Origin of the sequence: Streptomyces sp. NPDC047525 (assembly GCF_040643025.1) — a bacterium.
GTDB lineage: Bacteria > Actinomycetota > Actinomycetes > Streptomycetales > Streptomycetaceae > Streptomyces > Streptomyces durmitorensis.
This window is the reverse complement of sequence record NZ_JBEYTL010000011.1, coordinates 113336-225772: the sequence shown is the minus strand read 5'-3', so window position 1 is coordinate 225772 and position 112437 is coordinate 113336. Positions and strand designations below refer to the sequence as shown.

Here is a 112437-nt window from a genome sequence, read left to right as displayed (position 1 = left end):
TCGATGCGACCGCGTCCCGCTGGGCCCCCGCCGACTTCTTCCCGGCCATGTGCCGTAGCCTCCCTCTCGCCCGTCCCGCGGTCTGTTCGGTCAGTAACGGAAATCTTAGCCCTGAGAGAAGTACGTATTCGCCGGACCCACGTGCGCAACAGCCCAGGGACACGCCATAATCGTCCGATACATCGGATGTCTTCTGTCTTGTGAGGCGAGGTCCCCATGGCTGTCACCGACGAAGCCATCGAAAAGATCAAGGGCATGATCGTCTCCGGTGCGCTGCGCCCCGGCGACCGGCTGCCCAAAGAGAGTGAACTCGCCGCTGACCTGGGCCTTTCACGCAACTCTCTGCGCGAGGCCGTGCGCGCCCTCTCGCTGATCCGCATCCTCGACGTACGTCAGGGCGACGGCACGTACGTCACGAGCCTGGACCCGCAGCTCCTCCTCGAAGCCCTGAGCTTCGTCGTCGACTTCCACCGTGACGACACGGTCCTGGAGTTCCTCGCCGTGCGCCGCATCCTGGAACCCGCCGCCACCGCGATGGCCAGCGTCCACATCACCGAGGCCGAACTCGACGTGCTGACCTCGCAGTTGGATGCCCTGGGGGCGGCACCTTCGGTGGAGGAGCTGGTCGCCTGCGACCTGGAGTTCCACCGCGGCATCGTGCAGTCGTCCGGCAACTCGGTGCTCTGCTCGCTCCTCGACGGCCTCTCCGGACCCACCACCCGGGCCCGCATCTGGCGCGGCCTCACCCAGGAGGACGCCGTCAGCCGCACCCTGCACGAGCACCGCGCCATCCTCACCGCGCTGCGCGACCGCGACGCCGAGGCGGCCAGGTCGTGGGCGACCGTGCACATCGCGAGCGTGGAGCAGTGGCTGCGCTCGACGCTGTGAAGCACGCGCGCGGCGGGAGTGCGGAGGCCTCCCGCGGGGCAGTGATCCGTTCATCGAAGCCCCTGCAAGGGGGCTGCGGAGGGCCCCGCCGGACGCCGTAAGGTTGGGGCGTACGTAAAGGACGTCGGAAGGAGGCCTGGGTGATCGAGCTCGAGGGGGTACCCGAGCTGGTCGACCCGGTCATGGTGGCCGCGTTCGAGGGCTGGAACGACGCCGGCGACGCCGCCTCCACCGCGGTCGCGCATCTCGACAAGGAGTGGAAGGGCGAGGTCTTCGCGGCGCTGGACGCCGAGGACTACTACGACTTCCAGGTCAACCGCCCCACGGTCTTCCTGGAAGGCGGCGTCCGCAAGATCACTTGGCCGACGACCCGGCTCTCGGTGATCCGCGTGGGCGGCGACAAGCCCCGTGACCTCGTGCTGGTCCGCGGGATCGAGCCGTCGATGCGCTGGCGGTCGTTCTGCAACGAGATCCTGGGCTTCGCCCACGAGCTCGGCGTGGAGCTGGTGGTGATCCTGGGCGCACTGCTCGGCGACACCCCGCACACCCGGCCCGTCCCTGTCAGCGGCGTCACCTCCGACCCGGACCTGGCCCGCACCATGGACCTGGAGGAGACGAAGTACGAGGGCCCGACGGGCATCGTCGGCATCCTCCAGGAGGCGTGCACGCACGCGGGCGTCCCCGCGGTGAGCCTGTGGGCGGCCGTCCCGCACTACGTCTCGCAGCCGCCGAACCCGAAGGCCACGCTGGCGCTCCTGAACCGCCTCGAAGACCTCATCGGCCTGCGGATCCCGCTGGGCGACCTGGCCGAGGACGCGCGGGCCTGGCAGGTGGGCGTGGACCAGCTCGCGGCCGAGGACAGCGAGGTCGCCGAGTACGTCCAGTCCCTCGAAGAGGCCAGGGACACGGCCGAGCTGCCCGAGGCGACCGGTGAAGCGATCGCCCGCGAGTTCGAGCGCTATCTGCGGCGGCGCGACGGCGGCGGCCCGCCGCAGCCCGGCGGCCACGCCACGGAGGGCGGCGACGCCGGCCCGTATCTGCGCGACAGCTCCGGCGAGCGCACACGGCCGCCCAAGCCGCAGCCGCGTCCGGAACCGGAGACAGGGCCGGGACCGGCATCGGGTTCAGGCACGGGTTCAGGCACGGGCCCGGGTGCGGGACCGGACGAGGAGAGCAGCGGCGAATCCGGACCCGCTGATTCCTCCGAGGACTGACCAGGGCACAGAAGCGACACGGGGCGGCATCCGACAGGGTGCCGCCCCTTTTCGTTCGGTCCATGGCCGGATTGAGGCGTGACATCGCCTTCCGGACGAATTGCAGGGGCTTCCCCGATCCCCTTGATTTCAAACGCAGTTGGGGCAAAGGGGGTGGACGGCTGCGCGCGGCGGTAGCAGGGTGTGCCCCGGAATGCGCGGCCACAGCGCACAGCACGGCACCCGCAGGATCGAAGGGAGCGGTGAAGCGATGACCGACCAGGTAGAGCCGGCAGGTGGCCCGGGAGCCGGCGGCCCCGGACCCGACGGGGCGGGATTCACCTACCGCGCGTCCGAGCAGGAGCTGATCGTCGTCGCACGGCCCGAGGCCCGGCTCCGGGCCCAGGCCGAGGGCGTCCGCTCGGCGGCGGGCTCCGACGTGTCGGCCCTGAACATGTTCCTCGGCGATGAACAGCTCACCCTGGAGCCGCTGTTCGGCAACGAGGAGCGCCTCCGCTCGGCGGACCGCCGGCACATCGAATCGGACGACGGCAACGACGTGCCTGACCTGGCGCTCTTCTACCGCGTGCGCGGCGGCGAGAGCAGGGCGCAGGAGCTGCGCTCACGGATGGCGGCGCTGCCGGGCATCGACACGGCGTACGTCAAGCCGGGCGCCGTACCCGCGGCGATCGGCTCGACGGACCGGGCTCCGGACGTCGGCGAGTCCGGGCGCCGCAAGGAAGGCGCGCCCGTCACCCCCGACTTCACCGGCCGCCAGGGCTATCTGCGCCCGGCGCCCGAAGGCGTCGACGCCCAGTGGGCATGGCAGCGGCTCGGCGGCTCGGGCGAGGGCGTCACGGTGATCGACATCGAAGGCGCCTGGCAGCTGGGTCACGAGGACCTGACCGGCAAGCTCGCCGGCGTGGTCGTCGGCACCCCCGTCCAGGACGTGGCCTGGCGCAACCACGGCACCGCGGTGATCGGCGTGATCGGCGGCGACCGCACCTACGTGGGCATCACCGGCATCGCGCCCGAGGCCATGACCGCGGCGGCGTCCTTCCAGCCGCTGGGCACCGCGGCCACGATCCACGCGGCGGCGGAGCGGCTCGGTCCCGGCGACATCGTGCTGATCGAACTGCACCGGCCGGGACCGCGGTTCGACTTCGAGCCGCGCGACGACCAGCGGGGCTACATCGCCCTTGAGTGGTGGCCGGACGACTACGCGGCGATCCGGTACGCCTCCGCGAAGGGCGTCGTCGTCGTGGCCGCGGCGGGCAACGGCGCGGAGTCCCTGGACGACGCGGTGTACGAGCGCAGGCCCGACGAGTTCCCCGAGTGGTGGCGCAACCCCTTCAACCCCTCCAACCGTCCTTCGGGCGCCGTCCTGGTCGGCGCGGGCGCACCGCCGCCCGGCACGCACGGCCGCGATCACGGCCCGGACCGCTCGCGCCTGGGCTTCTCGAACTACGGCGCCCGCGTGGACGCGCAGGGCTGGGGCCGCGAGACCACCACGACCGGCGGCTCCTGGAACCAGCCGGGCGATCTGCAGGGCGGCACCGAGGAGATCGCCTGGTACACCGACACGTTCTCCGGCACCTCGTCCGCCTCGCCGGTCGTCGTCGGGGCCCTGGCCTGCCTGCAGGGCATGCTGAAGGCCGCGGGCCAGCAGCTGATGACGCCGGCCCGCGCGCGTGCGGTGCTGCGCTCGACGGGCTCGCCGCAGCAGGACGCTCCGGGGCGCCCGGCCTCGCAGCGGATCGGCAACCGCCCCGACATCAAGGCGGCGGTCACGAACCTGCTGCCGTCGGCGGTCGGCTCGGGCCGTGCCGAGCGCTACTGGGACGAACTGCTCCCCTATCCCCCCGAACTCCCGCCACGCCTGAGGCTGTTCGTCGCCGGGGAGTGGCGCAACCTGAACGACCCGTCCCCCGACATCCGCCAGGCGGTGCACGCCGCGTTCGCGGGCGGGCACCCCGACGTACGCGTCTGGTTCTCGGACGACGAGGTCGTCGGCCTGGTCGTCGCGGGCTGAAGGACCGCTCGATGCACCGCGTGGAGCACCGCGTGAAGCACCCCAACCATTGAGGGAAGGTGGCAATCGCATGAGCACCACCCCGCACATGAGCCCCATGGAGCAGCAAGGCAGGCAGTACGGACCCCAGCAGCAGTACGGCCAGCAGCAGTTCGGGCCCCAGCAGGGCCAGCAACAAGGCCAGCAGCAGGGACAGCAGCAGGGCCCGAGCACCGCGCCGCCGCAACGGCACGGATCCCAGCACTTCGGCCCGCAGCAGCAGCTGCAGCAGCTGGGCCAGCAGCAGCCCTACCAGCAGCTGCTCCAGCAGCTCGGCCAGGACGGCGTCCCGCAGGCGCAGGCCCCGGAGATCTCCACCCAGGCGGTCGCGTCGAACATCGCCACGTCGTTCTGGGACGTCGTCCAGCCCATGCCGGGCCAGTCGCCGGTCCTCTACCTGATGATCGAGAACGGCTGGAAGGCGTTCATCAACCCGAGTCAGCAGACCCACGACGCGGTGCAGGAGGCCTTCGCCTTCGGTCAGCAGGTGATCGGCTACTACGACGCGACCAACCCGTCCTATCTCGTGGCCATCGTGATCACGACGAAGTGACGCGGGGCCGGTGACGGACCGCGGCGCCGGGCGGAGTCCTTCCCGCCCGGCGCCGCTCCCTGCCGGTGACCGGCCTACGCGCAGCTGAACTTCGCCGCCGCCCAGTCCCCGTGGTCCCCGCTCTTGGAGCCGTTGGTGTCGGTCACCTTCAGCTCCACGTGCCGCGCCCCGCTCACGTCGACGTCCACCGGCACGGTCGCCGAGGCGCCCGTCACCTTGGGCGAGGTCCACAGCACCTTGCCGTCGGCCTCCACGGAGAAGGCCACCTCTCCGTAGCCGTTGATCTCGTCGTCGATGCCCGCGTCAGCGGTGAATCGCGCGCACTTCCCGCCGGTGTAGACCTCGATGGCGGAGTCGGCGTGGGTGCCGAGCCCCTTCTCGTACGTCTTCCCGGCGAGGGTCAGCGTGTGGCCGTCCTCGGCGCCCGACTCCCCGTTGCTGCGGTCGCGTTCGGCGGGGCCGTAGCCGTTGGCGGACTTCAGCCACACCATGTCGCTCACCCAGGTGTCGGCCGTCGGCGCCGGTGGCATGACGGCGACCGCGATCCGCTGGGTGGCGGTCCGGTCCTGGCCCGCCGAGCGGTGGCGCGCCGTCGCCGTCAGCGGCTGTTCGCCGGGGTCGGCGTCCTTGGGCGGGGTGACGGCGACCTCGACGCGGCGCGTGGTCCCCGCCTCGACGCGGTCGGCGTGGGCGGTGCCCGCCGTCCAGCCCTTCGGCACGTCCAGGGTGACGTCGACGCCGGTGGCGTCCCGCGTCCCCGCCGTGACGTCGACGGCGACCTTGCCCGCCGCTCCCGCGCCGAGTTCCTGCCCCGCGGGGGCGCTCAGCGCGGCGCTCGCGCCGGGCACGGCGCCGCCGACCGCACTGGTGTCTTCGAGTTCCAGCTCGAAGGACCGGTCGGTGCGCAGTGCCGCCGTCTTCACCTTGACGACACCACCCCGGTCGTCCCGGTCGTAGAACCAGCCCTGCGCCGCCTTCTCGTACGCCTCCTTCGACGCGAGCCGCGGCAGCCTGTCGCCGCCCAACTCGACGCGGCTCGGCGCGTCACCGGTGTGCAGCGTGAAGGCGTAGGGCCGCTTGGTCTGCTTGCCGCTGAACTCCCCCTTGCTCGCGCCGATCCGCACCCGCACGTCGCCCGCGCCGGAGCGGGGCGCTTCGACGTCGGCTCGCTGGGTGGCGTACTTGCCCTCGCGGTGCTGCCGGGTCTCGCCGTCGTCCTCGTACAGCTCGAAGGAGGACTTGCCCTGCGGGTAGATGTCCCAGGCGAGCGGCGAGTCGGCCGTCCGGTCCTTGTAGGACCTGATGCCGCCGGGCCACATCGGCACGGTGGCACCGCCCTTGACGAAGAGCGGCAGGGTGTCGAGAGGCGCGCTGTATCCGTCGACGGTCGTCGGCCCCTGATAGGTGCGGCCGCTCCAGTAGTCGGTCCACGTCCCCTTGGGCAGATAGATGTCGTCCCGGACGGTCGTGTCCTTGTAGACGGGCGCGACGAGGAAGTCCTCGCCCGTCAGGAACTCGTACTTGGCGGCGTCGGTGGCGGCCTTCGGGTCGTCGGGGTATTCGAGGGCCAGCGGGCGCACGGCGCCGACGCCCGTCTTCGTCGCCTCGTGACCGTGCGAGTAGAGGTAGGGCAGCAATGCTTCGTGCAGCTTCAGGTACTTGCGGTTGATAGAGGTGTAGGGCTCTCCGTGGCGGAAGGGCTGCTTGTCCTCGGCGGCCCAGCCGTCCATCGTCATCGTGACCGGCAGGAACGACTTCCACTGCAGATCGCGCGCGTACGTCTTGGCGCTGCCCCCGAAGATGCCGTCCACGTCACCGGTCGTGTAGGCCATGCCGGACATGGTCGCGCCCGCGTACGTGGGGATCTGCCAGCGGATGTACTCCCAGCTGCCGCTCTGGTCGCCGGACCACTGCACTCCGCAGCGCTGGGCGCCCGACCAGCTCTCGGGGGCCCAGGTGAAGCCACGGGCGTCGCTGTTGTCCTCGATGCCCTTGTACGCGTCCTTGCAGCCGTCGAGCGCCTTCTTGTAGCCGTCGCCGACCCAGGCGACGTCGAGCTTGGCGACGCGCTGGCCCGCCTTGACCTGGTCGGCGATCTGGTCGATGCCGTCCTCGGTCCACAGGCCGAGCTGCATGTCGCGGTCCTGAAGGCCCTTGGCGGTCTCGGCGAGGTCTTCGTAGCCGCAGCCGTAGCCGTCGTTGACGAGCATCCAGCCATTGGGCATGTCGTGCTTGAGGTACTCGTCGGCGACCTTCAGGGAGTCCAGGGTGTGCCGTTCTCCCTGGTTGGCGTTGTGGAGGTAGCAGTCGGCGTCGCCGATCTCCAGCCCGTAGACGGGCGGCAGGAAGGGCTTCCCGGTGAGCTTCGTGTACTGCCCTATGACGTCCTTGGCCGCATCGCCGCCGCGTCCGGCGAAGTAGTAGGCGTCGAAGCGCTGTTCCTTCGCGGTCGCCGTCACCGGCTCGGCGAAGTCATAGGTGTTGGGTGCGTACGTGTTCCGGAAGACGCCGTAGCCCTTCGAAGACAGGTAGAACGGCACGGAGTTGGGGTGGCCGCCGTCGTCCCAGTTGTAGTCGACGCTCACCTCCACCTTCTTGCCGCGGTGCGAGGTGTTGCCGCGCCCGTTCTGCATCCCGGCGCCGTAGTACTGCTCGTCGGCGCCGCGGGCCAGGCTCTGCGTGGTGGCGTCCTTGGTCCAGCTCAGGCCCTTGGACTCGGCCCAGACCTGGGTGCCGTCGGCGCGGTACAGGGCGAAGCGCAGCGGCGACTTGTAGGCGCGCAGCGTCACCTGGGAGGTGCTCAGTTCGTAGCGGTCGCCCTTGTCGGACCACTTGGTGCGCGGCGGGTCCCCCTGCGGCAGGACGATGTCCTTGCCCGTCGGGTCGGTGAAGTCGCCCCCGGGGGCGAGTTCGAGCCGGAAGGTCTCCGTCGACACGAAACTGACGCGGGCCACGGCCTTGCCCGCGGTGAGGCGGTAGACGGAACCTTCGGCGGCGAAGTCCGTGACGTCCCCGACCGTGGTCGCGGAGTCGTCGGCGGCCTGCGCGGCGCCGCCACCGGGACCGGCGAACACCGCGAGGAGGCCGAGCAGGGCGGCTGCGACAGCCGCCCGTCTGAAGCGAGTGGGTGATCTCATGGCCGGTGTCTAGCGCCCCGGAGGGTGCAAAGGCCATGGACTTTGCCGAGCCGCTGCTGGACTCCTGGAACGGAGATCCGGCGGCGGCCCGGCTGACGAGTCCTACAGCGCGACCCCGAGCAGCGCGTCGACCGCACGGGACACGACGCCGGGGGCGCCCTCTTCCGTGCCGCCTTCGGCGTCCTGGCGGGCGGCCCACGCGTCGACGGCGGCGAGCGCGGCCGGTGCGTCCAGGTCGTTGGCCAGGGCCTCGCGGATCTCCTCGACAAGGGCGTCGGCGGAGGGTCCGTCGGGGCGCGAGACCGCGGCACGCCACCGGCCGAGCCGCTCCACGGCCTCGGTCAGGACGGAGTCGGTCCACTCCCAGTCGGCGCGGTAGTGGTGGGCGAGCAGCGCGAGGCGGATGGCGGCCGGGTCGGTCCCGTCCCGCCTCAGCTTCGACACGAACACGAGGTTGCCCTTGGACTTGGACATCTTCGCGCCGTCCAGGGCGACCATGCCGGCGTGCACGTACGCCTTGGCGAACGGGTGCTCACCGGTGAGCGCCTGGGCGTGCGACGCGCCCATCTCGTGGTGCGGGAAGGCGAGATCCGAGCCCCCGCCCTGCACGTCGAAGCCCATCCCCAGGTGGTCGAGGGCGATGGCCACACACTCGATGTGCCAGCCGGGGCGGCCACGGCCGAGCGAGGCACCGTCCCAGCTGGGCTCGCCCTCGCGGGCGGCCATCCAGAGCATCGGGTCGAGCGGGTCCTTCTTGCCCGGACGGTCCGGGTCGCCGCCGCGCTCGGCGGAGAGCAGCTTCATCGCGGCGGCGTCGAGTCCGGACACCTCACCGAAGTGGGGGTCGGACTCCACGGAGAAGTAGACGTCCCCCTCCAGCTCATAGGCGGCGCCCATGTCGCGGAGCCGTTCGACGAGCGGCACGATGCCGGGTATCGCCTCGACGGCTCCGATGTAGTGCTGCGGCGGGAGCAGTCGCAGGGCGGTCATGTCCTCGCGGAACAGGGCGGTCTCGCCCTCGGCGAGCTCCACCCAGTCCTTGCCGTCGCGGATGGCGCGTTCGAGGAGCGGGTCGTCCACGTCGGTCACGTTCTGGACGTAATGAACCTGCCGCTTGTTGTCGAGCCACACGCGCTGCACGAGGTCGAACGCGTTGTAGGTCGCCGCGTGACCCATGTGGGTGGCGTCGTACGGAGTGATGCCGCAGACGTAGATACGGGCGACGGGACCGGGGTCAAGGGTGACAAGACCACCGGTCGCGGTGTCGTGGATCCGGAGGTCGCGGCCCTTGCCAGGCAGGGCGGGGACCTCAGAAGCGGGCCAGGCATGCATGACATGAGCCTAACCGGACGGAGCGTCCGTATACGAGTGGGGGGCCTGGCGTGGGCGCCTCGGACCGGCTTGAATTCGCCTGCGGGCAGGCTCGTACCACCGCTCCGCTACCCGTTGTGGCGCCGAAGCCGCAGGTATCCGACTAGACCGGCGGCCACGGAATGGCAGGCCACTCCCCGCTGGGCACGGGATGCTTCCCGGAAGCCAGCAACGCAGCGACCCGCGCACGCAGTGCGTCCACCTCAGCCCCGGTGATCAGCTTCCCCAGCCGCAGGCCCAGCGGCGCCTCCCCGGCAAGCCCGTCCCGCAGGGACTCGAGAACCCCCACCGCCTCGGTGGTCAGCGGCTCCCCCGCCCACCCCCACAACAGCGTCCGCAGCTTGTCCTCGGCATGGAACGTGACCCCGTGGTCGATCCCGTACAGGCGCCCGCCATCGGTCAGCAGATGCCCACCCTTGCGATCCGCGTTGTTGATCACGGCGTCAAGCACCGCGAGCCGCCGCAGCCGCTCATCGTCCGCGTGCACGAGAAGCGCCGTCCGCCCCTCCCCCACGTCGGCGAAGCCGATCGCCTTCCAGCCGTCACCGGGCTCCGCGCCCTCGACGAGGGCCAGCAGCTCCCCGCCGTCCTCGGAGGACTCCGGGTCCGTGTCCGAGCCCTCGATCCACAGCTGGCACATGCCCTCGCCGTGCGGCTCGTCCCGCAGCACGGTCGGCGGGACGAGGCCCCACCCGGTCGCCTCGGAGACCTCGTACGCGGCCACCTCCCGCTGCGCGAGCGTCCCGTCGGGGAAATCCCACAGGGGCCGCTCCCCGGCGACGGGCTTGTAGACGCAGGTGGCCTCCTGCCCCTCGTACGAGACGGAGCAGTAGAGCACCGCGTTCGACGCCTCACGGATCCGCCCGCGCACGGTCAGCTCACCCCGGGTGAGCAGGTCCACGACGCCGTCGGAGGTGTCCACCCCGCAGGAGCTCACGCGCCCCGCCGGTACCCGTTCTGCCGCGGGCATACATGTCCTTCCGGGTCGAGCGGGAGGCTGCACAGCGGACACGGCGGCCGCCCCGCGTTCACGACGTCGAGGGCGCGCTTGGCGAACGCGCGCGCCTGCGCCCCGGTGAGCCGGACGCGCAGCATCGGCGGCCCGTTCTCCTCGTCCTGCAGAAGCCTTTCCTCGGCCTCCGCCAGATCCTCGTCGGACTCGGCGTCCAGCTCGACCAGAGCCTGCGCCTCGACGATCATCCGCTCCTCGTCGCCGTCCCAGGCGAGCGCCATCGTGCCGACGCGGAACTCCTCCTCGACGGGCGAGTCCAGGGGGGCGCTGTCACTGACCTCGTCGGGTGCGACGGCGGGCACGGGGGTATTGCCGCCGCTGCGGCGCACGACCTCGTCGAGGAGCTCTTCCATGCGTTCGGCGAGGGCTGCCACCTGGGTCTTCTCCAGGGCGACACTGGTCACCCGGACTCCGGCGGAGGCCTGGAGGAAGAAGGTACGCCGTCCGGGGAGCCCGACCGTTCCGGCCACGAAGCGTTCCGGCGGGTCGTAGAGGAACACCTGACGCGACACGTCCTGTCTCCATTGGGATCGACTGCGATTGCTCATTTGCGCCAGTTCGGCGCGACGACTGCACCCTACTGCGGGCGACGATCACGGTGCTCCCGCGTCGCCGCCCACCGCCGCGTCGCTGCCCGACGGCTCCACGCGCGGAGCGAGCGACCCGAAGTCGCCGGTGTCCCCCAGGCGTACGAGGAAGGGCCGCAGGCGTGTGAAACGGATGGCGGTGACGGAGCAGGGCTCCACGGAGATGCGCTGGAAGAGGTCCAGGTGCAGTCCGATGGCGTCCGCGACAAGGGACTTGATGATGTCGCCGTGCGAGCACATCAGGTACACGGCGTCCGCGCCGTGCTCGCGCTCCACGCGCGCGTTCCACTCGCGTACCGCCTCGGCCGCCCGTGTCTGCATGGCCCGCATCGACTCGCCGCCCGGGAAGGCGGCCGCCGACGGATGCTGCTGTACGACCTCCATCAGCGGTTCGTCGGACAGCTCGGCCAGCTTGCGGCCCGACCAGTCGCCGTAGTCGCACTCCCCGATGCGGTCCTCGGTGTGCGCCCTCAGGCCCGGCCGCGCGGCGAGCAGCGGTGCGACGGTCTCCTGGCAGCGCTGGAGCGGGCTGGTCACGACTTCGGCGAGCGGCAGGTCCGCGAGGCGTCCGGGGAGCGCCGCGGCCTGTGCGGCGCCGCGCTCGTCCAGGGCCACGCCGGGGGTCCACCCGGCGAGCAGACCCGCGGTGTTGGCGGTGGATCGTCCGTGCCGGACGAGGATCAGCGTGGGCATGCGGGCCAGCCTAAGCCGCCGACGGGGTGCGCTCCGAGCAGAGGTTCGGAAGAATGCGCTCCGTGATCGTGGACTGCGCGATGTACAGGGACGGGCGCCGGACCGAGTGCGAGGCGGACTTCTCGGACGCCCTCGGCGATGCCCGTGCGGCGGGGGACGCCTTCGTCTGGGTGGGCCTCCACGAACCGACGGAGGCCGAGTTCGACGAGGTCAGCAGGGAGTTCGGGCTGCATCCGCTGGCGGTGGAGGACGCCTTGAAGGCGCATCAGCGGCCCAAGCTCGAGGTGTTCGACGACTCCCTCTTCGTGGTCCTCAAGCCGGTCGTGTACGAGGCGGACAGCGACGCCGTGTCGTCGGGCGAGGTCATGGTCTTCATCGGCGACGCCTTCGTGGTGACGGTCCGGCACGGCGAGGGCTCGCCTCTCGGTGTCGTACGCCATCGCATGGAGGCGGAGCCCGAGATGCTCAAGCACGGTCCGACCTCCGTCCTGTACGCGGTCGCGGACGCCACGGTCGACCACTACCTGGACGTCGCGGGCGAGCTGCAGACCGACCTGGAGGAGCTGGAGGCGGAGGTCTTCTCGCCGGACAGCGGGGGCAGCCGCAACACGGCGTCCCGGATCTACCGGTTCAAGCGCCAGATCGTCGAGTTCCGGCGGGCCACGGGACCGTTGGCGATGCCCATGATGCGCCTCTCCGGAGCGGGCCCTTTCGCGCCCGACGTGCCGTTCGTGAAGGACACGGCACAGCCGTTCTTCCGGGACGTCAGCGACCATCTGACGCGCGTGAACGACTGGGTGGACAGCCTCGACCGACTGGTGTCCGACATCCTCTCCGCGCATCTGGCGCAGATGAGCGTCCGGCAGAACGACGACATGCGGAAGATCTCGGCGTGGGCCGCCATGGCCGCGGTCCCGACGATGATCGCCGGGATCTACGGAATGAACTTCGACCACATGCCCGAGCTGCACTGGGTGTGGTCCTATCCGGCCGTGATCCTGCTGATGGTCGCGCTCGAGTTCTTCCTCTACCGGCTGTTCAAGCGCCGCGGCTGGCTCTAGGGCCTGTCGTGGCGGGCGGCCCGGTCAGGCGAAGCCGGTCGCCGGCAGGGCGGGCCCGCCGAGTGCGTCGCGACGCTCGGGCATCTCCAGGGACACCATCCGCCGCCAGCCTCCCAGCCGTTCGTACGCGTAGATGGCGTGCACGCCCGAGGCGAGCGCCATGGACTTGGGCTTCGGCCAGCCCAGGACGCGCCCCATGTGGCCCATCACGGCGAGGCTCACGTCCCGGTACACGCGCGTCTCGGCACGGGCGCACTCGTGCAGGGTCTCCAGGATCGTGCGCCCATGGCCCGCGGCCGCCAGGCGCAGCAACTCCTCGTGGCAGTACGCCAGGTGGTTGTCCTCGTCGTGGCAGATCATCTTGATGGCCTTGCCGACTTCGGGGTGGTCCCCGAAGTACGTGACCAGCATGTCCATCTGGTCGGCGGCCCGCTGTTCGGTGACGCGGCTGTGGGAGAGGTAGACGACGACGTCCCGCTCGGTCAGCGGCTCCTCACGGCGCAGCTTCTCGTGCGTCAGGCCGATCCCCTGCCGCTCCAGGAGCATGGTGTAGTCGGTCTCCGGCGGGACCGGGACGGGCTCGAGGCCACGCTTCTTCAGCAGGGCGTTGAAGATCCGCCCGTGCTTGTCCTCGTCGGCGCCGTGCCGGGCGACCTTGGAGGTGAGGGCGCGCTGGCTCTCCGGGAGGAGCGCCGCGATACGGCCGTTCTCCCAGCCTCCCTGCGACTCCCCGCTGGCAGCGATGGAACAGAAGAGCCGGAATGATTCGTCGTTGTCGAGGATCTCCTCGAAGACACTCCTGGCCGAAAGCATCACTGGCACCTCCATGCCCTCCGCGTGAACTCCGCAAAGAACAAGTCAAATGCCGTGGCGCAGGTGTGGCAACAGCTGTCGGGGACAGCTCCGCCAAACGAAGGACAGCTGACCCCGGACGGGGCCGTAACCGAGGGGCCGCACGGCGCGTTGTGCTCCGTGACGGCCGTGGCGGGGAAGACCCCCGAGCCCCCACCACGGCCGCAGAACTTCTCTCCCCCGGGTGTTACGCCAGTCCAGCGCGCTCCAGCGCCTGCGTGCCCGCGCGCAGGGCCGTGATCCGCTCCTCCAGCGTGAAGCCGGCGGGCGCCAGCGTGAGCGTGGTGACCCCGGCAGCCGCGTAGGCCTGCATCCGCTCGGCGATGCGGTCCACGGAGCCGAGCAGCGTGGTCGAGTCGATCAGCTCGCGCGGCACCGCCGCCGCGGCGCCCTCCTTGTCGCCGGACAGGTACTTGTCCTGGATCTCGGCGGCTTCCTTCTCGTATCCCATGCGCTGGGCGAGCTGGTTGTAGAAGTTCTGCTTGCGGCTGCCCATGCCGCCCACGTAGAGGGCGGTGTACGGACGGAACATGTCCGCGAGGGCGCTGACGTCGTCGCCCACCGCGAGCGGCACCGTCGGGACGACGTCGAAGCCCTCCATCGTCTTGCCCGCCTTCTCGCGCCCCGCGCGCAGGTGGCGGATCGCGGTGTCCTCCAGGTGCTCGGCGGAGGGGAAGATCAGCAGGGCGCCGTCGGCGATCTCGCCGGTCTGCACCAGGTTCTTGGGGCCGATCGCGGCGACGTACAGCGGGATGTGCTCGCGCTGCGGGTGGACGGTGAGCTTGATGGGCTTGCCCGGACCGCCCGGCAGCGGGAGCGTCCAGTGCTCGCCCTCGTAGCTGAGGCGCTCGCGCGTCATCGCCTTGCGGACGATCTCGACGTACTCGCGGGTGCGCGCCAGCGGCTTGTCGAACTTGACGCCGTACCAGCCCTCGGAGACCTGCGGTCCCGAGACGCCGAGGCCCAGACGGAAGCGGCCGCCGGAGAGCGAGTCGAGCGTGGCGGCCGTCATGGCGGTCATCGCGGGCTGCCGGGCCGGGATCTGGAAGATCGCGGATCCGATGTCGATGCGTTCGGTCTGCGCGGCCACCCAGGACAGCACCGTCGCGGCGTCCGAGCCGTAGGCCTCCGCGGCCCAGCAGACCGCGTAGCCGAGCTTGTCGGCCTCCTTGGCGACGGCGAGGTTGTCCGCGTCCATCCCCGCGCCCCAGTAGCCGAGGTTGATCCCGAGCTGCATGGCCGAATCCCCTTACTGAGCAGTAACGTCCTGTGCCGGGGACTGTAGCGCGTGGCCCCGCACGCCGTCAGCGGTGGGCGGACGGGTGGCCGGGTTCTCCACAGGCACAGGTTTGTCCACAGCCCCTCACGCCGCTGGAGCACGGCCAGTAATCTCAGCGCCCATGGAGCAGAGGCATCTCGGCCGTACCGGCCTTCGCGTGTCCCGGATCGGACTCGGCACCCTCACCTGGGGGCACACCCAGGAGAGCGACGCCGCCGATCTGCTGAAGGTGTTCTGGGAAGCCGGAGGCAGCCTCGTCGACACGGCCGATGTGTACGGCGACGGGGAGGCCGAGTATCTGCTCGGCCGACTCATAGAACGGCTCGTGCCGCGCCGTGATCTGGTCATCGCGACCAAGGCGGGCAGCGTGCCCGACCCCGACCGGCGCTTCGACGGCTCGCGGGGCCACCTCCTCTCCGCGCTCGACGCGTCCCTGGCCCGCCTGGGGACGGAGTACGTGGACCTGTGGCAGCTGCACGCCTTCGACCCCTCCACACCCCTGGACGAGACGCTCCAGGCCCTGGACATCGCCGTGAGCAGCGGCCGGGCGCGCTATGCGGGCATCTCGAACTTCTCCGGCTGGCAGCTCGCCAAGGCGGCGACGTGGCAGCTCGCGGCCCCGGGGACACGCACGCGCCTGGCCAGTACGCAGATGGAGTACTCCCTGCTGCAGCGCGGCGTCGAGCGGGAGCTGCTGCCCGCGGCGAGGGACCTGGGCGTGGGCCTGCTGCCCTCGTCGCCGCTCGGCCGCGGCGTGCTCACCGGGAAGTACCGCCACTCCACCCCTGCCGACTCGCGCGGCGGCTCCGAGCATCTGGCGCCGTTCGTCGCGCCCTACCTGGACGACACCGCGAGCCGCATCGTCGACGCGGTCGCCACGGCGGCGGACGGCCTCGCGGCCACGCCCCTCCAAGTCGCCCTCGCCTGGGTGCGCGACCGCCCCGGAGTGACCGCGCCGATCGTCGGCGCGCGCAACGCGCAGCAGCTCACGGCCGCATTGTCAGTGGAGACCCTTAGTCTTCCTGACGAGATCTGCCAGGCGCTCGACGACGTGTCGGCGCCCGTGCACCGCTACCCCGATCAGGACTGGAGCACGCTGTGAGTACGGAGCCGGAAACCGCTGCCGCGGAGGAAGCGGAGGCCGCTGCCGCACAGGAGACCGGGGCGGGGGCTCCGGAAGCCACGGACGCGGACAGCTCCGACGGCCCTGACGCCGGCGCTGACACGTCTTCCGACGCTGCTGCCGACGCCACCGCTGACACCGCCGACACCGACACCGCCGAAAGCAAGGAGCTCTCGGAGACCGAGGCGGAGATCGCCGCCCAGCGGGAGCTCCTGGAGCGGATCGCCGAGCGGAAGGCCGCCAAGCAGGGGCCGGTCGACGCCGGGACCAAGCTCAGCGGCAAGGCGGCCGATCTGCTGGCCGCCGTGCGCGCGGTGGAGAGCGGCGAGCAGCCGGCCGCCAGTGCCTTCCGCGAGCCCGAGCCCGCACCGCGCAAGGCCGCGCCCGAACCGGCACGGCGCCCGCAGCCCGTCGCCGCGGCGCCCTCGGGCCCCGGGGACGACGCCGTGGCAGCGGTCCGTGCCGTGCTCGCCGACGGAGGGGCGCCCGCCGACCTCGCCGCGCGGACGGCGGCGGCGCTCGGCGAAGGCGCCGATGCTCAACTCCGTTCGGACCCCTGGCAGTTGCTGCGGGTCAGCGGCGTGCGCACGGAGCAGGCCGACGGATTCGCGCGGGCGCTGCTCGGCGCGGAGTGCGGGCCCGACGACGAGCGCAGGGGGCGCGCGATCACCGCCTGGCTCCTGGAGCAGGCGGCCGTCGCCGGGCACACGGCCCTGGACGCGGCGGCGCTCACCGCGGCGCTCGGGCAGCGTGCCGTGCCCGATCCGGACGCGGCGGTGCAGGACGCCATCGCGGAGGGCGACATCCTGGTCTTCCAGGACGCCATCGAGACACCCGGGGTCCCGGCCCCCGCGCAGGACGAGGGCGAGGACGAGGGCGAGGAGGCCGCGCAGCCGGTCCGCGTCCTGGTCGGCCTCGAGCAGTACGCACTCGCGGAGGAGAGCCTCGCCGACGGGCTCGCCCGCGTGATCAACTCCCTGCCCAAGGAAGAGGGTTCGGGCCCGCAGTCCGCCGACTGGGAGTCCGCGGCGGGCGAGGCATCCGGTTCCACCGCCGAGCTGATCCGTGCGGCGGCCGGTCACGGCCTCGTGCTGCACACCGGCGGCGAGGCGGCACGCGCCGAGCCCGCAGCGCTGGTGGCGGCCGCGGCGGGTCTCGGCCTGCGGGCGTGGGCGGCCACGCACAGCTCCGCGGGACGGCGCCGCCTCGCCGGGCTCGCGGGCTCGGACGAGGCGGGCACCGCGACCGTGGCGGGGCTGCTCTCGGGCGCAGAGGGCCCCGGACGGGACAGGGACGGAGCGCTCGCGCTCGACCTCCTGGTGGTCCTCGACGCACCGCAGCTGGACGTGGAGAGCGCCGCGATGCTGGTGGAGTCCCTGCCGGACGGCGCCCGTCTGGTGCTGAGCGGCGACCCGGGAGTGCTGTGGTCGGCGGGCCCCGGACGGGTCTTCGCGGATCTCCTCGCGGCGCGCTGCTGCCCGCAGGTCGTCTCGCGCGTCCCGGACCCCGGCCCCATCGGGGAGCTGGTCTCCGGCATCGGCATCGGCGAGCTGAACCAGGTCGAGGCGCCGGGCAAGGAAGTCGTGATCGTCCCCGTGCGCGACGCGGGCGAGGCGGTCCACCGCACGGTGCAGCTCGTGGCGGACTCGGTGCCCCGGGCGATCGGGGTGCCCACGGAGGACACCCAGGTCATCACTCCCGGGCATGGCGGCGCCGCGGGCACGCGCGCGTTGAACACCGCGCTCAAGGAGCGGCTGAACCCCGGCCCCGGCCGGTTCGGCGGCTTCGACCCTGGCGACCGCGTCGCCCACGTCCCGGCACCCGGCCGCACGACGCTGGGCCGCGTCCTGCGGGCCGACGCGGAGGGGCTGCACCTGGAGTGTGACGGCGCCCCCGTCGTCGTACCGAAGGAGCAGGTGGAGCAGACCGTGCGGCACGCCTGGGCGCTCACCGCACACCAGGCCGTGGGCCTGAGCTGGCCCGCGGCGGTCGTGGTGCTGCCGGGCGACGCGACGGCGGCCCTGAGCAGGCCGTGGGTCTACACCGCGTTCAGCCGCGGTGAGCGGCACCTGTCGGTGGTCCAGGGCGCGGAGCAGGCGTTGCCGCGCGCGGTGGCGGAGATCCCCCCGAAGGCCCGCACGACGCGCCTCCAGACCCTCCTGCGCCCGCAGGTCCCCGCCACGTCCTGAGCGGAGGGTGCGTCCCGCGTCTCCGGGCGCCGGTGGCCGTCACGGCCACCGGCGCCCGGACTCCTGAGGGGTCAGCGATCCGCGTCGAGGGGGCTTCTGTCGTCGTCGACGTCGAGCGCGTCCCCCTCGTCCCCGTCGTCGATGTCGTCGAGCTCCTCAAGGACCGCCACGGCGTCGGGATCGACGCGGACATGGACGTCGGCGTCGACGCCGTCGTCGTCCGGGTCGTCGTCGAAGACCGCGCTGACGTCGAACCGGCACACGACCCGGTGCGGGTCCGCCTGGTCGAAGGGGGCGTCGAGCCACTCCCCCGGTTCGGCGGGCTCGTCCGCCGCGGTGACCCAGAGTGTGGAGTCGCCCTCCTCCAGGCCGAACTCCTTGTGCCGGGAGGCGATTTCGTCCGGTTCGAACTCCCCGAAGAGGACTCCGAGAGCGGCGTGCACGCTGCTGCCCGCGGCCGCGGCGGCAGGACTCCCGTCCGCCGTGTCCGCGTCGAGGTCCGCGACCCGCTGGGCCTGCGCGAGGAGCCGCTGCGGCTCCGCGACGGCGTAGTCCCTGCGGATCAGCACGCTCAGTGCGTTCGCCTCCTCCGGGCCCTGGTAGGGCGGCAGCACATCGCTGTCCGAACCGGGGATCTCGAAGGGGGTGACCTCGTCGTAGCGGTCGTAGAGAAGCTCGTCGTACTCCTCGGCCGCGGCGGCCAGCTCGTTGAACGCTTCGTAGACGGCCGGGTCGTCCTCACCCGACCTGCGTTCGACCGCGGCAAGGTGACGGTCGAGCGCGGTCTTGACCGCCTCGGCGGCGGCGCGTACCTCGGCAGCGGTGGGCTGCGCAGCATCAGACATAGTGCAGACGCTATCCGTACCGGGCCTGTACTTGCACAATAGATGCGATGCCGGAATACGAATTTGTCGACGTGTATGTGCCGCGCGGGGTCACCCGCAAGGAAGCAACGCGCCTGCTGACGGACCACGCAGAGTACGGACACTGGGAGTTGGACCGCCTGAGCCTGCACGCAGACGGCAGCCGCAGAGTGCGGCTGAAGCGGCGGATCATCCGCCAGCTGCGGGCCACTTGGTGAAGTGAGAAAGCAGGAATGGAGGGTGCCCCGATCAGGCGGGGCACCCTCCATTCCGTGCACGGGATCGAGCGGCGGCGTGCCGCCCTGGATCAGGCGGCCGACCGCGCCCTGCGGTACAGCACCGTTCCCGCGAGTAGCATGCCCGCGCCCACCGGCAGCACGACGCCGACCGGCAGCTCGCTGCCCGTCGATGCGAGCGTCTCCGAGCCCTTCGGCTGCGTGATGGTCTGCGTCCCCGGCTGGTTCGGCACGGCCCGGTCCTCCGGCTCCTCACCCGGCGTGCCGGGCTTCCCCGGCCGGTCGGGCTTCTCAGGCGTCTGCGGGTCCTGCGGCCCGCCCGGCGGCTGCTCCGGCTTCGTGGGCGGCTTCTCGCTGCCCGGCGGGGTCACCTCACCCGAGTCGTTGGCGCACTCGTTGCCGGTGGTCGCGTTGCCGAGACCACCGATGGTGACGCTGTTGCCGCAGACGTTGACCGGCACGTCGACCGGCAGCTGCACGTCGTTGCCCGAGGCGACACCGGGTGAGTCACTGCTGTGCCCCTCCGCGGCGGCCCCGCCGCCCGGAGGCTTGCTCGTGCCGCTGCCACCCTCGTCGGAGGTGTTGGCGCAGTTGTTGCCCGCCGCGGGGTTGAGCACCCCGACGACGTTGACGCTGTTGCCGCAGACGTTCACCGGCACGTGCACCGGGAGCTGGACCGAGTTGCCGGACAGCACACCCGGGGAATCCGACGCACCCCCACGGGCGCCCGAGTCGGCGTGCGCGTATCCACCGCTGATGGCGAGCACGCCCGTCGCGGCCGCCACCGTGATCAGGCCTTTACGAGTGACCTGTCGCATAGGTTTTCCCTGCCTTATGACCTTCAGGAATGCGCACGCTCCTTGAGGCGCGTGCGCGGAATGCCCGAAAGCCCCGGAGTGCATGGCGCGCACTCCGGGGCCGACAGACTCAGACCCTCATGGGGTGAGACACGACAACGTCACTTGTTGACGCAGGTGTTGCCGAAGGCGGGGTTCAGCAGCCCGATCACGGAGACCGTGTTGCCACAGACGTTCACCGGCACGTGGATGGGCGCCTGAACGACATTGCCCGAGAGCACACCGGGAGACTTCACGGCGGCACCCTGGGCACCGGCGTCGGCAGCAGCGATACCCGCACCCGCGAGCACGAGACCACCAGTGGCAGCCGCAGCAGCGACGACCTTCTTGATCATTATTCCTCCTTGTTGGCAATGCGATCCCAGCCGCGGACCGCACCACCTGTAACGAGGAGGAAGTGACGGGGCTACGAGCCTATGGTCCCTTTCACTCTTTTCAGTCAAGTACGTACGTGCTGACGATTATTGGAGTGTCGTTTCAGCACGCAATGCGTCACCGAGGGGCGCGTGCACCGGCGTTCAGGACGCGTCGATGAACCGGTCGAGCACGCGCACACCGAACTTGAGGCCGTCCACGGGCACTCGCTCGTCCACGCCGTGGAACATGCCCGCGAAGTCCAGCTCCGGCGGCAGCTTCAGCGGCGCGAAGCCGAAGCCGCGGATGCCGAGGTCGTCGAAGGACTTGGCGTCGGTGCCCGCGGAGAGCATGTACGGAACGGCGCGGGCGATCGGGTCCTCGGCCTGGAGCGCCGTCTGCATGGCGTCGACGAGCGCGCCGTCGAAGGTGGTCTCCAGGGCCTTGTCCGCGTGCACGTCCGTCCGCTTGACGTTCGGGCCGAGGATCCGGTCCAGGTCGGCGAGGAACTCCTGCTCGAACCCCGGCAGGAAGCGGCCGTCGACGTGCGCCGTCGCCTGCCCCGGGATGACGTTGACCTTGTAACCCGCGCCCAGCTGGGTCGGGTTGGCGGTGTTCTGCAGGGAGGCGCCGATGAGCTTGGCGATGCCGCCGAGCTTGGCGAGCGTCGCGTCCATGTTCTCGGGGTCGAGCTCGGTGCCCAGGGCGTCGCCGAGCTCGTCCAGGAAGTGCCGCAGCGTCTTGGTCACCCGCACCGGGAACTTGTGCTGCCCGAGCCGGCCCACGGCCGCGGACAGTTCGGTGATGGCGTTGTCCTTGTGGATCATCGAACCGTGCCCGGCGGTGCCGTCCACGGTCAGCTTCATCCAGTGCATGCCCTTCTGAGCCGTCTCGATGAGATAGAGCCGCAGGTCCTCGTTGACCTGGAAGGAGAAGCCGCCGACCTCGCTGATGGCCTCCGTGACGCCCTCGAAGAGCTCCGGGTGGTTGTCGACGAGGTACCGCGCGCCGTACGTGCCGCCGGCCTCCTCGTCGGCCATGAAGGACAGCACGATGTCGCGCGGGGGCTTGCGGCCGGTGCGCATGCGTTCCCGGACGACCGCGAGGGTCATCGCGTCCATGTCCTTCATGTCGACGGCGCCACGGCCCCACACGCAGCCGTCCGCGATCTCCCCGGAGAAGGGGTGGTGCGTCCAGTCCTGGGCGTTCGCCGGTACGACGTCGGTGTGGCCGTGGATGAGCAGCGCGGGCCGGGAGCGGTCCTCGCCCTCGATGCGGGCCACCGTGGAGGCGCGGCCGGGGTGCGACTCGAAGATCTGCGGCTCGAGTCCCACCTCGGCGAGCTTCTCCGCGACGTACTCGGCGGCCTTGCGCTCCCCCGGGCCCGAGTGATCGCCGTAGTTGCTGGTGTCGATGCGGATCAGATCGCGGCAGAGGTCGACGACCTCGTCCTCACCGGTGACGGGCCGGGACCGGTCCGCCTCGCCCGCCCTGTCGGCCCTGCTCGACTCGCTCACGATGGTTCCTCCCGCTATCGCTGCTGGTGGTCCTCCTCATCCTCCCGCGCCCACCCCCCGACACCCAAGGCCGGGCACCCCTCGTCACGCGCCGTTCACGCACCTGGCCCGTGTGATCGAAGGCCCCCGAATGTTTGCTATGGTTTTCCACGTCGCCGCGGGAAACCGCGACAGACCACCGGTCCGGGTGGCGGAATGGCAGACGCGCTAGCTTGAGGTGCTAGTGCCCTTTATCGGGCGTGGGGGTTCAAGTCCCCCCTCGGACACAGAGATACACCGCGAAGAGCGGGCCAGGAAATCCTGGCCCGCTCTTTGTTTTGCGGTGGTCAGCGGGCGGCTTCCAGTGCGGGGGCCGAGCGCTCCTTGAGGTGCCGGATCAGGGCGATGAGCACGTCGCGGCTCGACGTGCGGTCCCTGGCGTCGCAGGCGACGACCGGTATGTGATCGGGGATGTCCAGCGCGTCACGTATCTCCTCGACGGGGTGCTCACGGGAGTCCGGGAAGACGTTGAGGGCGATGACGAAGGGCACGTCCTGGCGCTCCATCTCCTCGATCGCCCGGAAGCTGGACGCGAGGCGCCGCGTGTCCACCAGGACGACGGCCCCCAGGGCGCCCTTGAACAGGCCGTTCCACAGGAACCAGAAGCGCTCCTGGCCCGGGGTGCCGAACAGGTAGAGCACCAGCTCTTCGTTCAGGCCGATCCGCCCGAAGTCGAGGCTGACGGTGGTCTCGTTCTTCTCGGCCACCCCGACGAGGTGGTCGACGTCGACGCTGGCCCGGGTGAGGGTCTCCTCGGTGGTGAGCGGCTTGATGTCGCTCACCGAGCGGACCATGGTCGTCTTGCCGGTGCCGAAGCCCCCGGCGATCATCACCTTGACCGAGCGGCTCCCGGCGGGCAGCGAGCCCGCCTGCGCCGGCCGGTCCGGACGGTCAAAGCCGTTGAAGTCCACTGAGTACCTCCTCGAGGAGCGCTGTGTCCGCCCCGTGGCCGGGCGTGGAAGCCGGGATGGGGTCACGGGCGTCCACCTGGCCTGCTTCCAGCAGGTCGGCCACGAGCACCGCGAGAATGTTGAATGGCAGTCCGAGGTGGGCGCTCAACTCGGCCACCGACAGCGGGTCCCGGCACCAGCGCACGATCTGCTCGTGCTCGTGCTGCATGCCGGGGGCGGGAGCGGAGGCGGAGCGGGAGACGACGAGGGTCGCCACGTCGAGGCCGGCGGCCGGCCCGCCGGGACCACTGCGACCGCCGGTGAGCACGTAATAGCGCTCAAGACCGGACGGATCCGTGGGCCGTGGGGGGCCGGACCGGTGGGGGCCGCTCATCCAGGCTGCTCCTCCTGCCGCGGAGTGGTGCCGAGGAGTTCGCCCATCCTGCGGGAGAGGTCCCTCATCTGGTGTCCGAGCAGCCCCTGGTCGAGCCCTTCCCTGGCGATGACCCCGAGGTACGTCTCGACTCCGGCCCGCACCACGAACAGGTGCCCGCCGTCGACCTCGATCATCGCGAGGCGCAACTGGCCGCCGTACTTGGGGAATTGGTCCGCCACGGGCTGCGCGAGCGCCTGCAGGCCCGCGACCACGGCGGCGAATCGGTCCACGTCGTCCGGGTCGTCGGCTCCGTACGCCGCGATGGCCTTGCCGTCGCTCGACGCGACAAGGGCGAAGCGGATCTCCTGGATGCTCTCGGTCAGGTCGCGGAGCGCCCAGCTCACGTCGGATTCGTGTTGCGTCATGTGGCTAGTCGCTCTCTTCGGTGCGGGGCTCGTCGGGGTCTCGTCCGGCGGTGGCGAAGGCCGCCATGCCGGTGAAGGACGCGTCCGGCGGCAGGGCGGGCGGCACGGTGCCCGTCGCGGTTTGTGGCGTGGAGGCGGCCCTCCTCGGGGAATCGGCGCGCTTGCTCCTGCGGCGTGGCAGGCCGCCGGGCGTGACGTCCGCGGTGGCCGCGGTGGCCGCGGTACGGGCCGGTTCCCGCTGGGCGGCGGGCACCTCGGAACGGGGGGCGGCTTCCGCGGGCGGCAGCTGGCTGAAGTACTTGTGCGGGACGACGACGACCACCGAGGTGCCAAGCCAGGGCGAGTCGGCGAAGGTGACCTTGATGCCGTACTTGCGGGCGAGCGTGCCGACGACGCGCAGGCCCAGGTGTGCGTCCTCGGAGAGGCCGGCGAGGCCGGAGCCCGCCGCGGCGCCCTCCAGCGTCCGCATCGCCTGCTGCTTCTTCTCGTCGGTCAGGCCCTTGCCCGCGTCCTGGATCTCGATACCGACGCCGTTGGGCACCTCCTTGCCGGACACGACGACCGGCTCGGTGAGGGGCGAGTAGCGCGCGGCGTTGTCGAGGAGGTGGGCGAAGATCAGGGTGAGGTGGTCCACCAGGCCGCCGTCGACGCCGAGTTCGGGCAGCCGGCGCACCTGGACCCGGTCGAAGTCCTTGATGCGGCCGATGCCGCCGCGTACGACACCGAGCAGGCGCTGCGGCTCCTGCCACTGGCGTCCGGGGCGGTCGGTGCCGCCGAGCACGCCGATGCTCGCGGCCAGACAGTCGGCGGGGCCGATCGCCTGGTCGAGCTCCATCAGGCCCTGGGCGACGGCCGGGTTCCTGCCGTGCTCGCCCTGCATCTCGTGCAGCCGGCCGCGGATCTTCCCGGTGAGCACGTGGATCCGGCTGCCGATGCTGATCACGGCCTGCTCGGCGGAGGTACTGCGGTTGAACTCCTCCTCGACGGCGATCAGTCCTGTCCGCAGGACCTTGCGCAGTTCCAGCCTGAACTCCGGTGAGATCTCGGCCTCTTGGTCGAGCGCGAGGGGCAGGACGTCGTCGATCGCCTCGCCGCCGCGCAGGCCTTCGAAGGCCGCGGGCAGGAACTCGTCCGCGAGGCGGGCCACCAGGGCCTGCTGCTGGTCGAGCCGCCACTGCCACGCATGGGTCTCTTCGGCCTGGTGGCCTTCGTGGGCGGCGCGTTCGCCCTCGTACCGCCGCTCGATGGCGGCGACATGCTGCTGCCACTGCTGGGAGTGGTTCAGCTGGGCGGTGTGCGCGTCGTCGGCCGCGCGCCCCAGCTCCTGCCGTGTGCGCAGCAGGAGGCGGACACACGCGGCGGCGGCCGCGGCGGCCGCGAGGCCCGCGACCGCGGTGGGTATTCGGGCCGGATCGGAGCCGGCGGCCACGGCGGCGAGGCTGCCGCCGCCCAGGCCGGCCGGCAGCAGCCACCAGCTGTACCAGGCCGCGGGCGCCCGGACTGCCGCCGGCGGCGGAGTGGCAAGTTCCATCTGCATCCTCAAACCAACGCGATCGAAGAGTGGACAACCCAACCAAGGGCTCGCACCCATCGCATGCCGGTGCCCCCTGTGGCGGCGGCACCCCCTCGATCACCTGCGTGATCCCCCGTGCGACAGCGCGAAAGCGCCGTGGTGCGCGACGAACTGATATCGCGTCAACTCACGGCGCTGCAGGGGAGCTTATCCGGTGGAGCGTGGTGGAAATCAATCGTGTGGGTGATCGATCCAGGGCATGGGTGATCTTCGGACCGGCGGTCTCAGCCGTCCCACAGGCCACTGTGCCGACGGTGCGCCGGCGTCAGGCCCTGGGTGAAGTACTTGTCGTAGTACTCGTCCTCCACGTGGTGGGCCTGGAGCCAGACCCCGGGGACGTGGATCGCGTCCGTGTGCGCCGGGAACCGGCGGTGCGTCCGCAGGATGTACGTGCAGATGTCGCGGGCGCACTCGATCACCCGCTCCTCGTACTCGCTCGCCTCGGCCAGATAGCGCTGGCCGTAGTCCTCCCGGTAGATGCGGCTGAAGACGTCCTTGTCGCCGTAGACGCCCCCGGGGCCGAACTTCTCGCGGATCACCGCGTCCACCGCGTCGGACATGGACGCGAACGCCGGCGGACACATCGCGGAGATCAGCTGCTCGCCGTCCGGGGCCTTCAGGCCCACCGGGTGCGAGCGCACGTTCGTGTACTTGGGGAGCGGGATGTGCCAGCGCCACACGTCGGCCGGGCGCCAGCGCGGGGTGACGAAGGTGAAGCCGAGCATGTGGCCGTAGGCCCGGGAGAACTTCGGGTCGCCCAGGGCGATTTGGGGGTTGATGGAGGCGTGGATCCAGGCGCCCAGGCCCATCGCCTCGGCCACCAGCATCAGGTTCTGGAGCAGCAGGTCCGCCTCGATCTGGGTGCGGAGCGGGCCGAGCGCGCCGAGCGGCAGCTTCAGCTTCTCGTTCAGGAACCCGTTCTTGACCCACTTCTTCACGCCCGCGGGACGGTAGAAGTTCCGGTCGTCCACCAGCGTGGGCCGCGCCCCGTCCGGCTGGGTGAGCAGGTACATCAGGGCGTTGATGTACTGGTGGGACAGGTCGACCACGGGGAACAGGACCGTCGTGCCCGGCAGATTGGACAGGAAGCGGTTCGAGTCCAGGTAGGCCGGGAAGTCCCGCAGGCCCTCCGCCACGTCGAGGCGGTGGTCGAGGACCTTGACCTTGGACTCCCGCGCACGGGCGGTCAGGGTCACGTCGTCGAAGGGCTCCTGCGGCGCCGGGGGCAGCTTCCTCAGGTAGTACGTGCCGGTGTCGTTGATCAGGAAGAAGTGCGTGCCCTGCGCGTTGTCGGGGCTGCCCGCCGTGCGCCCCGCCATGGTCAGGTTCGGCTTCGCCATGATCGGCTTGCCGTCGCGCGGGTCCTCGAAGGGGCGGTCGGGCATCGTGAGCCCGGTGCAGCCGGTGAGGGCGATCAGGACCGCCTCCTCCAGCTCGGTCAGCGGCTGCGGGGCGTTCTTGGACGCGTAACTCATCGATCCGGCGGGGACGGTGGCGCCGCGGCTCACCCGGTGGGTGCGGCGGCGCCAGACCGTCTCCAGGAGGGGGCGTACGAAGAGGTCGGCGAGCCCGGGGTGGTGTCCGTTCGCCCGGCCGTCGGGCCCGTCCTCACTCGGTGGCATCGCTGCCTCCGCCCCGCATCGGCTGCACCTGCCGCCACGGCGCGAACGCGCTCGCGTCGCGCGGCAGCAGACCCGCGAGGTCCGGGGCGTGCCGCTGGATCACGGACTTCATGCCGCTCTTCTCGACCCATTCGATGCCCAGCGGCGTGTAGATCTCGGGGCGGTAGTCGACGGTCAGGAAGCGGTCGCTCTGCAGGCGGCGCGTGGCCATCAGGATGAAGATGCGGAAGGCCGTGTCGCTGAAGCCGAAGCCGTTCGGCGGGTTCTCGGCGAACAGGCCGACCACGGTGTCGATCTCGTCGACCGAGCCGTAGACGTCCTTGAGGCGCGCGACGGTCTCGGGGTCCTGGCTCAGTTCCTCGAAGCGGCTGATGCGCGGCTTGTGCAGGCCCGCGCGGAAGTCGTTGTAGCGCGGCACGCCCCGCCTGCGGGTGCGGACGAGGTCGACGACCGACAGGTCGATGATCTCGCCGTCGCGCTCGAAGCGCTGGAGCGCGCGCGGGAAGTTGTTCAGGGTGATCGCGCCGGGGTGGGCGATGCCGAACGAGTAGAGGGTGTCGGCGAGGCCCGTCTTGCGGATGGCGGCCTCCGCGGCGCCGCCCTGGATGTCCTGGAAGGTCAGGCTCTCCAGGCGCTGCCCGAAGTGGTGCTCGCGCATCTCGTAGTCGTCGGGGATCAGCGGGTGCATGCGGTAGACGGTGACGAAGTCCTCGGTGAGGGAGTACGGCGCCGCGTGGTGGTCCGGCAGCGTCTTGGGGATGCCGGTCAGGGAGTGGGACTCCAGGAGCCACAGGCCGAGCTTGTTCAGCCAGTTGTTCGGCGGGCCCTCCCAGTTGGTGTGCAGGCCGAGGTCGATGGCCTCGGTGGCGAGGATCGCCGGGGTCCACTCCACCGTGTGGATCTTGGCGATGAGGGCGGAGACGACCAGACGCGCCGCGTGGTAGATGCTGTCCTCGCTCATCGCCGGGTACTCGCGGCGCATGGCCGCGCAGACCGCGTTGTGCTCGCGGGCGAAGAGCGTGTGCATCGCGCTGAGGCCGAGCCACCAGCTCTCGTTGAAGCCGGTGAGCGGGATGCCGTTCTGGCCGACGGGCAGGTGGCCGTCCTCCAGGCGCAGGTCGGCGCTGCCGCCTGCCTCGCGCAGGAACTTCGCGGTGTGCTCGTCCGCGCCGTACACCTCGGAGCCGTCCCACCAGTGCGATGCCGAGTTGGCGAAGAGGATCGGGGGCTGGTTGCCGGGCTGCTGGATGCCCTCGTTCTCGGCGAAGCGCATCACGTTCTCGGGCGGTCCGCCGGGGGTGTTGTGCCAGGTGCTGCCGGGCGGCAGCGGCACCTCGACGGCCTGGCCGCCGACGGGGTAGCGGCGGTGGTTGACCCAGTCGTGGACCTGGAACTGGATCCAGGCGGCGGCCAGGATGTTGAGCGAGGTCGCCGGCACGAAGGTGTCGCGTTGCAGGAGCCGGCGGCTGACGGTGACGGGGTTCGGGGTGTCGAAGAGGTCGGGCCGGTAGTCCGGCTCGAGGTTGCGTCCGAAGGCCGCGCCCACGGCTCCCATGGAGGGCGCGGAGAGGTCGTTGTACGACCCGTCGTACGACCGGGCGGTGCGCAGCCGCTCGTCGACCCCCGCCGGCACGGGGACGGCCTTCGGCGGTGCCTCGTGGACGTCGGTGTCGATGAGGTTGAGGCGCCGCAGCGCCTTGCGCAGGAAGACCAGGTTCAGCAGGCTCGCCGACACCGGCAGCCTGTGCCACGGCACATAGCGGTTGAGCGCGGCGAAGAACCGTCCGACGGGGATGCCGAACACCGTGTTGCGCAGCGGCTCCTCGGTGCTGAAGCGCAGGCCCTTGCGGTGGGCGGCGCTCGCCTCGTACGCGGCCTTGCGGGCGCGGTTGAGATTGCCGAGGGGGCGGAAGTCGTCGGTCGTGTACCAGGGGTTGAAGGCGAGCTCCTCGACCCGCCCGGCCGCCGCCATGGCCTCTGCGGTGGCCAGGTCCTGGCGTGGCACGGTGAGGCGTCCGACGGGCACCGCGGGCGTGATGTTGTCCTTCCACTCCACGGAGCCGTCCTCGACGGGCGTGCGCTGCTCGTCGACGTACCGCTGGACGCACAGCTCGAAGGCGACGTCCGACGTGACGAGGCGGTGCGCCAGTTCGCGGTGGAGGAAGCCGGGGTCGCGGCGCTCGGGCTTCGGCTCGGGGGCGCTGCCCACGACGGGGCGCAGGAGATAGCGGACCGGGCCCGCGTCGCCCCAGAGGATGGCGCCGCGGCTCCAGTACGTCTCCTTGGCGAGGCTGTTGACCTTGTGCCGGGTGGCGGCCTGGATGTTGCGCCGCATCCGGGTCGCGGTGGAGAGGCCGACGGCGAGCGGCAGCTTCACGAACAGGCCGAAGGCCTTCTGCAGCGGGCTGTTCGCGCCCGCCATGGCCTTGGCGAAGGCGACGAACTCGCGGGCGTCCCGGGCGTGCGACACCGGGAAGTTGGTGGCGAGCAGGTCGTGGCTCTCCTCGTCCGACACCGTCACGCGCACGGCCACGCCGCGCAGATCGGCCGCGGCGTCGGGCTGGCGGGTGCCGCTGGCGTTGGAGAGCCGCACGGTCGCCGGATAGTCGGCGCCCGGCTGGACGAATCCGCCGCGCAGGGCCTCGGGCACGTCGTCGTGGATGGTGAGTCGGGCGTTCTCCACGCCGAGCGCGGGTTTCGCGTGCTGGGTGCGCGCGAGAGAACCGGCGCTGCCGGCCCGCCGGTTCTTCGCCTGGACCTTCATGATCTCTTGGGCCAGGCGCTCGAAGAGGCGGTGCTCCGCCTCGGGGCTGCCGCCCGCGTAGCGCTCGTAGGTCTGCTCGTACTGTCCGGTGTCGGCCATCAGGCGCTTCCTTCGCACGCAGGCGTACGGGACGGGGGGCTCGGCCCTGCTGTCAGACGCCGCGGGGCAGGCGGGAGTCTGCCGACAGGGCCTAGGACGCTACTGGCGACACCGGAGCCCCGCAGCGCGGGTTCCCGCCTATGTGCGGGGCTGCGCGCGGAGGTCGAACAGGCAGGCGGGCGGCGGCATTTGGGCCCGTCGGGCGCCCTGGGGCGGCCGTGCGGCACGGCGCGGGTGATCGTCCGGCTGTCCCTCTGGGGTCTCCTCTCACAGCAACCCCAGGGGCCAGGCGCGCCGATGGCCGGTCCGCAACGGGTGAACAAGTGCCCGGAGCACGCGAGTTGACTGCGGATCGGGCCGGTGGTGTGCTCGCAACTCCCTTGCCGTCAGCGCCCGTTCCCGGGGGGAACCATGCGGGACCACCACGCCAAGGCACCGCCCTTCACCGATCTGCGCCCGTACAAGGACGTCACGGGAACGGGCCCCGCGGTGGGCTTCCCGGTCTATCCGGACCTGGTGGAGCGGTTGTTGGAGGACAAGGCACAGCCCGATCCTGACGGCGTCGTCCCGCACGCCCTGGCGACCTGCGCGGCGTACGCCTACGCCGGCACCCCGGAGGACCCCGACCCGGCGACGCTCGCCATGATCATGGCCAGGCTCGGCCTGGAGGAGAACCGCTGCCGGGTCTTCGAACAGCGGGTGGGCGCGCTCTACATCGCGTCGGCGGCGTACCTGCTCCAGGACAAGGACCGGCGGGTGGTGATCCTCTGCTACCGCGGCACCCAGCCCGAGGACATCATCAGCATCCTCACCGACGCCGACGTACGCCCCGAGACGCTCCACGTGGACCTCGGCGGCGAGCTGTACGACGTGCACGCGGGCTTCTACCGCAACATGCGGGCCTCGCGGTACCTGGTCATGCAGGCCCTGGAGCGGGCGCTGCGCGGCGAGTCGGTCGACCCCGACGAGCAGGGCACGGTGGGCGACGGCATGGAGGCGCTGTACATCACCGGGCACAGCCTCGGCGGTGCGATGGCGGCGCTGATGGGCGTCGTGCTGGCCCACGAGCCGCGCTACGCCGCCGTCGCAAAACGCCTGAAGGCCGTCTACACCTTCGGCCAGCCCATGCTCGGCGGACCGGAGCTCGCCCGTGCCTGCCACCGGGCCTGCGATCCGCGGGGCGTCCACGTGCTGCGCGACCGGCTCATCCGCTACATCTACGACCGCGATGTGGTGCCCTCGCTGCCGCCGCGCCCGGTCGGGCCGTACACGCCCTTCGGCCGCGAGTTCCACTACCGGCGGCAGCGGGGCCCGGTCGACGGCGCCCTGACGCTCGTGGCCGAGGCGGCGATCGAGGCGCTGTCCCTGCCGGGTGACCTGATCGGGGGGCGGCTGCCTGCCGTGGCGGGGCGCAGGGCGAAGGCGGTGGGGCGGGCCCTGGCGGATGTGGTGCGGGGGCCGGGCCAGGAGCCCGGCTGGGTCGAGGTGCGTGATCCGGCCCCGCGCTACCCGCAGATGGACAGCCTCGCGGGGCTCGCGGTGGTGGCACCCCTCGCGTTCTTCGCGGCCCGGCTCGCGCTGACCCGGAGCGTCCCGTTCACGTACTCCTTCGAGGACCACGGCCCTGGGCACTACGTGAACGCGCTGGCTCCGCCGGGGGTGATGAGCGAGTACGGGGACGTCCGCTGAAACTGCGGCGACAGGGAGCACCCCGGGCGGCATGATGTCCCGGTGGACGAGGTGACGATCAGCGACGAAGACCGCAGGCTTCTCGGGCTCTGGGCGGCCGACTGCGTCGAGCGGGTGCTTCCGCTGTTCGAGGCGCGGGCGCCCGCCGACAGCCGTCCCCGCGCGGCGATCGAGGGCATCCGGGAGTACGTGCGCGAGGGGAAGCGGACCGGGCGGCTGCGCTCGCTCTCCTGGGCGGCGCACGCGGCAGCGCGCGAGGTCGACGACCCGGCCGCCACCGCCGCGGCCCGCGCCGCTTGCTACGCGGCGGCGACCCCCTACATCCACCCGCTGGCCAGCCCGCACCAGTCGAAGCACGCCCTCGCACCCGCGGTCCACCAGGCGCTCGCCCGTGAACTCGCCGCGGGTGAAGGCCCCCAGGTCGGTGACGAGGAGCTCCGGTGGGCGCTCGAGCGCGTATCGCCGGCCGTGCGCGAGCTGGTCAAGCGGATGCCGGCCCGCATCCTTGGGCGCAGCCGCCTCGACACGCTCTACTACGAGCTCGACGTGGCCCTGCGCAGCTGAGGTACGGGGCTCTGGACAGCCGAGCGGTCAGTCGATGCCAGTCGGTGTCAGCCAGTGTCAGTCGATGAAGGCGCCGTCGACATACACCCAGGCCCCGTCGAGCCGCTCGAAACGGCTCCGCTCGCGCAGGGCTTCCTTGCGGCCGCCGTCGGTGTAGCGGGCCCGGAACTCGACCGTGCCGGTGGTGTGGAAGGAAGTGCCGTCCGCCGTGTCCAGGATCTCCAGGCCGATCCAGCGCAGGCCGGGGTCGAACTCCACGCGTGGCGGCCGGGTGCGCGGGTGCCAGGTGCGCAGGAGGTAGGCCTCGTCCTTGACGGCGAAGGCGCAGTAGCGGGAGCGCATCAGCTCCTCGGGCACGGCGGCCGCGGCCTCGCCCCGGTGCAGCCGTCCGCAGCACTTCTCGTACGGCTCGGGGTGGCCGCAGGGGCAGGAGGTGGTCTGGGGGCGGGTGGCGCGTCGGGACATGCGGGCCATTGTCCCTGATGGGCAGACGCCGAAAATGAGCGCCCCGAAGGGGCCATCCGCTACGGGGCGAGGATGTCCAGCTCGTGCAGGGCCCCGACGGCGATCTCCCGCGTCAGTTCCTCGGCCCGCACCGCGTCCGACTCGCGCACCGCCTCCGCGAGCCGGACGTGCAGGGTGACGGCCGCCGGGTCCGGGTCCTCGAACATGACCTGGTGGTGGGTGCGGCCGGCGAGGACCTCCGCGACGACGTCGCCGAGACGGGCGAACATCTCGTTGCCCGACGCGTTCAGGACGATGCGGTGGAAGTTGATGTCGTGGAAGAGGTAGCCCTCCAGCTGCTGTCCCCGCGAGGTGGCGACCATGCCGAGGGCGCACTCCGTGAGGGCCGCGCACTGCTCCGGGGTGGCGTGCTGGGCCGCGAGCCCCGCGGCGGCCGGTTCGATCGCCGAGCGCAGGACCGTGAGGGAGCGCAGCTGGCGCGGCCGGTCGGCGCCCGCGAGACGCCACCGGATGACCTGCGGGTCGTAGACGTTCCACTCCGCGGTGGGCAGCACCGTCACGCCGACCCGGCGCCGGGACTCGACGAGGTGCATCGATTCGAGGACCCGCACCACCTCCCGTACGACGGAGCGTGACACCTCGAACCGCTGGGAGAGCTCGTCCGTGCGCAGCACGCTGCCCGGCGGGTACTCGCCGCCGGTGATGGCGGGCCCGAGGCTTTCCAGTACGCGAGCGTGCAGCCCACGGGCCTGTGCGGTCATGACGTCAGGGTATGTGCGGACCCTCGGGAACAAAAAGTCAGACTTTTGCGTCACAGCCTCTTGAATTTGTCAGACCTAATGGGTTTCAGTGACGTGAACGAGCCATGGGTCTCCCCCGTCCCGTGGCTCGTTCTCGGACCGATGTCGAAGAAGACAGCGAGGCAGGACAGCGATGAGCACCCCCCACGTCGTCGTAGTGATGGGCGTGGCAGGAACCGGCAAGACAACGATCGGCCCCCTGCTCGCGACACAGCTCGGCGTTCCCTACGCCGAGGGCGACGACTTCCACCCCCCGGCGAACATCGCCAAGATGTCGGCCGGGACCCCGCTGACCGACGACGACCGCTGGCCGTGGCTCGATGCCATCGGCGCCTGGGCCCACGGCAGGGCCGGGCTCGGCGGTGTGGTCAGCAGCTCGGCGCTGAAGCGCTCCTACCGCGACCGTCTGCGGGCCGAGGCGCCCGGCATCGTCTTCGTCCACCTCACCGGAGACCGGTCCCTCATCGAGGACCGGATGTCGCACCGGCAGGGCCACTTCATGCCGACGGCCCTGCTCGACTCGCAGTTCGCCACGCTTCAGCCGCTCGGCGCGGACGAGGCGGGCGTCGCGGTCGACGTCACCGGCACCCCCGAAGAGATCAGCGAGCGGGCCTTCCGGGCCCTGGGCGCGCTCGACCAGTAGTTCCCCCGAGAACCCCCGTCCCCCCGCACCCCCCTCCCCTGACGTACAAGGAAGACACCGTGACCAGTCTCAGCGTTGAGATGCTGGCAGCGGACGCCGTCGAGCCGATCACCTCCGCTGGCCACGCCCAGCTGGGTATCGCCGTCCTCGCGGGCATCGCCGTCATCGTCCTGCTCATCACGAAGTTCAAGCTGCACGCGTTCCTGGCCCTGACCATCGGATCGCTCGCCCTCGGCGCCTTCGCGGGCGCCCCGCTCGACAAGGCGATCGCCAGCTTCACCACGGGTCTCGGCTCGACGGTCGCGGGCGTGGGTGTGCTGATCGCGCTCGGCGCGATCCTGGGCAAGCTGCTCGCCGACTCCGGCGGCGCCGACCAGATCGTCGACACGATCCTCGCCAAGGCGGGCGGGCGCTCGATGCCGTGGGCGATGGTCCTGATCGCCTCGGTGATCGGGCTTCCGCTCTTCTTCGAGGTCGGCATCGTGCTGCTGATCCCGGTCGTCCTGATGGTCGCCAAGCGCGGCAACTACTCGCTGATGCGGATCGGCATCCCGGCCCTGGCCGGTCTGTCCGTGATGCACGGTCTCATCCCGCCGCACCCCGGTCCGCTGGTCGCGATCGACGCGGTGGGCGCGAACCTGGGCATCACGCTGGCGCTCGGCGTGCTCATCGCCATCCCGACGGTGATCATCGCCGGGCCCGTCTTCTCGAAGTACGCGGCGAAGTGGGTGGACGTCCCCGCCCCGGACAAGATGATGCCGCAGCGTCCTTCGGAGGACCTGGAGAAGCGTCCCGGGTTCGGCGTGACGGTCGCGACCGTGCTGCTGCCCGTCGTGATGATGCTGGCCAAGGCCCTGGTCGACATCATCGTCGACAACCCCGAGCACACGGTTCAGCGGGTCTTCGACGTCATCGGCTCGCCGCTGATCGCGCTGCTCGCCGCGGTGATCGTGGGCATGTTCACGCTGGGCCGTGCGGCCGGCTTCACCAAGGACCGGCTCTCGACCACCGTCGAGAAGTCGCTCGCGCCGATCGCCGGTGTGCTGATGATCGTCGGTGCGGGTGGTGGCTTCAAGCAGACCCTCATCGACTCCGGTGTCGGTCAGATGGTCCTCGACATCTCCAAGGACTGGTCGATTCCGGCGCTGCTGCTTGCGTGGCTGATCGCCGTGGTGATCCGTCTCGCCACGGGGTCGGCGACGGTGGCCACCATCTCGGCCGCGGGGCTCGTCGCTCCGCTGGCCGCGGACATGTCCGACGTGCACACCGCGTTGCTGGTGCTTGCCATCGGGGCCGGGTCGCTCTTCTTCTCCCACGTGAACGATGCGGGGTTCTGGCTGGTGAAGGAGTACTTCGGGTTGAGCGTCGGGCAGACGATCAAGACCTGGTCGGTCATGGAGACGATCATCTCCGTGGTCGCGGGTGGTCTGGTGCTGTTGCTGTCGCTTGTGATTTAGCCGGGCCGGGGGCCTTGGTTGCCCTCATCACCGGCTTCGCCGAGTTCGTCCTCAAACGCCGGACGGGCTGGAAGCATCCGGCCGGGCTGGATACTTCCGGCCCGGCCGGCTTTTTGCCTTTACTTCCGCCACAGCGGATGCTCCCGTTCCGCCCACTCCGGGTCCACCGACCCGGTCCTCATCCCCCGCCTCGCCTCCGGATCCGCCCAGGCCATCCCCACGTGCCCGGCGATCACCACGCCCAGGGTCAGTGCCAGCCAGTCGTGGACGAACGTGCTTCCCGTGCGCCAGGCCAGGGGGGTGAGGTGCGTGAACCACATCAGCAGGCCCGTGCCCAGCATCACCAGGACCGCCCCCGCGAGCCAGCCCGCGTACAGCTTCTGGCCCGCGTTGAACTTCCCCGCCTTCCGGTGCGCGGCGCCCCGCCGCAGCCAGGCCCTGTCGTGCGGGCCGAAGCGGTTCAGGAGGCGCAGGTCGCCGCGGAAGGCACGGGACGCGAGGCCCGCCAGGAACGGGGCCGGGAGCAGCAGGCCCGACCATTCGTGGACGGTCACCACAAGGGCGCGGCGCCCCACGAGCTCGGCCAGCTGAGGGATGTACAGGCACGCGGCGGTCGCGACACACACCCCCATCAGAAGCGCCGTCACCCGGTGCACCCAGCGCTCCGCGGGGCTGAACCTGCGCACCCGCGCGGCCACTTCAGGTCGTGGGCTCGTCGTCCCTGCCATTCGAATCACCCACCCACGCGTCGACGTCGTAGCCGCGCTTCTCCCAGTACCCCGGCTCCACCTCGTCCGTGAGCGTGATCCCGGAGAGCCACTTCGCCGACTTGTAGAAGTACATGGGGGCGACATAGAGGCGGACCGGGCCGCCGTGGGTGTGGCCCAGGTCCTTGTCCTGCATGCGCAGGGCCACCAGCACGTCGGCCCGCCGCGCCTGTTTCAGCGTCAGGCTCTCGCTGTACGTCCCGTCGAAGCACGTGAAGCGGACGGCTCGGGCCGTGGGCCGCACCCCTGCCGCGTCCAGGAGGGCGGAGAGGCGTACGCCCTCGAAGGGTGTGCTCGGCACGCGCCAGCCCGTCACGCACTGGACGTCGCGCACCAGGCGGGTCTGCGGCAGGACGCGCAGTCGTGGCAGGGAGTACGTCGTGGGGCGGTCCACCAGGCCGTCGATCTTCAGGCGGTAGGCGGACGCGCTCTTGTGCGGGACGGACGCGGCCACCGAGTAGTAGCGGAAGCCACCGCCGTTGGGGAGCAGGTCCGTCAGGCCCGTGGGGTCCTTGTCGGACGCGGCGCCCAGGAAGGATTCCAGGCCCCGCTGGAGCGGCGGCGCGAAGGCCACCCCCGCGACGCCCAGGCCGAGCATGCCGAGGACCAGGCGGCGGCCGACAGGTGCGCCGGTGCCGGTGTCCTCTTCGGGGCGGTGCGGACGGGGAGTTGTCACCCTCTGATTCGAGCACCCGCGGCCCCCGGGGTACAGGGGCCGCGGGTGTCCGTCAGCGTTCCGTCACATCCGGGCGCGGACCACTCGGACGCGGACCACTCCGGGTGCGGACTACTCGCCCGGGGTCTTCGCCGCCTTCTCCAGCTGGAACGCCTCGTTGCCGAGGCCGATCCGCGCGTGCGCCTCCGGCTTGGTCGAGCGCAGGATGGCGCCGTAGACCAGGCCGATCACGGCGGCGAGCAGGATGATGCCGGGCAGCGCCCAGCTGAGCGCCGAGCCGGGGCCCGCGCCGACCAGGACGTCGAAGTCCTTGACGGTGTAGCCCGCGATGACGAGCAGGCCGACCGCGGCGAGGGCGGACGCGGTGATGCGCCAGGCCTGGGCTCGCGCGGCCCCTCGGCGTACGAAGAAGACGATGACCGCGACGGACGCCGTGGCCATCAGGAGGATGACGCCCAGGGCGCCGATGTTGCCGCCCCAGGTGAACAGGTGCAGGACCGGGGCGGTCGGGTCGCCGAACTCGCCGTCGTCGGTGACCGCGAAGGCCACCACGACCAGGACGGAGATGACCGTCTGGAGCAGGGAGCCGGTGCCGGGTGCGCCGGTCGAGGTGTTGGTCCTGCCGAACGTGGCGGGCAGCAGACCCTCGCGGCCCATGGCGAAGGCGTACCGCGCGACCACGTTGTGGAAGGAGAGGATCGCCGCGAACATGCCGGTCACGAACAGGACATGGAGTACGTCGGTGAAGGTTCCGCCGAGCCGGGACTCGGTGAGCCCGAAGAGCAGCCCCGCGCTCTGTTCCTGTGCGGCCGGGACGATGCCGGAGGGGCCCGCGGCGACCGTGAGCGCCCAGGAGCTGATCGCGAAGAAGATCGCGACGAAGCCGACGGCGAAGAACATCACGCGGGCGACGACGACCTGCGGACGGTCGGTCTCCTCCGCGTACACGGGAGCCTGCTCGAAGCCGGTGAAGGCGGCGATGCAGAAGCAGAGCGAGGTGGCGACGCCCGCGCCGGTGAGGGTGTCCGGGTTGAACGCGTGCAGGGACAGGCCTTCCTTGGCCGGGTCCGCGATGGCCGCGATGTCGAAGATGACGACGAGCGCCACCTCGATGAGCAGCAGCACGCCGAGCACGCGCGCGTTCAGGTCGATCTTCAGCCAGGCGAGCACGGCGACGACGGCGACGGTGACGAGTGCCGGTATCCACCAGGCGACTTCGACGTCGAAGTAGGTGTGGAGCAGCCCGGAGACCTCGAAGCCGAGGAGGCCGTAGAGGCCCGCCTGCAGGACGCTGTAGGCGACGAGCGCGACCAGCGACGCACCCGCGCCCGCGGTGCCGCCCAGGCCCCTCGATATGTACGCGTAGAAGGCACCCGCGTTGTGTACGTGGCGGCTCATCTCGGCGTAGCCGAAGCTGAACAGGCCGAGGACCACGCCGAGGATCAGGAACAGCAGCGGCTGTCCGACCACGCCCATCACGCCGTATGTGGTGGGCATGACACCGGCGACGACCATGAGCGGTCCGGTCGCCGCGAGCACGGACAGGAGGAGACCCGCCGTGCCGAGCCGGCCGGCGCGCAGGGCCGTCTCCTGACCCTTGTACGTGCTGATCCCGCTGCCGTCGGCGGCGCTCCCGGCGGCCTTGCCCGCGGGTCTCGTGTCGCTCGTGCTGCTCGAACTGCCCGTCGCCATGGCGCGGTTGTCCTTTCGAGTGGGCCGGTTGGTGCGGTGGGTCAGGCGGAGCCGAGCGCGGCGCTGCGCGCGGCGGTGAACGCCTTGTACGGGTCCCGGTCCGGGTACGACCAGGGTGCTCGGGTCGCGTGCCGCCCGATGCGGTGGAAGAGGGCGGCCGACTCGGCCGCCCGGCCCTCGCAGAACTTGGCGTGGGCGAGGAAGTTGAGGTCGACGCGGCCGCGGGGGTGGGACCTGTTCCCGGGCATCTCCCACTCCAGCCACCAGTCGAAGGCGGCCTTCATGACCTGGCGTGCCCGGCGTCCCGTCCAGTGCTCGGAGGCCGCCGGGTTCACGGGCTCGCTGCCCGCGGCGGCGAGGACGCGGTAGCGCTCGGCGTGCGCGATGACGGGCAGGACCGCCAACGGCGAGTCCGTGGGCGCCTGTTCGGCCGCCCAGGCGGCGAAGTCGTACACCTCGTGCAGCGGGTCCTGGCCCGCGGCGGGGCGCCGCTCGGCGAGCCTTGCCACCATCAGGTGGTGGGCATGGTGGTGCTCGGGGTGCCGGTGGCGGACCTCGTCGAAGAGCCGTACGACGTCCTCCTCGCGGCCCAGGGAACGCTCCAGGGTGAGCAGCGCGAGCCACGGCGTGGGGTCCGCGGGCAGCAGCGCGGCCGCTTCGCGGCAGGCGTCCCGCGCCTTCTCCGAGCGCCCCTTGCCACGCAGCGCGAGGTGCACGGAGGCATGGGCGAGCAGCAGCACGGCATCGGTGCTCTCCGGCTCGGCGAGCCGCCAGTCACCGGCCCAGGCGGTGGTGGTGTGCTCCTGCGCGAGTACGTCGAACCGGTGGCCCCTGCGGTCCCAGTCGTCGCCGGTCGCGGCGAGCAGCGCGCGGACCTCGGTCCAGCGTCCCTGGGTCAGAGCGGTGCGGGCATCGGCGAGTTCGGCGTCGTCGAGTGCGGGGTCGAAGGCGTAGGCCGCTCGCTTGCGGGAACGGCCCAAGGGGGGTGGGGGTGGTGACACCGCGGGACTTCCTCCCCGGCGCGGCTCGCGTGCGGATGATCACGCACAGCAAAGCGGTAGGCAGCCCTCCAGTCAAGGTCTGCCCACGCCAGGGCCCTTCACCAACTCGTTTCAGAATCCGCAGACTTCATCCCCGACCTGCGGGGTTGCCCGCAAGGACACGATTCGGACAAGCGGCGACGATCATGCAGCGATGCGACGAACGCCCCCTTCAGCTCACCGACTTGGCGGCCGCACGGCCCGCCGCGCGCCCCGAGAAGAGACAGCCGCCGAGGAACGTGCCTTCGAGCGAGCGGTAGCCGTGCACTCCCCCGCCGCCGAACCCGGCGGCCTCCCCCGCCGCGTACACACCGGGAAGCGGTTCGCCGCCCTCGGTCAGGACGCGCGACGACAGGTCGGTCTCCAGGCCGCCGAGGGTCTTGCGGGTGAGGATGTTGAGCCGCACCGCGACGAGCGGGCCCGCCTTGGGGTCGAGGATGCGGTGCGGGGCCGCGGCCCTGATGAGCCGGTCGCCGAGGAACTTGCGGGCGCCGTGGATCGCGGTGACCTGGAGGTCCTTGGTGAAGGGATTGGCGATCTCGCGGTCGCGCGCGGTGATCGTGCGGCGCAGCGCGGCCTCGTCGATGAGGGGCTCCTTGGTGAGCGCGTTCATGCCGCGCACGAGGGAGGAGAGGTCCTTCTCCACGACGAAGTCCGCGCCGTTGTCCATGAACGCCTTGACGGGGGCGGCCACGTCGGCGCGCGCCCGGTCGATGACGCCGCGCACGGACTTGCCGGTGAGGTCGGGGTTCTGCTCGGAGCCGCTGAGCGTGAACTCCTTGCCGATGATGCGCTGGTTGAGCACGAACCACGTGTACTCGTACCCGGACTTCATGATGTGTTCGAGCGTGCCGAGGGTGTCGAAGCCGGGGAAGAGCGGCACGGGAAGACGGTCGCCGCGCGCGTCGAGCCAGAGCGAGGAGGGGCCCGGCAGGATGCGGATGCCGTGGTTGTCCCAGATGGGGTTCCAGTTCTGGATGCCCTCGGTGTAGTGCCACATGCGGTCGCGGTTGATGAGGCGCGCCCCGGCCTCCTCGGTGATGCCGAGCATCCGTCCGTCGACGTGCGCGGGCACGCCGGAGACCATCCGCTGTGGCGGGGTGCCGAGCCGCTCGGGCCAGTTGGCGCGCACGAGGTCGTGGTTGCCGCCGATGCCGCCGGAGGTGACGATCACCGCCTGGGCCCTGAACTCGAAGGACCCGGTGACCTCGCGGCTGCTGGCCTTGCCGCGTTCGACGTCGGAGGGTTCGAGGACCTCACCGGTGACGGTGTCGACGCTGCCCGCGCTGCGGGAGAGCCCCGAGACCCGGTGGCGGAACTTGATCTGGACGAGGCCGCGGGCGACGCCTTCGCGGACGCGGCGCTCGAAGGGGGCGACGAGGCCGGGACCCGTGCCCCAGGTGATGTGGAAGCGGGGCACGGAGTTGCCGTGGCCCTGCGCGTCGTAGCCGCCGCGCTCGGCCCAGCCGACCACGGGGAAGAACCGCACGCCCTGCCGGTGCAGCCAGGACCGCTTCTCGCCCGCGGCGAAGTCGACGTACGCCTCGGCCCACTTGCGCGGCCAGTGGTCCTCGGGGCGGTCGAACGCGGCCGTGCCCATCCAGTCCTGGAGGGCCAGGGCGTGCGAGTCCTTGATGCGGAGCCTGCGCTGCTCCGGGGAGTCGACGAAGAAGAGCCCGCCGAAGGACCAGTGCGCCTGGCCGCCGAGCGACTGCTCGGGCTCCTGGTCGAGGAGGATGACCCGGCGGCCCGCGTCGACGAGTTCCGCGGTGGCCGCGAGGCCTGCGAGGCCCGCGCCGATCACGATGACGTCTGCGTCGTAGGCCATCGGGGGGTTCCTCCTAAGCAGGGGCTTACTGGTGAGTCAGATCCTGGGCAGCGAAGTGACCGGCGTCAACCGTCCCGCGCGGGTGACTCGCGGAGCGGAGGGCCCCGGGTAGGGCTATCGTCGGCCGGGTAGCCGCCCAAATCCTGCCTTCTGCCCCGCCTCGAGCCCGTCCCCCGTCTTGAGGTACGACGTGTCGGTCCTGGTCCTCGTCCTCTCCGTCTCGGCCGCCTGCTGCCTGGGCTTCGGTTTCGTGTTCCAGCAGGACGCGGCGCAGCGCGCGCCCCTGAGCGACTTCCTCTCGCCGCGGCTGCTGCTCGACCTGGTGCGGGTGCCGGAGTGGCTCGGCGGGATCGGCCTCATGGTGTGCGGCATGGTCCTCGGCGCGCTCGCGCTCGGCCAGGGCGAGGTGTCGCTGGTGGAGCCGCTCCTGGCCACGAACCTGATCTTCGCCCTCGTGCTCTCCCGCCACCGGACCAAGCAGCCCCTGGGGCGACAGGGCTGGGCGGGGCTCGCGCTGCTGGCGGGCGGGGTCACCGCGTTCATCGTGGCGGGCGAGCCGCGGGGCGGGGACTCCGAGTCCGATCCGCTGCGGCAGTGGCTGATCATCGGCGTGGTGGTGGGCACCGCCATGCTCCTCACGGTGTACGCGAAGGGGTCCAGGCACCGGTTCACCGCCGGGCCCGTGCTGCTGGGGGTGGCGGCGGGGCTGCTGTACGGCGTGCAGGACGCGCTGACCCGGGTGAGCGGGAAGCGGCTCTCCGAGGAAGGGTGGGTCGCGCTGTTCACGGGGTGGCAGCCGTACGCGGTGCTTGTGCTCGGGGTGACCGGGCTGCTCCTGGTGCAGAGCGCGTTCGAGACGGCGCCGCTGCGCATGTCGCTGCCCGCGCTGACCGCCGCGCAGCCGTTGGCGGGGATCGTGTGCGGGGTGGGTTTCCTGGGGGATCAGCTGCGGATGGACGCGGGGGCACTGGCCTGGCAGGCGACGGGCCTCGCGGCCATCGTGGGCGGAATCGTGCTCCTGGGGCTGCACCCCGCGATGCCGAGGGCCGGGGGGCGATTACCGGTGCGGGCGGTGGAATGACGGGGCTGGCGCGGGGGCCTTGGTCGCCGCCGGTCACCGGCTCCGCCGAGTTCGTCCTCAAACGCCGGACGGGCTGAAAGTGCACCCCCTCGCCTTTTATTAATGTCCGGCATTACAGTGATCCCATGCCGAGGACCTCAGGACCCGAGACCCGGGAGAAGCTCATCCGCGCGGGCGAGGAAGTGTTCGCCGCGCAGGGCGTGCACGGCGCGCAGCTGCGCGACATAGTCCGGCTCGCCGGGCAGAGCAACCCCTCCGCGGTGCAGTACCACTTCAGCAGCCGGGCAGGCCTCCTGGACGCCGTCATGGCCGAGCGCCAGACCCGTACGGAGAAAGTGCTCACCGCGGAGCTCGCGCGGGCCGACGACGACGGGCTCCGCGGCCTGCTGCGCGCCCTCGTGGCCGCCGAAGCCACGGAGCTGCGCACCGAGCGGGGCCGCCGCTGCCTGCGCATCTCCACCCAGCTCAGCCACGAGAGCGGCGTACGCACCCGCACCCCGCACCCCACCATCGACGGCACCGTCTACTGGGATCTGATCGGACGCGTCGAGAGCTGCCTCACCGCGCTCCCGGAGCCGCTGCGGCTCGAACGCCTCGACCTGGCCCTCACCCTCATCGGCGCCGCCATGGCCGACCGCGCGGGTCAGTACCTGGCCGGCACCACCCCTCTGACCGACGAGGCCCTCTTCACCGCCGACCTCGTCGAGACCACCACAGCTCTGCTGCAAGCCCCTCGACCCGCACTGGGAGACATGCCATGACCGAATCGCACGTGACCGGATCGAACCCGCACGACCTCACCGGCAGGACCGTCGTCATCACCGGCGCCGCCCGCGGCCTGGGCGCCGAGGCCGCGCGCCAGGCGGTCGCCGCCGGTGCGAACGTCGTCCTCACCGACGTGCTCGACGCCGAGGGCAAGGCCACCGCCGCCGAACTCGGCGAGCGCGCCCGCTTCGCGCACCACGACGTGACCTCGCAGGAGGACTGGCAGCGCGTCGTGGAGCTCGCGGTCACCGAGTTCGGCGGGATCCACGGCCTGGTCAACAACGCCGGCATATCCACGGGCCAGTTCCTCGAGTCGGAGTCGGTCGAGCACTTCCGCAAGGTCCTCGACATCAACCTCACCGGCGTCTTCATCGGCATGAAGAGCGTCATCCCGGCCATGAAGGAGGCCGGCGGCGGGTCCATCGTCAACATCTCGTCGGCGGCCGGGCTCATGGGCCTCGCGCTCACCGCCGGTTACGGCGCCTCCAAGTGGGGCGTCCGCGGCCTCACGAAGATCGGGGCCGTGGAGCTCGGCACCGCGCGCATCCGCGTCAACTCCGTCCACCCGGGCATGACGTACACCCCGATGACCGCGCAGGTGGGCATCGAGAAGGGTGAGGGCAAGTACCCCAACACCCCGATGGGCCGGGTCGGCGAGCCGCACGAGATCGCGGGCGCCATGGTCTTCCTGCTCTCGGACGCCGCTTCGTACGTGACCGGCGCCGAGCTCGCCGTCGACGGCGGCTGGACCGCCGGACCCACCGTGAAGTACGTCATGGGGCAGTGAGACCGGCCGCTCCGCGGTGAGGTTGGATGGCCGGCATGACGACGAACAGCCGGCCCGTGCCCGACCCCCGCGAAGAGATCCTGGCCATCGTCGACGAGAACGACGAGGTCGTCGGCGAGGCCCCGCGCGGCGAGGCGTACGCGCGAGGCCTGCGCCACCGCTGCGTGTTCATCCAGGCGCGGGACGCCGACGGCCGTGTCTTCGTGCACCGGCGCACGCCGGTCAAGCTGGTCTTCCCCTCGATGTACGACATGTTCGTCGGCGGTGTCGTCGGGGCCGGCGAGTCCTACGACGACGCCGCCCTGCGCGAGGCGGAGGAGGAGCTCGGGGTCCATGGACTCCCGCGCCCCACACCGCTGTTCAAGTTCCTGTACGAGGACGGCGCGGGGCACAGCTGGTGGTCGTACCTCTACGAAGTGCGCTGCGACCTGCCCGTGAACCCTCAGGTCGAGGAGGTCGCCTGGCACGCCTTCCTCACCGACGCGGAGCTGGAGCAGCGGCTCGGCGAGTGGGCGTGGGTGCCGGACGGGCTCGCGGCGTACGAGCGGCTGCGGGAGTTCCGTGCGGGTTAGGGCGGGTTAGGGTGCGGCGAGTGAGCAACTTCGTACAGAGCCTGCGCCTGTGGTTCGCGCCCGAGCGGATCCGCGACGAGGGCGACACCCCCGACTACCGCTTCTCGCTCGCCAACGAACGCACCTTCCTCGCCTGGCTGCGCACCGCGCTGGCCCTCATCGGCGGCGGTTTCGCGGTGGACCAGTTCCTGCCTGACCTGCGCTGGGGCTGGCGCATCGGGCTCGCGCTCGCCCTGCTCGCCGCGGGTGTGCTCAGCTCGTTGCGTGCGGTCAACCACTGGGTGCGCTGCGAGCGGGCCATGCGGCGCGGCGACGATCTGCCGGTCTCGCGCTTCCCGACCGTCCTGAGCCTGGCCGTCGCGGTCGTGGCGCTCGCCATGGTCGTCGTCGTGCTCTTCGGGTGGGAGGGGTGACGGACCGGGACGAGGTCCGGGTGCCCGAGCGCGATCCGGGGCTCCAGCCGGAGCGTACGAGGCTCGCGTGGCGGCGTACGACGCTGTCCTGCACCGTCGCGGCGGTCCTTGCGGCGCGGGCCGCGCTCCAGGAGGGAACCACCGCGGTGGCCGTCGTCGCCTGCGCCCTGTGCCTGCTCCTGTGGCTGGGCTTCCTGGGCGTGGCGCACCACAGGATGACCGAGCTCGCCGCCACCAGCAGACCGCGGCGGCTCTCGGCGCGGGCCGCGGCGACGGCCGCGCTGTGCACGATGGCGCTCGCGGCGTGCGCGACGGCCATGGTGTTCTGACGGGCACTCCCGCGCGAAGGCCCGTCCTCAGTGCGCGAAGGCGCGTCCTCAGTGCGCGGCGGGCCCGTCCTCCGCCGTCCAGTCCACCGTGACGACGATCTTGCCCCGCGTACGGCCCTCCGCGCTGAGGCGATACGCGTCCGCCGCCCGCTCCAGCGGGAACGTCTCGGAGACATGGACCGTGACGACGTCCTGCTCCACCAGCTGCGTCAGGCGCTGGAGGTCGTCGGCGTCCGGACGTACGAAGCAGTAGTGGCCGCCGAGGCCGATCACCGCGCCGTCCGCGATCGACGCGAGACGGCCGCCGGGCGCGAGGACCTCGGCGGACACCTTGAGTGCGTCGCCGCCGACCGTGTCGAAGGCGGCGTCCACCCCCTCCGGCGCCAGGGCGCGTACGCGTTCGGCCAGACCCTCGCCGTAGGTGACCGGTTCCGCGCCGAGTTCGCGCAGGAAGTCGTGGTTGCGCTCGCTCGCGGTGCCGATGACGCGGGCGCCCGCGTGCCGGGCCAGCTGGACGGCGATCGAGCCGACACCGCCGGCCGCCGCGTGCACGAGGACGACGTCGCCCTCCGTCACGTCGAGCGTCTTGGTGATCACCTGGAAGGCGGTGAGCCCCGCGAGCGGCAGTCCCGACGCCTCCTCGAAGGTGAGGTTGCGCGGCTTGCGGGCGAGGGTGCGCACGGGGGCGGCGACGTACTCGGCGAAGGTGCCGCGCGAGAGGAAGTCCTCGCGCACGTATCCGATGACCTCGTCCCCCACCACGAACTCCGGGACGGCGGCGCCCGGCTGCACCACGACACCCGCGACGTCCCAGCCGGGGATGACCGGGAAGACGGGGTCGAGGATGGCGTCGAGGTGCCCGCCCATGCACTTCCAGTCGACGGGGTTCACCGACGCGGCGCGGACCTTCACCAGGACGGAGTCGGGGCCGACCTTGGGGTCGCGCACATCGCCGTACTCGAGGACTTCGGGGCCGCCGTACTGGCGGTAGCTGATCGCCTTCATGGGGTCTCCGGTGGTCCTCCGGTGGTGGAAACATCAACAAGGCTTCCATATCCCCATCAAAGGGGCATCGAGTACTAGCCTGAGAGGGTCACCCCCTCCCACAGAAGGTGCACGCGCCATGAGCACGCTCCACCACGAACACCCCGTCCACGAGCACATCCACGGCCCGGCCTGCGGCCACCCGGAGGTGCCGCACGGCGATCACGTCGACTACGCGCACGACGGCCACATGCACCGGCTGCACTCCGGCCACTGGGACGAGTGCGAGCCGGACGAGCACTCCGTGCACGAGGGGCACGACCACCGGCACGGCGAGGGCTGCGGGCACAGCTCGGTGCTGCACGGCGACCACGTCGACTACGTCCACGACGGCCACCGGCACGCGGCGCACGACGGGCACTGGGACGACCACTGAGGGCACCGCCCTCCACCGTCTTGGCCGACTTCCCCCGCGCGGGCGCCAACTGGCAGTCTGTGGCGGGGGATCGGTGCGTTCGGGGGCATCCGCGCCGCCGCGATCCCGATCACGTTCCCCCTGCGCTCTGGACTACATACCGACTGGTCGGCATCATGAACGTCAGCGCGACGCAGCGCGGCATTTCGACGACGACCGTCCGACCAGGAGCGAAGATGAGCTCAGACCATCCACCAGGCCTCGACCTCGACCAGTTGCGCGGCCATCTGGACCGCGAGCGGCCGGGCCTCGTGGGCGGCCCGCTCACCGCCCGGCTGATCGAGGGCGGCAGGTCGAACCTCACGTACGCCGTGACGGACGGGACCACCCGCTGGGTCGTGCGGCGGCCACCGCTCGGGCACGTGCTGGCGACCGCGCACGACATGAAGCGCGAGCACCGGGTGATCAGCGCGCTGCACGGGACCGATGTGCCGGTGCCGGAGCCGCTGCTGCTCTGCGAGGACGACGCCGTGATCGGTGCGCCCTTCTACGTCATGGAATTCGTGGACGGCACCCCGTACCGCACCGCCGAGGAGCTGGCGCCCCTGGGCGCCGAGCGCACCCGTGCGGCGGTGCTCGGCCTCGTCGACACCCTCGTCGACCTGCACTCCGTGGACCCGCAAGCGGTCGGCCTCGGTGACTTCGGGCGGCCCGACGGCTTCCTGGACCGGCAGCTGCGCCGCTGGGGCAAGCAGCTCGACGCCTCGCGCAACCGCGACCTGGCGGGGATCGACGAGCTGCACGCCGCCCTGGGACGGCAGCTTCCCGTCTCCCCCGCGGCCACCGTCGTGCACGGTGACTACCGCCTCGACAACGTCCTGATCGGCGACGACGACCGGATCAAGGCGATCCTCGACTGGGAGATGTCCACGCTCGGCGATCCGCTCACCGACCTGGGCCTGCTCGTCATGTACAGCACCAGGCTCACCCTGCCGGACTCCCCCATCAGCACCACGGCGGGTGCGCCCGGACACCCGGACGCCGCCGAGCTGATCGAGCGGTACGCCGCGCGCTCGGGGCGCGACGTCTCGGCCGTCTCCTGGTACACGGCGTTCGCGTGGTTCAAGCTCGCCGTGATCCTGGAGGGCATCCACTACCGGTACACGCTCGGCCAGACGGTCGGCGCGGGCTTCGACCGCATCGGGGAGCTGGTCCCCGTCTTCATCGAGCACGGCCTCACCACCCTCCAAGGACGACAGGAAGGCTGAGACAGCCATGGACTTCGCATTCGACGCCCGCACCGAAGAGCTGCGCGACAGGCTCCTCACCTTCATGGACGAGCACGTCTACCCGGCGGAGAAGACCGCCGACGAGCAGCGCGCACTCCTCGCGTCGCCCTGGGACACCCCGGCCGTCGTCGGCGAACTGAAGGCCGAGGCCCGCAAGCAGGGGCTGTGGAACCTCTTCCTGCCGGACGCCGAGCACGGCGCGGGGCTGACGAATCTCCAGTACGCCCCGCTCGCCGAGATCACCGGCCGCTCCCCGCACCTGGCGCCCACCGCGCTGAACTGCGCCGCCCCGGACACCGGCAACATGGAGGTCCTCGCCCAGTTCGGGAACGAGGAGCAGAAGAAGCAGTGGCTCGAGCCCCTGCTCGCCGGTGAGATCCGCTCGGCGTTCGCGATGACCGAGCCGGAGGTGGCCTCGTCCGACGCCACGAACATCACCACGCTCATCGAGCGTGAAGGCGACGAGTACGTCATCACCGGGCGCAAGTGGTACATCTCCGGGGCGATGAACCCCGACTGCCAGATCTTCATCCTGATGGGCAAGACGGACCCCGACGGCGCCGACCCGCGCCGCCAGCAGTCCATGGTGCTCGTGCCGCGCGACACCCCGGGTGTCGAGGTACGGCGCGCGATGCAGGTGTACGGCTACGAGGACCACTCCCACGGAGGACACGCCGAGGTCGTCTTCGACCGGGTCCGGGTTCCCGTGAGCAACCTGATCGGCGAGGAGGGCGGCGGCTTCGCCATCGCCCAGGCGCGCCTGGGTCCCGGCCGCATCCACCACTGCATGCGGCTCATCGGCATGGCCGAGCGTGCCATCGAGCTGATGTGTCAGCGGGCGGTGGCACGTACGGCCTTCGGCAAGCCGCTGGCCCAGCAGGGCGTCGTCCAGGAGTGGATCGCGGACGCCCGGGTCGCGGTGGAGCAGCTGCGGCTGCTCGTCCTGAAGACCGCGTGGCTGATGGACACCGTCGGCAACAAGGGCGCGCACACGGAGATCCAGTCCATCAAGATCGCCACCCCGCGCACGGTCGTCGGCATCCTCGACCAGGCCGTCCAGCTGCACGGCGCGGGTGGCGTGAGTCAGGACTTCCCGCTCGCTGAGCTGTGGGCCGCGGCGAGGACTCTGCGTCTGGCGGACGGGCCCGACGAGGTGCACCAGCGGTCGCTGGCGCGGCGGGAGCTGAAGAAGTACCTGTAGCTCTGCAACTAAGGCCGCAGCGCCCTCAGCAGCAGGTCCGCCAGGTGGTCGGCGACCTGCTGCGGGGTGAGCGGGCCGTTCGGGCGGTACCAGGTGGACAGGTGGTGGACGGAGCCGAAGTGGTAGTCCACCACCAGGTCCGCCGGGGTCGCCTTGGAGAAGACTCCGGCCTCCTGGCCCTCCTCGATCAGCGCGCGGAACCGCTCGTGGTAGCGGCGGCGCTCGGACCGTACCTGCTTGTTCTTCTCCGGGCTCAGGTGGTGCATGGAGCGGAAGAAGATCGAGGCGTCGTCGAGGTTGTCGATCGTCGTGACGACCACGTCGGCCGCCGCGTCCCGCACCCGCTGCTCGATCGGCGCGTCGGCGTCCGCGAAGGCGTCGAGACGCTCCTGCTGCACGCGCAGGACGCGTGCGTACACCTCGTGCAGGAGGTCGTCCTTCGATCCGAAGTAGTGGTAGAGCGCACCCTTGGTGACGCCTGCCGACTCAACGATCTCCTGCACCGACGTGCGGTCGTAGCCGCGGTCCGCGAAGAGCCGGGTGGCGGCGGCGAGCAGCCGCTGAGGGACGGGCGTGCCGTCACCGTCCGTCGTCCTGGCCACTGCCGCCACCTGCCTTTCGAGTTTGGCTAGCTCTCGTCCTGCCGAGAGCCCGTGTGGGTGTGGGAACGCAGTTCCCGCCGGAGGATCTTCCCACTTGTGGTCTTCGGGAGCTCCGGCAGGATCTCGACCGCTCGCGGGTATTTGTAGGCGGCGAGCCGCTCCTTGCAGTACTCGGCAAGATCGTCCGGTGCCGCGTCGGCGCCCGGGCGCAGGCTGACGAACGCCTTGACCGTCTCGCCGCGGTAGCTGTCCGGGACACCGATCACCGCCGCCTCGCGGACGGCCGGATGACTGTAGAGGACATCCTCCACCTCGCGCGGCCAGACCTTGAAACCGGACGCGTTGATCATGTCCTTCTTGCGGTCGACCACGTAGAGCCAGCCCTGGGCGTCCATGAAGCCGATGTCGCCGGTGCGCAGCTCCCCGTCGGGGAAGGCCTCGTCCGTGGCGTCGGGGCGCTTCCAGTAGCCGGGCACGACCTGCGGGCCGCGCACGGTGATCTCGCCCTGCTCCCCGAAGGGGACGTCCGCGCCGTGGTCGTCGACGATCCTGACGACCGTCTCCGGGCCGGGGACGCCGACCGCCAGCGTGCCGGACACCGGGTCGACCGGGGCCTCCTGGCCCGGCGGCACGGAGGCACAAGGAGCGGTGCACTCGGTGAGCCCGTACCCGTTGTGGATGTAGGGGCCGAAGCCCGCGCGGAACTTCTCCACCAGGGCGGGCGGCAGCGGCGCACCGCCCGAGGAGATCATCGCGAAGGAATCGAAGTGCTCGCGCGTGGCGGAGGGGTGGGCGGCAAGGGCCATGAAGGCCGTGGACGGGCCCACGGTGTACGCGGGCCGGTGCTCGGCGAAGGCGTCGAGGACGACCCCGGCCTCGAAGCGGTAGGCGAGGGCGAGGGTGCCCGCGTTGGTCAGGCACGCCACCACCTGCGCGACCATGCCCGTGATGTGGAAGAGCGGCGCCATCGCGAAGTAGCAGGCGCCTTCGGGGATGCCGGAGCCCGTGCGCTGCCGCTCGGCGTTGTAGGTGATGTTGCCGTGGGTGTTCATGGCGCCCTTGGGGGTGCCGCTCGTCCCCGACGTGTAGCTGATCAGCGCGATGTCGGAAGGGCCGAGCCCGCGGTCTCCCGGAGCCGGGAGCCTTTGCCGGGCGATCGTCACCAGGTCCTCGGCGTCGGCGGCCTGCGGGAGGCGTTCGAAGTCCAGGACGCGGGTGTCGCCCCGGGTCTGCAGGTCGAGCTGGCACGCGGTGAGCACGATGCGTACGGAGGAGGCCGCGGACGTCTCGCGCAGATACGTGTCCCAGGCGCGGTCCGAACAGATCAGCGCGGCCACGTCGCCGTCCGCCAGGACGTGCCTGACCTCGGCCGACTTGTACATGGGGTTGACCGGCACGACCGTGGCACCCGCCTTCCACGCGCCGAGCAGCGCGATCACGAAGTGCGGGGTGTTCTGCAGGAGGATCGCCACCCGGTCACCGCGCGCGAGCCCGCGCGCGGCCAGGTGCCCGGCGACGGAGTCGGTGAGGGCGTCCACCTCGCGGTAGCTCAGGCGCCCGTCGAAGTAGGCGAGGGCCGTGTGGTCGGGGGCCCTGAGCACCGAGGCGCGGAAGGCGTGCACGACGGACGCGGCGGGCTCGACGGGGCCGCGCTGGGCCTCGGTGAGGCGGGCGAGCCAGGGCTTGGCGGCGTATATGGACGCGGTCGGGGTCGCGTCGCTCACTGCTCCACCGCCTCCCACTTCTGCTGGAGGTGGTTCATGCCGGTGAGCCATTTGTCGGGTTCGGCGGCGCGGGTGCGGTAGTACTCGGCGACCTCGGGGTGCGGCAGGATCAAGAAGCGGTTCTCCTCGATCCCGGCGAAGAGGGCGTCCGCCACGTCCTCCGGCTCGATCGCGGTCGGGGTGAGCACGATGTCGCCCGCGGTGCCGGTGGCGGCGAGCATGTCGGTGCGCACGCCCTGGGGGCAGATCGCGTGGACGTCGATCCCGCGGTGCCGGTAGGTGAGCGAGAGCCACTCGGCGAAGGCGTACGCGCCGTGCTTGGTGACGCTGTAGGGAGCGGCGCCGATCATGGTGAGCAGTCCTGCCGCCGAGACGGTGGAGACGAAGCGGCCGCTGCCGCGCTCCAGCCAGTCGGGGAGCAGCGCGTGGGCCGCGCGGACGTGGGCCATGACGTTGACGTCCCAGGCCGTGGCCCAGACCTCCTCCGGCGCCGCCTCCGAGCCGCCCGAGCCGAGGCCCGCGTTGGCGCAGTACACGTCGACGGTGCCGCTCAGGGCCTCTCTGGCCTCCGGCACGACCGTGGACGCGTCGCCCGGCACGGCCACGGCGCCGATCTCGTCGGCCACCGCCTTCGCCTTGGCTGCGTCCAGGTCGTTGACCACGACGCGCGCCCCGGCGGCGGCGAACCGGCGGGCCAGCGCGGCCCCGATTCCGCCTCCGGCACCGGTGACGACAACTCCCTTGTCCTGCAGGGTCTCCACGATCAGTCTCCTTCGACTGCGGCTCCGCTGTGATCGCAGACTAACCAGTCGGTATGTTCGGATGGAAGGGGGCCGGGCAGCCAGGTTCGTTCCCCGCGGGGAGTCCGCGCGCTAGCGTGCGTGGCCATGACAGCCACCGCGCTCACGGAGGTCTCTGCATGAACCTGTCCCGCCGCAGTCTGTCCAGACGGGGCCTGCTGGCCGCCACCACCGCCACGGCCCTCACCTCGGCGGCCCCCGCAGCGGCCGCGGGAGGCGGCGGCGGTTCGGGCGGCGGCCGCCGGCTGCGCACCGGCTTCGAGCGTCTCGCCGCCGACGGCTACGCGCTCCTGGACGGGGAGCGGGTCGGCGTCGTCACCAACCCGACCGGCGTCACCAGGGACGTACGCCACATCGTCGACGTCATGCACGCCGACGAGCGCGTGAACCTGGTCGCGGTGTTCGGCCCCGAGCACGGCTTCCGGGGGACGGCCCAGGCGGGCGGCTCCGAGGGGCGGTACGACGACCCGGCGACCGGTCTCCCCGTCTACGACACGTACCAGAAGAGCGGCAAAGCCCTTGCCGACATCTTCACGGCATCGCGCGTCGACACGATCGTCTTCGACATCCAGGACGCGGGGGCGCGCTTCTACACGTACATCTGGACGCTCTTCGACTGCATGGAGTCCGCCGAGCTGGCGGGGAAACGGTTCGTCGTCCTCGACCGGCCGAACCCGGTGACGGGGCGCGGCGCGTACGGGCCCGTCCTGCACAAGGAGTTCGCGACGTTCGTCGGACGCCAGCCGATCTCGCAGGCGCACGGCATGACGGTGACGGAGCTCGCGCTGCTGTTCAACGGCGAGTTCCTGGAGCGCCCCGCCGATCTTGAGACCGTGCGGATGACGGGGTGGAAGCGCTCGGACTTCTACGACGCCTCCGGGCTGCCCTGGGTGCCGCCGAGCCCGAACATGCCCACGCCCGACACCGCCCTGGTCTACAGCGGCACCTGTCTCTTCGAGGGCACGAACCTCTCCGAGGGGCGCGGCACGACCCGTCCCTTCGAACTGCTCGGCGCGGAGGGCATCGACCGGAAGTGGGCAGCCGCCGCCAACGACGTCGGGCTGCGCGGCGTGGACTTCAGGGAGGCCTACTTCGCGCCGACGTTCTCCAAGTTCCAGGGCAAGACGATCGGCGGCGTCCAGCTCCACGTGCACGACCGGGAGTCGTACGACCCGGTGCGCACCGGCATCGCGCTCCTGGTGACCGCCAAGAAGACGTGGAGCGGGTTCGCCTGGCGCCCCGACAACTGGATCGACAAGCTGACGGGCACCACACGGGTCCGCACCATGATCGACGCGGGCGCGGACACGGACGAGGTGGTGGCCGCCTGGCAGGACGACCTCGCACGCTTCCGCGGGGTGCGGAGGCGGTATCTGCACTACCGGTAGGGGGCAGCCCCCACCCGCGAAAGGGGTGCCTGCCGGATGGCAGGTACCCCTTGCGGTCCGGAATCGTGATCTTCAGCTCCGTACACCCGAGTTGAGGAGATCCCGCATGGCACGCACGGCACGCCGCACGGTTCCCCTGGCGCTGGCCGGGACGCTGGGCCTGGGGGTGCTCGTCGCGCCCCAGGCCGCCGGAGCCGAACCCAAGGCCACGGATCCCGTCCCGGCGATCGAGCGCGCTGCGCACCCCTTGCGTTCGACCGATCCGGGCGGTTCCACGAAGGACCTGCGGCCGATGGGCCGGATGGTGGGTGACGCTTCGGTGGTGGGCCTGGGTGAGGCCACACACGGCTCGCACGAATTCTTCACGATGAAGGACCGCGTTTTCCGCTATCTCGTGGAGGAGAAGGGGTTCACCACCTTCGCGCAGGAGGTCAGCTGGACCACGGGCCTGCGGTTCGACGCGTACGTGCGCGGGGGCGAGGGAGACGTGCGCGAGCTGGTCCACGAGGAGCTGGCGAAGACGCCCTGGGACACCCAGGAGTACGTCGACCTCCTGACGTGGATGCGCGCGTACAACGACAAGCACCCGGACCGCCAGGTGCGCTTCATGGGCAACGACCTCAACTACCCAGAGATCGGCGGCGAGTTGTTCGACGGGGTCGAGGACTACGTCCGCGCGCACGAGCCGGATCTGCTGCCCAGGATCGCCGAGCTGTACGCGCCGATCCGCCGCCTCGCGGACGGGGACACGTACATGGGCAGGCCTCTTGAGGAGCGGAAGAAGCTGGCGGGCAACGCGCGGGAGGCGCTGAAGCTGCTGAAGCAGCGTCAGCCCTCGTCGGCTGGCGGGAAGTTCACCTGGGCAGTGCAGCACGCCCGGTCGCTCTCGCAGACCACCACGGTCTACGCCTTCGCCCTGGACACCCCCGAGGGCCAGAAGGACGCCATGCTGTACCGCGACCGGCTCATGGCTCAGAACACCGCGTGGTGGCAGCGCAGGACGGGCGACAAGGTGCTCCTGTCGGCCCACAACGCCCATGTCGGGTACGAGAGTTACGACCCGCGCTACCCCAAGATGCAGGGCGCCTTCCTGCGGGACCGGCTCGGCGAGCGGTACGTCAGCATCGGGTTCACCTTCGACCGGGGGTCGTTCATGGCACAGAGCGCCGAATCCGAGGTGTGGAAGCCCCGCTCGGTGGGCGCGGCCGCGCGCAGCACGAACGAGTACACGCTCGACAAGGTGCGCCACGACGACTACTTCCTGGACGTGCGGACCGCTCCCCCGGCCGCCCGGAAGTGGCTGAGCAAGGGCCGCACGACCCGGAACATCGGGACGGCGTACCCGGACGGGCCGTACAAGATCCGCCTCGCGCCGACGCACGACATCCTCATCCACCTGCACGACGTCACGGCGGCTCACCGCCGGTCTCAATGACCGAGACACACCGTCCCAGGTATTGACTGGCCCCTACATCCAACGCGACAGTGCCGGTCGTGCGGAGTGAAACGACAGCAGAGAAACAGCAGGTCCAGGACGCGGACGGCAGCCCCGAGAGCATGCGCCGGGTGGCCGTCGCGTCCTTCATCGGGACGGCCATCGAGTTCTACGACTTCTACATCTACGGCACGGCGGCCGCCCTCGTCCTGAACGAGGCGTTCTTCCCGACCCTGGACCCGGTCAACGCCACCCTCGCCTCCTTCTCCACCTACGCGGTGGCGTTCGCGGCGCGGCCCATCGGGTCGGTGATCTTCGGGCACTTCGGCGACCGGGTCGGGCGCAAGTCGGTGCTCGTGGCCTCGCTGCTCCTCATGGGCCTCTCGACGGCGCTCGTCGGACTCCTGCCCGGGTACGGCACGTTGGGCATCTGGGCGCCGATCCTGCTCATCCTGCTCCGCTTCCTCCAGGGCATCGGGCTCGGCGGCGAGTGGGGCGGGGCCGCGCTGCTCGCGGTGGAGCACGCACCGAAGAAGAAGCGCGGGATGTACGCCGCCTTCCCCCAACTCGGCCCGTCCGTCGGGTTCTTCGCGGCGACCGGCGTCTTCTGGCTGCTGTCCGCCGTCCTGTCCGACGACGCGTTCAGGTCCTGGGGCTGGCGCGTGCCGTTCCTGCTCTCCTTCCTCCTTGTCGGCGTCGGACTCTTCGTGCGCCTGCGCATCAGCGAGACGCCGGTCTTCGCGAAGGTCATGGACGCGCAGGAGGCCAGCAAGGTCCCCACGCTCGACGTGCTGCGCCGCTATCCGCGCGAACTGCTGCTCGGCGCGGGCGGGATGATCGTCGCGTACGGCCTCTTCTACACGGCGACGACGTACTGCCTCGCCTACTCCACCGGCACCCTGAGTGTCTCCCGCAACACCATGCTGGGGCTCTCGCTGGTCGCCTGTCTGTTTCTCGCGGCCGGTACGTGGCTGGCCGCGACCCGCTCCGACGGCGCCGGACGTCGCAAGCTGGTTCTCGCGGGCGCCGGGCTCGCGGTGGTGTGGGGCCTGGTGCTCTTCCCTCTCCTGGACACCGAGCAGCCGGTGCTCATGGCCCTGGCGCTCGGCGGCGCGCTGTTCTGCATGGGCGTGGTGTACGGGCCGATGGGCGCTTATCTGCCGGAGCTGTTCGGCACGAACGTGCGCTACTCGGGCGCTTCGCTCGCCTACAACCTGGGCGGTGTGCTCGGCGGTGCGGTCTCCCCTCTGGTGGCGACGCGGCTGCAGTCCGCGTTCGGATCCTCGTCGGTGGGCTGGTACGTGAGCGCGATGGCGGTCGTGTCCCTGGTGTGTGTTCTCGCACTGCCGGAAACCCGCGAGCGTGAACTGGCGTGAAACCGGCGCGAACTCGATAAACGTAATGCGGCGCACGCGGGAAGTGAATTCTCCACACGTCTAGACCACATACTCCGACCATATCCGGAATGGCTAATTCACCGACTGAGCCACCAGCGTTCATTGTCCTTCGCCAATGCGTCCCAGAGCAGGTTCAACGGGTGTCCCGAATCAACGGAATCGCGGTCGCCGCGCCGCGTGAACACCCCCACGAGCACCTCGGTCCGCGGTCCGACATCGCCGACGACATCGAGCCGCCGCAGCCCCCCGGCCTCCGGGAGGCTGCCGCTCTCGGCGGCCTCCGCGATGCCCCTGGTGACGAGCATCGCCCCGCTCACCACGCCCGAGCGCAGCAGCTCGAAGCCGTAGTGCGCGGCCTCTATCTCGGCGGCGATGGACAGCTGCTGGCGGTAGTCGGTGCCGTACCAGGAGGCCAGGAAGCGGCCGATGAGGCCGCCCGCCGATACCACGAGGGGCAGTTCGGGCAGGGCGCTCGCGCCCACTGAAGGACCGGGGAGACGGCCGCCCGGCAGGTTCGTGAGCAGCGAGAGTCCGCTGCGGCGCCACTCGATGACGTCGTACGGATCGAGCTCGGTCTCCTGGCCCTCGGTGACCACGACACTGCCGCAGACCAGGTCGAGTTCCTTGGACCGCAGCTTGGCGAAGAGGTCGCCGGTGCGGACGTGGGTGACCTTCAGGTCGACGCCACGGCGTTCGTAGGCGTCGCTCACGCGCTCCACCGCGTCCAGGAGAAACCCCAGCGTGTAGCGGGTCGAGCCGACGGACAGGGTGCGGCCCAGGCGGCGGCGCGCGTCGTGCAGACCGTCCTTCCACTGACCGAGCGTGCGCCGCGCCAGGTCGACGAGGGCCTCGCCGGTGGGGGTGAAGAGGACGTCCTTGCCGCGCCCCCGCTTGAGGACGAGGGCTTCTCCGCACAGGGCGCCGAAGGTGCGGTTCATCGTGTCCAGCTGCTTCTGCACGCTGGACTGCTCCCGCCCGAGCTGTCGGGCAGCGGCGAGCGCCGTGCCCGTCTCGTGCACCGAGAGCAGCGTACGCAATTGATCCATCGTGGTGTCCAGCAGCTCCGTGGGGTACTGCTGCGGACCGGATAAGGCCATGTTCGGCTACTCGCTCTCCGACTCCTTTTGCTTTTACGGCAATGGAGCATAGCCGTCGCAGAAACTGATCCGGAGAACAGCGAAAATTATCTGGCGATTTCTTCCAGAAAAAGCTGGATGCGTTCCCGGTACCCGTGGAATGGTCGAGCCAATCCCGATCGACCCACCATCTCCGAGTCGACCCCACATCTCCGTGTCGACTCACCATCTCTGCAAGGAGACTTACGCTCGTGAGCCATTACCAGGCCGCACCCGCGCAGGCGGGCCCCCACCCCACGGGCCCCACGAACCGCGCGGTCAGGCGACCCGGCGCTCTCACCGCCCTGGTGTGGACCTCGGTCCTCTCCGCGGTCGCCGCACTCGTCGGCGCGGCCCTCGTCTTCGCCGGCGGCGACGGCATGGCCGAGGACAACATCAACGACGTCATCCAGGACCACCCGGACGTCGTCGGACTTCCCTCGGGGACCTCGGCGGCGGACATCAAGGCGCTGTCCGGACCCATCTGGGACGAGCTGGTCAGCGACCGGGCGGGAACGCTCGCCGCTCGGGCGGGATTCGCGGCGTTCACCGCGCTCTGCCTGCTGATATTCGCCCTCGCCGCCCGCAAGGGCGCGGCCGTCTGGGCCCGGGTGCTCATCACCGTGTCGGCCGTCGTCGCCCTGTTCCCGCACTTCCTGATCCTCGGGGACTACGAACCGGACTCGGTCTTCGCCCTGAGCTTCGTCTCGCTCTTCACCGCCATCGCCGCGATCGTGCTGTGCTGGCTTCCGCCCGTCAACCGCTTCGCGCGGGAACGGAAGGCCGTCGGCTGACCGACGGCACACCGGACCGCATTGGGGCAGGTGCCGCCGGGGGTGGGCGTCTGCCCCAATGCGTACTGCGGGACATCTGGTCAGTACACCGGGGCCGCAGGACGATGGCCGCGTGGAGCCCTACTGGGAACTGACCTTCGACGCCGACGGGGACGTCGACACCACGCAGCGCGACCACCTCCTCGCCGAGGTGGCCGCCGAGCGCGTCACCGATCTCCTCGTCCTCGCGCACGGCTGGAACAACGACCAAGACATGGCCACCGACCTCTACCGACGGTTCTACGCTCCGTGCCAGGGCCTCGCGGGACCGCGCGTACGCCTGGGATACGTGGGCGTGCTCTGGCCCGCCATCCGCTTCCCCGACGAGCGGATCCCGGACTTCGAACCCTCGCTCACGGACACCGGGGCGGGCCCGCCGCCCGGCGTGGGTCCCCTCCTCGACGAGCCGACCCGGCTCCTCCTGACGCGCACGTTCCCCGACCACGAAGAGGAACTCCGGCGCATCGGCGCTCTGTTGGAGGAACGCTCCGAGGTGCCGTCGCGCCTCTACGAGTACGGACGCCTCGTCCGCAACCTGGTCGCCGTGCACCAGAACAGCGCGGCCCAGCGCTTCGCCAACGACACCTGGGCGGGCGAGCCCGCCATGCTGACCGACGACGCGGTCGAGGTGTGCCAGGTGTTCGCCGCGGCGATGGAGGAGACCGGACAGCAGGAGCTCTTCGGCAGCCTGCGCAAACGTCTGTGGAACGGGGCGCACGAACTCCTGCGCCAGGCCAGCTACTACGCCATGAAACGCCGGGCGGGCTCCGTGGGCCAGCTGGGCCTGGGCCCCGCGATCGGGCTGCTCGCCCGCGAGGCACCGGACGTGCGCGTGCACCTCATCGGGCACAGCTTCGGGGCGCGGCTCGTGTCGTACGCGCTGCGCGGGATGCCGGCGCCGGTGCGCAGCGTGAAGTCCACGACGCTGCTCCAAGGGGCCTTCTCCCACTACGCGTTCTCCAAGCGCCTGCCGCACGCTCCCTCGCGCAGCGGCGCGCTCAACGGGGTGCAGCGGCGGATCGACGGCCCGCTGGTGTCCTGCTACTCCCGGCACGACGACGCCCTGGGCAAGATCTATCCCCTGGCGTCGAAGATCGCCGGGGACTCCTCGACCTTCCTCGGCCTCTGGGAGCGCTGGGGCGCCATCGGGTACGACGGCATCCGGGCGGTGGACGGTGCCAAGCGCGTCAAGCTGGGCCGGGCGATCCCCGCCAAGGGGTGCGTGAGCGTGGACGCGTCGTCGGTGGTGCGGCGCGGCGGTCCGCCCTCCGGCGCGCACAGCGACATCTGCCATGAGGAACTGGCGCATGTCGTGTTCGCCGCAGGGCGGATCGCTCGGGCGTGACTCCTCTTCCTCTGGAATGCCCCTGGAACTGCTCGTGCTTCCCTAGCGGTGCCGGGGGAATTCGACGACCTGCTGGTACGTGGGCCGGTTCTGCCACTGGATCGGCCCGTGCGTGATGCCGCCGAGCGCCCGGTGGATGACCGAGTCCGCGCACCACTGCTCGCCGGGCTTGCAGCTGTCGTCACCGGGATAGACCTCGGTCGCGGGCTTGGCCACGGCCTGCGTCAGGGTGGCCAGGAGCGCGTCACGGCAGGCGTCCAGCTTCCCCTCGCCGCAGTAGGCGTCGCCCAGCTCGCCCTCGACGGGCTGCCCGAGCACCGACCGCAGGTCCTTGTCCGCGAAGCCCCACCAGCCGTACTGGAAGGCCGATCCGGCGTGCGCCCCGGTCGGGCCGTGCCCGGCGGACGGTGACTCGTCGGTGCCGAGCTGCGCCGTCAGGGCGTCGTACAGCTCCTTGCCCATGCCCGGCTTGAACTCGGCCTCGATCAGGAGGGGCCACCAGGCGTCCATGATGCGTACGGCGTCGGGGTGGGCGTACGTCTTGGAGCCCGCCGCCGTCTGATTGCGCTGCGAGCCCGCCTTCCGCCAGGCCTCAAGCTGCTGGACGGCCTTGGCCTGTTGGGGATCGGTGACCGGCTTGCTCCGCACCACCTTGAGGAGTTCAGGAAGCACCTGTTCGCCGCGCAGGTCGGTCACGGCCGCCTCGGACATGGCCTGGGTCAGCGAGGCGCGCGTGACGCCGCCCTCCTCGGTGAGCTTCTTCACCCGGCCGTCGAGCAGGTCACCGCGGTGCACGGCGCTGATGCCGAAGCCCGCCGTGCTGAAGTCCTTGGCCTGCTTGTTGTTCCAGGAGATGTAGTAGTCCTGGTTGACGGACTGCGGGTGCTCGGCCGGTGGCGTCTGTGCCGAGGTGTTGTTCTCCGGGTCGAAGTCCTGCCATTCGTTGGCCTGTTGGGCCTTGACGGGCAGGGCGGGGTCGATGTCCTTCGCGCGCTGCGGGTTGGCGCCGCTGTTGTAGTACGCGGTGTCGCGCGAGTCGGCGTAGAACCAGTTGAAGGCGTAGCTGATGTTCTGGGCGGCCTTCTTGAAGGTCGACGCGTCCTTGACGTACGTCGGGTCGTTGAGCATCTGGAAGCCGATGATCGAGTCGGCCTCGTGGCGGTAGGTGGAGCGCAGCGAGACGTAGGCGACGGGCTTGCCCTCGACGTTCGCGCGGTGCGTCACGACGCCGTACTTCGTGCGGAAGACCTGCATGCGGTAGGAGCCCGCGGCCGTGGAGTCGGCGAGGGTCGGCTTCCAGGCGTTCTTGCGCTCCAGCTTCTCCATGGGGGTGCAGGTGCCGTGGTGGAGATAGTGGGTGGACTGCTTCGTGGGGGCGCCGCCGCCCGGTTCGCAGAGCTCGACGGCGTACGTGTCCGTGATGTCCTGACCGGCGGACGTGGCCGACCAGGCGTAGTCCTGGCCGCGGCCCAGCTGGATGTACATGCCGACGCCCGCGAAGGAGACGCCGCGCGCGCTGATACCGGGGCCCTGAAGCTCCTGCTGCATGAGGAGCTGAGGCGCGAAGTAGCCGGTCTGCGGGCCGAAGACGGCGACCGGGTTTCCGCTCGCGGTGTGCTTTCCGGAGACGAGGAGGGCGTTCGACATGCCCTTCTTGTGGCCGTCCTGCTGGAACAGGTCGCCGGGCAGCACGCCGTCGTCGTACATCCCCTGGAGCGGTTTGAGCTTCTTGGGCGCCTTGACCGGGTCCTTCGCCGCCGTCTTGGCGCCGCCCTCCCGGTCGTAGACGAGCTGTTCGCGCTCGACCGAGCCCGCGTCGGGCATCGCGGTGCCGCGCGCGTCCTTGGGCTTGCCCGCGTACGGGAAGCTGGTGCCGTCGTGGATGGTCTGGACGGCCTCGGGGTCGTTGCGGGCGCGGAAGGACTCCCAGACCTTCGTGCCCTTCTCGACGCCGTACTTCTCCTGGGACTTCAGGAGGGAGAGGGCCGATTCGACCTCTCCGCCGCCGCCGTTGCCGAAGAGGCCGCCGACGACGGACGCGAGGGCGATCATGTCGGTGATCTTGAAGGGCTCGATCTCGCCGATGTTGGTGATCGCGTCGATCTTGCCGGTCAGGACGTACTCACCGGGGAAGTAGCGGCCGTTCTTGGACTTCACCCGGTAGGAGTTGAGGCCGTCGATGTAGGCCTGCGCGTCCTCCATGGCCTGCTTGCCGCGCTCGCCCTGGGTCGACCTGATGTACTCGACCTGCTTCTCCAGGTCCTTCTCCGTGTACGGCGCCTGCGGCCAGAACTGCTGCTCCAGGCCCTGGTTGGCGAGCGCTCCGCCCGCGAACGAGGTCAGCTCGCCGCGGCCGATGTGCCGGAACAGATCGATGAGCCAGAGCCGGTCCTGCCCGGCAGCGAAGCCCGCGCCGAACTCGGTGCCGTAGCGCGTGCTGCCCTTGATGTGCGGGATGCCGTACTTCTTGTCCCGGGTGATCGTCACGTCGTCGCGCGGCTTGGTGACGGAGGCGACCTGGCCGTCGCGGACGCCGAACGAGGCGTCGTTGAAGAACTCCGTCAGCTTGTCGTCGGTGAGGGACTGATAGCCGGAGGAGAGCGCGTCGTACGGGCCCAACTGGTCGTTCGCATGCGCGGGTTGCGTGCCGAACACCCGGTGGCTGAGGATCTCGGCGAGTGTGGCGTTGCCGTTCGCGCCGGGCGGCAGGATGTCCGCGCACTGCGCCCCGCAGTAGTCGGTCGCCGGTGGTGGCTCGTCGGCGGCGGCCGTCCCCGGCTGCGGCGCGAGAAGACCCGCGGCGAGAGCGAGCGCCGCCGTGGCGGTGAGGGTTCTGAGCCGGACGATGCGCTGTCGCATGTGTGCTCCTCTGGGCTCCGCTTGTGCTCCTGTGGGAGGGAGTTGGGGCGGAGGTTACTGGCGGGTTGCCGAACCCGGAAGATGAACATGCGTCGCTTTTCCATAATCGCCACATCATCACTGCTCAGAGCTCCACATCGCGGGTCTGATGACAGCCATCTGAAATCGGATGGGCCACAAGGGAGCCGAATCGCGTGTCGATACGTCTACTCGGCAACGTCCGAGAACGTGCGACGGAGGTGCAGGGCGATGGCCGGATTCCGGAGTCTCGCGAGACAGGTGCGTGATCCGCTGAGCGATTTGGCGCTGCGACGGTACTCGCTGCGCAAGTGCCTGGAGAGGTTCGCCCCCTACGGCCACCGGGCGACCTGGGACCATCTGTGCTCCCGAGCGGGCTTCGGGCCCGAGGACCGGTCGCCCGACCCGGCGCGGCTCGTGGCCGCGCTCGATGAACTGGAAGCGGCGCGGGCGGTCTGGCTCGCCTACGAGGAGGGCTTCGCGGAGCGCCGCCGCAAGGAGAAGCACGACGGGCTCCGCAGGCCCGGCAGCGTGGACGACTGGCACCGCTGCACCTGGGGAGGGTGCGGGGTCGCCTGGTGCGACGACCCCGGCGTCCACCCCGGTGAACCACTCGCCGAGGTACTGCGCCGGCTCATCGCGGCGCTCGAGCGCGATCCGGGCACGGTCTGCCCGGTGTGCGCGCGATCCGATCTCGTCTGGACACACGGCCTGGCGCACGAGCCTTCCTCGGGCGCCGTCTGCACGGGCTGCGGCATCGTGGTGCCGGACCCGGTGCTCACGCCCGCGGCGATGGCACGGGCGCGGGCACGGCGGGAACGGCCGCTGGTCTCGGCGTGACGTCCGGCCGCCGTGGCGGCCAGGGCGTCGAGACGGCTAGGGCGTCGAGATGTCCCATTGGATGGCCAGCTTGAACTCGGCGAACATGAGCGGCGCGGCGATCTTCACGTCGCCCGCGCCGCGTGCCGATATCTTCAGGCCGACCGGTGTCTGCGGGTGCACGAACATCTGCCAGGTGTGCGTCCGGTACTGCCCGCCCTTGGTGGGCACCCAGTCGGTGGTGGCCGTCGAGTCGTACCCCGTGGAGCCGCCGAGCGGATCGCGCACATAGCGGGCGCGGTACTCGGTGGGCCGGCTGTCCGGTTCCCAGAAGATCATCGCCGACAGGGTGCCCCAGCCGTCGTGGCTCGGCCAGATGAGCCCGGACCGGGCGTCGGGGAACTGCGAGGGATGCGTGCTCCCCTTGCTCGGGTCGTGCATGTGCCACGGGTCGTACGACTCCTCGGCGTCCGCGTACGGAAACCGCACGAGGTGGTAGCCGTCGCTGTCGTACGTGATCTTCTGTCGGCCCGTGCGCGCGGAGTCCCACTTCAACGAACAGATGGCGATTCCCATCAGCGCTCCCCCTGCGTGTCGTCGTCTGTGCTGTCCTGGGGTGATGCAGGTATGTCTGAACGGCGCCCGCGGCGCGGGCGATGGTGCGTTGATCCCGTTGTCGCCCGGGGCGATGGCCGAGTCCGCGGCAGAGGCTGTCGCGGTCGGCGCCCGGGATGTCCATGTACACCCCAAGACCCCTTGTGGACAAGACACGTTGGCGCCACGTGCGGTTGCGGCCGCGCTGGAAGCCGTCCGGTCCGTGACCTCCGTCCCGGTCGGGGTGACCACGGGAGCCTGGGCCGAACCGGACGCGGCCGAGCGGGTGGCCCACATCCGGGCGTGGACGGTGCTGCCCGACCACGCGTCGGTCAACTGGCACGAGCCGGGCGCGGAAGTGGTGGCCGAGGCGCTCCTGGACCGGGGTGTGGGCGTGGAGGCGGGCATCTGGTCCGGCACGGACAGCGCGGAACGGTTCACGGCGTCCGCGCTCGGACCGCGGGTCCTGCGGGTCCTCGCGGAGGTGACCGACCCCGACCCCTCGACGGCCCGCGACTCGGCCCGCGCTCTCCTCACCGCCATCGGCCGCGCGCACGGCCGCCCCGTCCTGCTGCACGGCGAGGAAGGCGGCACCTGGCCGGTGCTGCGGCTCGCGGGACGCCTGGGGCTCGCGACGCGCGTCGGCCTGGAGGACACGCTGGTCCTGCCGGACGGGGAACGGGCCGCGTCGAACGCCGAGTTGGTCTCGGCGGCGCTTTCCCTGCTGAGCAGACCGCCCTCCTGAGGGCGCGGCGTGACGCTACCAGTCGCATATTGGATCGCTCCAGCGCTTTGTCGTCGGCACAGTTGACGTCGATGACCGTCGTAGAACCCAGGAGCCCGTCCCATGTCGACGCTGCGCGTCACGGCCGAAGTACTGACCATCCATGAGCATCCCAACGCCGACGCCCTCGAACTGGCCCAGGTGGGCCTGTACCGCGCGGTCGTCGCGAAGGGCGCGTACCGCACCGGCGACGTGGCGCTCTACATCCCCGAGCAGTCCGTGCTTCCCGCGCCCCTGATCGAGGAGTTGGGGCTCACGGGCCGGCTCGCGGGCGGCAAGTCGGACCGGGTGAAGGCGGTACGGCTGCGGGGCGAGCTGTCACAGGGCATCGTGTGCCGGCCGCGTGCGCTCGCGGAGGTCGACCTGGCGCGGGCGGCGGCGCAGGGCACGGACTTCGCGGAGCGGTTGGGCGTGGCCAAGTGGGTGCCCCCGATCCCGCCCACCATGAACGGTGACGTGGAGTCCGCGCCGGATCTGCTGCCCTGGGTCGACATCGAGAACATCCAGCGCTACCCGGACATCTTCGCGCCCGGCGAGCCGGTGGTCGTCACGGAGAAGCTGCACGGCTCCGCCTGCCTGCTGACGTACGTCGCGGACGGGGCCGGGGCCGGGGCCGGGGGCGGCCGGGTGCACGTCTCGTCGAAGGGCTTCGGCTCCAAGTCCCTCGCGCTGAAGGAGGATCCGCGCAATCTCTACTGGCGCGCGGTCCACGGCCACGGGGTCGCGGCGGTGGCCGCGGCGCTGGCCGAGCGGCTCGGGGCGCGCCGGGTGGGTGTCTTCGGCGAGGTGTACGGAGCGGGGGTCCAGGACCTCGCCTACGGCGCGGACGGCCGCCGGGAGACGCTCGGGTACGCGGTCTTCGACGTGAGCGCGGAGATCGGCGGCGAGGTGCGCTGGCTGGACCCGGCGGCCGTGTTCGCCGGTGAACTGCCCCTGGTCCCGCGCCTGTACGAGGGCCCGTACGACGCCGCCCGCGTCCTGGAGACTGCCACGGGCCGCGAGACGGTGTCGGGCCGTGCCCTGCATCTGCGCGAGGGGGTCGTGATCCGCCCTGCGGCGGAGCGGTACTCGCCCGTGACGGGTGGGCGCGCCATCGCGAAGGCGGTCAGTCCCGCGTACCTGACGCGTAAGGGTGGCACGGAGTACGAGTAGCGGTGTACCCCGCTGCCGGGGTGGTGGGCGCCCGGTCTCACCCGCCCCGGCGGGTGCTCCTGCCGAACGGGCCTCTCCCACCCACCCGCCCGATCACCCCGCATCCGCCCCCGAACGAACAAGCTTTCCCGCCCACCCACCCGATTACCCCGCAGCGACAAGGGGTGGGGGGGTGGGGTGCTCCACATGGCAGGGGGTGGGTGGGGTGCTCCGCATGGCAGGGGGTGGGTGGGGAGCAGAAGCGAGTCATGGGGTGGGTGGGGAGCGGAAGCGAGACATGGGGTGGGTGGGGGAAACCGCACCTCAGCAGCCCCTGTCGTCCACCACCCTCACCCCGTCCGCGATCCCGACCACCAGGACCCGCGTCCCCTCCTCCAACGGACGCCAGCGGTGCGGCAGTTCGGCCGCGCAGTACAGCGTGTCGCCCCGGTCCAGGCGGTACACGGAGCCGTCCGCCTCCACCTCTGCCGAGCCGTCGGCCACGTACAGGATCTCGTCGTTGCGGTGGCGGTACTCGCGACCCCAGTCGTGGTCCCCGGTGAACTCCAGCGCGTGCAGCCGCTGATGGCCCCGGACCAGCGGGCGCATCCGGGCCTCGCCCGCACCCTCCCCACCCTCCCCCTCCCTCACGGAAGCCGACCCGCCGCGCACCACGTCCACCGGCCGCGGCGGATCCGCCGCGGCCAGGAGCTGGACGGCCGTCGTGTCCAGAGCGTCGGCGATGCGCTGCAGGGATCCCATGCTGGGCCGGGAGCGGCCGTTCTCCACCTGGCTGAGGAAGGGCGCCGAGACCCCCGCCCGCGCCGCCACGTCGGCCAGCGTCAGATCAAGGGCGCGGCGAAGCCTGCGAATCCCGGGACCGATCCGCGGAGCGCCCGCCTCACTCACGCCACTCGGCTCGCCCACCTCACTCGACTCGCTCGACTCGCCCGGCTCGCTCGATTCAGTCGTACCCATATCGCAAAGCCTATCTCTTGGGTTAACTTCTTCCGCACTGCTTAAGAAACTTAAGTAGCTGACAGCGAGTATCGGACAGCGAAAGGACACACCCATGCCCCCCGTGGACCAGAACCAGCGCCGCCGCCGCGGCACCGGCCTGATGGCCCTGGACGAGGACGCCAGTTACGGCGGCTACACCCTCTTCGCACCGCTCACCGGCAACGGCGAGGTCTACCTCATCGACGCCCACGGCGACATCGCCCACCAGTGGGACCTCCCGCACCGCCCAGGACGCCACGCACGGATCCTGCCGAACGGGAACCTCGCCTACAGCGGCGTACTGCCCGACGAGCCCGCGCTCTTCCCCATGTGGCACAAGTACCGCGGCGGGATCATGCAGGAGATCGCCCCCGACGGCACGGTCCTGCGCGAGCACCGCGACCGCTATCAGCACCACGACGCGCACCACTACGGCGACGGGCGGCTCCTCTACACCGCCCTCGAACCCCTGACCGGCGCGGACGCGGCAGCCGTACAAGGCGGCGTGCCCGGATCCGAGGCCGACGGCGGCACGGTCTGGGCGGACACCATCGTCGAGGTGGACGCCGAGGGGAACACCACCTGGGAGTGGAAGGTCTCCGAGCACCTCGGCCGCGCGGACTTCCCCCTCCACCCGGACTACGCCCGCGAGCACTACCCCCTGATCAACAGCGTCCTGCCGACGAGTGACGGCAACATCCTCGCCAGCTTCCGCTCGGTCTCCGCCGTCGTCGTCATATCCCGCGAGACGGGCGACATCATCTGGCGCTCCGAGCCCGGCGTCGTCTCCCAGCAGCACTGCCCCACCGAACTGCCGAACGGCAACTTCCTCGTCTTCGACAACGGCGTGTTCCGGCCGCACTGGGACGTGCCGTTCAGTCGGGTCATCGAGATCGAGCGCTCCAGCGGGAAGGTCGTCTGGGAGTACCACGATCCGGCGCGCGAAGCGTTCTTCGCGCCGTTCATGGGCAGCGCCCAGCGCCTGCCGAACGGCAACACCCTGATCACCGACTCCCCCGCGGGCCGCCTCTTCGAGGTCACCGCGGACGGCTATCTGTGCTGGGAGTACGTCGTGCCGTTCTTCGGCGGCTACGAAGAGGAAGAAGTCCGCAAGCTCTTCCCCTCCGAGCCCAACGCCGTCTTCCGCGCCTACCGCTACGCCGCCTCCGAACTCCCCTGGCTCACGCCCGCCCCGACGCCCGCACCAGCAAAGGGCTGACCCCCGTGGTCGCCCCCGTGGCCCCCGCGGTCGCTCCCGTCGACGAGCGCCTCCCCCTGCCCCGCCTCGCGCCGCTCGCCCTCCAGCACCTGCTCGCCGGGATCGCGGCCCCGGTCTCCTCGGTGATCCTGATCGGCACGACGCTGCGCCTGACCGCCGCCCAGACGGCATCGCTGCTCAGCGCCACGCTGGTGCTGTGCGGCATCGGGGCCCTGCTCCAGTCCCTCGGCGTGCGGGCGCTGCGTGTCGGTGCCCGGCTGCCGTTCCTGATGCTGCCGGGCGGGGCCGCGGTGGCGATCTTCCTGCAGATCGGGAAGGAGTACGGGCCCGCCACGGCATCGGGGTCCGTGATCGTCGCCGCCGCCTTCCTGATCTGCGTACTGCCCTTCTACGGCCGCATCGTGCGACTGTTCCCGCCCCTGGTGATGGGGACGACCGTCGTCCTGATCGGCATCAACATGATCAAGGTGACCGCGCCGATGGTGGCGTCGGGCCCCGGCCCCGGCTTCGCGACGCTCGGCGTCATCGCGGTCCTCTTCCTCGTCCTGCGGGGCGTATGGCGGCAGATGGCGGTGCTCCTCGGCCTCGTGGGCGGCACCGCCATCGCGCTCCTCCTCGGCACGGACATCCATCTCGCGTCCGGCGCCGCGTTCGCGCTGCCGGACCCGTTCCCCTACGGCGCCCCGCACTTCGACCTGCTCGCCGCGATCCCGCTGCTCGTCTTCGCGCTCGCCTCGCTCGCCGAGGCCACCGGTCAGACGGTGCTCAACAGCGAGGCGGTCGGCCGCACCCCGGACGCGGGCAGGGACGTACCGCGCATCGCCCGCGCCGACGCCCTCGTCTCGCTGGGCGCCGGTGTCTTCGGCACCTCGCTGATGGTGACCAGCGCCGAGAACATCGGCATCGTCCAGCTGACGGGCGTACGCAGCCGGTTCGTCACGGCCGGCGCGGGCGTGCTGCTCGTCGTCTGCGGTCTCTTCACCCCGCTGACGCGGCTGCTCGCCGCCATCCCCGAGCCGGTGGTCGGCGCCGCTGGCCTGGTCATCTACGCGGTGATCGCCGTGCTCGGCTTCAGCATGCTCTCCCGGGTCGACCTCACGCACGGCACCGACAGCATCGTCGTCGCCCTCGCCCTGGTCGTGGGGCTGCTGCCGGTGATGACCCCCGGCCTGTACGCACCGCTGCCGCCCTGGGCGCACACGATCTTCGGCAGCGGGGTGGCGGCGGGGGCGCTCGCCGCGGTGATCCTGAGCGCGGCCTTCCGCCACCTGGGGCCACGCGAACGGCCCGAGGTCACGGCACCCGAGGTCACGGCCCCAGAGACCGCAGCGCCCGAGACCACTAAGTCCGAGGGCGCCGCTCCACCAACAGACGGGAGCCGGTGAGGCGTTCGCCGAAGACGTCGTCCGGGTTGGAGAGCACGCACGTCTCCAGGGAGAGACAGCCGCAGCCGATGCAGTCCGTGAGGTGATCGCGCAGACGGCCCAACTGATTGATGCGCTCGTCCAGTTCCGAGCGCCAGGCCTCCGACAGGCGCGCCCAGTCCTCGCGGGTGGGGGTGCGCTCCTCGGGGAGCGAGTCGAGTGCCTCGCGGATCGTGGCGAGGGGGATGCCGACGCGCTGGGCGGCGCGGACGAAGGCGACGCGGCGCAGCGCGTCACGGTGGTAGCGGCGCTGGTTGCCCGACGTGCGGCGGCTGGAGATCAGGCCCTTGGACTCGTAGAAGTGCAGGGCGGACACGGCCGCGCCGCTGCGGGCCGACAACTGGCCGACCGTGAGCTCGTGGATCTTCTCTGGGATCTGGGGCACCCCTCACACCCTAATGGCTGATCCGTTGACACACGTCGGCGCACACAGCATGCTGAGCAAGCGCTTAGTTCGAATACTTTGAGGAGGCCAGGGACATGGCAGAGCCGAGGATCTTCGCGTCGCCCGACGACCTGCGTGCCGGGGTCGGCGAGCAGCTGGGACACAGCGACTGGCTGGAGGTCGACCAGAAGCGGATCGACCTGTTCGCCGACGCCACGGGCGACCACCAGTGGATCCACGTGGACGCGGAGAAGGCGGCGCAGGGCCCCTTCAAGACGACCATCGCGCACGGCTATCTGACGCTGTCGCTGCTGCCGAGCCTGGTGCCGCAGGTCATGCGGGTCGAGGGCATGAAGATGGGTGTCAACTACGGCACCAACAAGGTCCGCTTCCCCTCCCCCGTGCCTTCGGGTTCCCGGGTGCGGGCGACCGCCGTGCTCAAGGAGGTCGAGCAGACCAAGGACGGCGGCGTGCAGGTGACCGCCGTGGTCACCGTCGAGCGCGAGGGCAGCGAGAAGCCCGCCTGCGTCGCGGAGTCGGTCTCCCGCTACTACTTCTGAGCGCGCCCAGGGAGCTTCGGAGCTTCAGGACTCAGGAGACCCGCTCCTGGGCCCCCACCATCCGCAGCACGAGGTCGGCGTAGAGCGCGCCGACCTCGTCGGGCGTCCGGTGGCCCGCGACGTTGAACCAGCGGGCCACGTCGATGCAGAGCGAGAGCACGGCCAGCGTGGTGCCCGGCACGTCGGGGACGTCGAACTCCCCGTCCCGCACCCCGTCGTTGATCATGTCCCGCACGGCGGCGTCCGACTGGCGGCGCAGCGCGACGATCTCCGTGCGGTGCTCCTCGCCGAGCGCGTCGAGCTCGTACTGGACCACGCGCGCGGTGGTGTGGTGGTCGGCGTGCCAGCGGACGAAGGAGCGTACGGCCTCCGCGAGGCGCTCCGCCGCGCTGCCCGGACCGTCGGCCGCGGTGCGCAGGACCAGCAGGGCCTTGTCGTGGCCGATCCTGCTGATGCGGTGGAGCAGCTCTTCCTTGGTCTTGTAGTGGATGTAGAGCGCCGCCGGGCTCATGCCGGCGCGGCCCGCGATGTCCCGGGTCGTCGTCGCGTGGTACCCACGCTCGGCGAAGGCCTCGACGGCGGCGATCAGCAGCCGTCGCGCCGCATCAGGCGTGACCTCGCCCCATGGCAGGTCATCGCCCTCGGTCTTCTCCGCCGTGCTCATCGCCCACTCCTTCCGCCGGTCGGGAGGGACACCATACCCCTGACGGTGAGCAAGCGCTTAGGACGCCGGTCAGGCCACCGGCTTGAACGGGTCGTGTTCGGCGAGAATCTTCTCCAGACGGGCCTGGTCCACACGGCTGACGAGCTGGTCCGCCTCCTGTCTGTCCCTGATCACCTTGGCGAGGGTGAACGCGGACGTCGTCAGGTACAGGACGGAAATGGCGAGGAAGGCGCGGATCCAGCCGCTGACGTCGAGGCTGTAGATGCCGACCGCCGTCGCGCCGAGCGCCACGGCGAACGACGCGACCGCCTGACCGTAGTAGGCGGTGGTGCTCTGCTGCTTGACCGGTGTCTCACTCATGATCAGAGCCTCGCCCGGGAGCGGCGGCGCCACATCCGCTCCCGTACTCAGCTCCCGTACTCAGCTCACACGCTCAACCGGCGCGCTCAGAACGCCGAAACCCCCGTCAGCGCCCGCCCGATGACCAGCTTCTGGATCTGGCTCGTGCCTTCGTAGAGCGTCATCACGCGTGCGTCGCGCAGCAGCTTGCCCGCGGGGTACTCGTCGATGTAGCCGTAGCCGCCGAAGACCTGAAGCGCGTTGTTGGCGGCGCGCACCGCGGCCTCCGACGCGAACAGCTTGGCCTTGGAGGACTCCGTGGTGAAGGGCTGCCCGCGGTCGATGAGATCGGCGACCCGCCAGGTCAGCAGGCGCGCGGCGTCCACGTCCACCGCGATGTCGCTGATCAGCTCCTGCACCAGCTGGTGCCCCGCGATGGCCTTGCCGAACTGCTCGCGCTCGGTCGCGTACGTCACCGCCGCGTCGAGGGCGGCCTGGGCGATGCCCACGCACCCGGCGGCGACCGACATCCGCCCCTTGGCCAGCGCCGACATGGCGACCGAGAAGCCCTTGCCCTCGGGCGCCATCATGGCCGATGCGGGGACACGGACGTCCTGAAGGGCCAGCTCGGCGGTGGCCTGGCCGCGCAGGCCGAGCTTGCCGTGGATCGTGCGGCGGCTCAGGCCCGGGGTGTCGGTCGGCACGAGGAAGGCGGAGACGCCCTTGTGCCCGGGGGCGTCGTTCGTGCGCGCGAAGAGCAGCACGACATCGGCCCAGGTGCCGTTCGTGATGAACATCTTGGAGCCGTTGATGACGTAGTCGTCGCCGTCGCGCACGGCCTTCGTCGAGAGGTTTCCCGCGTCGGATCCGGTGCCCGGCTCGGTGAGCCCGAAGCAGCCGACGAGCTCCCCGGAGGTGAGCCCCGGCAGCCACTGCCGCTTCTGCTCCTCGCTCCCCCAGTACGCGATGGTCTTGGCCACGAGGCCCAGCGAGACCGACACGATGCCGCGCACGGACGAGTCGCCGCGCCCCAGTTCCTCGGTCACCAGGCAGTAGGCGAGGTGGTCGCCGCCCGAGCCGCCGTACTCCTCGTCGACGGTGAGCCCGAGGAAACCGACCTCGCCGAGCTTCTTCACGATGGACCGGTCGACGCTCTCGGCGCGGTCCCACTCGATGACGTGCGGGGCGATCTCGCGGGCCACGAAGTCCTTGGCCAGCTGCCGGACGGCGGACTGCTCCTCGCTGAGCTCCAGGTTCATCGGGGGCACCTCTTCGGATCGACGCTGCGGACCGGGATTTAAATTAGCACTGCTAGTTTCTTACGGCAGCCCTACTATGTGCCGCATGGCCCGACCGCGCAAGCCCCTCCTCAGCAGAGATCGCATCGTCGGGACGGCACGCGCGCTCGTGGACTCCGAGGGCCTCGCCGCCGTCTCGACGCGCCGCCTCGCGGCCGAGCTCGGGGTCAGCGGACCCTCGCTCTACAACCACTTCCGCACGAAGGACGAGATCCTGGAGGCGGTCGCGGACTCGGTGAGCGCGCAGGTCGACCTGTCGATGTTCGAGCCCGCCGACGAGCGCGACTGGCGTACGGCGCTGCACGACTGGGCCGTCTCCTACCGCGCGGCGCTCACCCTGCACCCCAACATCGTTCCGGTGCTGGCGAGCGGCCCCGGCCGCCGCCCGGCCGGACTGCGGCTCGCGGACGCGGTGTTCGGCGCGATGGTCGACGCGGGCTGGCCCGCCGCGCAGGCCACGTCGATCGGCGCGCTGATGCGCTACTTCATCATGGGCTCGGCGCTCGGCTCCTTCGCCGGCGGCTTCGTGGACGACGAGACCGCGTACGACCCGGCCGACTATCCGCACCTGGGCCAGGCCCACCTCCTGGCCGAGCGTCAGCAGGAGATCGACGAGCGGGCCTTCGAGACGGGCCTGCGGGCGCTGCTCGACGGGCTCGCGCTCCAGTACACGCAGGTGGCGGCGCCCGCCGGATGACGGTCCCGCGACCGCCGGGATGACCGCTCGGCGACTGCCCGGATGACCGTTCGGCGCACACCGAACGGTTCCCGGCGCATCCTTGGACCATGACGGATCCCGCCACCCCACGCCTCGCCGCGCTCGCCGGGCTCATCGCCGACGAGACGCGCGCCGCCTGCCTGCTCGCACTGCTCGACGGCCGGGCCTGGACCGCGGGCGAGCTGGCGCGGCACGCGGGGGTCGCCGCCTCCACGCTGAGCGAGCACCTGGGGAAGCTGGTCGCGGGAGGGCTGCTCACCGAGGAACGGCAGGGGCGGCACCGCTATGTCCGCCTGGCCGACGCGCGGGTGGCGCAGCTGATCGAGGATCTGACCGCGTACGTGCGGCCGGGCGGGGCCGCGGCCAGGCCGCCGCGCACGCTGCGGGAGTCCAGTGCGAGCGGGGCGATGGCGCGAGGGCGCACCTGTTACGACCACCTGGCGGGCCACTTGGGGATCACGATCACCCGGGCGATGACGGAGCGCGGACTGCTGCGGCAGGACACGGGCTTCGCCCTGACCGACGAAGGGGTCGGCTGGTTCGGGGAGTTGGGCATCACCCTGGAGCGCACCGGCAGGCGCCCGCTGGCCCGCGCCTGCCTCGACTGGACGGAACGCAGGCCGCATCTGGCGGGGGTCGCGGGCGCGGCACTGTGCCGCCACGCCCTGGACGCCGGGTGGTGCGTGCGGATCGGTTCGGAGCGGGCGGTCAAGGTGACACCGGCGGGGGCGCTGGCCCTGGAGTCTCACCTCGGTATCGCCGCACCCGATAAGTAGATGTAAGGTGCATCTGTCTTGTCGGGTGAAACATGGACGTAACACGGGAGCGAGCCGTGCGGCACTCAACGGATGCCAGGCGCCGACCACTTGGGGCCCTGCCCTTCGCCGCTCACGTCCTGCGCGGTCAGGCGCAGGTCACCTTCCTGCCCAGCGCGAGGGCAGGGGCAATCTTCTGCGTGGCGCTCTTCGCCGCGGGCTGGCAGTACGGCCTCTACGGCCTGGCGGGAACGGCCGTCGGCACGGCCACGGCGCGGCTCCTCGGTGCGGCGCACGACCGCGTGTCCACCGGCCTCGAAGGCTTCAACGCCTGCCTCACCGCGCTGTGTTTCGCCGTGTTCCTCGGCGCCGGGCACCTGTCCACGGCCGCGCTCGCCCTCGCGGGCTGCGTGGTGGTCACGGTCGTCACGGCGGCGGCCGTCAACCTCCTCGCCGTCTGGGACCTGCCCTCGCTCACGCTGCCGTACTGCCTGCTCGCGAGCGCGACGACCATCGCGGCACCTGGCTTCGAGCGGGTCTGGCACCACGGGGACGCCCTGGCGGCACTGACGCGCGCGGCGACGGGCCCGACCTCGCTCCGACTCGACGACCTGGCGCGGGCGTTCTTCGCGGACTTCGCGCAGATCTTCTTCATGCCGCAGTGGTACGTCGGTGCGGTGCTGCTCGTGGGCCTCTTCGTGGCGAGCCGTCGCGCGGGGGCCGTGGCGTGCCTCGGCAGCGCGGTAGGAATCGGTTCGGCGTGGGCGCTCGGGGCGCCGGCCGCGCAGATCGCGGACGGCACGATGGGATACAACTCGGTGCTCGTCGCGCTCGCGCTGTGCGGGGTCTTCCTCCCGGCGCGAGGTGCGACGCTCGCGTACGCGACGGTGGGCGCGGCCACCGCGACCGCCGTCAGCGCGGCGATGTCGGCGCTCCTCGCGCCGTCCGGCGGCCACACGTTCACCTGGCCGTTCGTCCTGACGACGCTCGCGTTCCTCGCGGCGGCCAAGTCCTTCTCGCGGCTGCGTACGACGCATCCGGCGCCGTCGGACGTGACGGCGCCGGACGTGTCGCCGACGGCCGGTGCCGTCAGCGGGAACTCGCCCGCCCCGCAAGCACCTTGATGGAGATCAGGGCGATCACCGCGAGGCCGATGATGTACGCGGCGACGGCCATCGACGTGCCCGTCGCCTCCAGGAGCAGCACCATCACGAACGGCGCGAGCCCGCCGCCGAACACGGCCGCGATCTGGTAGCCGAGCGAGGCTCCGGTGTAGCGCATCTCGGCCGTGAAGAGCTCCGCGAAGAGCGCGGCCTGCGGCCCGTACATGATGCTGAGGAAACAGCTGGTCACGAAGGTGCCGACGGCCAGCCACAGCAGCGAACCGGTGTCGATGAGCAGGAACATCGGCACGGCCCAGACCGCGAGTCCCGCGGCACCCAGGGCATAGATCCTCAGCCGCCCGATGCGGTCGGAGAGCGCCGCGGACGCCGGGATCAGGGCGAGCTGGGTGAGGCTGACGCAGAGCGAGACGGTGAGGACCGCACTGCGCTTCATGTCGAGTTCGCGGGTGGTGTAGTCGAGGACGCCGGTGATGATGATGTAGAACGTCGCGGTGTTCACCGCGAAGGAGCCGCCCGCCAGGAAGACCGTGCCGAGGTGGTGGCGCAGGATGGTGCGCAGCGGCGAGTTGCCCCCTTCGGCGCCCGCGCCCTTCTGGCTCTTCTCCTTCTCGGCGAGCGCGCGCTCCGCCTCGCGGAACTCCGGTGTCTCCTCCACGCGCGTGTGGATGTACCAGGCGAGCACGAGGACGAGGAGGCCGACCATGAAGGGCACCCTCCACCCCCATGCCTCGAAGGTGCTCTCGCTGGTGACGGCCCCGGCGATCAGGAAGACCGTGTTGGCGGTCACCACGCCGATGGGGACGCCCAGTTGGACCAGGCTGCCGTAGAGGCCGCGCTTGCCCTCGGGGGCGTACTCGGTGGCCATCAGCATCGCGCCGCCCCACTGCGCGCCGACCGCGATGCCCTGGAACACACGGAGGGTGACGAGGAGGATCGGCGCGGCGATGCCGACCGTCTCGTAGGTGGGGAGCAGGCCGATGCCCGTGGTGGAGAGGCCCATCAGGGTCAGCGCGAGGACCAGCATGGGCTTGCGGCCGCGCTTGTCTCCGAGGTGACCGGCGATGATGCCGCCGATGGGGCGGGCCAGGAAACCGACGGCGAAGGTGGCGAACGCGGCGAGCACTCCGGCGGACGAGCTGCCGGAGGGGAAGTAGAGGTCGCCGAGGACGAGGGCGGCGGCGATGCCGAAGACGAAGTAGTCGTACCACTCGACGGCCGAGGCGAGGGCGGCCGCGGTGGCCACCTTGCGGCGGTGGGGATCCGCCGGGCTCTGGTTCTCGGACTGAGCGGAGTCGGGGTGGGGGGCCGCTGAGGGAGCGGACGGTGCGGGGTCCATGCGGGTGCACACTCCGGTGGGTCCGGGGACGGGACAGGGGGTGGGCGTGTGATTGCAGGGACCGTACCGACCGGTGGGTATGTGGTCAACGGTTCGCGCAGGAGGTTCTTCCTCCGCTGCTCAAACGCCGGACGGGCTGGATTTCCAGCCTGTCCGGCGTTTGAGGACGAACTCGGCGAAGCCGGTGATCAAGGGCGCACGGGGCTCCGGGGCGGCTAGAACACCACCAGCGCCCGCCCGCCCTTGCCCGCCACCATGTTCTCGAAGGCCGCGGGGATCCCGTCCAGCGCGATCCGGTCGGTCACCAGGCCGCTCAGGTCGAGGCGCCCCGCCCGGACGTGCCCGGCGAGGACCGGCAGGTCGACCGCCGGGTCCGAGTTCCCGTACACGCACCCCGAGAGCGTCCGGCCCCAGTGGAAGATCTCCAGGGCGTTGAAGGTGACCTGCTGGTCCTTGCCGCCGATGCCGACCACCGTCGTACGCCCGCCGCGGCGCGTGGACTCCCAGGCCGTACGGATGGTCACCGCGCGCCCCACGCACTCCACCGCCACGTCGACGCCCTGGCCGCCGGTCAGCTTGCGGATGTCCTTCGCCGTCTTCTCCGAGGCGACCACGTACTCCGTCGCCCCCGCGGACCGCGCCAACTCCTCCTTCTCCGGGGAGACATCGACCGCGATGATCTGCGAGGCACCGGCGATCCGTGCCGCCTGGAGCGTCGCGAGGCCCACGCCCCCGACCCCGTAGACCGCCACCGTCTCGCCCTCGCGGACCTTCGCCGAGTGGTGGACGGCGCCGTACCCGGTGAGCACGGCGCAGCCCAGGAGCGCCGCATCGGTCAGCGGGACGCCGTCGGGAGCCGGCAGTACGCAGTTGCCCGCGACCACCGTCTCCTCGGCGAACGCGGCGACGTTCAGGCCCGGGTGGAGGTCGGTGCCGTCGGAGGCGCGCTTGGCGTACACGTCGGCGGCGCCGGCCAGCGCGTTCACGCACAGCCACACCTCGCCGAGCGAGCAGGGGTGACAACTGCCGCAGGACGGAGCCCAGTTGAGGATCACCTCGTCGCCCGGCGCGACATGCGTGACCCCTTCGCCCACGGACACGACCGTCCCCGCGCCCTCGTGCCCGAGCACGGCGGGCACGGGCACCCGCATCGTGCCGTTGGTCAGAGACAGGTCGGAGTGGCAGACCCCGGCAGCGGCGAGGCGCACCCGCACCTGGCCTGGGCCGGGCTCGGGCAGGTCGATCTCGGTGATCTCCAGGGGAGAGCCGACGGCGGGCAGAACAGCGGCGCGGACCACGGTGACGTACTCCTTGGATGCGGACTGGGTGCGGGCTGGGTGCGGGCTGGGTGCGGACGGAAAGGGGGATCAGAACTGGAGGGACTTCGTCTGGAGGTACTCCGCGAGCCCGTGCGGGCCCAGTTCACGGCCCACCCCCGACTGCTTGTAACCACCGAACGGGGCAAGGGGGTTGAAGCTGCCGCCGTTGATGTCGACCTGTCCGGTGTCCATGCGGCGGGCGAACGCGATCGCCTCCGCGTCGTCGGCCGCCCAGACCGCGCCCGCGAGGCCGTACACGGTGCCGTTCGCGATCCGCAGGGCCTCGTCCTCGTCCTCGTACCTGATGATCGAGACGACCGGGCCGAAGATCTCCTCCTGGGCGATCGTCATCTCGGGGGTGACGTCGGCGAAGACCGTCGGCTGGACGAAGTAGCCCTGCTCGCGCGGGGATTCGGAGCCACCGGCGACCACGCGGGCACCCTCCTCGACCCCCTTGTCGATGTAACCGCGCACGCGCGCCTGCTGCTTGGCGTTGACGACGGGGCCGATGCGGGCGCCGTACTTGGCCGCGGCGTCCGCCGCGAGCGAGACCGCCTCGTCGTACCGCGCGGAGTCCACCAGCATGCGGGTCCACGCGCTGCACGTCTGGCCGGAGTTGGACATGACGTTGGCGACGCCCGCCTTGACCGCCTTGGTCAGGTCGGCGCTGGGCAGGATGACGTTGGCGGACTTGCCGCCGAGCTCCAGGGCGACGCGCTTGACCGCGGCGCCCGCAGTCGCGCCGATCTGCTTGCCGACCGCCGTCGATCCCGTGAAGGAGACCAGGTCGACGCCCTCGTGCTCGGCGAGCGCCTGGCCCGCGACCGGGCCGAGGCCGGTGACGAGGTTGAAGACGCCCGCGGGGATGCCCGCCTCGTGCGCGGCCTCGGCGAAGAGCTGGGCGGTGAGCGGGGTGTCCTCGGCGGGCTTCAGGACCACCGTGCAGCCCGCCGCGAGCGCCGGGGCCACCTTGTTGACGATCTGGTGGAGGGGGTAGTTCCAGGGCGTGATCGCCCCGACCACGCCGACCGGCTCCAGGTAGACGGTGGAGTTGCCGATCTTCTCCTCGAAGGCGTACGTCGCCGCGAGGTCGGCGTACGAACCGGAGACCAGGATCGGCACGCCCGCGTGCACCATCTGCGAGAACGGGAGCGGGGAGCCGAGCTCCGCCGTCACCGTCTCGGCGATCTCGTCCTTGCGGGCGACCAGCTGGTCACGCAGCGCCCCGATGAGCGCGCCGCGCTCGGCGGGCGGGGTCGCGGCCCAGGAGGGGAAGGCCTCGCGGGCGGCTCGTACCGCCGCGTCGACGTCCTGTGCCGTTCCGGCGGGGACCTGGCCGATCGGCTGCTCGTCGGCCGGGTTCAGGACCGTGATCGTGTCCGTGCCGGCGGCGGGCCGCCAGGCGCCGCCGATGTACATGCCGTCGTGGGCCTTCATCGCACTCCTCAGGTACTCGTCCGCTAGTCGTCCGCACCCCAAACTAGCGCTGATAGTTTTTCGGCACCAGGGGCGTCGGGGGCGGGGCCGGAAGCAGCGCCGGAACCGGGGACATTCACCCCGGCTCGACACCTACCCCCACGAGCTCCCCCGGTATTCGATTTCGTGCATGTGACAGACACATGTCAAGGCGCCAACTCCCTTGATCTACGCCTGTAGAGCCGCCAGTCTGCTGTTCGCGCCGAGAGCGGAACGCACCGCTCCCGGCTGTGTGTGCGATCACGCACACGCCCCCACAGTTGCGCCGCCCGACCCAGGGCGCGCGCCGCCTATGAGGAGGACTCCCTCGTAATGGCAATGCTGCGCAGCAAGAAGACTGTGATCGCCGCGGCGATCTCGACCGCCACCGCCGCCACGCTGTTCGGTGCGGTCACCGCCCTTCCGGCCCAGGCCGCTCCCGCCGAAGGCACCGTGATCGGGGCCGGTTCGGCCGACGCCGTCAAGGGCAGCTACATCGTCACCCTGAAGAAGAACTCGGACTTCAGCGCCGCCTCGACCCAGGGCAAGGGCCTGATATCGGAGTACGGCGGCTCGGTGAAGAAGACCTTCAAGTCCGCCCTCGACGGATACACCGTGGAGCTGAGCGCGGCGGAGGCGAGACGTCTCGCCGCCGACCCCGCGGTCGCCACGGTCGAGCAGAACCAGCGGGTCAAGGCCGACGCGACCCAGACCAACGCTCCCTGGGGTCTGGACCGCATCGACCAGACGAGCCTGCCGCTGTCCGGCACCTACACCTACCCGGACACCGCGGGCTCGGGCGTCACCGCGTACGTGATCGACACCGGCGTGCGCATCACGCACTCCGAGATCAGCGGGCGCGCGGTGAACGGCTACGACGCCGTGGACGGCGACACCACCGCCCAGGACGGCAACGGCCACGGCACGCACGTGGCCACCACCATCGCGGGCAAGACGTACGGCGTCGCCAAGAAGGCCAAGATCGTGGCCGTCCGCGTGCTCGACAACAACGGCTCCGGCACGACCGCCGGTGTCATCGCGGGCATCGACTGGGTGACGAGCAACCACGCGGCGGGCGCACCCGCCGTGGCCAACATGTCGCTCGGCGGCGGGGCATCCACCTCGCTGGACAACGCGGTGAAGAACTCCATCGCCGACGGCGTCAGCTACGCGGTCGCCGCGGGCAACGAGGGCGTCAACGCCTCCTCGTCGTCCCCGGCGCGGGTCCCCGCGGCCATCACGGTCGGCGCCACCAGCAACACGGACGCCAAGGCCAGCTGGTCCAACTACGGCTCGGTCCTGGACATCTTCGCGCCGGGTGTCTCGATCAAGGCGGGCTGGAACACGAGCGACACCGCCACGAACACCATCTCCGGTACGTCGATGGCCACTCCGCACGTCGCGGGTGCCGCGGCGGTCTACCTCGCGGGCCACACCTCGGCCACGCCGGCGCAGGTCTCCTCGGCGCTGGTGAACGGAGCCACATCGGGCAAGGTCACGAGCCCGGGAACCGGTTCGCCGAACAAGCTGCTGAAGATCGTCCCGTAGCGGCTGGTCCGATCGGCTCGTAGTACCTCGTAGTACCCCGTAGTACCCCGTTCCCCGGAGGCAGCCGGCGCCTCCGGGGAACCTGGCGTCGTACACGGGCCCCGATGACCACCGGATCGTGGCACCGGGAGCGACGGGGCCTGAGCGGACCGTGGGCCATGAGCGGCGGATGCGGTGCGAGGTGCGGATGAAGCAGCCGGGCGGTTCAGCCCCTCCGGCGTTTGAGGAGCGGGGTCTGGGGCGGAGTCCCGGTTTCGGGAAGGGGTGGGCTTGAGGAAGGCCCCGCAGGGCTCCGCCTCAGCCCCAGCCCGGCCGCCACCAGCAACAGCCCGCCCAGCATCACGAAGGGAGCCGCGACCCCCGCCACCCCGGCGATGAGCCCCGCCCCGGCAGGCGCAGCCACCTGCCCCAGCCGGTTCCCCGTGAGCCGCAGTGCGAGAGCCGTGGACCGCGCCCCCTCCGGAGCCGCCTGCACAACCGTCGTCATCGACAGCGGCTGCCCGACCCCCAGACAGAACCCGAGCAGCACCAGCATCACCCCGAGCCCCCACACCGGCACGGGCAGCGCCACCCCCGCGCACAGCACGGCGGCCAGCAGACACGTGACCACGATCAGCACCGTACGGCCGAGAAGGTTGATCAGCGGTGTCATCACCAGACGGCAGGCGATCGTCGCGGCGGCCCGCAGCGAAAGGAGCACCCCGACCGTCGCGGGCGCGATGCCCCGGTGCTCACCGACCACCGGCAGGTAGGCCGTGAGGATGTCCGTGGCGGAGAGCACCGCGAGGCTGATGAAGATCCCCGCGGGGACGCCACGGGTACGCAGGATGCCGAGCACCGGGACCTTGTCGCCCCGCTCGGCCGAGGCTCCGGCGGGACGCACGTGCTCGATGCGCCACAGCGAGGTGAGCGAGACCGCCGCGACCGCTCCCGAGACGAGCAGGGCGAGGGAACTCGTGCGCCCCATGTCCCCGCCGATCAGGGAGCCCGCGGCGATCGGCCCGATCAGCTGCCCGAGCGAGGCGCCGATCGTGAAGTGGCCGAAGTTGCGGTCCTGTTCGTCGGGAGCGGACTGCCGCGCGACGATCGACTGGGCGCCGATCACGAAGCAGAGGTGGCCGAGGCCCATCACGCCGCTCCAGGCGGCGAGCGCGCCGAGCGAGCCCGCCGTGCCGCTCAGCGCGCACCCTCCCGCGATCAGGACGACGCCGACCGGGAGGAGCGGCGCGCACCGCCCGTGGTCGGTCCTGCGCCCGAGCGGCACGGCGGCGAAGAGCGGGAGCAGGGCGTACACACCGGCGATGACGCCGATCGCCCGCTCGTCGGCGCCCAGCGAGAGGGCGCGGTAGGAGACAGCCGGACGCGCCATCGACACCGCCCCCTGCGCGAAGCTGAAGGCGATGACGAGGCGCAGCAACCAGGCGCGGCCCGGTGTCGATGGCATCAGATGATGCCGAAGAGGATTCCGGAGCCGAGCACCACGAGCGAGGTGAGGACGGCCCATTTGACGGTGAACTTGGTGTGGTCGCCGAACTCGACCTTGGCCATGCCGACGAGGACGTACACGGCGGGCACCAGCGGGCTCGACATGTGCAGGGCCTGGCCCGCGATCGAGGCGCGGGCGATCTCCAGGGTGCTGACGCCGTGCGCCTGGCCCGCCTCGGCGAGGACCGGGAGGACACCGAAGTAGAAGCCGTCGTTCGACATGAAGTACGTGAGCGGCAGCGACAGGAGGCCGGTCACCAGGCCCATCTGCGGGCCCATGCCCTCCGGGATCGCGTCGACGAGCCAGGTGGCCATGCTGTCGACCATGCCGGTGCCCTGGAGGACGCCGGTGAAGACGGCGGCCGCGAAGACCATGCCGGTGACGTTGAGGACGTTCTCCGCGTGGGCGGCGATGCGGGCCTTCTGGTCCGGCATGTGCGGGAAGTTGACCGTCAGGGCGAGCGCGGCGCCGAGCAGGAAGAGGACCGGGATCGGCAGCCACTCCATGATCATGGCGGTGAGCAGGACCACGGTGAGACCGGCGTTGAACCAGTACAGCTTGGGGCGCAGGGTGGAGCGGTTGGGGTCGAGCCCCTGGAAGCCGTCGTCGTCATCGGCGTCGTCGGAGGCTTCGGAGACCTCGGAAGCGTCCGTTCCGGACCCCGCTCCCCCGGTGGTCTTCTTCGTGAGCGACATACGGCCGCCGGTGCTGCCGCCACCCGCACCCACCAGAACCGTCTCGCTCGCCGTCTCCTTCTCCAGGACCTCGTCGAGGGAGAGCGTGCCGAGCCGCTTGCGCTCCCGCAGGCCCAGTGCGTACGAGAGCAGGAAGACGGCCACGAGGCCCATGGCGAGCGCCGGGATCATGGGGACGAAGATGTCGGCCGCGTCGACCTTGAGCGCGGTCGCGGCGCGGGCCGTCGGTCCGCCCCAGGGCAGGGTGTTCATGACGCCGTTGGCGGTGGCCGCGACGCCCGTCATGACGACGAGGCTCATCTTGAGGCGTTTGTAGAGCGGATACATCGCCGAGACCGTGATCATGAAGGTCGTCGAGCCGTCGCCGTCGAGCGAGACGATGGCGGCGAGCAGGGCGGTGCCCACCACGATGCGCACCGGGTCCGCCTTGCAGAAGCGCAGGATGCCCCGGACGATCGGGTCGAAGAGGCCGACGTCGATCATGACGCCGAAGTACACGATGGCGAACATGAGCATGGCCGCCGTGGGCGCCAGATTCCCGACGCCTTCGAGGACGTAGTCCCCGAGATGGGCTCCCTTTCCTACGAACACGCAGAAGAGCGCGGGGATCAGCACCAGTGCCGCGATCGGCGACATCTTCTTCATCATGATCAGCACCAGGAAGGTGGCGATCATGACGAATCCGAGGATTGTCAGCATGGGGGCTACCTAACGTTCACCATCGAACTCCCACCAGGTCTGGCGGTCCGGTTGACGTTAGGACCCGCTTCGATCCGTTAACAAGATGTTGACGTGCGAGCAATAAGCGCAAAACTCCAGGTCAACGAGTTGCTGCCGGAGCTGCCTGCGCCGCCGCCGGAACAAGGGGTGTGAGGGTCACCGGGAATCCGTTCAGCACGGACGTCCCGGAGAGCGGGTCGAGGAGGGTCCCGTCCAGGAGTTGGTTCACATTGGCCCCGGGGTTCTCTGCCGCGACGGCGAGGCGCGTGCCGGGGCGGTCGTGACCCCAGCCGTGCGGGAGGCTGACCACTCCGGGGCGCACGGCGTCGGTCACCTCCACGGGGACGGTGAGCTGCCCGCCCGCGGCAGCCACGCGCGCGTGGCTGCCGTCCTCGATGCCGATGCGGGCCGCGTCATCGGGGTGGACGTGCAGGGTGCAGCGGTTGGTGCCGCCGGTGAGGGTGCGGACGTTGTGCATCCAGCTGTTGTTGGAACGCAGATGGCGGCGCCCTACGAGGACGAGCTCGTCCGGGGTGGCCCGCAGCGCGCCCGTGAGGCGGGGCAGGTCGTCCGCGATGGGGCCCGGGAGGAGTTCCACCCGTCCGCTGCGTGTCCTGAGGACCTGCGGGAGGCGGGATCGCAGCGGGCCGAGGTCGATGCCGTGCGGGTGGGCGAGGAGCCGCTCCAGGGTCAGGCCGTCCTCGCGTACGCCGAATCCGTCGCCGTAGGGGCCGAGCCGCAGCATGAGGTCGAGCCGCCGCTCGGGGCCGCTCTCGCCGGTGAGGAGAGCGGCGAGTTCCTTGGGGTCACGGCCGTGCACGGCCGAGTGCGGCTCGGTGACGGCCTTGCCGAGCGTCCTGTCGACGACCATCGCGTCGACGGCGGCCGGGTCGCCGCCGTGCATCCCGCTCGCGGCGAGCACGAGCCGGGCGAGGATCTCCGTCTCGGGGATCCTGCCGTCCGTCAGGGGCAGCGCGGCGGGAGTGTGGCGCACCTGGTTGTGTACGGCGAATCCGTTGAAGGCGAAGTCGAAGTGCGGGCTCTGGGAGGGCGGGGGCGGCGGCAGGACCACGTGGGCGTGGCACGAGGTCTCGTTCAGGTACGGGTCGACGCTCACCATGAAGTCGAGCGAGGCCAGCGCCTTGTCGAGGCGGTCGCCGTCGGGCGCCGAGAGGACGGGGTTGGCCGCGATGGCCACGACCGCGCGGATCGCGCCGTCGCCGGGGGTGTCGATCTCCTCGGCGAGCGCGGCGATCGGCAGTTCGCCCTTGGCCTCCGGGTGCCCGCTCACGCGGCTGTGCCAGCGGCCGAGCGCGAATCCCTTGCCGGGGCCCGCAGGGCGGGGCGCGCGGTCGGTGGCGGAGAGCGGGAACAGGGCGCCGCCGGGCCGGTCGAGGTTGCCGGTCAGGACGTTCAGGACGTCGACGAGCCAGTTGGTGAGGGTGCCGTAGGCGACGGTGCTCGCGCCCACGCGGGCGTAGACGGCGGCGGTGGGCGCCGCTGCCAGCTCGCGGGCGAGGGCGCGGATGGTGTCGGCGGGCACGTCGCAGGCCGCGGTGACGGCGTCGGGGGTGAAGTGGCGTACGGCATCGCGCACGGCGTCGACCCCCTCCACCTGCTCCTCCAGCACGCCGAGGTCGGTGAGTTTCTCCTCGAAGAGGACCTGGACCATCGCCGCGAGCAGCAGGGCGTCCGCGCCGGGCCGGATCGCGAGGTGCCGGTCGGCGAGCTTCGCGGTGCGGGTGCGGCGCGGGTCGACGACGGTGAGGGTGCCGCCCCGCGCGCGCAGCGCCTTCAGCTTGCCGGGGAAGTCCGGTGCGGTGCAGAGGCTGCCGTTGGAGTCCAGGGGGTTGGCGCCGAGCAGGAGGAGATGGTCGGTGCGGTCCAGGTCGGGCACGGGGATGGCGAACGGGTCGCCGAAGAGGAGCCCGCTGGAGACGTGCTTGGGCATCTGGTCGACGGTGCTCGCGGTGAAGACGTTGCGGGTGCCGATGGAGCTCAGGAGCACGGGCGGGTAGAGGCCGCCCGCCATGGTGTGCACGTTCGGGTTGCCGAGCACCACGCCGACCGCCTGCGGCCCGTACTGCTCGATCAAGGGGCGCAGCCCTGCGGCGACGGCGTCGAACGCCTCGTCCCAGCTTGCCTCTTGGAGTACGCCGTCCTTGCGTACGAGCGGCCCCTTCAGGCGGTCGGGGTCGGAGTCGGCCTCTCCGAAGGAGGCGCCTTTGGGGCAGATGAAGCCGTGGCTGAACACATCGTCCCGGTCCCCGCGCGCACCAGTCACGCGGGCGCCGTCGGCGCCGTCGGAGGGCCCTTCGATGGTGAGCGTGAGCCCGCAGGTGGCTTCGCAGAGGGGGCAGATACGCAGGGCGGTGCGGGCGGTGCTGGGCATGGAGGACCCTCCAGGGCGGCGGCGACGGCGCACGTGCGCTCTCACCATACCGACCGGTATGCATGCCGTCAGGCCCCCTGAGGGGTCAGGTCGCGAAACCGCGAGCCCTGCCCGCCCGGCCTCTCCCCCGCCCCATGGCCCGGTTCAGTCCAGTGACCCCGCGAAATACGAGTGCAGCAGGATCCGCGTCTCGTCGATCAGGTCGGGATCGCCCGACGGATGCGCGCGGAAGGCGAGTTGGAGGACCGCGTCCACCGCTTCGACACCGACGAGCACCGTGCGGCGCAGCTTCTTGTCCAGCGGCCGGTCGAGGTGGGCGGCGAGCAGTCCCGCCACCCGCTCGGCGACGTCCGAGTTGGCGTCGGGCATCGCGTCGGGGGCCGAGGGGATGCCGAAGTCGACCAGGCCGAAGCCGGGGACGCTGCGCTTCATCGCGAGGTACTCGTCGAAGGCCGCGTCGACGGCGCCCCGCCAGTCGCCGCGCTCCACCCCGGTCATGCGCGCCGCCACGCGCTCTCCGTAGGCGTCGAGATTGCGGTGGGCCAGGGCGTCGGCCATGGCCCGCTTGTTGCCGAAGAAGCGGTAGACCGAGCCGATCGGGACGCCCGCGCGCTGGGCCACGGCGCGGGTGCTCAGGCCTTCGTAGCCGACCTCGTCCAGGAGGTCGGCGCAGGCGTCGAGGATCCGGGTCAGACGCTCGGCACTGCGCTCCTGCACGGGCACGCGGCGCAGGGTTTTCGGGGGCGGCGGAGGCTTCTGCTGATCACGGTGGGACATCCCCGGGAGAGTAGAGCATTGTTCACATCCATGGATCCCCCTTGCGGAAGGAAAACGTGAATCCTACGGTGACCCATAGGAATCGTTGACGAGGGAGCGATGATGAGCCGGGAACACACCAGCGACGCGAGCCGTGCGGACGCCAGCGGCGCGCGCAAGACGGCGGAGGCACTGACGTACCTCTCCGGCTTCGGCAACGAACACAGCTCCGAAGCGGTGCCCGGCGCCCTGCCGCACGGCCGCAACTCACCCCAGCGCGCACCGCTCGGGCTGTACGCGGAGCAGCTGAGCGGCACCGCCTTCACCGAGCCCCGCGCGCACAACCGCCGCTCGTGGCTCTACCGCATCCGCCCCTCCGCCGCGCACCCCGCGTTCACGCGGGTGGACAACGGCACCCTCAGGACGGCGCCGTTCACGCAGGTCCCCGACCCCAACCGGCTGCGCTGGAACCCCCTCCCCGAGCCCGCCCCCGGCACGGACTTCCTCGCGGGCCTGTGGACCCTGGGCGGCAATGGCGACGCCACTCAGCGCACCGGCATGGCCGTGCACCTCTACCACGCCAACTCCTCCATGACGGACCGGGTGTTCAGCGACGCGGACGGCGAACTCCTCGTCGTCCCCGAGCGGGGCGGCCTGCTGCTGCGCACGGAGTTCGGGCTGCTGCGCGCCGAGCCGGGCGAGGTGGCGCTGATCCCGCGCGGGGTGCGCTTTCGCGTGGAGCTGCTCGACGAGAGCGCCCGCGGGTACGTGTGCGAGAACTACGGGGCGGCCTTCCAGCTTCCCGACCTCGGCCCGATCGGCGCGAACGGCCTGGCCAACGCACGGGACTTCAGGGCTCCGGTCGCCGCGTATGAGGACGACGAGCGGCCGGTCGAGGTGGTGAACAAGTTCTGCGGGAACCTGTGGCGGGCGACGTACGACCACTCGCCGCTCGATGTCGTCGCCTGGCACGGCAACCACGTCCCGTACGTCTACGACCTGCGCCGCTTCAACGTCCTCGGCACCATCAGCTACGACCACCCGGACCCGTCGATCTTCACGGTGCTCACCTCGCCCTCCGACACCCCGGGCCTGGCGGGCGTGGACTTCGTGGTCTTCGCGCCGCGCTGGCTGGTCGGCGAGGACACCTTCCGGCCGCCGTACTTCCACCGGAACGTGATGAGCGAGTACATGGGCCTGATCGAGGGCGCGTACGACGCGAAAGCGGAGGGCTTCGTGCCCGGCGGCGGCTCGCTGCACAACATGATGTCGGCGCACGGCCCCGACCGGGACACCTTCGACAAGGCATCGGCCGCCGAGCTGAAGCCGCAGAAGATCGACGACGGGCTTGCCTTCATGTTCGAGACACGGTGGCCGGTGACGGCGACCGAACAAGCAGCTCAGGCCTCCCATCTGCAGCGCGGATACGACGATGTGTGGGAAGGTCTGGAGCGCCATTTTCGAGACTGATTCGGAGAGACCGTGACCGCTTTCGCCCCGGACTCGATCGTCCTGAATCGCAAGCTGCCGCTCTGGTATCAGGTGTCGCAGTCCCTGCGCGCCTCGATACTCGGCCGCGTGCCCGACGCCCCGCTCCGGCTGCCCACCGAGGAGCAGCTGGCGGGGCACTACGGCGTGAGCGTCCTGACCATGCGCCAGGCGCTCAAGGAGCTCGAGGACGAGGGTCTGATCACCCGGCACCGGCGGCGCGGCACGTTCATCGAGCCCAGCGCCCACCGCGGCTCCCCGGTCCGGCTGCTCGGCTCGGTCGACGCGATCGTGGCCCAGCAGTCGGGCATGAGCACCCAGCTGCTCGCGCACGGCACGGCTCCGGTCTCCGGCGAACTCGCCGAGCACTTCCCGGATCTGACCGAGGTGGCGACCTACCACCGGCTGCGCAGCGACGAGAAGACGGGCGAACCGACCAACCACGCCCACAACTTCATCCGCCCCGAGCTCGCGGAGCGCATCGACCTGGACGATCTGGCGCGCTGGCCCATGACCAAGGTCCTGCGCGACGTCGTGGGCGTCCGCATCAGCCGCATCACCGACACCGTCGAGGCCACGCTGGCCGACCCGGAGACGGCCCGCCTGCTCGAAGTTCCGCTGCTCAGCCCGATCCTGCACTACACGGGCATCACCTACGACGCGGAGGGGCGCGCCCTGGACGTGGCGCGCATCCACTACCGCGGCGACCGCTTCTCCTTCACGGTCACCCTCGACGCGACGTAAGGGTCTCGACGTACGATGCCGGGCGTGACGCACGACGAAGCGGCGCTGCTCGCCGACCTCATGCCGTGGTCCGTCGCACCGCTCCGGCCGGGCCGCGGGTGGCCGATGGGGCCGGACGCCGCATCCCTCAGAGCCCGTTGGGCCGCGTTCCTGCGGGCGGACACCGCGGAGCGCGAGAAGCTCCTCTCCCCCTCGCGCTCGCGCACCCTGCACACCGCGGTCTCCCAACTCCCCGGCCACCAGGGCGCGACGCTCCCGCTGGCCGCCGAGTCGGGCCCCTGCCCCGATCCGGTGCGCGTCCTGCACGGCCCCTTCGACGAGCAGTGGCTGATCCCGGACCACCGGCTCATCGACGCCGCCCGCCCGGAGCTGTGGCGCGTCGCGGGCGAGGGGCAGCTGTTCCTCGTCGAGCAGGGGTACGTCACCGGCTCCGCGGGACCCGCGGTGCTCGCCTCCGCCGTGCTGCCGGACGGCCGCTCCCCCGCCGGACGGCCCGGACGCATCCGTCCGCTGTTCCGCCGCCCCGGCGGGCTCGAACCCAATGTGACGCCGGGGCTGCTCGGCCATCTCTCCGACGCCCTCGGCCAGGACGTCGCCGCCGGGGATCTGCTGGCCTGGACGCTGGCCGTGGCGGGGGCGTCGCCGGCCGGGTGCCGGGTGCCGCTGACGTCCGACGCCGCGATCTGGGCGCGGGGCACTGAGCTCGGGCGCCGGGTGCTCGCGCTCCAGGCACGCGGTGACGGGGCGCGGCCGAAGCTTCCGGGCGGACGGCGGCCCTACGTACGGGCTCCGCTGCCCGCCCGCCCCGCGGAGCTCTCGTACGACGCCGACGAAGAGGCGCTGTGCGTGGACGAGGGGCGCATCTCGCCGGTGCCGCAGGAGGCGTGGGACTTCGAGGTGAGCGGGGTGCGCGTGCTTGAGCTGTGGTTCGAGCGGCGCATGGCCGCCGGTGAGGCGGGCTCCCTGGAGGCGATCCGTCCCGCGGAGTGGCCGCAGGCGTGGACGTCCGAGCTGCTCGAACTCATCACGGTGCTCGCACTGCTGGCAGAACTCCGGCCGCTGCAGGAGGAGTTGACGGAGTCGCTCAAGGAGGCAGGTCCCGGCATCCCGGCCGACGCACTGCGCCGGGCTGGCGTGCTTCCCGCACCCGACGCCGCGCGGCGCCCCGCATCGGTGCTCGACCACCGCGAGGAGGGCCCCGGCGGCCAGTTCGCCCTGATCTGAGCCACCGGGCGCCGCGCCCCTCCGGGGCGCTCCTCTAGCCCTGCCCGCCCTTCCGGACCCCGCCCGACCCGAGCAGCGCCACCAGACCGGCGACCTGCAACAGGGCGAGTACGGCGACCCCGGTACGGAAGCCTGCCGCTCCCCCGCCGCCCACGCCGTACGCGAGCGCCGCGATCGCGGGGCCGACCGTGAAGCCGAGGGTGCGGAAGGTGTTGCCGATGCCGCCGATGGTGCCCACCAGGTCGGGCGGTGCGGCGGACAGGAGCGAGGCGTTGACCGGCGTGCCGAACAGCGCCTGCCCCACGCCGATCAGGGCGAGCCGCCAGGCGATGTCGAAGAGCCCGGCGCCCGAGCCGAGCGTCAGCATGCTCAGCAGGCCGCCGATCACCAGGATCAGTCCCGCCGCCCCCAGGAGCCTGCCGGGCAGCCGGTCGGCGAGCCGGCCGCTGACCGGCGAGCAGAGGGCCACGGCGCCGATGAAGAAGACCATCGCGAGGCCGGTCGTCGAGGCGCTCCCGTGCAGGACGTCGGCGACGTAGAACGGCAGCAGGAAGTAGGAGAGCCCCACGAACGTGCCGGTCAGCAGGAGCGAGAGGACGGGCAGGCCGATGGCCCTGCGCCGCAGGAGCCCGGTCACCGGGCGCGCCGAGCGCAGCCGCGTCCACCACACCGCGAGCGCGGCGGCGGCCACCGAGAACACCGCGGCGACGACGGGCTGTTCGGCCTCGATCCGGTCGAAGGCCACCAGGAGCGCGGTCACCGAGCCGCCCAGGACGAGGCCGTCGCCCACCAGGGACCGGTCGGGCCGGGTCAGCCCGCCGCCCGTGGACGGGATGAAGCGCGCCCCGAGCCAGATCACCACGATCAGCACCGGCACCTTCATCAGCATCACGGGCCGCCAGCCGTACGCGTCCGCGACGAACCCGCCGAGGGACGAGCCGCCCATCGAGCCGATCGGCATGATCGTGGCGATGTAGCCCATCGCGCGGCCCCGCTGCTCGGGCCGTACGACCGCGGCGACCACCGGCAGGTAGACCGCCACGGCCACGGCTCCCGCGACGCCTTGCAGGACGCGGGCGGCGAGGAGCACGGGGAGGTTGGGCGCGAGGGCCGCGAGGATGCTGGTGAGCCCGATCGCCGGTACGGAGAAGAGGAACACGGCACGGAGGTCGACCCGGTCCGTCCACCGCCCCGCGGGGATCGCGAGAGCGGCCGTGGGCAGGGCGTAGGCGAGGAGCACCCACTGGGTCGCCGAGGTGCCGACACCGAGGTCGGTGCCGATCGCGGGCAGCGTCACGGAGGAGAGGCTCAGCTCCAGGGTGACCATCAGCATGGCGAGGGCCATGACGGCGACCGGCGTCCAGCGGGTCTTCGTGAGGGCGGTCTCGGCGGGGGGTGCGGTGTCACAGGTCGCGTGCGTCATGGGGTCGACGCTAGGAACAGGGGCCTGTGCGCCGCCTCTGTCGTACGACTGGGAATGACCGGGCGGACGGAACCCGGTCGGACCCCGGTCGGACCCCGGTCACCGCCCCGTCATGATCCCGGTCGTCCGACAGAGGCCGCGGACCTGGGTCGTTCCCTAGATTTCCGGGTGTCAGCACGACACCGAGCACGGACACCGGCACACCGGCCACGGAACCAGGGAGGACCCCATGACCACGACCAGGACCACATCCACGACCACGACCACGACCACGCAGCGCCTTCGGGTGGCGGTCATCGTCGGCAGCACCCGCGAGGGCCGCTTCGCGCCGACCGTCCGCGACTGGTTCGTCTCGGTCGCCGCACAGCGCGACGACATCGCAATCGACGTGATCGACCTGGCGGGCGGCGAGCGCCCGGAGATCCTCGGCAGCGAGGTCGCCCCCGTCGTCGGCTCGATCACCCCGCGGCTCGCGGCGGCGGACGCGTTCGTCGTCATCACGCCGGAGTACAACCACAGCTTCCCGGCCGACCTGAAGCACGCGATCGACTGGCACCTGGACGAGTGGCGGGCGAAGCCGGTGGGCTTCGTCTCCTACGGCGGTGTCGCGGGCGGGCTGCGCGCGGTGGAGCAACTGCGCCTGGTCTTCGCCGAACTGCACGCGCCGACCATGCGCGACACGGTCAGCTTCCACGGCGCGTGGCACCGGTTCGGCCCGGACGGGCAGCCGCACGACGCGGAGGGCCCGGCCGGTGCGGCGAAGGTCATGCTCGACCAGCTCGCCTGGTGGGCCGTGACGCTGCGCGACGGCAAGGCGGCCCGCGCCTACACGGCGTAGCCCCGCGCACCCCTCTTCTTCCTTACGACGAAAGCGAGTTGACCATGCGAGCGATCCGACTGCACGCCTTCGGCGGGCCCGAGAACCTGCGCCACGAGGAGGTCGCCGACCCGGTGCCGGGCCCCGGCCAGGTCCGTATCGCCGTCGAGGCCGCGGGAGTCCACCTCCTCGACACCGCGCTCCAGAAGGGCGCGGCCGACGAACTTCCCTTCCCGATCCCCGAGTTGCCGATGACGCCGGGCCGGGAGGTGGCGGGCGTCGTCGACGGCCTCGGTGAGGGAGTGGACCAGGAGTGGCTCGGACGGCGGGTGGTGACGCACCTGGGCCTGGTCAACGCGGGCTACGCGGAGCTGGCCGTGCGCGAGACGGACGCGCTCTTCCGGCTGCCCGACTCGCTCTCGTACGAGGCCGCGATCGCCATGGTCGGCACCGGCCGGATGGCGCTGGGCATCCTGCACGTCGCCGCGCTCGAACCGGACGACGTGGCGCTGGTGACGGCCGCGGCGGGCGGCATCGGCACGCTCCTGGTGCAGGCCGCGCGGAACGCGGGCGTGACCGTGGTGGGCGCGGCGGGCGGCCCCGAGAAGACCGCACGGGTGCGGGAACTGGGCGCGGACGTGGCCGTCGACTACAACGAGCCCGACTGGCCGGAGAAGGTGCGCGCGGCGCTCGGCGGCCGCGAGGTGAGCGTCGCCTTCGACAGCGTGGGCGGCGAAGCGGGGCGTGCCGCGCTCGAACTCCTGGGCTTCGGCGGCCGGTTCGTGATGTACGGATGGTCGTCGGGCAATCCCACGGAACTGGGCACCAAGGATCTCCAAGGTCGTCTCCTGACGGCGACGTACGCCCTGGGCCCGCGGATCGCGCGCGTCCCCGGGGGCCTGCGCGGCCTCCAGGAGCGGGCGCTCGATGAGGCGGCGCGCGGCACGCTCGTACCGGCGGTGACGACGTTCCCGCTGCGGGATGCGGGAGCGGCGCACGCCGCGCTGCTGGGGCGGGGGACGGTCGGCAAGGTGGTCCTGAAACCGTGACCGGACGAGAACTCCGATGACTCAGCCAGCTCGATGACTCAGCCGACTCAAGGGAGAACCTCATGACTGCCACTGCTCCGACGACGATGCGCGCCGTCGCGTTCACGGCCCACGGCCCGGCGGAAGTACTGCGCCCGGTGGACCTTCCCGTCCCCGAGCCAGGTCCTGGTGAGGTCCGTGTGCGGGTAAGGGCGGCGGGGGTGATGCCCTTCGACATCGGGCTGCGGGAAGGGGTGATCAGACCGCCGGGGGCGGTGTTCCCCGTCGTGCCGGGCAACGAGTTCGCGGGGACGGTCGACGCGCTCGGCTCCGGGGTCACGGGGTTCGGGCCGGGCGATCCGGTGCTCGGCTTCTCCCTCCTCGGTTCGTACGCGGAGTACGTCGTGGTCCCGGAGGAGAATCTGGTCGCCAAGCCGGACGTGATGGGGTGGGCGGAGGCGGGCGGCTTCTCCGGGAACGCGCAGGGCGCGCACCTGGCGCTCGGCGCGATGCGCGTGGGTCCCGGCGACACGGTCCTGATCAACGCCGCTGCGGGCGGACTCGGCACGCTGGCGGTGCAGTTGGCCAGGGCGTGGGGCGCGACGACGGTCATCGGCACGGCGAGCGAACCCAACCACGACCATCTGCGGGCGCTGGGCGCGATCCCCGTGACGTACGGCGATGGCCTGGAGGAGCGGGTGCGTGCGATCGCCCCGGAGGGCGTGGACGCGGCGCTCGACGGGGCGGGGGCGGAAGCGCTGCGCGCGTCGGCGGCGGTGGCCAAGTACCCCGACCGGGTCATCACGATGGTCGCGACGGAGGAGGCCCGCCGCCTGGGCCTCCCCGAACTCGCCGGCGCGAGGACCGCGTCCCGCCTGGCGGAGATGACCGAGCTGTACGCGAAGGGGGCGCTGCGGCTGCACATCCGCGCGGAGTACGCGCTGGAGCGGGCGGCGGACGCACAGCGGGACGTGGAGCGGGGGCATGGTCGCGGCAAGGTGGTCCTGGCGGTGGGCCGTTGACCCACGGATCTGCTGCCCCGGGGCTACGCCTCTGCCCCCGCGGGCCGACGCCACCAAGGCTTCGCCTCTGGACCGCTGTTCTGCTGCGCCCGTCAGGTGTGACCGCCTGGACCGCCGCTTCGCGGCGGATGTCTCCCGCCCACCCACCCGTCTACCCTCCAGGGCAATCGCGTGGGTGGGCGGGAAAGATCCGGCGCGAAACGGCGGCCCGGAAAGCCCCCCGGCGAACACGGCGGCACCGGCCCCAAGCAGCCGCCCGCAAGGAGGCACCCCCGGCACCCGGTTCCCCGCAGCCCGCCGCGAGGCGCCCCCGCCCGTTAGGGTCGGTTCATGCTCTACGGACGCGCCGGCGAAACCGCTCAGCTGGAAGAACTGCTGGCCAAGGCCCGGCAGGGACACAGTGCCGCCCTCGTCGTACGAGGAGAGGCCGGCATCGGCAAGTCGGGGCTCCTCGAACACGCCGCTCTCCAGGCCACCGCCCACGGCATGCGCCTGCTGCGGGCAACCGGCATCGAGGCCGAGAGCGAACTCCCCTTCGCCGGACTCCACTTGCTCCTGCACCGCGTCACCGACCGGATCGACGACCTGCCTCAGCCGCAGGCCAAGGCCCTGCGCGCCGCACTCGGCCTCGCGACCGGTGACGCGCGGGCCGACCGCTTCCTCATCGGCCTCGCCGTGCTGACCCTCCTGGCGGACCTGGCGGGCCCCTCCGAAGAGGGCTCTCTCCTCTGCCTCGTCGACGACGCCCAGTGGCTCGACCAGGCCTCCGCCGACGCCCTCCTCTTCGCCGCCCGGCGCCTCGCCGCCGAAGGCGTCGTGATGGTGTTCGCGGCCCGCGACGCGCACGCACCGCCCTTCCCGGCCCAGGGCCTGCCCGAGCTGCGGCTCACCGGACTCGACGACGAGGCCGCGGGCGAACTCCTCGCCGAGCACGCGGGGGATCTGCCCGCCTACGTACGCGAGCAGATCCGCAGCGAGTCCGGCGGCAACCCGCTCGCCCTGCGCGAGCTGCCCGCCGCCCAGCGCGAGGGCCACATACCCGCCTACGGCCACCACTTGAGCTCCCTGCCGAGCCACTCCCGCCTCCTGCGGACCTTCGCGGACCGGATGTCCGCGCTGCCGCGGGCCACCCGTTCCCTGCTGGTGGTCGCGGCGGCGGAAGGCACCGGCGATCTGACCGTGACGGCGGCCGCCGCGAGCAAGCTCGGCGCCACCGTCACCGATCTGGAGCCCGCCGAGCGCAAGGAGCTGCTCAGTCTCGACGGCGGGCGGCTCACCTTCCGGCACCCCCTGATCCGCGCCGCCGCCTACCAGAGCGCCCCGGTCGGCGACCGCATCGCCGCGCACCGCGCGCTCGCCGACGCACTGCCCTGCGTGGGCAACATCGACCGCAGGGCCTGGCATCTGGCGGCCGCCACCACGGAGCCCGACGAGTACGTCGCCGGGATCCTGGAGCAGACCGCCGAACACGCCAGGGCCCGCGGCGGCTACGCGGCCGTCGCCGCGGCCTGCGAGCGCGCGGCCCAGCTCAGCCCGGACGGCACCCACCGTGCCCGGCGTCTCGCGCTCGCCGCGTCGGCCGCCGCGGACGCGGGCCAGAACGAACGCGCCGCCGAACTCGCCCTGCGCGCAGCCCCGCACCTGACCGACCCGGCCGTCCTGGCGCAGCTCGCGCAGGTGCGCGCCGCCGTCGCCCGCGAGCAAGGGCGCCTCGACGCCTCGTACTCGGTGCTTCTCGACACGGCCGCCGAGATCGCCCCGCACACGCCCGAGACGGCGGCGTTCATGGCGTACGAGGCGATGACCGCGGCCTGGCTCTCCGGGCACCGGCAGTCGATCGACGAGATCAGCGCCCGGCTTGCCGGACTCGACCTCAAGACTCCCCCGCACGCCCTGCCCTACCTGCCCGCCGCACAGGGCCTCGCCCGGCTCGCGGCGGGCGACCCGGGCAGCGGACTCCCGCCGCTGCGCGCGCTGTTCGACAGCCTGCGGGCCGAGCGCCACGACCGCGGGCACACCCTGCGCGAACGCGTCTCGATCGCCTCCTGGTTCGCGCCGCTCGGCGAGCTGGAAACCGGCAACGACCTCGCCGCCGAGCTGGACCGGGAGTGCCGCGAGCAGGGCGCGCTCGGCCCGCTGCCGCTCGTGCTCCTCATGCGTACCCGCGCGCGGATCTTCCTGGGCCGCCACAGCTGTGCCCTGACGGGCGCCGCGGAAGGGCTGCGGATCGCGCAGGACACCGGACAGCCGCACTACGTAGGGCAGTTGTCGGGCGTCCTCGCCTATCTCGCGGCGCTCGAAGGCGACGAGGAGCGCTGCCGTGAGCTCGCCGCCAAGGGCGAGCTGCGGCAGGTCATGCCGGGCCAGGTGTGGGGCGGGATCGCGATCGCGATGCTGGAGCTGGGACTCGGCCGCCACGCATCAGCCCTGCGTGCGTACGAGGACGTCGCGGCGAGCCCGTCCGGCCACACGATCGTCGTCCTGTACTGCGTGCCGGACCGGGTCGAGGCCGCCGTGCGGGCCGGACGGGCCGATTCCGTGCGGGAGCCTGCGAGGGTCTTCGCCGAGTGGGCCGACCGCACGGGGGCGGCCTGGGCGCGGGCCCTCGCCGCCCGCTGCCGCGCGCTCCTCGCCCCGGAGGCCGAGGCAGGAGCGGCGTACGAGGAAGCCATCGCGCTGCACACCGACGACGGCCGCCCCTTCGAACGGGCCCGCACGGAGCTGCTCTTCGGGGAGTGGCTGCGCCGCGCGGGCCGCAGGAGCGAGGCCCGTACGCCGCTGCGCTCGGCCCTCGACACCTTCGAGCTGCTCGCGGCGCCGCCGTGGGCCGAGCGGGCCCGCGCCGAACTGCGGGCCACCGGCGAGAGCCGGGCGCGGCACACCGGCGACGCGGCGCCCCTGGAACGGCTCACCCCGCAGGAGCGGCAGGTCGTGCGGCTCGCGGCGACCGGCATGACCAACCGGGACATCGGCGCCCAGCTCTTCCTGTCGCCGCGCACGGTGGGCTACCACCTCTACAACGCCTATCCCAAGCTGGGCGTGGCATCGCGCGGCGAGCTCGGCCGGCTCGAATTCCGGGACCAGGAGGAGGCCCCGGCGTGAGCGGCGGCGTCGGGCCCGAAGGTGCCGCTCAGGCGAACGAGTCCAGGAGCCGGTTCATCATCCGCTCGAACAGCTCGTCGGCGTCCCCCGGCGCGGGCCCCTCCGTGAGCGCCGCCGCGAGCCGCGGATAGGCCCCGTCGGCGACCTGCCCGGCGAGATACGCGAACCGCACCTGCTGCTCCTGCTCCTCCGTCCACGGCAGGGCCCGCGCGCGCTCCGCCATGGCGAACTCGTTGACGACGTACGTCATGACCGAGCCGTTGACCATCCCGATGAGTTCCATCTTGGTGCCGTAGGGCGCGTCGAGCCCTTCCAGGGCGCCGAGGCAGTGCTCCAGGTAGCGCAGGGCGTTCGGGCTGAAGCCGTAGAGCGCGGACATGATCCGCGGCAGCCACGGGTGGCGCCGCATCATGGCGCGCGTCTGGCGGCCGAGCGCCAGCATCTCCGCACGCCAGTCGCCGTCCCCCGGTCCCGCGGGCAGCTCGTACTCGCCGCTCACCGCGTCGACCATCAGCTCGTACAGGTCTTCTTTGCGCGGTACGTAGTTGTAGAGCGACATGGTTCCGCAGCCGAGCTCGCCCGCGACTCTCCGCATGGAGACCGCTTCGATGCCGTCCGCGTCGGCGATGCGGACGGCTGCCGCCGCGATGTCCGCCCTGCTGTACGCGGGCTTCGGGCCACGGCCCGCACGCTCGGGGCGCGCCCAGATCACTTCCGGTTCGGCCGCTCGGCCCGCCATTGATCATCACCTCGCCCTCCATGTTAGTTACGTACAGCGTACGTAGTGAGGTACCGTGCGGACATGACTTCTACGTACGCTGTACTTAGTGAAGGTCTGGAGAAGCGCTTCGGGGACGTCCACGCCCTGCGAGGGCTCGACCTCGCCGTTCCCGAGGGCACTGTCTGCGGGCTGCTCGGCCCCAATGGAGCGGGCAAGACGACGGCGGTGCGGCTGCTCACCACGCTCCGGACACCGGATGCCGGGACCGCGCTCGTCGCGGGGCACGACGTGGTGCGGGAGGCCGCCACGGTGCGGCGCCTCATCGGGGTGACCGGGCAGTACGCCTCCGTCGACGGGGATCTGACCGGGCGGCAGAATCTGCGGCTCTTCGCCCGGCTGCTGCGGGCGCCGCGGGCGCGGGGCGATGAGCTGCTGGAGCGGTTCGGCCTGGTGGACGCCGCCGACCGTCCCGCTCGCACCTACTCCGGCGGGATGCGGCGGCGGCTCGACCTCGCGGCGAGTCTTCTGGTGCGGCCCCGCGTCCTCTTTCTCGACGAGCCCACCACCGGGCTCGATCCGCACAGCCGGGGCGGCATCTGGGAGGCCGTACGGGACCTGGCCGCCGAGGGGACGACCGTGGTGCTGACCACGCAGTATCTGGAGGAGGCGGATCAGCTTGCCGACGAGGTCGTCCTGATCGACGGGGGGCGGGCGGCGCATCGCGGTACGCCCGCCGCGCTGAAGGCGCAGATCGGCAGTTACGTCGAGGTCGTCCTGGCGCAGGACGCGGCGGCGCAGGCGCTGGTTGCTGCCGCGGTCGTGCTCGACCAGTTGACCGGCTCCGAGCCCGTCCTCGACGCGGTGCGCCGGACCGCGGGGGCGGTTGCCCTCGATCCTTCGCTGACGCTGCCCCGGATCGTTCGTGAGCTGGACTCCGCCGGAGTGCCTGTCGTCGACGCGACGCTTCGGGCCCCGACTCTCGACGAGGTCTTTCTGCGGCTCGTCGCTCGCGTCTCCTGAACCGCCGCTTCGCGGCGGATGTTTCCCGCCCACCCACCCGATCACCCCGAAGGGGATCCCCTTGAGCGCCATCCTCTACGACGGCACCGCCGTCCTCGGCCGGCATCTTCAGCGCATCAGGCACGCGCCCGCCATCCTCCTCATGACGCAGACGATGCCCATCGTCTTCCTGCTCTTCTTCGGCTACGTCTTCGGCAGCGCCCTGGCCATGCCCGGCGCCGACTACCGTGCCTTCCTCGTCCCGGGCATGCTCGTCGCGACCGCCGCGAACGGCATCATGACCGGCATGTTCACCGCCGCCCAGGACTCCCACCGGGGCGTCATGGACCGGTTCCGCACGATGCCCATGAGCCGCTCGGCCGTCCCGCTCGGGCAGGCCGCCGCCGATCTGCTGACCACGGCCGTGGGGCTCGTACCGCTGATGCTCGTCGGGGTCGCCATGGGCTGGCGGATCGAGGGCGGCCCGCTCCAGGCCCTGGGCGCCTTCTTCCTGTTGCTGCTCTTCCGATTCGCGACGACCTGGGTCGGCATCCTGCTCGGGCTCGCGTCGCAGAGCGAGGAGGCGGCGGGGCAGCTGGGCGGCGCGACGTTCATGCTGCCGCTGCTCTCGAACGCGTACATCCCCGCCGACGGGCTCCCCGGGTGGCTGCGCACCATCGCCGAGTGGAACCCGATCAGCGCGGTGGCCACAGCGGTGCGCGATCTGTGCGGCAACGCGCCCGTGCCGGAGGGTGCCGCCTGGCCGGTGGCGCACCCCGTGGCCGGGGCGATCCTCTGGTCGCTCGCGCTGCTCGCCGTGTGCGTGCCGCTCGCCGTCCGCCGGTACACGCGCGGGGGACGGTGAGCGGACGGCCGCGCTCTCCTGCGGTGCGGACTACTTCTGGGGTTCGAGCTCCGGTCCCAGCGAGGAGAACTTCTCCTGCGAGACGACTCGCTTCGGCGGCCACGTGATGTTCGCGGGCGGCCACTTCTGGCCCGTCTTCTTCAGGAACCACGCCGGGGGTTCGTACATCGGCGGCTCATAGCCGTCCGGCAGCGCGGTCTTCCAACTGACGCCCTTCGTACGGTCCTTGAACTCGTCCTTGACCGCTTTGAGGCGCTCGGGCTGCGTGATCAGGTCGACCGCGGTCGCCGCCAGATACTTCGCCGCGGCGATCACCGCGGCCTGGCCGGGTGCCGCCGCCGCGCAGGCGGCGGTGGACCAGGTGTGCATCTTGGTGCCGATGGGGGCGAGCGCGGCGCCCATCGAGACGGTGGGGACGTTCCAGCTGATGTCGGCGACGTCCGTCGAGCCGCCGCCCATGAACACCGGGTTGGGCGGGGTCAGTTCACCGACCTTGTCGTGCATGCCCTTCTGGGGAAGGCCGAGGGACTCCTGGAGCTCCTTGGCCAACTCGTGGGCCTCGTCGGGGAATTGGGGCGGACCTATCTCCCGCATGTTCGCGTGCAGGAGTTCGGCGAAGGCCTTGGCCGGGAGCTGGTTCCAGCAGGCCGAGGTGATGCGGTGGCGGACGGTCGTCTGCGACGCCTTCGCGGCCGCCTCGGAGACCGCGATCACCTTGTCGAGGAGGACCTGGACGCGGGCGGGGCTGCCTTCGCGTACGTAGTACGAGATCTCGGAGATCTCCGCGGTGACGTTCGGGATGTCACCGCCGTTGTTGATCACCCAGTGCAGCCGGCCGCTCGGCGCGAGGTTCTCCTCGCGCAGGAACTCCGACATGGTCGCCATCATCACGGCCGCGTCAAGGGCGGACTTGTTGCCGAGCGGGGTGCCGCCGTGCCCGGCCACGCCGAGGAAGGTGAAGGTGACGGCGGTCATCGCGGTGGTACTGCCCCAGCCCGTCGCGTTGGCCGTGGAGGGGTGCCAGTCCAGGAACGCGTCGAGGCCGTCGTACACACCCTTGCTGACGGCGTACGTCTTGCCGATCAGCATCTCCTCGGCCGTGGAGCCGAAGAACTTCACGGTGACGGGGAGCCGGTGCTTCTTGGCGGCCTGCGCGACGGCCGCCGCCGCTGCCGCCGCCGCGGTGCCGAGCGCGCTGTGGCCGCAGCCGTGGCCGGGGCCGTAGCTGGGCGCGAAGGGGTCGTGGATGTACTCGCGCGGATCGTGGTGACCCACGCCCTTGTTCTGCGAGAGGCCGGGCAGCGCGTCGTACTCGCCGCTGAAGCCGAGGACGGGTCCGCCCTTGCCGTGCGTGAAGGTCGCGGTGAACGCCGTCGGGAAGCCGGCGGTGCCGAACTTCACGTCGAATCCGGCCTGTTCGAGGAAGTCGGCCTCGGCGATGGAGGACTTCCACTCACGCAGGGACAGCTCGGCGTTGTCCCAGATCTCGGCGTTCAGGCCGGTGATCCGGTCGTCGTGGGAGGTGATCCAGTCGAGCGCCGCGCGCTTGGCGGGGGTGTCGGCCGCGAGGCCGTCGGGGGCTTCGTAGGCGGCGGGGCTGTCGTCGGCGCCGGCGGCCATCGCCGGGTCCGCTTCGGCGGTCATGACACCGGCGGTGACACCGGCCGCGCCGAGGAGCTGCATGATGCGGCGGCGACTCAGGGTCGGACCGCTCGCGGGGAGTGCCTCATGCTCATGCTGATCGTGCAGGTCACACACGCGCACCTCCGGGGGTGAGGTTGGGTGTATCGGCCAAACAATCAGCCACATTGGGGCCGGAAAGTTGCGGCGTCAACAGGTGCGCATGACACGGGTGTTACGCGTGGGGCGAGATGAGTGACGTGTGGTGTGCGGGAAGGGGCGGGTGGATGGGAGCAATCCGCCGCTGAGCGGCGGCCGAACCCCCGACCACCCGCGGTCAGCGACTCCCAAAGAGCGACCGCCGCAGCCTGCGCAAGGGAGCGAAGAGGGAGACCCTCCGCACACGTGCACCTCGGCCACTGTGGTCATGCGCGCCCCGTGAGGTCAGCTCACGCATCAGCAGCGTCGCCTCCGCCGTCTCACGCTGCGGAACGGCGGGACCGCCCAGCACTGCGAGATGGCGGTCGAGACGCGAGCTGGTCGCGCTGCTCCCGCAGGTGATCGCAGGGACACGCGCCCTGCTGCGCACCGTTATCTGTTCCATGTCACTCCCCACCCGTACGAGGGCACCCGGCCCAGGGCAGGTTAACCCTATCGCCCCGTCCCGACACCCGTGTATCCCGGTCACAGGATTCACCTACCCAGTAAGGAGGTTGACGATTACTCTCCGAATCCAACTGATTCCAGGGCGAGTTGGACAAGAGGGGTGGAAGTGGGCCTCTCTGAGCCTCCATCCGGTTCGGTGGTCACGGCCAGTGACGTCGCGGACGCGCTCAGGCCCACGGCGATCACGGGCGTTTCGCCGTCGAGCAGGCCCAGGGAACGGGGCGCCGAGGCTGGCCTCATCACCCACAGTTGGTGCACCCGGCCCCGGGGCGGCGCCCCGAGCCCTGTGGCGGTCACCACGGCGCGCCGCCTGGACTCGGACGCGACAACGTTGATGCCGCGCCCCCACGCGTCCCTCTCCGCGCTCGCGCGGGCGTCCGGGGCGGCCAGGACGTGGGCGATCTCACGTGCCTCGGCGCGCTCGCGGTCGATCCGGCCGTCGGAACGGACCAGCTGGACGGCGAGGATCACGGACGCGGCCAGCGCGAGCGCGAGCGCCGCGAGCGCGGTGAAGGCCCCGACGGGAACACCGAGGGGAACAAGGAGCGCGCGGGTGCGTGGGGGCGCGCTCGGAGTGACGGGCGCCCGCGGGGGCGGCTCCTGCTCCGTCGTGCGTACGGCGGTGAGGACCCGCTCGCGCAGGGCGGGCGGCGCGGGTGTCGCCGCCGCGCCCGCCAGGCGTACGGCGCCCTCCCCCAGCTCCCTGGTCTCCGCCCGGCAGGGCGCGCAGCGGGCCAGATGCCGCTCGAAGCGGCGCAGTTCGCGGGGGCCGAGGGCGTCCAGGGAGTAGGGGACGGCCAGGGAGTGGACGGCTCGGCGAAGGCGCGGGCTCCGCGCGGTGGGCGCGGGCGCGCCGGGGTGCCACCGCCGTACGTCCCGCCCCGCGTCGCGCTTCATGCCGCGCCTCACGTGGCGGCGCCCAGGCAGTCGCGCAGACGCAGCAGCCCGTCCCGCATCCGCGTCTTGACGGTGCCGAGCGGGACGGACAGACGTCCGGCCACTTCGCGATACGTATAGCCGTCGTAGTAGGCGAGGGTGACGGCCTGGCGCTGGAGGTCGGTGAGCCGTCGGAGGCAGCGGCGCACCCATTCGCGCTCGAGCCTGCCCTCGACCGCCTCGGCGACCTGGTCGAAGGCGGGCACTTCGCCGCGCTCGGCCACGCGCCGTTCGCGGTCGCTCGCCGCGCGGGCGCTACGGACCCGGTCCACCGCCCTGCGATGGGCGAGCGTGAGGATCCAGGAGAGGGCGCTGCCGCGCGCCGGATCGAAGCGGCCCGCCGTCCGCCAGAGTTCGAGCAGCACCTCCTGGACCACTTCCTCGGACTGTGCCGGGTCGCGAAGGACGCGGCGGACCAGTCCGTAGACCGGCCCCGAGACCAGGCCGTACAGCTTCTCGAACGCCGGCTGGTCGCCCTCCGCGACCAGTGGCAGCAGCTCGTCGGGCTCCATGCGGGTCCCCCTCCCCCTCGTCCCGGCCCGGTGGCGCCTCGCCCCGCGGGCCGGGTGGCTTCTTGCCTCTCGCCCCGGGATTCGGGGCGAGCGAAGGCACCGGATTGGCAACAGGGGCAATCCGTCCGGCCGTTGGCCGCGAATGGGGTGCGTCAGGCGGCTTGCGCGCACTGCGCGCGGGGTCGCGCGAGGAACAGTAAGGACGGACGCGATGACAGCTATCGCCAAGAGCCGAGCGGGGCGACGCAGCAGGCGCGGCCTCGCCGCGCTCGTGTGTGGCGCGCTGGCCGCCGGGGGGCTCGCAGCCGCCGGCGTGACGGCACTGGAACCGGAGGCGGCCGACGCCTCCAGTCACCGGGAGGCTCCGCTGATCTCGGGGCAGCCTCAGTACGACAACACGGACGTGTACGCGTTCGTGAGCCCGGACAAGCCCGACTCCACGACGATCGTGGCGAACTGGCTGCCCTTCGAGGAGCCCGCGGGCGGGCCCAACTTCTATCCGTGGGCCGACGACGCCCAGTACGACGTCCACATCGACAGCGACGGCGACGCGCAGGGCGATCTGCTCTACCGGTGGACGTTCGACACGAAGACCAAGAACGGCGACACGTTCCTCTACAACACCGGGCCCGTCACGAGCCTCGACGATCCCGACCTGAACGTGACGCAGACGTACGACCTGGAGCTGATCAAGCTCAAGGACCAGAAGGCCGTCTCGACCACGAAGGTCGCCGACGACGTGCCCGCGGCACCGTCGCACGTCGGCAAGGCCTCCATGCCGAACTACAAGAAGCTGCGTGATCAGTCCGTGCGCCCGGTCAAGGGCGGGGGCTCGACGTTCGCGGGGCAGGCCGACGATCCGTTCTTCCTGGATCTGCGGGTGTTCGACCTGCTGTACGGGGGCGACCTGTCGGAGGTCGGGAACGACACGCTCAAGGGCTACAACGTGAACTCGCTCGCCCTTCAGGTGCCGACCGAGCAGATACGGCAGTCGGAGAAGCAGCCCACCGTCGGCATCTGGTCGACGACGCAGCGCAAGAACGCGAGCGGCAAGTGGACCCAGGTCTCGCGCCTGGGCAATCCGCTGGTCAACGAGGTGGTCGTGCCGCAGAAGGACAAGGACAAGTTCAACGCGTCCTCGCCCTGGAACGACGCGGACTTCCTGAAGTACGTGACCAAGCCCGAGCTGCCGAAGCTCCTGGAGAAGATCTACAAGCTGAAGGCGCCCGCCGAGCCGCGCAACGATCTCGTGTCGGTGTTCCTGACGGGCGTGAAGGGTCTCAACCAGCCGCCGGGCGTCAGGCCCGCCGAGGCCCTGCGGCTCAACACGTCCATCAAGCCCGCGGATTCGCCGAAGCGGCTCGGGGTTCTTGACGGTGACAACGCCGGGTTCCCGAACGGGCGGCGGCTCGCCGATGACGTCGTCGACATCGAACTGCAGGCCGTCGAGGGCGAACTCACCGGCAACAAGAACGACTTGGGCGACGCGGTGGACGTCAACGACCAGAAGTTCGGCGGGGCCTTCCCGTACGTGGCGCTGCCCACGTCCGGGTCCCGTGGACCGCTGGCCAAGGGTGGCGGCTCCGACAGCTCGGCGCGCGACGCGCTGAACGGCGGGGCCGTGCCCGGGCGTCCGGGGTCCGGGGGTGGCGATGACACCGATGCGGTGCTGGTCGCTTCCGGGGCCGCGGGGGCTGCGGGGGTGCTCCTTGTCGGGCTCGGGCTTGCGTGGTGGCGCAGGCGGGCTGCGGGGGCCGCGGGTGCCGCAGGGGGTGGCGGGCTGACCGGCTGACCCGCTTGTCGGCTGATTCCCCTCTATGACCGGCGCGGCTCGCATGCATCCCCCTGCGGGCCGCGCCCTCTCCGCCTCATCTTTTCGTCGACTCTCAAGGAAGGTCCAGTGATGGCATTACCTCGTCCTGCCGGTCGGTCCGTGGTGGCCGCGGTCGCTCTCGCGCTCGCGATCACCGGGGGCGCCGTCGTGGTCGGCGGTGAGGGCGGGCCGGACCGGCCGCCGCCGTCGTCCGCCGCCGTGGCACCCGGTGCGCTGCGGGGTGCCGATCTCGATCGTGGCATCGAGGCACTTCAGTCTCATCTTCGGGACCAGCCAAGGGACTTCGGGTCGTGGTCGTCGCTGGGGACCGCCTACGTCGAACAGGCCCGTACACGGGGTGACCCGTCGCGGTACCGCGAGGCGGAACGCGCTCTCGACCGGTCCCTGGAGCTTCGGCCCCGCAATGACGCGGGGCTCGCGGGACGGGCGGCGCTGGCCGCGGCCCGGCACGACTTCGCGGGGGCGCTGCGCCACGCGGAGGCCGCGCTTGAAGTGAATCCCTACAGCGAGGGGGCGTTGGCGACCCGGATCGATGCACTGGTCGAGCTCGGGCGGTACGGGGCGGCGGCGCGGGCCGCTGACGAGGCGGATGCGCGGCGGCCCGGGGTGCCGGTGTTCACGCGGTACGCGTATGTGCGGGAGCTCCAGGGCGATGTGGCGGGGGCTCGGCGGGCGCTGTCGCAGGCGGTCGGCTTCGGCTCGGGCTCGGGGTCCGGTGGCGGGGATGTCGCGTACGTGGCCACTGCGCTGGGGCAACTCGCCTGGCGGCAGGGCGAGTACGGGGAGGCGCTGAAGCAGTGCGGGAGGGCTTTGCGGGCCGACGCGTCGTATCTTCCGGCGCTGGAGTGCCGGGCCCGTGCGTGGGCCGGGCAGGGCAGGACGGGGCAGGCGATACGGACGCTGCGGGACGTGGTGGCGCGGGCGCCGCTGCCGGGGCCGTTGGTCGCGCTGGGCGAGTTGTACGAGGCGCGGGGCGAGCGGGGTGACGGGGCGAAGGCACGGGAGCAGTACGCGCTGGTGTCCGCGTGGGTGTCGCTGGCTCGGGCGAACGGGGTGAACGCGGATCTGGACGCGGCGATCGCGTTGACGGATCACGGGACCCCGGAGGAGCGGAAGGCGGCGTTGCGGGCGGCGCGGGCGGAGTGGGGCAGGCGGCACACGGTCCACACGGCGGACGCGCTTGCCTGGGCCCTGCATATGGCCGGCCGCTCGAAGGAGGCCCTGCCGTACGCACGCCGGGCCACGGCCACGGGCTTCCGCGAGGCGTCGTTCATGCACCACCGGGGTGTGATCGAGGGGGCTGCGGGCGACGCGGGCGCGGCTCGGCGCTGGAAGTCGGCGGCGGTGGACTTGAACCCCGGGTTCTCTCCGTTGGTGAGGGATGCGTCATGAACGTAACGAAGCGGACTGCACGCGGCGTTGGGGACGGGGCCGCGCCGGCGTGCCCATCCCCGCCCTCACGAGCACTGCCGACCGCGAGTACGCGCGCTGCGGTGCCGGTCCGTCTTGAGGGCGGGGCCGCGCCGGTATGTCCGTCCTCGCCCTCACGAGCACTGCCGACCGCGAGTACGCGCGCTGCGGTGCCGGTCCGTCTTGAGGGCGGGGCCGCGCCGGTATGTCCGTCCTCGCTATCGTCCGGTGACCCCAGGGCCACTTCGCCACTGGAGCGCCGCGAACCGTGCTCCGGGCAGACATACCGGCACGTCCCCTCACGTCTCGATGGCGTCTGCGGCTCGCCACCACTCTCGCCACGGGGCAATCGGGTGGGTGGGCGGGAAAGCTCGTTCGTCCAGGGGCGGATGCCGGGGCGGACCGTTCAGGCGGCAAGCGCCGTGGGGCAACGATGAAGCGGCGGGCCCTCTGCTTCGGGGGCGCCCTCATCACCGGCCTCGCCCTCTCCCTGCTGCCCGCCGGCGAGGCCACCGCTCACCCCCTGGGCAACTTCACCGTCAATCGGTACGACGGGGTCGTGGTGAGCCCCGGACGCCTTCGGGTCGACCACGTCGAGGACCTCGCCGAGATACCGGCCACTCAGGCCATGCCACGCATCAAGCGCGTAGGCATGGGGAGTTGGGCCGGCGAGCGGTGTGCGGACGCCGCCCGCGGCAGCCTGCTGCGGGTGGACGGGCGGGCGGCGGAGCTCCGCGTGGAGCAGGCCCGGGCGGTCACCCGGGACGGGCAGGCCGGGCTGCCCACCCTCCGCGTGGAGTGCGAGCTCGGCACCCCGCTCCCCCGGGACGCCGAGCTCGCCGCCCGCTTCGAAGCCGCAGGACAGCCGGGACCCGGGTGGCGGGAAGTCACCGCCCAGGGGGATCGGATGACCCTGAGCTCCTCCGACGTACCCGCGGCTTCCCTCTCGAAGCGCCTCACCCGCTACCCGGAGCGCCTGCTCGACTCGCCGCCCGGCGAGGACTCCGCCACCCTGCGCATCACCCCCGGCGGCCCCGCCCTCAGCGAGGAGAGGCCGCAAGCACCGGCCTCCGTACTGCCGCGCGGCGCGGACCGGTGGACCCAGGCCCTCACCGGCCTCGTCGCCCGCCACGACCTCACCCCCGGCTTCGCCGGACTCGCCCTGGCCATCGCCCTGTTGCTGGGGGCTCTGCACGCCCTCGCACCGGGGCACGGCAAGACCCTGATGGCCGCGAGCGCCGCCGCCAGGGGGCGCGCCTCCCTGCGGGACGTCCTCCCCCTCGCCGCCTCCGTGACCGTCACGCACACCCTCGGCGTGACCGCCCTCGGCCTGCTCGTGGCGGGAGGCTCCGCCGCCGCCCCGTCCGTCATCGCCTGGCTGGGAGTGGTCAGCGGCGTTCTCGTCACCGGAGCGGGAGCCCTGCTCCTGCGCAGGGCCTGGCGACGGCAGCAGCACCGGCATGCCCACCATCATCAGCATTCCCATCAGCACCATGCGCCTCCCACGCTCCGCGGCGCCCTCTTCCTCGGCTTCGCCGGCGGCCTCGTGCCCAGCCCGTCCGCCGTCGTCGTGCTCGTCGGCGCCGCCGCCCTGGGCGAGGCATGGTTCGGGCTTCTGCTCGTCCTCGCGTACGGCGTGGGGCTCGCCGTCACGCTGACGGCCGCCGGGTTCCTCGTGGTGCGGGTCGGGTCCCTGGCCGGGCGGCGGGTCCACGGGCCCCGGTGGCTGCACCGGGCCACGCACCGGTTCCTGCCGCTCGGCTCCGCCTGTGTCGTGTTCGCCCTCGGGTGTGGATTGGTGTTCAAAGGGGCTGCAACAGCGCTCGGTTGAGATAGTTTTGTGGAGAATCGCACGGCTGCGGATGGGGGACCCCCGTGAGCGACGACGAGCGTGTGATCGCGGGGCGCTACCGCCTCCTTTCCCCTCTGGGCGAGGGCGGCATGGGCACGGTGTGGCGGGCCCGCGACGAAGTCCTCGGCCGCGAGGTCGCGGTCAAGGAAGTGCGCGCCCCCGCCGGGCTCCCGGCCAGTGAGGTCGACCGGCTGTACGCCCGCCTGGAGCGCGAGGCCTGGGCCGCCGCCCGTATTCCGCACCGCAATGTGGTGACGGTCTATGACGTGGCGAGCGAGGACGGGCGGCCGTGGATCGTCATGGAGATCGTGCGGGGGCTCTCGCTGTCCGACGTCCTGGACGCGGAGGGGCCGATGCCTCCGCAGCGCGCCGCCCACATCGGCGCCGAGGTCCTCGCCGCCCTGCGCGCCGCCCACGACGCCGGGGTCCTGCACCGCGACGTCAAGCCCGGCAACGTACTCATCGCGAACGACGGGCGGGTCGTCCTCACCGACTTCGGGATCGCCATGGTGGAGGGGAGTTCGGCCCTCACCATGACCGGTGAGGTGGTGGGCTCCCCCGAATTCCTCGCCCCGGAGCGGGCGTTGGGGCGCAGGCCAGGACCCGAGTCCGATCTGTGGTCGCTGGGCGTGCTGCTCTACGCGGCCGTCGAGGGCAGTTCACCGTTCCGGCAGGACACCCCGCTCAGTACGCTGCGCGCGGTCGTCGACGAGGAGTTGCCGCCGCCCCGGAACGCGGGTCCGCTGGCCCCCGTCATCGAAGGGCTGCTGCGCAAGGACCCCGCCGCCCGGATCTCCGCCGCCGAGGCCGAGAACCAGCTGCGGCTCGTCGCGGCGGGTGGCACCCCCCGGGTGGAGACCCCCCTGCCGTACATGCCCACCGTCACGTCACAGCAGCAACATCAGCAGCCCTCGGCACCGACTCCGCCCGGCGGGCAGGAACCCCTGGTCGCCACGACCACCACCACGGCTCCGACGCGTTCGCGCCGCGCGGTGTTCGTCTTCGCCGCGGGCCTGGTCGCACTCGCGCTCGCCCTGGCCGGACTGACGTACGCCCTGGTCAATCGTGACGACGGCGGCGGGGGTAGCAGCAACGGCGGCTCGTCCGAGGGCGCAGGAGGCGGTGACAGCGGCGGGAGCGACGGCGGTGGCTCCGACGGGGGCAAGAGCGGCGGCAACAGCACGTCGGGCGGGAGTGACGGCGGAGGGTCGGGCGACGGCGGTGGCAGTGGCAGTGACGGCGGTTCCACCGGCGGTGGCTCGACGGACGGCGGCGGAAACGGCGGAGGGTCGACCACCCACCCGCAACAGTCCGTGAAGGTCTCGGTCGTCGGCGCGAACACGCAGTACAGCGGAGCCTGTCCGCCCGCCGCCGGTCAGGCCCCTTCGTTCACCGCGACGTTCACCGTGGGGCGGGTCCCGGTGACCGTCGACTACCGCTGGGTGACCAAGTCGGGCGAGCCGAGCGACCCCGGCTGGAAGACGCTCAGCTTCGCCTCGGGCGGCGGCAAGACCAAGCAGGTGCACCACACGGAGTCCGTCGACGGCGAGCCGGGCTCGACCCATCAGAACTCGATCAGCGTGGAGGTGCGCAGCCCGGTCGAGGCCACGTCGAACTCGGTCGCGTACTCGGTGACATGCGAGAAGGAGACCCCGACGGGCGGGGCCTCCTCCTATGCGCCGGACTCAGAGGGTCAGGACGCCGCCGCGCTGAACACAGGGAGGTAGCCGCCGGACTGGCCCGCGGCCTTGGGGTGGTAGGACTCGCCGATGTTGGTCCAGTTCACGCTGTGCAGCCACGCGTCGCCCGAGCAGATCTCGTGCCCGGTGAAGGTGGAGGTCACATCGCCGAAGGCGAAGCCGTGGTCGGCGGCGCGCTTGGCGGTGGTGGAGTTGAGGAGGTCGGCTGCGCCGTTGATGGCGCTGCGCTCCTTCTCGGAGAGGCCGGCGAGGCAGCCGCCGCCGAGCTTGTAGAAGCGGGGGTAGCCGAGCACGACGACCTGGGCGGCCGGTGCCTTCGCGCTGATCGCCGTGTAGACCTTGTCGAGGTTGCCGGGCAGCGTCGTCTCGACGTAACTGCGCGCCGTCGCGATCCGCGCCAGACAGTTGCTCTCGGACTGCAGGACGCAGGTCGTCATGACGTCGGCGAAGCCGGCGTCGTTGCCTCCCACGGAGACACTGACCAGACCCGTCCCGGAGCCGAGCGGGCCGAGCTGGTTGGCCACGACGTCACCCGTACGAGCGCCCGAGCAAGCCGTGAAGTTGAAGCTGGAGGGTGAGTTGGCGGCTGCCCAGAGCGCGGGGTACGCGCGGGGGGTGCGCTTGCAGTCGCCGCTTCCGCTGTCGTATCCGCCGGCTCCGACACCGGACGAGTAGGAGTCGCCGAGTGCCACATAGCCGGTGGCCGCGGCCTGTTGGCCGGATTGCTGGTCCGCTTGAGCCGCTGTGGCCCCGGTGAGGGCGAAGGCGGTGGCGAGGAGGAGTGAGGAAGCGTATGCCGTGATTCGGGACAATCTCATGGAACCTCCCTTAGCAGGATTTCTGCCACGACTGTGGTACCACTCCCCTCAGGTCGCCGATAGTGTTCATGTCAATGAGTTCGCCTGCAATTCCCTTGCCCGCGCAGCGAGTTCCCTTCCGGTTCAAGGGCCCGACGGCGAACATCTCCACACTCCCTCCGCATCTTGACGCGCTGCCGTCGACTGCGCGACATTGAAGCCCGGCATCCGGCGCGTCGGGGGGCAAAGTCGCCAATGCAGACCATCGGGATCAAGGCACCGTCATCAGACACCGGGCATGAGCCCGAGGACCCGTCGAGCCGTCGTGAAGACGCGCTGTTGCTGCTCGCGGGCATGGCTGTGGCGGTGGGCGCGGTCGGCGCGATGCTCGCGCTCACGGACATCGATTCCCCGCTGCGCGCCCCCTTCACCCTGTTCTTCCTCCTGGCCGCTCCCGGCAGCGCGATCGGCGCCGCCCTCAAGGGACTTGAGCCATGGGGCCGGATCATTGCTTCCGTTTCCGGGGCCGTCGCGGTCAACCTGTTGGTGGCCCAGGCGAT

General features: G+C 71.4%; 101 protein-coding genes and 1 tRNA gene (2 of these 102 only partly in view). 51 read left to right on the top strand and 51 right to left on the bottom strand.

Features of this window, described 5'->3' with window-relative positions; all coding sequences use genetic code 11:
* Nucleotides 1-49, bottom strand: partial view of a MarR family transcriptional regulator gene (locus tag ABZ833_RS30235; protein ID WP_249590946.1) — the 5' end (the start) only. The gene continues 494 nt to the left of window position 1, outside the view; 49 of the gene's 543 nt are visible here — the first part of the coding sequence; the start codon lies at nt 47-49; its stop codon lies off the left edge, out of view.
* Nucleotides 50-216: 167 nt separating this feature from the next.
* Here ABZ833_RS30235 and ABZ833_RS30230 point away from each other — a divergent pair, with 167 nt between their 5' ends.
* The 4 genes from ABZ833_RS30230 (at nt 217) to ABZ833_RS30215 (ending at nt 4705) form a co-directional block, all read left to right on the top strand.
* Nucleotides 217-888 (top strand): FadR/GntR family transcriptional regulator, encoded by a 672-nt coding sequence (locus ABZ833_RS30230; RefSeq protein ID WP_249590945.1) that lies wholly within the window; start codon nt 217-219, stop codon nt 886-888.
* Nucleotides 889-1028: 140 nt separating this feature from the next.
* Nucleotides 1029-2102 carry a PAC2 family protein gene (locus tag ABZ833_RS30225; RefSeq protein ID WP_361052902.1) on the top strand — a complete coding sequence of 358 codons (1074 nt, stop codon included), beginning with the start codon at nt 1029-1031 and terminating at the stop codon, nt 2100-2102.
* A 250-nt stretch (nt 2103-2352) separates the two neighbouring features.
* Nucleotides 2353-4113 carry a S8 family serine peptidase gene (locus ABZ833_RS30220; RefSeq protein WP_361052899.1) on the top strand — a complete coding sequence of 587 codons (1761 nt, stop codon included), beginning with the start codon at nt 2353-2355 and terminating at the stop codon, nt 4111-4113.
* Nucleotides 4114-4183: 70 nt separating this feature from the next.
* Nucleotides 4184-4705 carry a hypothetical protein gene (locus ABZ833_RS30215; RefSeq protein ID WP_361052896.1) on the top strand — a complete coding sequence of 174 codons (522 nt, stop codon included), beginning with the start codon at nt 4184-4186 and terminating at the stop codon, nt 4703-4705.
* 74 nt (nt 4706-4779) lie between these two features.
* Here the strand turns inward: ABZ833_RS30215 and ABZ833_RS30210 are convergent, their stop codons facing one another.
* The 5 genes from ABZ833_RS30210 to ABZ833_RS30190 all read right to left on the bottom strand — a co-directional run bounded on the left by ABZ833_RS30210 (nt 4780) and on the right by ABZ833_RS30190 (nt 11505).
* A complete protein-coding gene (locus ABZ833_RS30210; RefSeq protein WP_361052893.1) occupies nt 4780-7842 on the bottom strand; it encodes an NPCBM/NEW2 domain-containing protein in 3063 nt (1020 codons plus the stop codon).
* Between the two features lie 102 nt (nt 7843-7944).
* Complete coding sequence (mshC, locus tag ABZ833_RS30205) at nt 7945-9174, bottom strand: cysteine--1-D-myo-inosityl 2-amino-2-deoxy-alpha-D-glucopyranoside ligase (RefSeq protein ID WP_361052890.1); 1230 nt, start codon at nt 9172-9174, stop codon at nt 7945-7947.
* A 142-nt stretch (nt 9175-9316) separates the two neighbouring features.
* The gene (locus ABZ833_RS30200) at nt 9317-10183 is read right to left on the bottom strand and encodes an SCO1664 family protein (protein WP_361052887.1); all 867 of its coding nucleotides are present in this window, start codon (nt 10181-10183) and stop codon (nt 9317-9319) included.
* Nucleotides 10147-10737, bottom strand: coding sequence for a DUF3090 domain-containing protein (locus tag ABZ833_RS30195; RefSeq protein ID WP_249590938.1), 591 nt, complete (start codon nt 10735-10737; stop codon nt 10147-10149). The genes ABZ833_RS30200 and ABZ833_RS30195 overlap by 37 nt, the downstream gene beginning before the upstream one ends.
* Before the next feature lie 81 nt (nt 10738-10818).
* On the bottom strand, nt 10819-11505 hold the full coding sequence (locus ABZ833_RS30190) for a histidine phosphatase family protein (RefSeq protein ID WP_361052884.1): 687 nt from the start codon (nt 11503-11505) through the stop codon (nt 10819-10821).
* Between the two features lie 53 nt (nt 11506-11558).
* Here ABZ833_RS30190 and corA point away from each other — a divergent pair, with 53 nt between their 5' ends.
* Nucleotides 11559-12566 (top strand): magnesium/cobalt transporter CorA, encoded by a 1008-nt coding sequence (gene corA, locus ABZ833_RS30185; protein WP_361052881.1) that lies wholly within the window; start codon nt 11559-11561, stop codon nt 12564-12566.
* A gap of 24 nt (nt 12567-12590) precedes the next feature.
* Here the strand turns inward: corA and ABZ833_RS30180 are convergent, their stop codons facing one another.
* Nucleotides 12591-13379: a ferritin-like domain-containing protein gene (locus ABZ833_RS30180; RefSeq protein WP_361052879.1), complete on the bottom strand. Its 789-nt coding sequence runs from the start codon at nt 13377-13379 to the stop codon at nt 12591-12593.
* Nucleotides 13380-13605: 226 nt separating this feature from the next.
* Nucleotides 13606-14655, bottom strand: coding sequence for an LLM class F420-dependent oxidoreductase (locus ABZ833_RS30175; protein WP_361052876.1), 1050 nt, complete (start codon nt 14653-14655; stop codon nt 13606-13608).
* A gap of 163 nt (nt 14656-14818) precedes the next feature.
* On the opposite strand from ABZ833_RS30175, the gene ABZ833_RS30170 reads away from it, so the two are divergent.
* Together ABZ833_RS30170 and ABZ833_RS30165 are read left to right on the top strand one after the other, a co-directional pair.
* Entirely contained in the window at nt 14819-15799 is a 981-nt protein-coding gene (locus ABZ833_RS30170) for an aldo/keto reductase (protein WP_361052873.1), read from the top strand.
* A complete protein-coding gene (locus ABZ833_RS30165) occupies nt 15796-18009 on the top strand; it encodes a helix-hairpin-helix domain-containing protein (protein WP_361052870.1) in 2214 nt (737 codons plus the stop codon). Before ABZ833_RS30170 ends, ABZ833_RS30165 begins: the two co-directional genes overlap by 4 nt.
* A 71-nt stretch (nt 18010-18080) precedes the next feature.
* Here ABZ833_RS30165 and ABZ833_RS30160 read toward each other — a convergent pair whose 3' ends face one another.
* Nucleotides 18081-18854 carry a hypothetical protein gene (locus tag ABZ833_RS30160; RefSeq protein ID WP_361052867.1) on the bottom strand — a complete coding sequence of 258 codons (774 nt, stop codon included), beginning with the start codon at nt 18852-18854 and terminating at the stop codon, nt 18081-18083.
* Nucleotides 18855-18901: 47 nt separating this feature from the next.
* On the opposite strand from ABZ833_RS30160, the gene ABZ833_RS30155 reads away from it, so the two are divergent.
* Nucleotides 18902-19090 (top strand): DUF5703 family protein, encoded by a 189-nt coding sequence (locus ABZ833_RS30155; RefSeq protein WP_190082655.1) that lies wholly within the window; start codon nt 18902-18904, stop codon nt 19088-19090.
* An 89-nt stretch (nt 19091-19179) separates the two neighbouring features.
* Here the strand turns inward: ABZ833_RS30155 and ABZ833_RS30150 are convergent, their stop codons facing one another.
* The 3 genes from ABZ833_RS30150 to ABZ833_RS30140 form a co-directional block, all read right to left on the bottom strand.
* Nucleotides 19180-19926: a chaplin family protein gene (locus ABZ833_RS30150; protein ID WP_361052863.1), complete on the bottom strand. Its 747-nt coding sequence runs from the start codon at nt 19924-19926 to the stop codon at nt 19180-19182.
* Nucleotides 19927-20066: 140 nt separating this feature from the next.
* Nucleotides 20067-20300 (bottom strand): chaplin ChpH, encoded by a 234-nt coding sequence (gene chpH / locus ABZ833_RS30145; RefSeq protein WP_249590930.1) that lies wholly within the window; start codon nt 20298-20300, stop codon nt 20067-20069.
* Between the two features lie 183 nt (nt 20301-20483).
* Nucleotides 20484-21836, bottom strand: coding sequence for a M20/M25/M40 family metallo-hydrolase (locus tag ABZ833_RS30140; RefSeq protein ID WP_361052860.1), 1353 nt, complete (start codon nt 21834-21836; stop codon nt 20484-20486).
* A gap of 181 nt (nt 21837-22017) precedes the next feature.
* On the opposite strand from ABZ833_RS30140, the gene ABZ833_RS30135 reads away from it, so the two are divergent.
* Nucleotides 22018-22102: transfer RNA gene (locus tag ABZ833_RS30135), tRNA-Leu, on the top strand.
* Between the two features lie 60 nt (nt 22103-22162).
* Here ABZ833_RS30135 and ABZ833_RS30130 read toward each other — a convergent pair.
* From ABZ833_RS30130 to ABZ833_RS30105, 6 genes are all read right to left on the bottom strand, one after another.
* Nucleotides 22163-22786, bottom strand: coding sequence for an ATP/GTP-binding protein (locus ABZ833_RS30130; protein WP_361052857.1), 624 nt, complete (start codon nt 22784-22786; stop codon nt 22163-22165).
* Nucleotides 22767-23159, bottom strand: a complete 393-nt coding sequence (locus tag ABZ833_RS30125) for a DUF742 domain-containing protein (protein WP_361052854.1) — start codon at nt 23157-23159, stop codon at nt 22767-22769. Before ABZ833_RS30125 ends, ABZ833_RS30130 begins: the two co-directional genes overlap by 20 nt.
* Nucleotides 23156-23566, bottom strand: coding sequence for a roadblock/LC7 domain-containing protein (locus ABZ833_RS30120; protein WP_361052851.1), 411 nt, complete (start codon nt 23564-23566; stop codon nt 23156-23158). The genes ABZ833_RS30125 and ABZ833_RS30120 overlap by 4 nt, the downstream gene beginning before the upstream one ends.
* Before the next feature lie 4 nt (nt 23567-23570).
* Nucleotides 23571-25097: an ATP-binding protein gene (locus ABZ833_RS30115; protein WP_361052849.1), complete on the bottom strand. Its 1527-nt coding sequence runs from the start codon at nt 25095-25097 to the stop codon at nt 23571-23573.
* Nucleotides 25098-25363: 266 nt separating this feature from the next.
* Entirely contained in the window at nt 25364-26761 is a 1398-nt protein-coding gene (locus ABZ833_RS30110; protein ID WP_361052846.1) for a hypothetical protein, read from the bottom strand.
* Complete coding sequence (locus ABZ833_RS30105) at nt 26748-29624, bottom strand: peroxidase family protein (RefSeq protein WP_361052843.1); 2877 nt, start codon at nt 29622-29624, stop codon at nt 26748-26750. Before ABZ833_RS30105 ends, ABZ833_RS30110 begins: the two co-directional genes overlap by 14 nt.
* A 411-nt stretch (nt 29625-30035) precedes the next feature.
* Between ABZ833_RS30105 and ABZ833_RS30100 the strand changes: the two genes are divergently transcribed.
* On the top strand, nt 30036-31313 hold the full coding sequence (locus ABZ833_RS30100) for a lipase family protein (protein ID WP_361052840.1): 1278 nt from the start codon (nt 30036-30038) through the stop codon (nt 31311-31313).
* A 42-nt stretch (nt 31314-31355) separates the two neighbouring features.
* On the top strand, nt 31356-31877 hold the full coding sequence (locus ABZ833_RS30095; protein WP_361052837.1) for a putative immunity protein: 522 nt from the start codon (nt 31356-31358) through the stop codon (nt 31875-31877).
* A 57-nt stretch (nt 31878-31934) separates the two neighbouring features.
* Here the strand turns inward: ABZ833_RS30095 and ABZ833_RS30090 are convergent, their stop codons facing one another.
* Both ABZ833_RS30090 and ABZ833_RS30085 read right to left on the bottom strand, forming a co-directional pair.
* On the bottom strand, nt 31935-32342 hold the full coding sequence (locus tag ABZ833_RS30090) for a YchJ family protein (RefSeq protein ID WP_361052834.1): 408 nt from the start codon (nt 32340-32342) through the stop codon (nt 31935-31937).
* Nucleotides 32343-32401: 59 nt separating this feature from the next.
* The gene (locus tag ABZ833_RS30085; RefSeq protein ID WP_361052831.1) at nt 32402-33103 is read right to left on the bottom strand and encodes an FCD domain-containing protein; all 702 of its coding nucleotides are present in this window, start codon (nt 33101-33103) and stop codon (nt 32402-32404) included.
* Nucleotides 33104-33275: 172 nt separating this feature from the next.
* On the opposite strand from ABZ833_RS30085, the gene ABZ833_RS30080 reads away from it, so the two are divergent.
* Both ABZ833_RS30080 and ABZ833_RS30075 read left to right on the top strand, forming a co-directional pair.
* Entirely contained in the window at nt 33276-33785 is a 510-nt protein-coding gene (locus ABZ833_RS30080) for a gluconokinase (protein WP_361052828.1), read from the top strand.
* 59 nt (nt 33786-33844) lie between these two features.
* Nucleotides 33845-35242 (top strand): gluconate:H+ symporter, encoded by a 1398-nt coding sequence (locus tag ABZ833_RS30075; protein ID WP_361052825.1) that lies wholly within the window; start codon nt 33845-33847, stop codon nt 35240-35242.
* A 119-nt stretch (nt 35243-35361) separates the two neighbouring features.
* On the opposite strand, the gene ABZ833_RS30070 is transcribed toward ABZ833_RS30075, so the two are convergent.
* From ABZ833_RS30070 to ABZ833_RS30050, 5 genes are all read right to left on the bottom strand, one after another.
* On the bottom strand, nt 35362-35970 hold the full coding sequence (locus ABZ833_RS30070; protein ID WP_361052822.1) for a cytochrome b/b6 domain-containing protein: 609 nt from the start codon (nt 35968-35970) through the stop codon (nt 35362-35364).
* Nucleotides 35942-36607: a molybdopterin-dependent oxidoreductase gene (locus ABZ833_RS30065; protein WP_361053031.1), complete on the bottom strand. Its 666-nt coding sequence runs from the start codon at nt 36605-36607 to the stop codon at nt 35942-35944. Before ABZ833_RS30065 ends, ABZ833_RS30070 begins: the two co-directional genes overlap by 29 nt.
* 189 nt (nt 36608-36796) lie before the next feature.
* The gene (locus ABZ833_RS30060; RefSeq protein WP_361052819.1) at nt 36797-38377 is read right to left on the bottom strand and encodes an APC family permease; all 1581 of its coding nucleotides are present in this window, start codon (nt 38375-38377) and stop codon (nt 36797-36799) included.
* Nucleotides 38378-38418: 41 nt separating this feature from the next.
* The gene (locus ABZ833_RS30055) at nt 38419-39378 is read right to left on the bottom strand and encodes a hypothetical protein (RefSeq protein ID WP_361052816.1); all 960 of its coding nucleotides are present in this window, start codon (nt 39376-39378) and stop codon (nt 38419-38421) included.
* Between the two features lie 211 nt (nt 39379-39589).
* A complete protein-coding gene (locus ABZ833_RS30050; RefSeq protein WP_361052813.1) occupies nt 39590-41245 on the bottom strand; it encodes an FAD-binding dehydrogenase in 1656 nt (551 codons plus the stop codon).
* 190 nt (nt 41246-41435) lie between these two features.
* Between ABZ833_RS30050 and ABZ833_RS30045 the strand changes: the two genes are divergently transcribed.
* From ABZ833_RS30045 to ABZ833_RS30020, 6 genes are all read left to right on the top strand, one after another.
* Nucleotides 41436-42326, top strand: a complete 891-nt coding sequence (locus ABZ833_RS30045; protein ID WP_361053030.1) for a DMT family transporter — start codon at nt 41436-41438, stop codon at nt 42324-42326.
* Between the two features lie 125 nt (nt 42327-42451).
* A complete protein-coding gene (locus tag ABZ833_RS30040) occupies nt 42452-43087 on the top strand; it encodes a helix-turn-helix domain-containing protein (protein WP_361052810.1) in 636 nt (211 codons plus the stop codon).
* Nucleotides 43084-43878, top strand: coding sequence for a glucose 1-dehydrogenase (locus ABZ833_RS30035; protein ID WP_361052807.1), 795 nt, complete (start codon nt 43084-43086; stop codon nt 43876-43878). The genes ABZ833_RS30040 and ABZ833_RS30035 overlap by 4 nt, the downstream gene beginning before the upstream one ends.
* 35 nt (nt 43879-43913) lie before the next feature.
* Nucleotides 43914-44450, top strand: a complete 537-nt coding sequence (locus tag ABZ833_RS30030) for an NUDIX domain-containing protein (RefSeq protein ID WP_361052804.1) — start codon at nt 43914-43916, stop codon at nt 44448-44450.
* 20 nt (nt 44451-44470) lie between these two features.
* Entirely contained in the window at nt 44471-44863 is a 393-nt protein-coding gene (locus tag ABZ833_RS30025; protein ID WP_361052801.1) for a DUF202 domain-containing protein, read from the top strand.
* Nucleotides 44860-45192, top strand: a complete 333-nt coding sequence (locus ABZ833_RS30020; protein WP_361052798.1) for a DUF202 domain-containing protein — start codon at nt 44860-44862, stop codon at nt 45190-45192. The genes ABZ833_RS30025 and ABZ833_RS30020 overlap by 4 nt, the downstream gene beginning before the upstream one ends.
* Before the next feature lie 48 nt (nt 45193-45240).
* Here ABZ833_RS30020 and ABZ833_RS30015 read toward each other — a convergent pair whose 3' ends face one another.
* Nucleotides 45241-46197 carry an NADP-dependent oxidoreductase gene (locus tag ABZ833_RS30015; RefSeq protein ID WP_361052795.1) on the bottom strand — a complete coding sequence of 319 codons (957 nt, stop codon included), beginning with the start codon at nt 46195-46197 and terminating at the stop codon, nt 45241-45243.
* A gap of 118 nt (nt 46198-46315) precedes the next feature.
* On the opposite strand from ABZ833_RS30015, the gene ABZ833_RS30010 reads away from it, so the two are divergent.
* The 3 genes from ABZ833_RS30010 (at nt 46316) to ABZ833_RS30000 (ending at nt 49081) form a co-directional block, all read left to right on the top strand.
* Nucleotides 46316-46612, top strand: a complete 297-nt coding sequence (locus ABZ833_RS30010) for a hypothetical protein (RefSeq protein WP_249590910.1) — start codon at nt 46316-46318, stop codon at nt 46610-46612.
* Nucleotides 46613-46827: 215 nt separating this feature from the next.
* Nucleotides 46828-47859, top strand: a complete 1032-nt coding sequence (locus ABZ833_RS30005) for a phosphotransferase family protein (RefSeq protein WP_361052792.1) — start codon at nt 46828-46830, stop codon at nt 47857-47859.
* Between the two features lie 7 nt (nt 47860-47866).
* A complete protein-coding gene (locus tag ABZ833_RS30000) occupies nt 47867-49081 on the top strand; it encodes an acyl-CoA dehydrogenase family protein (protein ID WP_361052789.1) in 1215 nt (404 codons plus the stop codon).
* 8 nt (nt 49082-49089) lie between these two features.
* Here the strand turns inward: ABZ833_RS30000 and ABZ833_RS29995 are convergent, their stop codons facing one another.
* Genes ABZ833_RS29995 through ABZ833_RS29985 form a run of 3 tightly spaced genes read right to left on the bottom strand, consistent with a single transcriptional unit; the run spans nt 49090 to nt 52171 of the window.
* The gene (locus tag ABZ833_RS29995) at nt 49090-49683 is read right to left on the bottom strand and encodes a TetR/AcrR family transcriptional regulator (RefSeq protein ID WP_344518919.1); all 594 of its coding nucleotides are present in this window, start codon (nt 49681-49683) and stop codon (nt 49090-49092) included.
* 26 nt (nt 49684-49709) lie between these two features.
* Nucleotides 49710-51407, bottom strand: coding sequence for an AMP-binding protein (locus tag ABZ833_RS29990; RefSeq protein WP_361052786.1), 1698 nt, complete (start codon nt 51405-51407; stop codon nt 49710-49712).
* Nucleotides 51404-52171, bottom strand: a complete 768-nt coding sequence (locus ABZ833_RS29985) for an SDR family oxidoreductase (RefSeq protein ID WP_361053027.1) — start codon at nt 52169-52171, stop codon at nt 51404-51406. The genes ABZ833_RS29990 and ABZ833_RS29985 overlap by 4 nt, the downstream gene beginning before the upstream one ends.
* A 155-nt stretch (nt 52172-52326) precedes the next feature.
* Between ABZ833_RS29985 and ABZ833_RS29980 the strand changes: the two genes are divergently transcribed.
* From ABZ833_RS29980 to ABZ833_RS29970, 3 genes are all read left to right on the top strand, one after another.
* Nucleotides 52327-53595, top strand: a complete 1269-nt coding sequence (locus tag ABZ833_RS29980) for a DUF1343 domain-containing protein (protein WP_361052783.1) — start codon at nt 52327-52329, stop codon at nt 53593-53595.
* A gap of 106 nt (nt 53596-53701) precedes the next feature.
* Nucleotides 53702-55030, top strand: coding sequence for an erythromycin esterase family protein (locus tag ABZ833_RS29975; RefSeq protein WP_361052780.1), 1329 nt, complete (start codon nt 53702-53704; stop codon nt 55028-55030).
* A gap of 122 nt (nt 55031-55152) precedes the next feature.
* Complete coding sequence (locus ABZ833_RS29970) at nt 55153-56406, top strand: MFS transporter (RefSeq protein ID WP_361053024.1); 1254 nt, start codon at nt 55153-55155, stop codon at nt 56404-56406.
* Nucleotides 56407-56504: 98 nt separating this feature from the next.
* Here ABZ833_RS29970 and ABZ833_RS29965 read toward each other — a convergent pair whose 3' ends face one another.
* Nucleotides 56505-57524: a LysR family transcriptional regulator gene (locus tag ABZ833_RS29965; protein ID WP_361052777.1), complete on the bottom strand. Its 1020-nt coding sequence runs from the start codon at nt 57522-57524 to the stop codon at nt 56505-56507.
* Between the two features lie 230 nt (nt 57525-57754).
* Between ABZ833_RS29965 and ABZ833_RS29960 the strand changes: the two genes are divergently transcribed.
* Nucleotides 57755-58336, top strand: coding sequence for a hypothetical protein (locus ABZ833_RS29960; RefSeq protein ID WP_361052774.1), 582 nt, complete (start codon nt 57755-57757; stop codon nt 58334-58336).
* A gap of 112 nt (nt 58337-58448) precedes the next feature.
* Nucleotides 58449-59720, top strand: coding sequence for a serine-threonine protein kinase (locus tag ABZ833_RS29955; protein ID WP_361052771.1), 1272 nt, complete (start codon nt 58449-58451; stop codon nt 59718-59720).
* Nucleotides 59721-59762: 42 nt separating this feature from the next.
* Here ABZ833_RS29955 and ABZ833_RS29950 read toward each other — a convergent pair whose 3' ends face one another.
* Entirely contained in the window at nt 59763-62579 is a 2817-nt protein-coding gene (locus ABZ833_RS29950; RefSeq protein WP_361052768.1) for a penicillin acylase family protein, read from the bottom strand.
* Nucleotides 62580-62828: 249 nt separating this feature from the next.
* Between ABZ833_RS29950 and ABZ833_RS29945 the strand changes: the two genes are divergently transcribed.
* Nucleotides 62829-63437, top strand: a complete 609-nt coding sequence (locus tag ABZ833_RS29945; protein WP_361052765.1) for a hypothetical protein — start codon at nt 62829-62831, stop codon at nt 63435-63437.
* 36 nt (nt 63438-63473) lie between these two features.
* Here the strand turns inward: ABZ833_RS29945 and ABZ833_RS29940 are convergent, their stop codons facing one another.
* Nucleotides 63474-63992 (bottom strand): hypothetical protein, encoded by a 519-nt coding sequence (locus ABZ833_RS29940; protein WP_361052762.1) that lies wholly within the window; start codon nt 63990-63992, stop codon nt 63474-63476.
* Nucleotides 63993-64032: 40 nt separating this feature from the next.
* Between ABZ833_RS29940 and ABZ833_RS29935 the strand changes: the two genes are divergently transcribed.
* Nucleotides 64033-64755, top strand: a complete 723-nt coding sequence (locus ABZ833_RS29935) for a 3-keto-5-aminohexanoate cleavage protein (protein ID WP_361052759.1) — start codon at nt 64033-64035, stop codon at nt 64753-64755.
* Between the two features lie 102 nt (nt 64756-64857).
* Nucleotides 64858-65946 (top strand): RNA ligase (ATP), encoded by a 1089-nt coding sequence (locus tag ABZ833_RS29930; protein ID WP_361052757.1) that lies wholly within the window; start codon nt 64858-64860, stop codon nt 65944-65946.
* 303 nt (nt 65947-66249) lie between these two features.
* On the opposite strand, the gene ABZ833_RS29925 is transcribed toward ABZ833_RS29930, so the two are convergent.
* Entirely contained in the window at nt 66250-66903 is a 654-nt protein-coding gene (locus ABZ833_RS29925; RefSeq protein ID WP_361052754.1) for an XRE family transcriptional regulator, read from the bottom strand.
* A 94-nt stretch (nt 66904-66997) separates the two neighbouring features.
* On the opposite strand from ABZ833_RS29925, the gene ABZ833_RS29920 reads away from it, so the two are divergent.
* Both ABZ833_RS29920 and ABZ833_RS29915 read left to right on the top strand, forming a co-directional pair.
* Nucleotides 66998-68143 (top strand): aryl-sulfate sulfotransferase, encoded by a 1146-nt coding sequence (locus ABZ833_RS29920; protein ID WP_361052752.1) that lies wholly within the window; start codon nt 66998-67000, stop codon nt 68141-68143.
* A 5-nt stretch (nt 68144-68148) separates the two neighbouring features.
* Entirely contained in the window at nt 68149-69528 is a 1380-nt protein-coding gene (locus ABZ833_RS29915) for a solute carrier family 23 protein (RefSeq protein WP_361052749.1), read from the top strand.
* Here the strand turns inward: ABZ833_RS29915 and soxR are convergent.
* Nucleotides 69485-69952 carry a redox-sensitive transcriptional activator SoxR gene (soxR, locus tag ABZ833_RS29910; RefSeq protein WP_361052746.1) on the bottom strand — a complete coding sequence of 156 codons (468 nt, stop codon included), beginning with the start codon at nt 69950-69952 and terminating at the stop codon, nt 69485-69487. The two genes, ABZ833_RS29915 and soxR, sit on opposite strands and share 44 nt — an antisense overlap.
* 95 nt (nt 69953-70047) lie before the next feature.
* On the opposite strand from soxR, the gene ABZ833_RS29905 reads away from it, so the two are divergent.
* Nucleotides 70048-70512 carry a MaoC family dehydratase gene (locus ABZ833_RS29905; protein WP_249590894.1) on the top strand — a complete coding sequence of 155 codons (465 nt, stop codon included), beginning with the start codon at nt 70048-70050 and terminating at the stop codon, nt 70510-70512.
* Between the two features lie 31 nt (nt 70513-70543).
* Here ABZ833_RS29905 and ABZ833_RS29900 read toward each other — a convergent pair whose 3' ends face one another.
* From ABZ833_RS29900 to ABZ833_RS29890, 3 genes are all read right to left on the bottom strand, one after another.
* Nucleotides 70544-71176, bottom strand: a complete 633-nt coding sequence (locus ABZ833_RS29900) for a TetR/AcrR family transcriptional regulator (protein ID WP_249590893.1) — start codon at nt 71174-71176, stop codon at nt 70544-70546.
* Between the two features lie 69 nt (nt 71177-71245).
* On the bottom strand, nt 71246-71536 hold the full coding sequence (locus ABZ833_RS29895; RefSeq protein WP_249590892.1) for a YiaA/YiaB family inner membrane protein: 291 nt from the start codon (nt 71534-71536) through the stop codon (nt 71246-71248).
* Nucleotides 71537-71622: 86 nt separating this feature from the next.
* Nucleotides 71623-72774, bottom strand: coding sequence for an acyl-CoA dehydrogenase family protein (locus ABZ833_RS29890; RefSeq protein WP_361052741.1), 1152 nt, complete (start codon nt 72772-72774; stop codon nt 71623-71625).
* A gap of 76 nt (nt 72775-72850) precedes the next feature.
* Here ABZ833_RS29890 and ABZ833_RS29885 point away from each other — a divergent pair, with 76 nt between their 5' ends.
* The 3 genes from ABZ833_RS29885 (at nt 72851) to ABZ833_RS29875 (ending at nt 75410) form a co-directional block, all read left to right on the top strand.
* Nucleotides 72851-73510, top strand: coding sequence for a TetR/AcrR family transcriptional regulator (locus tag ABZ833_RS29885; RefSeq protein ID WP_361052738.1), 660 nt, complete (start codon nt 72851-72853; stop codon nt 73508-73510).
* Between the two features lie 89 nt (nt 73511-73599).
* Nucleotides 73600-74307, top strand: coding sequence for a winged helix-turn-helix domain-containing protein (locus ABZ833_RS29880; RefSeq protein ID WP_361052736.1), 708 nt, complete (start codon nt 73600-73602; stop codon nt 74305-74307).
* 56 nt (nt 74308-74363) lie between these two features.
* The gene (locus tag ABZ833_RS29875) at nt 74364-75410 is read left to right on the top strand and encodes an urea transporter (RefSeq protein WP_361052733.1); all 1047 of its coding nucleotides are present in this window, start codon (nt 74364-74366) and stop codon (nt 75408-75410) included.
* Here the strand turns inward: ABZ833_RS29875 and ABZ833_RS29870 are convergent.
* The 3 genes from ABZ833_RS29870 to ABZ833_RS29860 all read right to left on the bottom strand — a co-directional run bounded on the left by ABZ833_RS29870 (nt 75376) and on the right by ABZ833_RS29860 (nt 79502).
* Nucleotides 75376-76746, bottom strand: coding sequence for an MFS transporter (locus ABZ833_RS29870; protein ID WP_361052730.1), 1371 nt, complete (start codon nt 76744-76746; stop codon nt 75376-75378). The two genes, ABZ833_RS29875 and ABZ833_RS29870, sit on opposite strands and share 35 nt — an antisense overlap.
* A 215-nt stretch (nt 76747-76961) precedes the next feature.
* Complete coding sequence (locus ABZ833_RS29865; protein ID WP_249590886.1) at nt 76962-78044, bottom strand: Zn-dependent alcohol dehydrogenase; 1083 nt, start codon at nt 78042-78044, stop codon at nt 76962-76964.
* Nucleotides 78045-78113: 69 nt separating this feature from the next.
* Nucleotides 78114-79502, bottom strand: a complete 1389-nt coding sequence (locus tag ABZ833_RS29860; protein ID WP_361052726.1) for an aldehyde dehydrogenase family protein — start codon at nt 79500-79502, stop codon at nt 78114-78116.
* Between the two features lie 351 nt (nt 79503-79853).
* Between ABZ833_RS29860 and ABZ833_RS29855 the strand changes: the two genes are divergently transcribed.
* Nucleotides 79854-81068, top strand: coding sequence for a S8 family peptidase (locus ABZ833_RS29855; RefSeq protein ID WP_361052723.1), 1215 nt, complete (start codon nt 79854-79856; stop codon nt 81066-81068).
* Nucleotides 81069-81273: 205 nt separating this feature from the next.
* On the opposite strand, the gene ABZ833_RS29850 is transcribed toward ABZ833_RS29855, so the two are convergent.
* From ABZ833_RS29850 to ABZ833_RS29835, 4 genes are all read right to left on the bottom strand, one after another.
* A complete protein-coding gene (locus ABZ833_RS29850) occupies nt 81274-82512 on the bottom strand; it encodes an MFS transporter (protein ID WP_361052720.1) in 1239 nt (412 codons plus the stop codon).
* A complete protein-coding gene (locus ABZ833_RS29845; RefSeq protein ID WP_361052717.1) occupies nt 82512-83948 on the bottom strand; it encodes a citrate:proton symporter in 1437 nt (478 codons plus the stop codon). The genes ABZ833_RS29850 and ABZ833_RS29845 overlap by 1 nt, the downstream gene beginning before the upstream one ends.
* Nucleotides 83949-84069: 121 nt before the next feature.
* Nucleotides 84070-86361 carry a molybdopterin oxidoreductase family protein gene (locus ABZ833_RS29840; RefSeq protein WP_361052714.1) on the bottom strand — a complete coding sequence of 764 codons (2292 nt, stop codon included), beginning with the start codon at nt 86359-86361 and terminating at the stop codon, nt 84070-84072.
* Between the two features lie 144 nt (nt 86362-86505).
* Complete coding sequence (locus ABZ833_RS29835) at nt 86506-87138, bottom strand: TetR/AcrR family transcriptional regulator (protein ID WP_361052711.1); 633 nt, start codon at nt 87136-87138, stop codon at nt 86506-86508.
* 102 nt (nt 87139-87240) lie between these two features.
* Between ABZ833_RS29835 and hmgA the strand changes: the two genes are divergently transcribed.
* Genes hmgA through ABZ833_RS29820 form a run of 3 tightly spaced genes read left to right on the top strand, consistent with a single transcriptional unit; the run spans nt 87241 to nt 90573 of the window.
* Nucleotides 87241-88587, top strand: coding sequence for a homogentisate 1,2-dioxygenase (gene hmgA, locus ABZ833_RS29830; protein WP_361053021.1), 1347 nt, complete (start codon nt 87241-87243; stop codon nt 88585-88587).
* Nucleotides 88588-88599: 12 nt separating this feature from the next.
* Nucleotides 88600-89349: a GntR family transcriptional regulator gene (locus ABZ833_RS29825; RefSeq protein ID WP_361052708.1), complete on the top strand. Its 750-nt coding sequence runs from the start codon at nt 88600-88602 to the stop codon at nt 89347-89349.
* A 15-nt stretch (nt 89350-89364) separates the two neighbouring features.
* Nucleotides 89365-90573: a type ISP restriction/modification enzyme gene (locus ABZ833_RS29820; RefSeq protein WP_361052705.1), complete on the top strand. Its 1209-nt coding sequence runs from the start codon at nt 89365-89367 to the stop codon at nt 90571-90573.
* A gap of 34 nt (nt 90574-90607) precedes the next feature.
* Here ABZ833_RS29820 and ABZ833_RS29815 read toward each other — a convergent pair whose 3' ends face one another.
* A complete protein-coding gene (locus ABZ833_RS29815; RefSeq protein WP_361052702.1) occupies nt 90608-91996 on the bottom strand; it encodes an MFS transporter in 1389 nt (462 codons plus the stop codon).
* Nucleotides 91997-92225: 229 nt separating this feature from the next.
* Here ABZ833_RS29815 and ABZ833_RS29810 point away from each other — a divergent pair, with 229 nt between their 5' ends.
* The 4 genes from ABZ833_RS29810 to ABZ833_RS29795 all read left to right on the top strand — a co-directional run bounded on the left by ABZ833_RS29810 (nt 92226) and on the right by ABZ833_RS29795 (nt 97965).
* The gene (locus ABZ833_RS29810; protein WP_361052699.1) at nt 92226-92834 is read left to right on the top strand and encodes an NAD(P)H-dependent oxidoreductase; all 609 of its coding nucleotides are present in this window, start codon (nt 92226-92228) and stop codon (nt 92832-92834) included.
* Nucleotides 92835-92878: 44 nt separating this feature from the next.
* Nucleotides 92879-93862 carry a zinc-binding dehydrogenase gene (locus ABZ833_RS29805; RefSeq protein WP_361052696.1) on the top strand — a complete coding sequence of 328 codons (984 nt, stop codon included), beginning with the start codon at nt 92879-92881 and terminating at the stop codon, nt 93860-93862.
* A 62-nt stretch (nt 93863-93924) separates the two neighbouring features.
* Nucleotides 93925-94863, top strand: a complete 939-nt coding sequence (locus tag ABZ833_RS29800; protein WP_361052693.1) for an NADP-dependent oxidoreductase — start codon at nt 93925-93927, stop codon at nt 94861-94863.
* A gap of 330 nt (nt 94864-95193) precedes the next feature.
* Entirely contained in the window at nt 95194-97965 is a 2772-nt protein-coding gene (locus tag ABZ833_RS29795; RefSeq protein ID WP_361052690.1) for an AAA family ATPase, read from the top strand.
* A gap of 28 nt (nt 97966-97993) precedes the next feature.
* Here ABZ833_RS29795 and ABZ833_RS29790 read toward each other — a convergent pair whose 3' ends face one another.
* The gene (locus ABZ833_RS29790; RefSeq protein WP_361052687.1) at nt 97994-98704 is read right to left on the bottom strand and encodes a TetR/AcrR family transcriptional regulator C-terminal domain-containing protein; all 711 of its coding nucleotides are present in this window, start codon (nt 98702-98704) and stop codon (nt 97994-97996) included.
* 63 nt (nt 98705-98767) lie between these two features.
* Between ABZ833_RS29790 and ABZ833_RS29785 the strand changes: the two genes are divergently transcribed.
* Together ABZ833_RS29785 and ABZ833_RS29780 are read left to right on the top strand one after the other, a co-directional pair.
* On the top strand, nt 98768-99706 hold the full coding sequence (locus ABZ833_RS29785) for an ATP-binding cassette domain-containing protein (protein WP_361052684.1): 939 nt from the start codon (nt 98768-98770) through the stop codon (nt 99704-99706).
* Between the two features lie 61 nt (nt 99707-99767).
* Nucleotides 99768-100550: an ABC transporter permease gene (locus tag ABZ833_RS29780; protein ID WP_361052681.1), complete on the top strand. Its 783-nt coding sequence runs from the start codon at nt 99768-99770 to the stop codon at nt 100548-100550.
* A gap of 30 nt (nt 100551-100580) precedes the next feature.
* Here the strand turns inward: ABZ833_RS29780 and ABZ833_RS29775 are convergent, their stop codons facing one another.
* The 4 genes from ABZ833_RS29775 to ABZ833_RS29760 all read right to left on the bottom strand — a co-directional run bounded on the left by ABZ833_RS29775 (nt 100581) and on the right by ABZ833_RS29760 (nt 104365).
* Nucleotides 100581-102308, bottom strand: a complete 1728-nt coding sequence (locus ABZ833_RS29775) for an amidohydrolase (RefSeq protein ID WP_361052678.1) — start codon at nt 102306-102308, stop codon at nt 100581-100583.
* A 199-nt stretch (nt 102309-102507) separates the two neighbouring features.
* Nucleotides 102508-102774: a hypothetical protein gene (locus ABZ833_RS29770; protein WP_361052675.1), complete on the bottom strand. Its 267-nt coding sequence runs from the start codon at nt 102772-102774 to the stop codon at nt 102508-102510.
* A gap of 116 nt (nt 102775-102890) precedes the next feature.
* Nucleotides 102891-103733 (bottom strand): anti-sigma factor, encoded by an 843-nt coding sequence (locus tag ABZ833_RS29765; RefSeq protein ID WP_361052672.1) that lies wholly within the window; start codon nt 103731-103733, stop codon nt 102891-102893.
* Between the two features lie 8 nt (nt 103734-103741).
* Nucleotides 103742-104365, bottom strand: a complete 624-nt coding sequence (locus tag ABZ833_RS29760) for a sigma-70 family RNA polymerase sigma factor (RefSeq protein ID WP_361053018.1) — start codon at nt 104363-104365, stop codon at nt 103742-103744.
* Between the two features lie 130 nt (nt 104366-104495).
* Here ABZ833_RS29760 and ABZ833_RS29755 point away from each other — a divergent pair, with 130 nt between their 5' ends.
* The 4 genes from ABZ833_RS29755 (at nt 104496) to ABZ833_RS29740 (ending at nt 111107) form a co-directional block, all read left to right on the top strand.
* The gene (locus ABZ833_RS29755; RefSeq protein WP_361052669.1) at nt 104496-106076 is read left to right on the top strand and encodes a DUF4331 domain-containing protein; all 1581 of its coding nucleotides are present in this window, start codon (nt 104496-104498) and stop codon (nt 106074-106076) included.
* 111 nt (nt 106077-106187) lie between these two features.
* Nucleotides 106188-107510 (top strand): hypothetical protein, encoded by a 1323-nt coding sequence (locus ABZ833_RS29750; RefSeq protein WP_361052666.1) that lies wholly within the window; start codon nt 106188-106190, stop codon nt 107508-107510.
* 451 nt (nt 107511-107961) lie between these two features.
* A complete protein-coding gene (locus tag ABZ833_RS29745; protein WP_361052663.1) occupies nt 107962-109359 on the top strand; it encodes a sulfite exporter TauE/SafE family protein in 1398 nt (465 codons plus the stop codon).
* A gap of 44 nt (nt 109360-109403) precedes the next feature.
* Nucleotides 109404-111107, top strand: a complete 1704-nt coding sequence (locus ABZ833_RS29740) for a serine/threonine-protein kinase (protein ID WP_361052661.1) — start codon at nt 109404-109406, stop codon at nt 111105-111107.
* Here ABZ833_RS29740 and ABZ833_RS29735 read toward each other — a convergent pair.
* Nucleotides 111074-111898: an SGNH/GDSL hydrolase family protein gene (locus ABZ833_RS29735; RefSeq protein WP_361052658.1), complete on the bottom strand. Its 825-nt coding sequence runs from the start codon at nt 111896-111898 to the stop codon at nt 111074-111076. The two genes, ABZ833_RS29740 and ABZ833_RS29735, sit on opposite strands and share 34 nt — an antisense overlap.
* 234 nt (nt 111899-112132) lie before the next feature.
* Between ABZ833_RS29735 and ABZ833_RS29730 the strand changes: the two genes are divergently transcribed.
* On the top strand, nt 112133-112437 hold the 5' portion of the coding sequence (locus ABZ833_RS29730) for a hypothetical protein (protein WP_361052655.1). Its footprint extends 127 nt past the window's final position; only the first 305 of its 432 coding nucleotides appear in the window; the start codon lies at nt 112133-112135; its stop codon lies off the right edge, out of view.

What these genes read in the sequence shown, in the direction of transcription:
- ABZ833_RS30230 (WP_249590945.1), top strand. Translation starts at nt 217, where the DNA reads ATGGCTGTCACCGACGAAGCCATCGAAAAGATCAAGGGCATGATCGTC.
- ABZ833_RS30220 (WP_361052899.1), top strand. Translation starts at nt 2,353, where the DNA reads ATGACCGACCAGGTAGAGCCGGCAGGTGGCCCGGGAGCCGGCGGCCCC.
- ABZ833_RS30215 (WP_361052896.1), top strand. Translation starts at nt 4,184, where the DNA reads ATGAGCACCACCCCGCACATGAGCCCCATGGAGCAGCAAGGCAGGCAG.
- ABZ833_RS30210 (WP_361052893.1), bottom strand. Translation starts at nt 7,842, where the DNA reads ATGAGATCACCCACTCGCTTCAGACGGGCGGCTGTCGCAGCCGCCCTG.
- mshC (WP_361052890.1), bottom strand. Translation starts at nt 9,174, where the DNA reads ATGCATGCCTGGCCCGCTTCTGAGGTCCCCGCCCTGCCTGGCAAGGGC.
- ABZ833_RS30200 (WP_361052887.1), bottom strand. Translation starts at nt 10,183, where the DNA reads ATGCCCGCGGCAGAACGGGTACCGGCGGGGCGCGTGAGCTCCTGCGGG.
- ABZ833_RS30190 (WP_361052884.1), bottom strand. Translation starts at nt 11,505, where the DNA reads ATGCCCACGCTGATCCTCGTCCGGCACGGACGATCCACCGCCAACACC.
- corA (WP_361052881.1), top strand. Translation starts at nt 11,559, where the DNA reads ATGCGCTCCGTGATCGTGGACTGCGCGATGTACAGGGACGGGCGCCGG.
- ABZ833_RS30180 (WP_361052879.1), bottom strand. Translation starts at nt 13,379, where the DNA reads ATGCTTTCGGCCAGGAGTGTCTTCGAGGAGATCCTCGACAACGACGAA.
- ABZ833_RS30175 (WP_361052876.1), bottom strand. Translation starts at nt 14,655, where the DNA reads ATGCAGCTCGGGATCAACCTCGGCTACTGGGGCGCGGGGATGGACGCG.
- ABZ833_RS30170 (WP_361052873.1), top strand. Translation starts at nt 14,819, where the DNA reads ATGGAGCAGAGGCATCTCGGCCGTACCGGCCTTCGCGTGTCCCGGATC.
- ABZ833_RS30160 (WP_361052867.1), bottom strand. Translation starts at nt 18,854, where the DNA reads ATGTCTGATGCTGCGCAGCCCACCGCTGCCGAGGTACGCGCCGCCGCC.
- ABZ833_RS30155 (WP_190082655.1), top strand. Translation starts at nt 18,902, where the DNA reads ATGCCGGAATACGAATTTGTCGACGTGTATGTGCCGCGCGGGGTCACC.
- ABZ833_RS30150 (WP_361052863.1), bottom strand. Translation starts at nt 19,926, where the DNA reads ATGCGACAGGTCACTCGTAAAGGCCTGATCACGGTGGCGGCCGCGACG.
- chpH (WP_249590930.1), bottom strand. Translation starts at nt 20,300, where the DNA reads ATGATCAAGAAGGTCGTCGCTGCTGCGGCTGCCACTGGTGGTCTCGTG.
- ABZ833_RS30125 (WP_361052854.1), bottom strand. Translation starts at nt 23,159, where the DNA reads ATGAGCGGCCCCCACCGGTCCGGCCCCCCACGGCCCACGGATCCGTCC.
- ABZ833_RS30120 (WP_361052851.1), bottom strand. Translation starts at nt 23,566, where the DNA reads ATGACGCAACACGAATCCGACGTGAGCTGGGCGCTCCGCGACCTGACC.
- ABZ833_RS30115 (WP_361052849.1), bottom strand. Translation starts at nt 25,097, where the DNA reads ATGGAACTTGCCACTCCGCCGCCGGCGGCAGTCCGGGCGCCCGCGGCC.
- ABZ833_RS30110 (WP_361052846.1), bottom strand. Translation starts at nt 26,761, where the DNA reads ATGCCACCGAGTGAGGACGGGCCCGACGGCCGGGCGAACGGACACCAC.
- ABZ833_RS30105 (WP_361052843.1), bottom strand. Translation starts at nt 29,624, where the DNA reads ATGGCCGACACCGGACAGTACGAGCAGACCTACGAGCGCTACGCGGGC.
- ABZ833_RS30100 (WP_361052840.1), top strand. Translation starts at nt 30,036, where the DNA reads ATGCGGGACCACCACGCCAAGGCACCGCCCTTCACCGATCTGCGCCCG.
- ABZ833_RS30090 (WP_361052834.1), bottom strand. Translation starts at nt 32,342, where the DNA reads ATGTCCCGACGCGCCACCCGCCCCCAGACCACCTCCTGCCCCTGCGGC.
- ABZ833_RS30085 (WP_361052831.1), bottom strand. Translation starts at nt 33,103, where the DNA reads ATGACCGCACAGGCCCGTGGGCTGCACGCTCGCGTACTGGAAAGCCTC.
- ABZ833_RS30080 (WP_361052828.1), top strand. Translation starts at nt 33,276, where the DNA reads ATGAGCACCCCCCACGTCGTCGTAGTGATGGGCGTGGCAGGAACCGGC.
- ABZ833_RS30070 (WP_361052822.1), bottom strand. Translation starts at nt 35,970, where the DNA reads ATGGCAGGGACGACGAGCCCACGACCTGAAGTGGCCGCGCGGGTGCGC.
- ABZ833_RS30065 (WP_361053031.1), bottom strand. Translation starts at nt 36,607, where the DNA reads ATGCTCGGCCTGGGCGTCGCGGGGGTGGCCTTCGCGCCGCCGCTCCAG.
- ABZ833_RS30060 (WP_361052819.1), bottom strand. Translation starts at nt 38,377, where the DNA reads ATGGCGACGGGCAGTTCGAGCAGCACGAGCGACACGAGACCCGCGGGC.
- ABZ833_RS30050 (WP_361052813.1), bottom strand. Translation starts at nt 41,245, where the DNA reads ATGGCCTACGACGCAGACGTCATCGTGATCGGCGCGGGCCTCGCAGGC.
- ABZ833_RS30040 (WP_361052810.1), top strand. Translation starts at nt 42,452, where the DNA reads ATGCCGAGGACCTCAGGACCCGAGACCCGGGAGAAGCTCATCCGCGCG.
- ABZ833_RS30035 (WP_361052807.1), top strand. Translation starts at nt 43,084, where the DNA reads ATGACCGAATCGCACGTGACCGGATCGAACCCGCACGACCTCACCGGC.
- ABZ833_RS30030 (WP_361052804.1), top strand. Translation starts at nt 43,914, where the DNA reads ATGACGACGAACAGCCGGCCCGTGCCCGACCCCCGCGAAGAGATCCTG.
- ABZ833_RS30015 (WP_361052795.1), bottom strand. Translation starts at nt 46,197, where the DNA reads ATGAAGGCGATCAGCTACCGCCAGTACGGCGGCCCCGAAGTCCTCGAG.
- ABZ833_RS30010 (WP_249590910.1), top strand. Translation starts at nt 46,316, where the DNA reads ATGAGCACGCTCCACCACGAACACCCCGTCCACGAGCACATCCACGGC.
- ABZ833_RS30005 (WP_361052792.1), top strand. Translation starts at nt 46,828, where the DNA reads ATGAGCTCAGACCATCCACCAGGCCTCGACCTCGACCAGTTGCGCGGC.
- ABZ833_RS30000 (WP_361052789.1), top strand. Translation starts at nt 47,867, where the DNA reads ATGGACTTCGCATTCGACGCCCGCACCGAAGAGCTGCGCGACAGGCTC.
- ABZ833_RS29980 (WP_361052783.1), top strand. Translation starts at nt 52,327, where the DNA reads ATGAACCTGTCCCGCCGCAGTCTGTCCAGACGGGGCCTGCTGGCCGCC.
- ABZ833_RS29975 (WP_361052780.1), top strand. Translation starts at nt 53,702, where the DNA reads ATGGCACGCACGGCACGCCGCACGGTTCCCCTGGCGCTGGCCGGGACG.
- ABZ833_RS29970 (WP_361053024.1), top strand. Translation starts at nt 55,153, where the DNA reads ATGCGCCGGGTGGCCGTCGCGTCCTTCATCGGGACGGCCATCGAGTTC.
- ABZ833_RS29965 (WP_361052777.1), bottom strand. Translation starts at nt 57,524, where the DNA reads ATGGCCTTATCCGGTCCGCAGCAGTACCCCACGGAGCTGCTGGACACC.
- ABZ833_RS29950 (WP_361052768.1), bottom strand. Translation starts at nt 62,579, where the DNA reads ATGCGACAGCGCATCGTCCGGCTCAGAACCCTCACCGCCACGGCGGCG.
- ABZ833_RS29945 (WP_361052765.1), top strand. Translation starts at nt 62,829, where the DNA reads ATGGCCGGATTCCGGAGTCTCGCGAGACAGGTGCGTGATCCGCTGAGC.
- ABZ833_RS29940 (WP_361052762.1), bottom strand. Translation starts at nt 63,992, where the DNA reads ATGGGAATCGCCATCTGTTCGTTGAAGTGGGACTCCGCGCGCACGGGC.
- ABZ833_RS29930 (WP_361052757.1), top strand. Translation starts at nt 64,858, where the DNA reads ATGTCGACGCTGCGCGTCACGGCCGAAGTACTGACCATCCATGAGCAT.
- ABZ833_RS29925 (WP_361052754.1), bottom strand. Translation starts at nt 66,903, where the DNA reads ATGGGTACGACTGAATCGAGCGAGCCGGGCGAGTCGAGCGAGTCGAGT.
- ABZ833_RS29920 (WP_361052752.1), top strand. Translation starts at nt 66,998, where the DNA reads ATGCCCCCCGTGGACCAGAACCAGCGCCGCCGCCGCGGCACCGGCCTG.
- ABZ833_RS29905 (WP_249590894.1), top strand. Translation starts at nt 70,048, where the DNA reads ATGGCAGAGCCGAGGATCTTCGCGTCGCCCGACGACCTGCGTGCCGGG.
- ABZ833_RS29900 (WP_249590893.1), bottom strand. Translation starts at nt 71,176, where the DNA reads ATGAGCACGGCGGAGAAGACCGAGGGCGATGACCTGCCATGGGGCGAG.
- ABZ833_RS29895 (WP_249590892.1), bottom strand. Translation starts at nt 71,536, where the DNA reads ATGAGTGAGACACCGGTCAAGCAGCAGAGCACCACCGCCTACTACGGT.
- ABZ833_RS29890 (WP_361052741.1), bottom strand. Translation starts at nt 72,774, where the DNA reads ATGAACCTGGAGCTCAGCGAGGAGCAGTCCGCCGTCCGGCAGCTGGCC.
- ABZ833_RS29885 (WP_361052738.1), top strand. Translation starts at nt 72,851, where the DNA reads ATGTGCCGCATGGCCCGACCGCGCAAGCCCCTCCTCAGCAGAGATCGC.
- ABZ833_RS29880 (WP_361052736.1), top strand. Translation starts at nt 73,600, where the DNA reads ATGACGGATCCCGCCACCCCACGCCTCGCCGCGCTCGCCGGGCTCATC.
- ABZ833_RS29870 (WP_361052730.1), bottom strand. Translation starts at nt 76,746, where the DNA reads ATGGACCCCGCACCGTCCGCTCCCTCAGCGGCCCCCCACCCCGACTCC.
- ABZ833_RS29860 (WP_361052726.1), bottom strand. Translation starts at nt 79,502, where the DNA reads ATGAAGGCCCACGACGGCATGTACATCGGCGGCGCCTGGCGGCCCGCC.
- ABZ833_RS29855 (WP_361052723.1), top strand. Translation starts at nt 79,854, where the DNA reads ATGGCAATGCTGCGCAGCAAGAAGACTGTGATCGCCGCGGCGATCTCG.
- ABZ833_RS29850 (WP_361052720.1), bottom strand. Translation starts at nt 82,512, where the DNA reads ATGCCATCGACACCGGGCCGCGCCTGGTTGCTGCGCCTCGTCATCGCC.
- ABZ833_RS29845 (WP_361052717.1), bottom strand. Translation starts at nt 83,948, where the DNA reads ATGCTGACAATCCTCGGATTCGTCATGATCGCCACCTTCCTGGTGCTG.
- ABZ833_RS29840 (WP_361052714.1), bottom strand. Translation starts at nt 86,361, where the DNA reads ATGCCCAGCACCGCCCGCACCGCCCTGCGTATCTGCCCCCTCTGCGAA.
- ABZ833_RS29835 (WP_361052711.1), bottom strand. Translation starts at nt 87,138, where the DNA reads ATGTCCCACCGTGATCAGCAGAAGCCTCCGCCGCCCCCGAAAACCCTG.
- hmgA (WP_361053021.1), top strand. Translation starts at nt 87,241, where the DNA reads ATGAGCCGGGAACACACCAGCGACGCGAGCCGTGCGGACGCCAGCGGC.
- ABZ833_RS29820 (WP_361052705.1), top strand. Translation starts at nt 89,365, where the DNA reads ATGCCGGGCGTGACGCACGACGAAGCGGCGCTGCTCGCCGACCTCATG.
- ABZ833_RS29815 (WP_361052702.1), bottom strand. Translation starts at nt 91,996, where the DNA reads ATGACGCACGCGACCTGTGACACCGCACCCCCCGCCGAGACCGCCCTC.
- ABZ833_RS29810 (WP_361052699.1), top strand. Translation starts at nt 92,226, where the DNA reads ATGACCACGACCAGGACCACATCCACGACCACGACCACGACCACGCAG.
- ABZ833_RS29805 (WP_361052696.1), top strand. Translation starts at nt 92,879, where the DNA reads ATGCGAGCGATCCGACTGCACGCCTTCGGCGGGCCCGAGAACCTGCGC.
- ABZ833_RS29800 (WP_361052693.1), top strand. Translation starts at nt 93,925, where the DNA reads ATGACTGCCACTGCTCCGACGACGATGCGCGCCGTCGCGTTCACGGCC.
- ABZ833_RS29795 (WP_361052690.1), top strand. Translation starts at nt 95,194, where the DNA reads ATGCTCTACGGACGCGCCGGCGAAACCGCTCAGCTGGAAGAACTGCTG.
- ABZ833_RS29790 (WP_361052687.1), bottom strand. Translation starts at nt 98,704, where the DNA reads ATGGCGGGCCGAGCGGCCGAACCGGAAGTGATCTGGGCGCGCCCCGAG.
- ABZ833_RS29785 (WP_361052684.1), top strand. Translation starts at nt 98,768, where the DNA reads ATGACTTCTACGTACGCTGTACTTAGTGAAGGTCTGGAGAAGCGCTTC.
- ABZ833_RS29770 (WP_361052675.1), bottom strand. Translation starts at nt 102,774, where the DNA reads ATGGAACAGATAACGGTGCGCAGCAGGGCGCGTGTCCCTGCGATCACC.
- ABZ833_RS29765 (WP_361052672.1), bottom strand. Translation starts at nt 103,733, where the DNA reads ATGAAGCGCGACGCGGGGCGGGACGTACGGCGGTGGCACCCCGGCGCG.
- ABZ833_RS29755 (WP_361052669.1), top strand. Translation starts at nt 104,496, where the DNA reads ATGACAGCTATCGCCAAGAGCCGAGCGGGGCGACGCAGCAGGCGCGGC.
- ABZ833_RS29750 (WP_361052666.1), top strand. Translation starts at nt 106,188, where the DNA reads ATGGCATTACCTCGTCCTGCCGGTCGGTCCGTGGTGGCCGCGGTCGCT.
- ABZ833_RS29745 (WP_361052663.1), top strand. Translation starts at nt 107,962, where the DNA reads ATGAAGCGGCGGGCCCTCTGCTTCGGGGGCGCCCTCATCACCGGCCTC.
- ABZ833_RS29735 (WP_361052658.1), bottom strand. Translation starts at nt 111,898, where the DNA reads ATGAGATTGTCCCGAATCACGGCATACGCTTCCTCACTCCTCCTCGCC.